The sequence below is a fragment of the Enterobacter cloacae complex sp. ECL411 genome (genome assembly GCF_021869665.1).
GTDB classification, from domain to species: Bacteria; Pseudomonadota; Gammaproteobacteria; order Enterobacterales; family Enterobacteriaceae; genus Enterobacter; species Enterobacter intestinihominis.
Genome location: NZ_CP091486.1, coordinates 2,120,390 through 2,235,732, shown reverse-complemented (window position 1 = coordinate 2,235,732; position 115,343 = coordinate 2,120,390). Strand labels below are relative to the sequence as shown.

General features: G+C 57.1%; 86 protein-coding genes and 4 pseudogenes (2 of these 90 running past the window's edge). 36 read left to right on the top strand and 54 right to left on the bottom strand.

Annotated features, from left to right (window positions below):
- Positions 1-855, bottom strand: partial view of an ABC transporter substrate-binding protein gene (locus tag L3069_RS10670; RefSeq protein WP_038416040.1) — the 5' portion only. The gene continues 741 nt to the left of window position 1, outside the view; the window shows 855 of its 1,596 coding nt (coding positions 1-855); its start codon is at positions 853-855; its stop codon lies beyond the left edge, outside the window.
- Between the two features lie 111 nt (positions 856-966).
- Between L3069_RS10670 and pepT the strand changes: the two genes are divergently transcribed.
- Positions 967-2,196, top strand: a complete 1,230-nt coding sequence (gene pepT, locus L3069_RS10665; RefSeq protein WP_038416038.1) for a peptidase T — start codon at positions 967-969, stop codon at positions 2,194-2,196.
- Here the strand turns inward: pepT and tehB are convergent.
- Positions 2,193-2,786, bottom strand: coding sequence for a tellurite resistance methyltransferase TehB (gene tehB / locus L3069_RS10660; protein WP_038416037.1), 594 nt, complete (start codon positions 2,784-2,786; stop codon positions 2,193-2,195). The genes pepT and tehB overlap by 4 nt on opposite strands.
- Positions 2,786-3,781: a dicarboxylate transporter/tellurite-resistance protein TehA gene (gene tehA, locus L3069_RS10655; RefSeq protein ID WP_038416036.1), complete on the bottom strand. Its 996-nt coding sequence runs from the start codon at positions 3,779-3,781 to the stop codon at positions 2,786-2,788. The genes tehB and tehA overlap by 1 nt, the downstream gene beginning before the upstream one ends.
- Positions 3,782-3,902: 121 nt before the next feature.
- On the opposite strand from tehA, the gene ydcK reads away from it, so the two are divergent.
- A complete protein-coding gene (gene ydcK / locus L3069_RS10650) occupies positions 3,903-4,883 on the top strand; it encodes a YdcK family protein (protein ID WP_038416035.1) in 981 nt (326 codons plus the stop codon).
- On the opposite strand, the gene rimL is transcribed toward ydcK, so the two are convergent.
- From rimL to L3069_RS10630, 4 genes are all read right to left on the bottom strand, one after another.
- The gene (rimL, locus tag L3069_RS10645; RefSeq protein WP_038416034.1) at positions 4,878-5,417 is read right to left on the bottom strand and encodes a 50S ribosomal protein L7/L12-serine acetyltransferase; all 540 of its coding nucleotides are present in this window, start codon (positions 5,415-5,417) and stop codon (positions 4,878-4,880) included. The two genes, ydcK and rimL, sit on opposite strands and share 6 nt — an antisense overlap.
- A 105-nt stretch (positions 5,418-5,522) precedes the next feature.
- On the bottom strand, positions 5,523-7,178 hold the full coding sequence (locus tag L3069_RS10640; protein WP_032622222.1) for a glucan biosynthesis protein D: 1,656 nt from the start codon (positions 7,176-7,178) through the stop codon (positions 5,523-5,525).
- 230 nt (positions 7,179-7,408) lie between these two features.
- Positions 7,409-8,182: an ABC transporter substrate-binding protein gene (locus L3069_RS10635; protein WP_038416033.1), complete on the bottom strand. Its 774-nt coding sequence runs from the start codon at positions 8,180-8,182 to the stop codon at positions 7,409-7,411.
- 10 nt (positions 8,183-8,192) lie between these two features.
- Positions 8,193-9,362 carry a pyridoxal phosphate-dependent aminotransferase gene (locus tag L3069_RS10630; RefSeq protein ID WP_023306171.1) on the bottom strand — a complete coding sequence of 390 codons (1,170 nt, stop codon included), beginning with the start codon at positions 9,360-9,362 and terminating at the stop codon, positions 8,193-8,195.
- 113 nt (positions 9,363-9,475) lie between these two features.
- Between L3069_RS10630 and L3069_RS10625 the strand changes: the two genes are divergently transcribed.
- Positions 9,476-10,318 carry a LysR family transcriptional regulator gene (locus L3069_RS10625; RefSeq protein ID WP_038416032.1) on the top strand — a complete coding sequence of 281 codons (843 nt, stop codon included), beginning with the start codon at positions 9,476-9,478 and terminating at the stop codon, positions 10,316-10,318.
- On the opposite strand, the gene L3069_RS10620 is transcribed toward L3069_RS10625, so the two are convergent.
- Together L3069_RS10620 and L3069_RS10615 are read right to left on the bottom strand one after the other, a co-directional pair.
- Positions 10,305-11,810: a carboxylesterase/lipase family protein gene (locus tag L3069_RS10620; protein WP_038416031.1), complete on the bottom strand. Its 1,506-nt coding sequence runs from the start codon at positions 11,808-11,810 to the stop codon at positions 10,305-10,307. The genes L3069_RS10625 and L3069_RS10620 overlap by 14 nt on opposite strands.
- 42 nt (positions 11,811-11,852) lie before the next feature.
- A complete protein-coding gene (locus L3069_RS10615; RefSeq protein ID WP_022648074.1) occupies positions 11,853-13,196 on the bottom strand; it encodes a VOC family protein in 1,344 nt (447 codons plus the stop codon).
- Between the two features lie 227 nt (positions 13,197-13,423).
- Between L3069_RS10615 and L3069_RS10610 the strand changes: the two genes are divergently transcribed.
- On the top strand, positions 13,424-14,347 hold the full coding sequence (locus tag L3069_RS10610) for a LysR substrate-binding domain-containing protein (RefSeq protein WP_038416030.1): 924 nt from the start codon (positions 13,424-13,426) through the stop codon (positions 14,345-14,347).
- A 41-nt stretch (positions 14,348-14,388) separates the two neighbouring features.
- On the opposite strand, the gene L3069_RS10605 is transcribed toward L3069_RS10610, so the two are convergent.
- From L3069_RS10605 to L3069_RS10595, 3 genes are all read right to left on the bottom strand, one after another.
- On the bottom strand, positions 14,389-16,077 hold the full coding sequence (locus L3069_RS10605; RefSeq protein ID WP_038416029.1) for a methyl-accepting chemotaxis protein: 1,689 nt from the start codon (positions 16,075-16,077) through the stop codon (positions 14,389-14,391).
- Between the two features lie 159 nt (positions 16,078-16,236).
- A complete protein-coding gene (locus L3069_RS10600; protein ID WP_017693450.1) occupies positions 16,237-17,355 on the bottom strand; it encodes an S-(hydroxymethyl)glutathione dehydrogenase/class III alcohol dehydrogenase in 1,119 nt (372 codons plus the stop codon).
- 32 nt (positions 17,356-17,387) lie between these two features.
- On the bottom strand, positions 17,388-17,663 hold the full coding sequence (locus L3069_RS10595; RefSeq protein WP_003857256.1) for a metal/formaldehyde-sensitive transcriptional repressor: 276 nt from the start codon (positions 17,661-17,663) through the stop codon (positions 17,388-17,390).
- A gap of 243 nt (positions 17,664-17,906) precedes the next feature.
- Here L3069_RS10595 and L3069_RS10590 point away from each other — a divergent pair, with 243 nt between their 5' ends.
- From L3069_RS10590 to L3069_RS10570, 5 genes are all read left to right on the top strand, one after another.
- Entirely contained in the window at positions 17,907-18,512 is a 606-nt protein-coding gene (locus L3069_RS10590; protein WP_038416028.1) for a hypothetical protein, read from the top strand.
- Positions 18,513-18,698: 186 nt separating this feature from the next.
- Positions 18,699-18,971: a YqjD family protein gene (locus tag L3069_RS10585; RefSeq protein WP_003857263.1), complete on the top strand. Its 273-nt coding sequence runs from the start codon at positions 18,699-18,701 to the stop codon at positions 18,969-18,971.
- A gap of 192 nt (positions 18,972-19,163) precedes the next feature.
- On the top strand, positions 19,164-19,403 hold the full coding sequence (gene ycgZ, locus L3069_RS10580) for a regulatory protein YcgZ (RefSeq protein ID WP_003857265.1): 240 nt from the start codon (positions 19,164-19,166) through the stop codon (positions 19,401-19,403).
- 112 nt (positions 19,404-19,515) lie between these two features.
- Complete coding sequence (locus L3069_RS10575) at positions 19,516-19,815, top strand: hypothetical protein (RefSeq protein WP_023300066.1); 300 nt, start codon at positions 19,516-19,518, stop codon at positions 19,813-19,815.
- A 23-nt stretch (positions 19,816-19,838) separates the two neighbouring features.
- Positions 19,839-20,117, top strand: coding sequence for a biofilm development regulator YmgB/AriR family protein (locus L3069_RS10570; RefSeq protein WP_075208094.1), 279 nt, complete (start codon positions 19,839-19,841; stop codon positions 20,115-20,117).
- 85 nt (positions 20,118-20,202) lie between these two features.
- Here L3069_RS10570 and L3069_RS10565 read toward each other — a convergent pair whose 3' ends face one another.
- Positions 20,203-21,660 (bottom strand): EAL domain-containing protein, encoded by a 1,458-nt coding sequence (locus L3069_RS10565; protein WP_100167675.1) that lies wholly within the window; start codon positions 21,658-21,660, stop codon positions 20,203-20,205.
- A gap of 286 nt (positions 21,661-21,946) precedes the next feature.
- On the opposite strand from L3069_RS10565, the gene L3069_RS10560 reads away from it, so the two are divergent.
- The gene (locus tag L3069_RS10560; RefSeq protein WP_023300064.1) at positions 21,947-22,831 is read left to right on the top strand and encodes a hypothetical protein; all 885 of its coding nucleotides are present in this window, start codon (positions 21,947-21,949) and stop codon (positions 22,829-22,831) included.
- Positions 22,832-22,864: 33 nt separating this feature from the next.
- Here L3069_RS10560 and L3069_RS10555 read toward each other — a convergent pair whose 3' ends face one another.
- From L3069_RS10555 to L3069_RS10540, 4 genes are all read right to left on the bottom strand, one after another.
- Positions 22,865-24,040 carry an HlyD family type I secretion periplasmic adaptor subunit gene (locus L3069_RS10555; protein WP_038416026.1) on the bottom strand — a complete coding sequence of 392 codons (1,176 nt, stop codon included), beginning with the start codon at positions 24,038-24,040 and terminating at the stop codon, positions 22,865-22,867.
- Positions 24,037-26,202 carry a type I secretion system permease/ATPase gene (locus L3069_RS10550; RefSeq protein ID WP_022648065.1) on the bottom strand — a complete coding sequence of 722 codons (2,166 nt, stop codon included), beginning with the start codon at positions 26,200-26,202 and terminating at the stop codon, positions 24,037-24,039. Before L3069_RS10550 ends, L3069_RS10555 begins: the two co-directional genes overlap by 4 nt.
- 176 nt (positions 26,203-26,378) lie before the next feature.
- On the bottom strand, positions 26,379-44,384 hold the full coding sequence (locus L3069_RS10545) for an Ig-like domain-containing protein (RefSeq protein WP_126509559.1): 18,006 nt from the start codon (positions 44,382-44,384) through the stop codon (positions 26,379-26,381).
- Between the two features lie 120 nt (positions 44,385-44,504).
- Positions 44,505-45,818, bottom strand: a complete 1,314-nt coding sequence (locus tag L3069_RS10540) for a TolC family outer membrane protein (protein WP_232926105.1) — start codon at positions 45,816-45,818, stop codon at positions 44,505-44,507.
- 756 nt (positions 45,819-46,574) lie between these two features.
- On the opposite strand from L3069_RS10540, the gene L3069_RS10535 reads away from it, so the two are divergent.
- On the top strand, positions 46,575-47,318 hold the full coding sequence (locus L3069_RS10535; RefSeq protein ID WP_022648061.1) for a DeoR/GlpR family DNA-binding transcription regulator: 744 nt from the start codon (positions 46,575-46,577) through the stop codon (positions 47,316-47,318).
- A 13-nt stretch (positions 47,319-47,331) separates the two neighbouring features.
- Positions 47,332-48,399, top strand: coding sequence for an oxidoreductase (locus tag L3069_RS10530; protein ID WP_038416023.1), 1,068 nt, complete (start codon positions 47,332-47,334; stop codon positions 48,397-48,399).
- Between the two features lie 42 nt (positions 48,400-48,441).
- Here L3069_RS10530 and cybB read toward each other — a convergent pair whose 3' ends face one another.
- The 3 genes from cybB to L3069_RS10515 all read right to left on the bottom strand — a co-directional run bounded on the left by cybB (position 48,442) and on the right by L3069_RS10515 (position 51,914).
- Positions 48,442-48,972, bottom strand: a complete 531-nt coding sequence (gene cybB / locus L3069_RS10525) for a cytochrome b561 (protein ID WP_022648059.1) — start codon at positions 48,970-48,972, stop codon at positions 48,442-48,444.
- A gap of 508 nt (positions 48,973-49,480) precedes the next feature.
- Positions 49,481-50,920 (bottom strand): aldehyde dehydrogenase, encoded by a 1,440-nt coding sequence (aldA, locus tag L3069_RS10520; RefSeq protein WP_032624297.1) that lies wholly within the window; start codon positions 50,918-50,920, stop codon positions 49,481-49,483.
- A gap of 199 nt (positions 50,921-51,119) precedes the next feature.
- Positions 51,120-51,914, bottom strand: a complete 795-nt coding sequence (locus L3069_RS10515; RefSeq protein ID WP_074133691.1) for a YdcF family protein — start codon at positions 51,912-51,914, stop codon at positions 51,120-51,122.
- A gap of 391 nt (positions 51,915-52,305) precedes the next feature.
- Here L3069_RS10515 and L3069_RS10510 point away from each other — a divergent pair, with 391 nt between their 5' ends.
- The 5 genes and pseudogenes from L3069_RS10510 to L3069_RS10490 form a co-directional block, all read left to right on the top strand.
- On the top strand, positions 52,306-53,625 hold the full coding sequence (locus tag L3069_RS10510; protein ID WP_038416022.1) for an MFS transporter: 1,320 nt from the start codon (positions 52,306-52,308) through the stop codon (positions 53,623-53,625).
- A gap of 158 nt (positions 53,626-53,783) precedes the next feature.
- Complete coding sequence (locus L3069_RS10505; RefSeq protein WP_022648055.1) at positions 53,784-55,436, top strand: MFS transporter; 1,653 nt, start codon at positions 53,784-53,786, stop codon at positions 55,434-55,436.
- Positions 55,437-55,458: 22 nt separating this feature from the next.
- Complete coding sequence (locus tag L3069_RS10500; protein WP_022648054.1) at positions 55,459-56,541, top strand: HlyD family secretion protein; 1,083 nt, start codon at positions 55,459-55,461, stop codon at positions 56,539-56,541.
- Complete coding sequence (locus L3069_RS10495) at positions 56,538-57,917, top strand: efflux transporter outer membrane subunit (protein ID WP_038416021.1); 1,380 nt, start codon at positions 56,538-56,540, stop codon at positions 57,915-57,917. Before L3069_RS10500 ends, L3069_RS10495 begins: the two co-directional genes overlap by 4 nt.
- 61 nt (positions 57,918-57,978) lie before the next feature.
- A pseudogene (locus tag L3069_RS10490) lies at positions 57,979-58,419 on the top strand (O-methyltransferase); the annotation flags it as partial.
- Positions 58,420-58,502: 83 nt separating this feature from the next.
- Here the strand turns inward: L3069_RS10490 and hrpA are convergent.
- Positions 58,503-62,405 (bottom strand): ATP-dependent RNA helicase HrpA, encoded by a 3,903-nt coding sequence (hrpA, locus tag L3069_RS10485; RefSeq protein ID WP_038416019.1) that lies wholly within the window; start codon positions 62,403-62,405, stop codon positions 58,503-58,505.
- A 203-nt stretch (positions 62,406-62,608) separates the two neighbouring features.
- Between hrpA and azoR the strand changes: the two genes are divergently transcribed.
- Positions 62,609-63,214 (top strand): FMN-dependent NADH-azoreductase, encoded by a 606-nt coding sequence (azoR, locus tag L3069_RS10480; RefSeq protein ID WP_022648050.1) that lies wholly within the window; start codon positions 62,609-62,611, stop codon positions 63,212-63,214.
- Positions 63,215-63,303: 89 nt separating this feature from the next.
- Positions 63,304-63,989, top strand: a pseudogene (locus L3069_RS10475) (RluA family pseudouridine synthase).
- Positions 63,990-63,996: 7 nt separating this feature from the next.
- Here L3069_RS10475 and L3069_RS10470 read toward each other — a convergent pair.
- On the bottom strand, positions 63,997-64,536 hold the full coding sequence (locus L3069_RS10470; protein WP_022648048.1) for a DUF2058 domain-containing protein: 540 nt from the start codon (positions 64,534-64,536) through the stop codon (positions 63,997-63,999).
- Between the two features lie 168 nt (positions 64,537-64,704).
- Between L3069_RS10470 and L3069_RS10465 the strand changes: the two genes are divergently transcribed.
- Both L3069_RS10465 and L3069_RS10460 read left to right on the top strand, forming a co-directional pair.
- Positions 64,705-65,679 carry a DUF1852 domain-containing protein gene (locus L3069_RS10465; RefSeq protein WP_038417034.1) on the top strand — a complete coding sequence of 325 codons (975 nt, stop codon included), beginning with the start codon at positions 64,705-64,707 and terminating at the stop codon, positions 65,677-65,679.
- Between the two features lie 26 nt (positions 65,680-65,705).
- Positions 65,706-66,734 (top strand): methionine synthase, encoded by a 1,029-nt coding sequence (locus L3069_RS10460; protein WP_038416017.1) that lies wholly within the window; start codon positions 65,706-65,708, stop codon positions 66,732-66,734.
- A gap of 3 nt (positions 66,735-66,737) precedes the next feature.
- On the opposite strand, the gene L3069_RS10455 is transcribed toward L3069_RS10460, so the two are convergent.
- Positions 66,738-67,670, bottom strand: coding sequence for a LysR family transcriptional regulator (locus tag L3069_RS10455; protein WP_038416016.1), 933 nt, complete (start codon positions 67,668-67,670; stop codon positions 66,738-66,740).
- Positions 67,671-67,768: 98 nt separating this feature from the next.
- Here L3069_RS10455 and L3069_RS10450 point away from each other — a divergent pair, with 98 nt between their 5' ends.
- Together L3069_RS10450 and L3069_RS10445 are read left to right on the top strand one after the other, a co-directional pair.
- On the top strand, positions 67,769-68,203 hold the full coding sequence (locus L3069_RS10450; RefSeq protein WP_003857304.1) for a DMT family transporter: 435 nt from the start codon (positions 67,769-67,771) through the stop codon (positions 68,201-68,203).
- 4 nt (positions 68,204-68,207) lie between these two features.
- The gene (locus tag L3069_RS10445) at positions 68,208-68,666 is read left to right on the top strand and encodes a DMT family transporter (RefSeq protein ID WP_022648044.1); all 459 of its coding nucleotides are present in this window, start codon (positions 68,208-68,210) and stop codon (positions 68,664-68,666) included.
- Here L3069_RS10445 and L3069_RS10440 read toward each other — a convergent pair.
- From L3069_RS10440 to L3069_RS10405, 8 genes are read right to left on the bottom strand one after another with little or no spacing between them, the layout of a single operon-like run.
- Positions 68,663-69,196, bottom strand: a complete 534-nt coding sequence (locus tag L3069_RS10440; RefSeq protein ID WP_038416015.1) for a DUF3833 domain-containing protein — start codon at positions 69,194-69,196, stop codon at positions 68,663-68,665. The genes L3069_RS10445 and L3069_RS10440 overlap by 4 nt on opposite strands.
- Positions 69,193-69,717, bottom strand: a complete 525-nt coding sequence (locus tag L3069_RS10435) for a hypothetical protein (RefSeq protein ID WP_038416014.1) — start codon at positions 69,715-69,717, stop codon at positions 69,193-69,195. The genes L3069_RS10440 and L3069_RS10435 overlap by 4 nt, the downstream gene beginning before the upstream one ends.
- Positions 69,714-70,199 carry a DUF2878 domain-containing protein gene (locus L3069_RS10430; RefSeq protein ID WP_038416013.1) on the bottom strand — a complete coding sequence of 162 codons (486 nt, stop codon included), beginning with the start codon at positions 70,197-70,199 and terminating at the stop codon, positions 69,714-69,716. The genes L3069_RS10435 and L3069_RS10430 overlap by 4 nt, the downstream gene beginning before the upstream one ends.
- The gene (locus tag L3069_RS10425; RefSeq protein ID WP_038416012.1) at positions 70,196-71,416 is read right to left on the bottom strand and encodes a cyclopropane-fatty-acyl-phospholipid synthase family protein; all 1,221 of its coding nucleotides are present in this window, start codon (positions 71,414-71,416) and stop codon (positions 70,196-70,198) included. The genes L3069_RS10430 and L3069_RS10425 overlap by 4 nt, the downstream gene beginning before the upstream one ends.
- Positions 71,413-72,135, bottom strand: coding sequence for a DUF1365 domain-containing protein (locus L3069_RS10420; protein WP_038416011.1), 723 nt, complete (start codon positions 72,133-72,135; stop codon positions 71,413-71,415). The genes L3069_RS10425 and L3069_RS10420 overlap by 4 nt, the downstream gene beginning before the upstream one ends.
- A 1-nt stretch (position 72,136) precedes the next feature.
- Positions 72,137-73,396 carry an NAD(P)/FAD-dependent oxidoreductase gene (locus L3069_RS10415; protein WP_038416010.1) on the bottom strand — a complete coding sequence of 420 codons (1,260 nt, stop codon included), beginning with the start codon at positions 73,394-73,396 and terminating at the stop codon, positions 72,137-72,139.
- Positions 73,393-74,112 (bottom strand): SDR family NAD(P)-dependent oxidoreductase, encoded by a 720-nt coding sequence (locus L3069_RS10410; RefSeq protein WP_038416009.1) that lies wholly within the window; start codon positions 74,110-74,112, stop codon positions 73,393-73,395. Before L3069_RS10410 ends, L3069_RS10415 begins: the two co-directional genes overlap by 4 nt.
- On the bottom strand, positions 74,109-74,543 hold the full coding sequence (locus tag L3069_RS10405) for a nuclear transport factor 2 family protein (protein ID WP_022648036.1): 435 nt from the start codon (positions 74,541-74,543) through the stop codon (positions 74,109-74,111). The genes L3069_RS10410 and L3069_RS10405 overlap by 4 nt, the downstream gene beginning before the upstream one ends.
- Positions 74,544-74,801: 258 nt before the next feature.
- Between L3069_RS10405 and L3069_RS10400 the strand changes: the two genes are divergently transcribed.
- Both L3069_RS10400 and L3069_RS10395 read left to right on the top strand, forming a co-directional pair.
- The gene (locus tag L3069_RS10400) at positions 74,802-74,999 is read left to right on the top strand and encodes a hypothetical protein (RefSeq protein WP_022648035.1); all 198 of its coding nucleotides are present in this window, start codon (positions 74,802-74,804) and stop codon (positions 74,997-74,999) included.
- Between the two features lies 1 nt (position 75,000).
- Positions 75,001-75,753 (top strand): hypothetical protein, encoded by a 753-nt coding sequence (locus L3069_RS10395; RefSeq protein WP_022648034.1) that lies wholly within the window; start codon positions 75,001-75,003, stop codon positions 75,751-75,753.
- Positions 75,754-75,806: 53 nt separating this feature from the next.
- On the opposite strand, the pseudogene L3069_RS10390 reads toward L3069_RS10395, so the two are convergent.
- Positions 75,807-77,782, bottom strand: a pseudogene (locus L3069_RS10390) (alkyl/aryl-sulfatase).
- 203 nt (positions 77,783-77,985) lie between these two features.
- Here L3069_RS10390 and L3069_RS10385 point away from each other — a divergent pair.
- A complete protein-coding gene (locus L3069_RS10385) occupies positions 77,986-78,621 on the top strand; it encodes a helix-turn-helix domain-containing protein (RefSeq protein ID WP_022648032.1) in 636 nt (211 codons plus the stop codon).
- Positions 78,622-78,659: 38 nt separating this feature from the next.
- On the opposite strand, the gene L3069_RS10380 is transcribed toward L3069_RS10385, so the two are convergent.
- The 14 genes from L3069_RS10380 to paaA form a co-directional block, all read right to left on the bottom strand.
- The gene (locus L3069_RS10380; RefSeq protein WP_023306141.1) at positions 78,660-80,657 is read right to left on the bottom strand and encodes a choline BCCT transporter BetT; all 1,998 of its coding nucleotides are present in this window, start codon (positions 80,655-80,657) and stop codon (positions 78,660-78,662) included.
- Between the two features lie 179 nt (positions 80,658-80,836).
- A complete protein-coding gene (paaY, locus tag L3069_RS10375) occupies positions 80,837-81,442 on the bottom strand; it encodes a phenylacetic acid degradation protein PaaY (RefSeq protein ID WP_023300036.1) in 606 nt (201 codons plus the stop codon).
- Positions 81,443-81,451: 9 nt separating this feature from the next.
- On the bottom strand, positions 81,452-82,387 hold the full coding sequence (paaX, locus tag L3069_RS10370) for a phenylacetic acid degradation operon negative regulatory protein PaaX (RefSeq protein ID WP_032622213.1): 936 nt from the start codon (positions 82,385-82,387) through the stop codon (positions 81,452-81,454).
- A 570-nt stretch (positions 82,388-82,957) separates the two neighbouring features.
- Positions 82,958-84,274 carry a phenylacetate--CoA ligase PaaK gene (gene paaK / locus L3069_RS10365; RefSeq protein ID WP_022648028.1) on the bottom strand — a complete coding sequence of 439 codons (1,317 nt, stop codon included), beginning with the start codon at positions 84,272-84,274 and terminating at the stop codon, positions 82,958-82,960.
- Positions 84,275-84,300: 26 nt separating this feature from the next.
- The gene (pcaF, locus tag L3069_RS10360; RefSeq protein ID WP_022648027.1) at positions 84,301-85,506 is read right to left on the bottom strand and encodes a 3-oxoadipyl-CoA thiolase; all 1,206 of its coding nucleotides are present in this window, start codon (positions 85,504-85,506) and stop codon (positions 84,301-84,303) included.
- Entirely contained in the window at positions 85,506-85,928 is a 423-nt protein-coding gene (paaI, locus tag L3069_RS10355) for a hydroxyphenylacetyl-CoA thioesterase PaaI (protein WP_023300032.1), read from the bottom strand. The genes pcaF and paaI overlap by 1 nt, the downstream gene beginning before the upstream one ends.
- A complete protein-coding gene (paaH, locus tag L3069_RS10350; RefSeq protein WP_100167762.1) occupies positions 85,918-87,342 on the bottom strand; it encodes a 3-hydroxyacyl-CoA dehydrogenase PaaH in 1,425 nt (474 codons plus the stop codon). The genes paaI and paaH overlap by 11 nt, the downstream gene beginning before the upstream one ends.
- A 1-nt stretch (position 87,343) precedes the next feature.
- Positions 87,344-88,132 carry a 2-(1,2-epoxy-1,2-dihydrophenyl)acetyl-CoA isomerase PaaG gene (gene paaG / locus L3069_RS10345; protein WP_041907448.1) on the bottom strand — a complete coding sequence of 263 codons (789 nt, stop codon included), beginning with the start codon at positions 88,130-88,132 and terminating at the stop codon, positions 87,344-87,346.
- Positions 88,132-88,899 (bottom strand): 2,3-dehydroadipyl-CoA hydratase PaaF, encoded by a 768-nt coding sequence (paaF, locus tag L3069_RS10340; RefSeq protein WP_038416006.1) that lies wholly within the window; start codon positions 88,897-88,899, stop codon positions 88,132-88,134. Before paaF ends, paaG begins: the two co-directional genes overlap by 1 nt.
- A complete protein-coding gene (paaE, locus tag L3069_RS10335; RefSeq protein ID WP_022648022.1) occupies positions 88,896-89,966 on the bottom strand; it encodes a 1,2-phenylacetyl-CoA epoxidase subunit PaaE in 1,071 nt (356 codons plus the stop codon). The genes paaF and paaE overlap by 4 nt, the downstream gene beginning before the upstream one ends.
- Positions 89,967-89,973: 7 nt before the next feature.
- Positions 89,974-90,471 (bottom strand): 1,2-phenylacetyl-CoA epoxidase subunit PaaD, encoded by a 498-nt coding sequence (paaD, locus tag L3069_RS10330; protein WP_032624316.1) that lies wholly within the window; start codon positions 90,469-90,471, stop codon positions 89,974-89,976.
- Positions 90,472-90,482: 11 nt separating this feature from the next.
- Positions 90,483-91,229: a 1,2-phenylacetyl-CoA epoxidase subunit PaaC gene (gene paaC, locus L3069_RS10325; RefSeq protein ID WP_100167763.1), complete on the bottom strand. Its 747-nt coding sequence runs from the start codon at positions 91,227-91,229 to the stop codon at positions 90,483-90,485.
- Positions 91,230-91,237: 8 nt separating this feature from the next.
- Positions 91,238-91,525: a 1,2-phenylacetyl-CoA epoxidase subunit PaaB gene (gene paaB / locus L3069_RS10320; protein WP_003857353.1), complete on the bottom strand. Its 288-nt coding sequence runs from the start codon at positions 91,523-91,525 to the stop codon at positions 91,238-91,240.
- Positions 91,526-91,537: 12 nt separating this feature from the next.
- Positions 91,538-92,467: a 1,2-phenylacetyl-CoA epoxidase subunit PaaA gene (paaA, locus tag L3069_RS10315; protein WP_038417033.1), complete on the bottom strand. Its 930-nt coding sequence runs from the start codon at positions 92,465-92,467 to the stop codon at positions 91,538-91,540.
- 285 nt (positions 92,468-92,752) lie between these two features.
- On the opposite strand from paaA, the gene paaZ reads away from it, so the two are divergent.
- From paaZ to L3069_RS10295, 4 genes and pseudogenes are all read left to right on the top strand, one after another.
- Complete coding sequence (gene paaZ, locus L3069_RS10310) at positions 92,753-94,792, top strand: phenylacetic acid degradation bifunctional protein PaaZ (protein WP_038416005.1); 2,040 nt, start codon at positions 92,753-92,755, stop codon at positions 94,790-94,792.
- 195 nt (positions 94,793-94,987) lie between these two features.
- On the top strand, positions 94,988-97,261 hold the full coding sequence (tynA, locus tag L3069_RS10305) for a primary-amine oxidase (protein ID WP_038416004.1): 2,274 nt from the start codon (positions 94,988-94,990) through the stop codon (positions 97,259-97,261).
- Positions 97,262-97,427: 166 nt separating this feature from the next.
- A pseudogene (locus L3069_RS10300) lies at positions 97,428-99,401 on the top strand (alkyl/aryl-sulfatase).
- Between the two features lie 52 nt (positions 99,402-99,453).
- Positions 99,454-100,560: a GGDEF domain-containing protein gene (locus L3069_RS10295; RefSeq protein WP_100167764.1), complete on the top strand. Its 1,107-nt coding sequence runs from the start codon at positions 99,454-99,456 to the stop codon at positions 100,558-100,560.
- Between the two features lie 39 nt (positions 100,561-100,599).
- Here L3069_RS10295 and L3069_RS10290 read toward each other — a convergent pair whose 3' ends face one another.
- Complete coding sequence (locus L3069_RS10290) at positions 100,600-102,099, bottom strand: aldehyde dehydrogenase family protein (RefSeq protein WP_022648012.1); 1,500 nt, start codon at positions 102,097-102,099, stop codon at positions 100,600-100,602.
- Between the two features lie 241 nt (positions 102,100-102,340).
- On the opposite strand from L3069_RS10290, the gene feaR reads away from it, so the two are divergent.
- Entirely contained in the window at positions 102,341-103,249 is a 909-nt protein-coding gene (gene feaR / locus L3069_RS10285; protein WP_038416001.1) for a transcriptional regulator FeaR, read from the top strand.
- On the opposite strand, the gene L3069_RS10280 is transcribed toward feaR, so the two are convergent.
- The 3 genes from L3069_RS10280 to L3069_RS10270 are packed head-to-tail and all read right to left on the bottom strand — an operon-like array spanning position 103,250 to position 106,402.
- Positions 103,250-103,567, bottom strand: a complete 318-nt coding sequence (locus tag L3069_RS10280) for a YdbL family protein (RefSeq protein WP_022648010.1) — start codon at positions 103,565-103,567, stop codon at positions 103,250-103,252. It lies immediately after the preceding gene.
- Between the two features lie 7 nt (positions 103,568-103,574).
- Positions 103,575-103,766: a YnbE family lipoprotein gene (locus L3069_RS10275; RefSeq protein WP_003857369.1), complete on the bottom strand. Its 192-nt coding sequence runs from the start codon at positions 103,764-103,766 to the stop codon at positions 103,575-103,577.
- Complete coding sequence (locus L3069_RS10270) at positions 103,763-106,402, bottom strand: YdbH family protein (RefSeq protein ID WP_063136013.1); 2,640 nt, start codon at positions 106,400-106,402, stop codon at positions 103,763-103,765. The genes L3069_RS10275 and L3069_RS10270 overlap by 4 nt, the downstream gene beginning before the upstream one ends.
- Positions 106,403-106,612: 210 nt before the next feature.
- Between L3069_RS10270 and L3069_RS10265 the strand changes: the two genes are divergently transcribed.
- Positions 106,613-107,602 (top strand): 2-hydroxyacid dehydrogenase, encoded by a 990-nt coding sequence (locus L3069_RS10265; protein ID WP_063136012.1) that lies wholly within the window; start codon positions 106,613-106,615, stop codon positions 107,600-107,602.
- A 659-nt stretch (positions 107,603-108,261) separates the two neighbouring features.
- Entirely contained in the window at positions 108,262-109,098 is an 837-nt protein-coding gene (locus tag L3069_RS10260) for an alpha/beta fold hydrolase (protein WP_022648007.1), read from the top strand.
- A gap of 87 nt (positions 109,099-109,185) precedes the next feature.
- Here the strand turns inward: L3069_RS10260 and L3069_RS10255 are convergent, their stop codons facing one another.
- Positions 109,186-109,359, bottom strand: a complete 174-nt coding sequence (locus L3069_RS10255) for a GnsA/GnsB family addiction module toxin (RefSeq protein WP_022648006.1) — start codon at positions 109,357-109,359, stop codon at positions 109,186-109,188.
- Positions 109,360-109,666: 307 nt separating this feature from the next.
- Positions 109,667-109,945 carry a DUF1471 domain-containing protein gene (locus L3069_RS10250; protein ID WP_003857380.1) on the bottom strand — a complete coding sequence of 93 codons (279 nt, stop codon included), beginning with the start codon at positions 109,943-109,945 and terminating at the stop codon, positions 109,667-109,669.
- Positions 109,946-110,195: 250 nt separating this feature from the next.
- Here L3069_RS10250 and L3069_RS10245 point away from each other — a divergent pair, with 250 nt between their 5' ends.
- Positions 110,196-110,786 (top strand): DUF4142 domain-containing protein, encoded by a 591-nt coding sequence (locus L3069_RS10245; RefSeq protein WP_032624324.1) that lies wholly within the window; start codon positions 110,196-110,198, stop codon positions 110,784-110,786.
- Between the two features lie 75 nt (positions 110,787-110,861).
- Here L3069_RS10245 and L3069_RS10240 read toward each other — a convergent pair whose 3' ends face one another.
- Entirely contained in the window at positions 110,862-112,958 is a 2,097-nt protein-coding gene (locus L3069_RS10240; RefSeq protein ID WP_038415998.1) for a pyrroloquinoline quinone-dependent dehydrogenase, read from the bottom strand.
- Between the two features lie 10 nt (positions 112,959-112,968).
- Positions 112,969-113,334, bottom strand: coding sequence for a hypothetical protein (locus L3069_RS10235; RefSeq protein ID WP_023300020.1), 366 nt, complete (start codon positions 113,332-113,334; stop codon positions 112,969-112,971).
- 368 nt (positions 113,335-113,702) lie between these two features.
- Here L3069_RS10235 and L3069_RS10230 point away from each other — a divergent pair, with 368 nt between their 5' ends.
- Together L3069_RS10230 and L3069_RS10225 are read left to right on the top strand one after the other, a co-directional pair.
- Complete coding sequence (locus L3069_RS10230; RefSeq protein ID WP_038415997.1) at positions 113,703-114,560, top strand: alpha/beta fold hydrolase; 858 nt, start codon at positions 113,703-113,705, stop codon at positions 114,558-114,560.
- A gap of 121 nt (positions 114,561-114,681) precedes the next feature.
- Positions 114,682-115,343: the 5' portion of a magnesium and cobalt transport protein CorA gene (locus L3069_RS10225; protein ID WP_022648001.1), read on the top strand. The gene runs 304 nt beyond the window's last position; 662 of the gene's 966 nt are visible here — the first part of the coding sequence; the start codon lies at positions 114,682-114,684; its stop codon lies off the right edge, out of view.

Here is a 115,343-nt window from a genome sequence, read left to right as displayed (position 1 = left end):
CAGACCGTCCTTGCTCATCAGGTTGATGTCTTTGTTAGCCTTCATACGCGGCAGATCCGCCGGGTTTGGGAACGGCATCACCTGGCACTCATTCTTCTCGACTTTGGCAAAACGCACCGAGGCGTCCGGCGTGATGGTGAACACCAGACGATCCAGCTTCGATTTTCCCTGCCAGTAGTCCGGGAAGGCGGTAAAGAGGATGCGGGAATCCTTCTGATATTGCGCCAGCTTAAACGGCCCGGTGCCAATCGGCTGCATATCGACCTTTTCAGGCGTGCCCGCTTTCAGCATGGCATCGGCATACTCCGCCGACAGGATGGAGGCAAAATACCACGCCAGATCGGCAACAAACGGCGCTTCCGGGTGCGCCAGGGTGAAGCGCACGGTGCGATCGTCAACCTTATCAATGGCGGTAATCAGGTTGCCGAACTCCAGACTTTCGAAGTTGGAATAACTGCCGTTGGAGACGTTATGGTAGGGATGATTCACATCCTTCTGGCGCATAAACGAGAAAATCACGTCATCCGCGTTGAAGTCGCGCGTCGGCGTGAACAGTTTATTACTGTGGAATTTCACCCCTTTGCGCAGGTGGAAGGTGTAGACCTTACCATCCTCGCTCACCTCCCAGCTTTCCGCCAGGCTCGGCACCAGTTCGGTAGTGCCCGGTTTGAAATCGACCAGACGGTTATAAACCGGTACGGCGCTGGCGTCCACGCTGGTCCCCGACGTATAGAGCTGAGGATTGAAGTTTTCCGGCGATCCTTCGGAGCAATACACCAGCGTTTTTGCCGCGACGGTGGAACTGACCGTCAGCGCAGCAAGCGCCAGCGTTATCATTGTGAATGTGCTTTTCATCATTTATTCCTGTCTTTTTAATTCGACGGCTAATTACTTCTTTTGCCATTTCATAAATAACATTAAAGTGATGGCGCAAACACATGAAAAATAAATACAGAAGGAAACACTATGGGCTCAGAACTCTCCAGACAATTAACCCAACGCTTTTTCCGCTATCTCGCCATCACCAGCCAGAGCGACCCGAAAGTCAAAACCCTGCCCTCCACCCCGGGCCAGCACGACATGGCGCGGGAGCTGGCGAAGGAGCTGGAAACGCTGGGGTTAGACGATATTGTGATTGATGAGTTCGCCACCGTTACCGCCGTAAAAAAAGGCAATATTCCCGGCGCGCCGCGGATTGGTTTTATTACCCATATCGATACCGTTGACGTCGGTTTATCCCCGGATATTCATCCACAAATATTAACCTTTACGGGAGATGATCTCTGCCTGAATAAAGAAAAAGATATTTGGTTGCGCGTAAATGAGCACCCGGAAATTCTGGCTTATCCTGATGAGGAGATTATTTTCAGCGACGGAACCAGCGTATTAGGCGCAGATAATAAAGCGGCCGTCACCGTGGTCATGACGGTGCTGGAAAACCTCACCGCTGAACATAAGCATGGCGATATTGTGGTGGCGTTTGTGCCCGATGAAGAGATTGGTCTCTGTGGCGCGAAAGCGCTGGATTTGAAGCGCTTCGACGTCGATTTTGCCTGGACCATCGACTGCTGCGAGCTGGGGGAAATTGTTTACGAGAACTTTAACGCGGCGGCGGCTGAAATTCGCTTTACCGGCGTCACGGCGCACCCGATGTCCGCCAAAGGGGTGCTGGTCAACCCGCTGCTGATGGCAACGGATTTCATCTGCCATTTCGATCGCCAGCAAACCCCGGAATGCACCGAGGGGCGCGAAGGTTATATCTGGTTTAACGGCATCCAGGCCGGGCAAAACGAAGCGGTGCTGAAAGCCAACATTCGTGATTTTGACAAAGAGGGTTTTGCCGCCCGCAAGCAGCAAATTGCCGATGTGGCAGCGCGGATTGCTGCGCAGCATCCCACGGCAAACGTGGAGTATCGCATTGAAGATACCTACAGCAATATCAGCAATGCGATTGGCGAAGACCGCCGCGCGATCGACCTGATGTTCGAGGCGATGGAATCGCTCGGTATCACCCCAAAACCGATCCCCATGCGCGGTGGCACGGACGGGGCGGCCCTGTCAGCCAAAGGCTTGCTCACCCCGAACTTCTTCACCGGCGCCCATAACTTCCACTCAAAGTTTGAGTTTTTACCGCTGTCGTCGTTCGAGGCCTCCTGTCGCACGGCCCTGCAACTCTGTCTGCTGGCCGCGCGTTAAGCGGGCTTGCGTGCGAACATGGTGGCGAAGCGCAGCTTGATTCGGTTCCCGTAGGCATCGGTACGGTGGAGTTCCCCCACCTCTTCGTTGTACTTGATCAGCTCCCAGCCTTCGTAGTAGTGGCTCAGTTCACCGGTCTTGAAGGCAAACGGGAAACCGACGGTACACGGATAGTCCTCCGTATCCATGGCGGCAACGATCAGGTTATAGCCGCCTGGTATAGTGCAACGCTGCATATTGGCGATAAGACCAGGGATGGTTTTCGCTTCGAGAAACATCAACACGACGGTGGAAAGAATAAAGTCGTATTCGCCGTCAAAAGTCAGGTTGTTCAGGTCCTTTATCGCCGTTTGCAGATTCGCGATCCCTTCCGCCGCCTTAATGCGCTCGATGTTATCGATGCTCATCGGGTTTTTGTCCCACGCCGTCACGTCATAGCCGTTGGCAGCGAGGTAGAGGCTGTTACGGCCATTTCCGCAACCGAGATCGAGCGTTTTTCCCGGCTTAACAATGTCCGCGCTGAGCAGGACCTCTGAGTGCGTGCGGGTCAGCCCATATTTCTCAGTAAAGTAGTTTTCATCGACAGTCATTATTTTTCCTCAGATTGCATTAGCAGTGCCTTATCAGCGCGCACCAGAAGTTTGCCCTGCATCAGCAAGATAAAAGTACGGACCAGCAGCATCGCGATGATGATGTTGGTGAAAATAAACAGGGGAACCGCGAGGGCATGAAAGAACCCTGACGGACTGCTCTGCCCCAGATGTAAACCGGTGGTCGCCAGCGCCGACACCCCGAACGAGAAGCTCCAGAACGACACGTTGAACGGCTGCGACAGATACCACGGCATCAGACGCAGCATAAACAGGAGTTGCAACAGACCATAGCCGAAAAGCATTTTGGCGAAGGTGTCCGCTTCGCCGCCGTTGACGCTAAACCAGGCGCTACAGGCCACCAGGGCAGGCGCAAGCTGGATCCCGAGCGAAGTACGAAGCGCCGCGGGCATTTCGCCCGCGCTGCGCAGGCGTTGCAGAATGACCGGCTCGAGGCTCAGCCAGGAAAAGACCCCGGCACCAAGGAACACCAGCCCCGCATCGTGGAAACCCAGCGCACCGCAGGCCATGGCGCTGATAAAATTGTTCGCCACCGTCGGCAGATACAGTCCCGGCGTCGTGGCCTCTTCCGGATGCTTACCGCGCCACAGCCCGGCGCTTTGCCAGGCGGCATACGCAAGCTGGATCACCACGCCTACGCTAAACAGCACCAGCGACACCGGTCGGCACCACGGCACAAAGCCAATGGCCACCAGTAGCGTTGTGGCAGGAAACAGGCTGACAAAACTGCTCATTACCGGATGCCGCATCTCGGCCAGTACGCTATATGGAAACCATACCGCACGGGTAAGAAACGCCACGCTCAGCAGGAACCAGATCGCCACCGCCAGCGCCACCAGGATCTCGCCCGGCCAGCGCGTCACCGGCCAGATAGTACCGGCATAACGCCAGGCGAACCCCATACCTATGGTACCCAGAACCATACCGAAATACCCGGCGGGCAAGTTAAGAACGCGTTGGTCTTGGTTATGCATTTTTTTTAAACTTTAAAATGTATTTTAAATGCCATTTTAAGGGGTTTACCGTGCAGACGCCAGCACTTCGAAACGCCAAAAGTTTGCTACGTTTAGTGAATGGCTTTTCAGGGAAAACACGATGACAAAATACAGGCTTAGCAATGAAACCCGTCTCTGGCGCTGGCAGGACGGATCAACGCCGTGCACAACCCTACTCAGACAGATAATTGCCGCAAAGGATTTTAACGATGTGACCAGCGGGACAAAAGGTGGTTGGGTTGAGGATGAACACGCGCTCGCCCAGGACGGGGATTGCTGGGTTTATGATGAAAACAGCGTGGTGTTTGCCGGGGCCAGGATATCCGGCAACGCCCACCTCACCCAACCCTGCATCGTAAGCCACCGCGCACACATAGGCGGCAACAGCTGGCTTGACGCGGCAGAGGTGAGTCACGGCGCGGCAATAAGTGACAACGTCACTATCCAGCACTCCACCGTACGCGGGGAATGCCGTATCGCGGGTGACGCGCGGGTGCTGCATAACAGCGTGGTGATTGCAGCCAAAGGGCTGACACCCGACCGTGAGCAGATCCTGCAGATTTACGACAGAGCCACGGTCAGCCAGTCGCGTATTGTGCATCAGGCGCAAATCTACGGCGATGCCATGGTGACCTGGGCCTTTGTTGAGCACCGCGCGGAGGTGTTTGACCGCGCCATTCTTGAGGGCAACGCGCTTAATAACGTCTGGGTGTGCGACTGCGCCAAAGTGTACGGCAACGCCCGCCTGCTGGCCGGTTTAGAGGATGATGCGATCCCGACCGTGCGGTACAGTTCACAGGTCGCGGAAAACGCCCTCGTCGAAGGTAACTGCGTGATTAAACACCACGTATTGATTGGTGGCGAGGCGTGGTTACGCGGCGGGCCGATCCTGATTGATGACAAGGTCGTTATTCAGGGGCGAGCGCGTATCAGCGGCGATGTCCTGATTGAGCATCAGGTGGAGATGACAGACGATGCGGCGATCGAGGCGCTGGAGGGTGAAAGCATTCACGTCCGGGGAGCCAAAGTGATCAACGGTGACACGCGGATCACCCGGACGCCGCTGCTGGGGGCGCTATAGCGGGAATAACCTGGCGTACAGGTTTACGTCATCGAAGCGGCCATTGAGCATTTCCGCTTCCCGCAAACAACCTTCCAGCGTAAAACCGTTGCGCTGCGCCACGCGGTTACTGTTATGGTTAGCCACGCGACATTTGATCACAAAGCGGCGGATCTCGCCGCGCTCAACGTAATAGCGCATAAACGCCTGTAGCGCCTGAGAGAGAATGCCCTGCCCCTGATGCGCTTTGTCAAGCCAGTAGCCGATGTACCCGGCCTTATTCGCAGGCTCTATCGCGTTAAAAGAAAGCACGCCCACCAGCTCGTCCTTCATGAAAATCAGGAACATTTTGGCGTAGCCGCGCTGGTGCAGCATCTGGTTGCTCTGCACGTTACGGTGCGTGTCCTCCTCAGTGCCGACATGCTGCGCCCAGTCGAAGGCGGTTTGCAGCCAGGTTTTGTTTTTAATAACGAGGTTATGCAGATCGGTGGTATAGCGCTCTTCGACGGCGCGAAGCTCGATTTCCTGGGTTACGGGGATAATTTCTGAAGACATAGTGCCTCTTAATTGCCGGGTGGCGCTAACGCTTACCCGGCCTACAAATGCGTCCGGATCAGGCCGGGTAAGGCGAAGCCGCCACCCGGCACAAACCCATAAGGACTAACGCATGATCCGATCGTCAACGTAGTTACGTTTGTCCGGCGCGGGCGGGAAATACTGGTACAGCCAGGTCTCGCTGATGGCGTCGCCCTGACAGCGCAGGAACAGACGCATATCGACCGGCTCGGTGGAGTCAGAGGTTGGGTACCAGTCAAACAGAATGCGATACCCGTCGAACGGCTCGACGTAGAGGATCTCCACCTGCTTCGCTTCACCGCTGGACAGGGTGATCACCGGCTCAATGCCCTTCGGTGCGGCGGCCTTCAAATCGCCCCCGACGAAGTCGATGGCAAAGCGACGGGCCCACACTTTCGGGTAATTTTCACCCGGCGCCCAGCCCTCCGGGAAGCCGCCCATACCGGTACGGGTAGCGTAGACGTTTGCCAGCGGTGAACGCACCGGCGGCTGCGCGCTCCAGTAGAGACGGTATTTGAAGTCCAGTTCATCACCCGCCTGCACCGGTTTCTCCGGCTGCCAGAAGCAGACCACGTTATCGAGCGTCTCGCCGGTTGTCGGGATCTCCATCAGGGCGATGGATCCTTTACCCCAGTTGTTGCGCGGCTCGACCCACAGGCTTGGTCGCTTGTTATACCAGCCCATGACGTCCTGATAATGGGAGAAGTCACGGTCAAGCTGCAACAAACCAAAGCCTTTCGGGTTTTTATCCAGATAAGCGTTAAATTGCAGCTTTTGCGGGTTGTTCAGCGGTCGGCAGATCCACTCTCCGTTACCGCGCCACATTGCCAGGCGGTCTGAATCGTGGATCTGCGGATGAATGGTGTCGCACATGCGGCGTTCGTTGTTGCCGCAGCTGAACATGCTGGTCATCGGCGCGATGCCGAGCTGCTTGATGTCTTTGCGCGCATAGAGATGGTTTTCGACGTCCATGATCACCTGGCTCTTCTCACAGTGGATCACAAACTTATAGGCACCGGTAATGCTCGGGCTGTCCAGCAGCGCATAGACGGTAAAGGTGGTATCGCCCGGCTTAACGGTTTCAAACCAGAAGGAGGTGAAATCCGGGAACTCTTCCGGGGTGTCAGTAAAGGTATCCACCGCCAGCCCGCGCGCGGAAAGGCCGTACTGGTAGGTATCATCCACTGCGCGGAAGTAGCTCGCGCCCAGGAACGAAACGATATCGCGTCGCGCCAGTTCGGGCGCTTTAAAGACGCGGAATCCGGCGAAGCCGAGGTCGCTCTGACCTTCAAGCTGTTTGGTATCCACGCCCGTATCGCCGTAGCTGAACAACTCTGGACGGAAGTGGATCTCACGCGCCTGAGAGGTGCTTTGATCCAGCGAGAACATGCGCACGCGGCGGCGGAACCCCATCCCCATATGGAAGAACTGGGCGTCCAGCTGACGGCCTTCAATGTTATTCCACAGCGACTGTTTCTCATCGTAACGGATGGCGTTGTACGCCTGCGGCGTCATGGTGGCCAGCGTTTCCGGCAGCGGACGCGGCGCACCACCCCACGGGGTTTTCGCCAGATCGTGCGCCATGGATTGCAGAACAGAGAAGTCAAAGCGACGGCTCTGACCGTCGGCAATGTCGGAGTCAGCAGCATACGCCGCCTGGGAAAACAGAGAAGCAAGGCCAGAAGTGCCGCTCAGGGCAGCCATTGCCAGGGAACCTTTGAGAAAACGTCTGCGATTCATGCCTGAGAAAACGTCCTTATGGTCGTGTGAATGAGTTTCGCGCGCAGCGAAATGACGGCAAGAAAGAACGCACAGCCTAAACAAAAACGGTTAAGAATCCAATTGTTGGCGGATGATTATCTGAACAAACCGAGAAATATTTTCTGTCGACCAGAACGGCCTGAAAAAGGGGTAAAGTTATGTATAAAAGAGTCCCGGCTGGACATCAACAGCCGGGACCAACGAGGCGGTTATTTTACGCTGACATCGATACCCGGGAAGTACTTATCAGCCAGTTTAGCGATCGTGCCGTCGGCACGTACTTTATCAATTGCGGCATCAAGCTGCTTTTTGGTGGCCTCATCCCCCTTACGCAGCCCAAAGCCGATCCCACTGCCGAGGATGGTGTCGTCCGACACCGGTTTGCCGATAAAGCCAAACCCTTTACCCTGCGGCTTGCTGAGGAAACCTGCCTGCCCGGCCGCTGACATGACCAGCGAGGCATCGATGCGGCCATTCAGCAGATCTCCCCAGGCCATATTCTGATCTTTATAAGACACCACGGTGACACCGTGCTTTTCCCAGTGCTCTTTGGCGTAGGTTTCCTGAATTGAACCCTGGAGAACGCCGATGGTTTTGCCCTTCAGCCCTTCCGGCGTGGCCTCTACCGCAGAACCAGCTTTGCCCACCAGCTGGGAGGGAATACGGTAGATGGGCTGGGTAAAATCAATGCTCTTACGACGCTGTTCGGTGATGTTCATCGCCGAGTTTATGGCGTCGAACTTTTTCGCCACCAGACCGGGAATCAACGCATCAAACGAGGTTTCTACCCAGCTGCACTTCAGCGCGGCGGCTTTACAGATGGCATTTCCCAGTTCTACGTCAAATCCTTCCAGCTCCCCTGAGGCATTGCGGCTTTCAAACGGCGGATATTCCGCTTCCAGCCCGTATCGCAACTCGGTAGCAGCAAACGACGAGAATGAACACAGCAGTCCTATGCCGACAACTAACGCGCGTAATTTCATCTCAAATTCCTTAACGTGGTGTAACCCGACAAAGGGCCTGGGCACCTGCCCGTAACGTCGCCTCATCTTTCGCAAAAGAGAGACGGATCAGTTTATTATCCGTGCCATCGGCATAAAACGCTGACAGCGGAATGGTGGCAACCCCGTACTCAACAATCAGCCTTTTCACCATCTCGCTGTCGCGCTCGTCGCTAAAGCCGCTGTAATCCGCAAGCAGGAAAAACGAACCGGCACTCGGAAGCAGCCTGAACGGTGAGTCGGCGAGCAAACTTTGCAGCAGATCGCGCTTGCGCTGATAAAACGCCGCCAGCGACAGCCAGGTTTGCGGATCGGTCATGTGTTCGGCAAACGCGTACTGCATCGGCGTATCGGCCGAGAACATTAAAAATTGATGGACCTTACATATTTCATCCATCAGCTCCGCGGGCGCCACACAATAACCCACGCGCCAGCCGGTGACGTGATAGGTTTTTCCGAAAGAAGAAATAATCACGCTGCGCTCCGCCAGTTGCGGGTGCGTCGCCATCCCGTGATGCGGTTCGCCATCAAAAACGACGTGCTCGTACACTTCGTCAGACAAAATGATGATGTCGGTGTGGCGCGTCAGCGCTGCCAGCTGGTGCAGATCGGCGGCTGAAAACACCTGTCCGCTCGGGTTGTGCGGCGTATTGACGATGATCATCCGCGTGCGTGGGGTAATAGCCGCGCGTACTTCATCCCAGTTCACGGCAAAATCCGGTACCGTCAGCTTAATAGCGATCGGCGTCGCCCCCTGCAGACGGACAATCGGCGCATAGCTGTCAAAGGAGGGCTCGAAATAGATCACCTCATCGCCAGGATGAACCAGCCCGCTGATGGCTGAGTAAAGCCCTTCGCTCGCGCTGGCGGTCACCAGTACCTCACTCGCCGGGTCATAGCGGGTGCCATAGAGCGTGGCAATTTTGTCCGCGATGCGCTCTCTGAGCGGTTGAAGCCCGGTCATGGAGGCATACTGGTTATGCCCTGACTCCATGGCGCGAGTGACGCCGGAGATAAGTTTTGGGTCGCAGGAAAAATTCGGCGCACCCTGAGAAAGGTTGATGGCGTTATGCCGGGCTGAAAGCTGGCCGATAACGGTAAAAATGGTGGTTCCTACATCGGGCAATTTAGAGCGGGTCTGCACCGGCGTTTTCAAAGTCATCCTCTGTCCCTTCTCGTGGTGAATGCATAACTATTCAAACAATAACTTGATTGCCGGGACAATCGAATTGTTGTCATAATAGCCATGACAAAAACGCATAGCTAAGGTGAGATATGTCGCGTCGTTCATTTCCGCTTAATGCCGTAGAGACGTTTATCGTGACCGCGCGTCACCTGAATCTTACCCATGCCGCGAAGGAGCTTTGTCTGACGCAGGGGGCGGTAAGCCGCAAAATTGCCTCGCTGGAAAGCTGGTTCGGCTTCCCGCTGTTCGAACGCCATGCTCGCGGCCTGCGTCTTTCTTCACAGGGAAGCGCCCTGCTGCCGGAACTGCAATCTGCGTTTGAGCACCTGCTTAACGTTGCTGAACAGGCGCGGACGCACCAGACCGTAATTCGTCTGAAAGCGCCTACCTGCGCGATGCGCTGGCTGGTACCGCGTCTGTTACAGGTCGAGCGCGAACAGCCGGAACTCCAGATTGCGCTGACCACTACCACCGATCATAACGTCAATTTCAAAACCGAATCCTATGACGCGGCGATTGTGTTTGGAACGCACATGAGCGCCGGCGTTCTGCTGTTCGAAGAGGCCTTAACCCCGGTGATGAGCCCGCTGCGGGCCGGTTCTGCGCTGGACACACTCACCTTCCTTCACCCCACGCGGGACAAAACGGACTGGACGCTGTGGCTGGCGAAACAGCCGCGTCCGGCGCAAGCTATGCTCAAAAATCAACACTTTGAAACCATGGATCTGGCCATTACCGCCGCCATTCAGGGGCTGGGCATCGCCATTGCGGATGAAACGCTGGTGGAGGAGGACGTGCGCGCCGGACGGCTGATGCGGCCTTATGATACGAGCATAAAGACGGGGGCGACCTACCGGCTGGTGTTACGCGACGCACCCGACCCGGAGAACGGGCTGGATGCGTTTCGTGCCTGTCTGCTCAGTCGAGGCTGACGTGGTGTTTCATTACCCGTTTGAAGAGGCTCATACGGGCACGCATAAAACGGTTTTCAAGCCGAAAACCTGCATGTTTATTCACACCGATGCGCAACAACACGTCCCGCCCTTTCCGGCAGGCGGGCCAGCGTGAGGGCCCCACCAGGCTATCGCGTGCTCCCGCATCCCGGGCGAAGCTCACCCAGTAGTCCGCCACCTGAGCGGCGAAGGCCAGATCGCGTTCGTTTACATACTGCCGCGAGGGTTCCACCTGCCCAAGGGTATCGAACACGTAGGGCACTTCGTTACCGTGCCAGGCGCCGTTGGTATACGTCGCGTGCTCCGCTTCGGCCACATAATCAAACCAGTATCGCCAGCACAGGCCGCCTGCCCGCTGCTGCGCCTGCATCACCACGTATCCCATGGTGGTAAAGGCCATGTCGCGGCAAACCTGCCTGCCGAGTTCCTCATCGCCCTTCACGCCCGGATAAAGCAGCTTGATCAGCCCCAGGCCAAAGCGCCGCTCGCGACGGAGCTTCTGGATCTGCCCGGCAAGATCGACCCCGAACACCGACATCACGCTGGCTTCGTCGCTGTTTGACCCAATCATCACCGGTACTGAATGCTGACGGGCAGCGAAAAAGACATCGAGCATGGCCTCAGGCAAAACGCAGTCACCCACGATGGGCGCAGGGGCGATATTCAGTGGCGAGGTCAGCGGCCAGAACGCCTCAGGCGGGATCGCGCGAAGCTGTTCCGCGGTGGCATTTTGCAGGCCAAAATGGGCAGCAATCACTTCGCCTTTATGCATGGCCTGCTCGCGCGGGGTGTCGGGCAGCGTGTACCCGCTTTGCACAATGGCTTTATGGAACAGTCTTCCCGCAAGCGGAGAAGCCATCAGCGACAGCACGCTGCGCGCACCGGCCGACTCGCCAAATACGGTGATGTTCTCAGGATCGCCGCCGAACGCGGCAATGTTATCGCGCACCCATTCCAGGGCCTGGATCTGATCGAGCAGCGCAAAGTTATGCACCACGCGTTCTTCTTCCCCTTCCAGCGCCGGATGGGCAAAAAAGCCGAGGTGTCCGAGACGGTAATTAATTGTCACCACCACCGTGCCGCGCTTCGCCAGCGCCCTGCCGTTATACGGAGGCAGACCGCCAGCGCCGAGGGTAAATCCTCCGCCGTGCAGCCAGACCATCACCGGAAGCGGATCGGCGCGTGCGACTGGCGACCAGACGTTAAGGTACAGGCAGTCTTCAGAGAACTGGCCAGGATCGCCGCCGCCCAGCTCCTGACAGCTTTCGCTGCTCTGCCAGCTGGAGGCGGAGAACGCCGTCGCCGGACGCACGCCATCCCAGCGTGCAGGGGGGCGTGGGGAGCGCCAGCGCCACGGGCCAACCGGCGGTGCCGCATAAGGAATGCCACACCACACATGGGTATCGCCTTCAGTAGAACCAATTAGTGCGCCCTGGCGCGTTTCAACCACAGGGGCGGAGGGATTTTCCATACCAACCTTCTTTTTCCATCACACCCCTGCAGAGTAACGGTTTCAGAGCAAACCGCAACGCTGTTTGCTGCGCGCTTCCGCCTCCTCGTAAAGCGTAAACTCGTCGTACACCGCACAGCCGAGCGCGGCTTCGAAGGCATTGCGGCTGGCATTGCCGTGGCTGCGCGCCTGCGTTTCATTGCCAAGATTCGACTGGAAAATCCCCGCAGCGCTGACGGGCAGAAAATCCTCATAGGTGATCGGCTGCGCCACAACCCAGCCGCGTTCGATCAGCGGCTGCGGATCGTCGCCGGGACGAAACGCGTGGCGATGCGCCTCACCTGTCGGAGTCAGACGGTAGCGGAAATAAGCCAGCCCCTGACGGCGCAGGAACATTTCGCTGTCCGGGAAGGTGCTGAAGATCTCGCGCAGGTGAAGCTGATGGGTCAGGTTGTCTTTGCCGGTCCCGGCCTGATTTAACAGACGGTCGTACAGCTCGCGCCCTTTCGGCGTAAGGGCCACGCCCCGCTGCTCAATCTCACCGAAACGCGCGGTATGCGTACCCTTGTGTTCTCCCGCGAAAAGCACCGGCTCTTCCAGCGCCTTAAAGCTGGTCTGGCGCAGGAGGATCGGCACCTCGCGGCGCGGCGGGCCTTCAATCAGGATTTTCGGCTCAATGCCATACTTCGGCATCAGTTCCTGTACCCGGTCGATATCCAGCGTGCGCGGCGTGAGATGGTTGATATGGCACCCCGGGAAACAGACCACGTCGGCTATCAGGCGATGTTCGTTGCTAAGCGCCAGATAGGTTTCCTGATCGACCGTCGCATGGCGATGCCAGCGGAAGGTTTCTAAGGCTTCCTGCACAAATTCGCGCGCCTGTGCCTCGGTAAAGTGTCCCTGTACATCATGCAGGTCGATCAGGTCCAGGCAGCGCGGCGTAAAGATGTTGCGCCGGGAGAGGATCTCTGCCGCCCTTTCGCGCAGCGCAACGTTTTCAATCAGCTCCAGGCGCAGCAGCGAGGTAAAAATGCGAAACGGATTACGGCAGAGCGCCGCATCGTCAGTCGGACGAAACGCCGTCGAGTGGACGGGCACGCCCGCCTGGGAGAGATCGTAGTAGCTGACCGGGTACATGCCCATAATGGCGAAGATCCGGCGCAGGGTGGAAAGCTCCTGCGCGGTGCCAACGCGGATCGCACCGTGACGTTCAACATTCAGGCGCGCCAGTTCGTCTGCATTTGCCAGTTGTTCATGTAAAAGTGGGTTATTTTCCAGAACCGCCAGGTTAACGTCCGCCACCAGTTCCAGCAAGGTGCCGTACTGCGGAACTTCCTGCTGGTACATCGCCGACATAGCCTGCGAAAAGTGTTCCCGAATATCATCAGCCGTGATGGTGTTCGCCATGATGTCATGCCTCCAGTGAATACTACCTGGAGTGTAGAGAAGCCCGTTCTTTTCGTTGGGAAGAATTTACAAATTGTGATCCAGGCAGACGAGTGGTCAAAGCATGGGCGTTTTCGAAAAACAGTTGTAACTCAAATAGATCAAATGTTAAAAATATTTTGCTATCAGGTTATCAAATTCAAACAACTTAACTTGTCACCCGCGTCGCTCTGTTTTTAACATCGCCTATGGAAAAAAATGGTCTGTTCAGTCAGCGCATACGCTTGCGCCATTTGCATACATTTGTGGCCGTCGCTCAACAGGGAACGCTGGGGCGAGCGGCTGAAACCCTTAACCTTAGTCAGCCTGCACTATCCAAAACGCTGAACGAACTGGAACAGCTTACCGGAACCCGTCTGTTCGACCGCGGCCGTCTGGGCGCTCAGCTTACGCTCGTAGGCGAACAGTTCCTGACGCATGCCGTTAAAGTTCTTGATGCCCTCAATACCGCCGGTCAGGCCTTAAACCGTAAAGAAGAGCAGGCCAGAGACATCGTGCGCGTGGGGGCACTGCCAACGGCGGCGCTGGGCATATTGCCTGCGGCGATCGGCCAGTTCCACCGCCAGCAAAAGCACGCCACGCTTCAGGTCGCGACCATGAATAACACCATGCTGCTGGCGGGCCTGAAGTCAGGGGAGCTCGATCTGGGCATTGGCCGGATGTCCGATCCGGAACTGATGAGCGGCCTGAATTACGAGCTGCTGTTCCTGGAATCACTGAAGCTGGTCGTGCGTCCGAATCATCCCCTGCTGCAGGATACAGTCACCTTAAGCCGCGTAATGGAGTGGCCGGTGGTAGTCTCCCCGAAAGGAACGGTTCCGCGTCAGAATGCGGAAGCGTTGCTGCAAATGCAGGGCTGCACGCTGCCTTCAGGGTGTATTGAAACGCTCTCGGCGTCTCTTTCGCGCCAGCTGACGGTGGATTATGACTACGTGTGGTTTGTGCCGTCCGGCGCGGTGAAGGACGATCTGCGACGCGGCGTGCTCACCGCGCTGCCGGTAACCTCACCCGGCGCAGGAGAACCCATTGGGATCCTGACGCGGGTAGATGCCCCGCTCTCTGAAGGCGCCCAAACGCTGTTAAGCGCCATTCGTAAGTCAATGCCTCTCTGACCCTAAACGCAGAACCCGCCGCGAGGGCGGGTCTGTCTTACTCAGAACGTTTCCCAGTTATCACCTGAGACAGCCGCCGCCGGGGTTAAAGGCGCGGGTTTTGCTGCGGTTGCGGCAGCAGTCCTTCCTGCTCGTGCCCCATTGAGACGAAACGCGCCAACGGCTTCCGTCAGACGCGCGCCCTGCTCTTCCAGCGAGGCCGCCGCCGCAGAGGCTTCTTCCACCAGCGAGGCATTCTGCTGCGTCACCTTATCCATCTCGGAAATCGCCTGGCTCACCTGAACAATGCCGCGGCTCTGCTCATCAGACGCGGCCGCAATCTCCAGCATAATATCGGTGACGCGTTTAACCGCCTCGACGATCTCATTCATGGTATTGCCCGCCGCAACCACCTCCCCGGAACCCTGATCGATAAGCGATACCGATTCATTAATCAGGCTTTCAATCTCTTTCGCCGCGTTCGCGCTGCGGCTTGCCAGGGTGCGGACTTCACTCGCCACGACCGCAAAGCCGCGTCCCTGTTCACCCGCACGCGCCGCCTCGACCGCCGCATTGAGCGCGAGAATATTGGTCTGGAACGCGATGCTGTTAATCACGGCGGTAATTTCAGAGATCTTCTTCGAGCTGGTGGAAATATTACCCATGGTTTTCACCACGCCGGAGACCATCTGCCCCCCGCGGCTGGCCTTACCGGAGGCATCTTCTGCAAGTTTACTCGCATGATGCGCGTTATCGGCGTTTTGCTTCACCGTCGCGGTGAGCTGTTCCATGCTGGCCGCCGTCTGTTCGATGGCCGCCGCCTGCTGTTCGGTTCGGGATGAGAGATCGGTATTACCCGCGGAGATCTCGCTGGTTCCACGGTAAATCTCCTCCGCCCCCTGCCGCACCGTGCCCACGGTTGCCACCAGCGCGTGCTGCATTGTTTGCAGATCGCGCGTCAGGCGGCCAATTTCGCTGCGCCCGGTCGGTTCGTCCGGCATGGTTAAATCGCCTTTTGCGATATTTTCGATACGCGTAGCGGCTCGCTGAAGCGGGTTTATCACAGTACGGCGCAGCACCACAAAGGTGATCACCGCCAGCGCCAGCGCCAGGCCAAACGCGCCGAACATAAACATCAGCCCCAGCCGGGTGCGGGTGTGAGCCTGCGCCGTCAGTGCGTTGGCGCGTTCGGTGCGGATTTTTATCGCCTTCAGCAGCACCGCGTTATAGGCATCGTCCAGCGGACGCGCGGTCTCATTTTCATGGTTGATAATGGCTTCAAACATGCCGTTTTTGGCATATTTCAGCATCGGCTGCATACCGGCGATGTAGGCGTCATAGCGGGCTTTCAGATCGCCATCCAGCGCTTCATCAGCCTGAGTGCGAACGGTGCGCTTCATATAGGCGGCAAATCCATCCTGCGACTGCCTGATGCGGGTCTCAGCCTCAGCGATGTTTTGCTTCATCGCCTCCATCTCCGCGATGCGGCTCGCCGCCCCCGCGTGGATCATGTTGATACGGGCGGTGCGTAAATGGTTGGAACTGTTTGACAGACCGGTGCGCACCTGGATTTCTGCTGTGACATCCTGCTGATCGTTATCGGCCTGGAGCAGGAAATAGCCTGCCAGACCCGAGCTCAAGGCAAACAGGAGAATAATGCCACCGAGAATGGAGGAAAACAGCGGAACCAGCCGGATGTGATGCAAGAAACTCAGCTTGTGCTGCGCCTGCATCGATGTTGTGTTGTCCATGACCGTCGACTCTCTTATAGGTAAGATGCGTAAAAACACGCCTGTAAAAGAGTCATCGGCACAGCGGGGAATTAGATTACGCCTAAAAGCGCCAGACAGGTCACACTTTAGAGAAGATCAGGGAAGAAATGCCAGCGGGAAAAACCGCTGGCAGAATAATCAGTTGTCGCCGAAATGGATGACGGTACGAATGGATTTTCCTTCGTGCATCAGATCGAAAGCTTCGTTGATCTGCTCCAGCGGCAGGCGGTGCGTAATGAACGGGTCGAGCTGAATTTTGCCGACCATCGCATCTTCAACCATGCCCGGCAGCTGTGTACGGCCTTTCACGCCGCCAAATGCCGACCCGCGCCATACGCGCCCTGTCACCAGCTGGAAGGGACGGGTTTTAATCTCCTGACCCGCGCCGGCCACACCGATAATGATGCTCTCACCCCAGCCTTTGTGGCAGCACTCCAGCGCTGAGCGCATCACGTTGACGTTGCCGATACATTCGAAGCTGAAATCCACGCCGCCGTCGGTCAGCTCAACGATCACGTCCTGAACCGGTTTGTCGTAGTCTTTCGGGTTGATGAAGTCGGTCGCACCCATCTCACCTGCGAGCTTAAATTTCTCCGGGTTGGTATCCACAGCAATGATACGCCCAGCTTTCGCCTGTACCGCGCCCTGGATGACCGCCAGACCGATCCCGCCCAGGCCGAACACCGCCACGGTATCACCCTCTTTCACTTTCGCCGTGTTATGCACCGCGCCGATACCGGTGGTGACACCGCAGCCGAGCAGACAGACTTTATCCAGCGGGGCCTGCGGATTCACTTTCGCCAGTGAGATCTCGGCGCACACCGTGTATTCGCTGAAGGTGCTGGTCCCCATGTAGTGATAGATTGGCTCGCCGTTATAGGAGAAACGGGTGGTACCGTCCGGCATAAGACCTTTGCCCTGCGTGGCGCGCACGGCCTGACAGAGATTAGTTTTGCCGGATTTGCAGAACTTACACTCGCCGCACTCTGCGGTGTAGAGCGGGATCACATGGTCGCCGGGCTTCAGGCTGGTAACGCCTTCACCCACTTCCACCACCACACCGCCCCCTTCGTGGCCGAGCACCGCCGGGAATACGCCTTCCGGATCGTCACCGGACAGGGTAAACGCATCGGTATGGCAGACGCCGGTGTGAGTAATTTTGATCAGCACTTCGCCTTTCTTCGGCGGAGCAACATCAATTTCAACGATTTTCAGCGGCTGGCCTGGGCCGAACGCGACAGCTGCGCGAGATTTCATGATGTCTTTCCCTTGTTGTGAGGTGTGTGGGTTTATTTTAGATAAGAGCGCAGCAAATGGCCGACTTCCGCCATCCGCACTGCCCGCTGATCCGGGGTGGTCTCCCCCGTCACCAGCTCATCTTTGAGGTGAATTTCAACCATTTCACCCATCAGGCCATTGGCAGCACCGCGCACGGCGGCTATTTGCTGCAGAATGGCGAGACAGGGATCGCCCGACTCCAGGGCGCGTTCAAGGGCATCAACCTGGCCTCGAATGCGGCGGACGCGGGTCAGAATACGTTTTTTATCTTCGGGTGAATGCGGCATACGCCCTCCTGATACTATAGGGGGGTATGGTACCTCGTATGTTATTGCTCTGTAAACCACAAGATAGAGACGCTGCAATGAGCACATCGCCGGCAAGGAACAAAAGATATTTAGGGTTTATTCTGGCCGCTACGAATCCTATTTAGCTCGTAATGTTAAAATTCAGCACTTATATGGCACGATGTGAACAGAAATAACATTCTCGTCACCTAACATACTGCTACAAACAAAATGGTGGTGTTAATGATTGTACTAAAGAGCTTTTTATTCTTTGTTGGCGCGGCGGTCGCATGCGCGCTTATTATTCTTTGTCTTTGGGTTGATATGCGGTTTGTCGGCCATGATATTCCGGAATTATCACTGACCGAAATCATGCAGGAAACGGTATTAGCGACTATCGTGTTTCTCCATTTTCGTCTGGCGAAAATGGAAGAATCCATGGGTTACTGTAATATACTGGTTGGCGGTTTTTTCCTGACGATGTTAATTCGTGAACTGGACGCGCTTTTTGACCTCATTTCTCATGGGAGTTGGGTGTGGTTCGCGCTGATTACCGCTCTGCTGGCTATAATTCGCCCCGTTATGCATTTTCGCACTACCCTGGAACAGCTGGCAAAATACACGCAATCCCCCTGGTACGGTATTCTGTTGAGCGGCCTGCTGGCTGTACTGGTCTTCTCCCGTCTCTTTGGGATGCAAGTGCTGTGGCACGCCATTCTGGAACATGACTATATGCGTGTCGTGAAAAACGCCGTGGAGGAAGGTTCGGAATCGTTCGGCTATATGCTGTGCCTGGCCGCATCCCTTGGCTATTACATTACCTTTCGCGCTAACGCACGAGAGAAATAGTCTCTTCCCGCTACGTAGACAGAGACGGCGAGGGAAATATTTATCCACTCCATCCTTAGGGCGTTATGGTGGACATGTAAGAAAGACATATCCTAAAAAGAGGTACTCAGGCGTCGATTTCAGCGAATTCTCTCTCACTCTTGCCATCAGCGTCTATGCTTAGACTATCAACAAAAGGAGGCTGGAATGTCTGATTTCGACACTGATAAAAATGCACAATACGCTGGCGATAAAGCCAAAAACAAACTTGATGAATTATCCGGCTCTGCGCAGCAGCAGTTTGGTGAATTCGTTGATTCCCCTAAACATCAGGTGAAAGGTGCAGCGAAAAAATATGCTGCCCAGGCCAGTGATGCCGTCTCGGATGTTACTGAAGCCGTCAGAAATAACCCGTTAACGGGCTTAATCGCTGCGGGTGCGGTAGGCATCGTTCTGGGACTTCTGCTGGGACGGAAATAATTTCAGGCCCTCCGGGGCCTTTTCTTTTCCCCACGTTTTTCTCCCTCTCTTCCCCCCTAATTTTGATAGTTCTTCTGACAAATCCCCGAACTGCACGAAAAAACTTGTACAATTTAGATGTACAGATTTGATCGGATAGTATAAATTCGATGCCAGTGATGTTACAAAATTGTTTGTCAACGGTGGAAAATTATGCGTCGCAACCATGCTCCCTCTACAGCAGAAAGCGCTATAACCTTGTATTTTAACAAGGATAATGTCCCAACACAGCAGGAAACCCTTGGTGCCATCGTCAGTGAGATCATCAAAGAAAATGTACAACTGAGCAGAATGACAATTTGTACAAAGCTGTTGCGTAGAATTGAAGAATCAACGTCTGACGTTGAGAAAGCGCACTATAACGGTTTGATAGCCCTCTTCTTCGAGCGTTAACCTGAACACTGTTTTTAACTTACTAAGTTAGTCATGCTGAGTGAGAATAGAGCATCTGGATGCGATGACTAACCCCATGCTACAGCCGCGTGTAGCAGAGTGAGATTAAGCTATGCATAGAACTAAATTTGAACGACTTAAGGATGACCTTATCGGTGAGGCCGTATTATCCATACTGAAAGAGAACGGACCTATTACCTTTGCGTCTCTTGCTAATCGCCTGCTGGCGATGGCTAACGTTGAATCAAATGATGAGCGTAAAAATGCATTGATTGCCGCTGAAGATGAAGTGCGCCAGCGTGTAACCGGCGTATCGCACGACCGGGGAAGAGTGATGGGCGATTATGATATTGGCCGCATGCGCTCTCTCTTTACTCACAACACGCTTCTGAGCCCAAATAAGAAACACTAATTTTAACCGAGACGGTGACCACCATGAGTAAAGCGACTATGCACCAGACGTATAATTTTGAAGCCCTGCACGATAAAGGACTGGCGGAACACTTTCTTAATGCTGGAAAGCATCTCAGTGGTGAAGTTGAAGTGTTAGGCTCGGCAATACGCTGTATTATGCTGACCGGTGACAACCTTTCGAATAAAGAGATCATCCTGCAACTGATTCACGCCCTTGAAATTACCGAGGAGCCTGAAGCCTGCGATGTCATTCGCAACACACTTGAAATTGTTGTCGGCTTTACGCGTGATGATATCTGAGAATACACTATTGCGACGGTGAGTGAGTGTTTTTTACTGGTGGTCGAATACTGTAGTCTGTCGGACCACCAGCATAGTGAAGCCGTTAACTAAATAGCCGTACCATTCGATCCAACTCTTCTTCTTTAACCGCGCGGGAAAGATAATAACCCTGGAATCGCTTAACCCCTAACGCGACAAGTTTTTCAAATTTTTCTTCGCTATCGACGCCTTCCGCAACGCATTCGGTCCCCGTCATGTCGCTGTAAACCTGTATCGCTTTAATAATGCTATAGTCTTTGTCGTTAGCCACAAAGTGCTCAACAATATCGCGATCAAGCTTTAGTCCATCAACATTAATCAATCTGATGGGCAGCATAGCATGATATTTTGAAAAACAGTCATCCAGAAAAAGCCGACATCCCTCGGCGCGTAAACGCTGGAGTGTTTCGGGAATATTTTTATCCTTTGTTACGTCAATCGTTTTAGCTAGTTCAAAGACTAGTTTCCCGGCCCACTGCGGTTTGAGTAACATTTCGACGGCCTTTTTGGCCATCCCCGGCAGCGCGTTCCCCGAAGCAAGTTGAGGAGGAATGTTAACTGAAAAATAATATTTTCCATTGTATTTATTGATACCTGATACGGCCGCATGGATGACTAACGCCGTTAGCTTGAGCCATATTTCACTATTTTTTATCCCTCCCAGAAAATAGGTTGGCTTCAGGATCTCACCTTTTTTATGCCAGCGCAGCAGGATTTCAAATCCAACTCCTTTTTTATCACTATCAGTGATAATTTGATAAGCTGCAAAGATTTCCCGTTTATGTAACGCTTGTAATATATCTATTTCCGTTTCCGAAAACACTTTTGTTTTATTTTTTACTGCACAAACCTCATCTCTGAAAACGCGAGAGTCGCTAAACCATACTCTGATAATATATAATTTACCCAAACCCACCTTGCGATGGGTATAAATAGTTTTATCTGACAGCCCTAACCTCTTACTCTGCTCTTTTATGGAAATACCCCGATAGAAATTCAGTAGCACGGTTAACTCGCGATGTGTTAACCCATGCAAATTTTCTTTACCCTCCTTGTCCGGTACGTTACGCAACAAGCGTGAAGGGCCAGCACGCTCATCTGTCTCATTTTTTACAAAGCCCATTATTTCTGTAATATTCTCTACCCTGATCGTGGAAAGCTTTTTTGTATTATTAACGAGACTTCTCAACGTTGCATTAAGCCATCGCTCAGGTAGTGCACCATACAGGGTGACCCTGCAAATCACCGGCAGTGCATTCAGAACGGATACCAAGCGCTTCAGGCTTTCAAGAAAAGTAGCAACGTCACGACCAAGGAAAACCGAAACCTCGGGCGATTGATTTTCCATCATTTTTTCAACGTCAACGGAACATATTTCATCCTCTTCAAAATGGAGTCGCGTGGCGTGTACGCCTCGAGATTTCAGAAGCAGGCTATACCCTTCAAAGGTGAAACCGCAGGCTGAAATAACAAACCGTTGCTTGTAGCAAGTACCTTGCACAGAAGGTAAATTTTGAGACATAACCTGCTCCTGAGAATACAAACATCATTCCCATATGTAATTAAAGCCAATACTCCTTGTCGCATTGAATAATTTTACCGCACCCCATTTGGTTAATAAACCGTTATCAATGTTATGCACATGAACATCTTTGCGTTAATCAACCGACTCATCCATATGCAGCATAAATATCATTTTCTTTTCATATAACAACAGTAACCAGGACTTTCTCAAGGTATAATAAAAATTCCGAAAAAGAAGTCCGGATACTTCTTCTCATCGGCTCAGACAAAAAAGAGAAAATGCTATGGATAATCACATCTCATCCAGAGCTTTGCTACATCGACGGGATGTCATTAAAAACAACCCGCGATTTAGTGAAGCTATAATAGAACACTACAGAATCAATGACGCCATTTATAAAAAACAACCCCTGTTCTACAAAACGATGCTTCAGGAATCACGGTTCAATATAATACTCTCAATATGTTGTTTTGTTTTTGGCAATCAGGCTGAGTCGGTCTCGGAGATTAAGGCACTGTGCTCACGCTATAATATCGCCAGCCCTAACAGCGTTATTGCGATCATCACCATACTTAAAACCACCGGGCGAATTAAGACCTGGCGCTGTACCGAAGATCGGCGAAAAACAAAAATCGCGCCTACGGAAAAAGGACTGGATGAGCTTAAACGCTATATGTCCGGGGCGTTCACGCCTGTTAGCATTCTTTATCCGACATTCAACATTAATGTTAATCTTCTGGACAATGACACACTCAGGCACAACTTTTTCCGGCGCGCCGCAGAATACCTTTTCCGCGGATTAACATTCAGTAAAGTACTTCCGGAGGTGGGTTTATTTATTGATAAGGATGGTGGTCGGATGATTATGCTCTATCTCTATTTGCAGGCCATTAAAAACAAAACAGCATACGGTGCCATTATAGCGTATTCAGCCAGCACACTTGCAAAAGAATTTTTCGTCTCGCGTATTCACGTCAACCGCATTATCAAATCGGCACAGGAGGCAGGTTATCTTAAAGATCGCGGCGATGGCCGGATGTCCATTTACCCGGCATTTATCGAACTTGTCGAAAATTATGCCGGTTTATATTTTGCCTATGTCACACATTACATCAATGTGGTACCAAAAGAACGACGCCATGCTGTCAACATGACGTCTACACTCTGATCTGACGGGCGTTCGGCTTGCTGAACGCCTTTTTTATCGCTCGCGCAGCGCCTCTTTTGCCTTATTTAACGGTTTCAGCAGATAATCAATGACGGATTTACTGCCGGTTTTGATATCAACCGTAGCTATCATGCCCGGAAACACCGGGAATTCCTTGCCCTGCTGGTTAGTCAGATGGTTACTGTCTGTACGGATATAAACGCGATAATAATAAACATCCCGTTTCACCTCGTCCTGAAGGGTATCCGGTGAAATCATCGTCACCTCCCCCTCCAGCCCGCCGTAAATGGAGTAGTCATAAGCGGTGATTTTCACCAGCGCTTTTTGCCCGGGATGGATAAACGCGACATCGCGCGGCGAGATTTTCGCTTCTATCACCATCTGGTCATCAAGCGGTACCAGGCTCATCAGTTTGCCGTTCGGCGGGATCACCCCGCCAACCGTCGTCACGTCAATGTCTTTCACGATGCCACGCACCGGCGCATTAAACGTTAAGCGGGTGAGTGAGTCTTCGCGCCCTTTCATCACCGAACGCTGCGCTTCGATTTCCGCGTTCGCTTTCGCCAGTTCTTCGCGGGCGCGAACGTAGTACTGGTTTTTCATCTCGGTGATTTTGCTCTCCAGCTCATTTTTTTGGCGTTCAAGGCGTAAGACTTCGACCTTACTGGCTGCCCCCTGCGTCACCAGCGGGCGCGTTAATGCCAGTTCACGCTGCACGAGATCCGCTCCCTGGCGTAAACCCGCCAGCCCTTTTTCAAGGCTTTCGCGACGAGACTGGTAAAGCGCCGTTTCCTGTTTAACCAGCTCAACGTCGTCATCCAGCTCTGCCGGGAATGTCAGCCCGGTGTCGTTCACTTCAGCATTCAGACGCGCGGCTGTCGCCATCGCAGCATTTAATCGAGACTCGCTCTCAAGCACGCTGGACTCGGTTTTCGTCCGGTCCAGTTGGGCAAGCTGTTGACCACGCTCGACGATATCGCCTTCGCGCACCATCAGATTGTGGATAATCCCCCCTTCCAGGGACTGGATCACCTGCTCGTGGGAGGACGGGATCACCTTGCCACTGCCCGTAGTGACCTCATCCAGCTGGAACAGGCTGGCCCAGGTAATAAACACCACCAGCAGGGCAAACAGCGACCATGCCACCAGCGACGATCGCGGCAGGCGGGGCTCCTTCAGTCGGCTATTAAAGCGGGAGAAATCATTCATGCCACGCCCTCCGTTTTCAGTTTAACCGTGCGCTGCGGCGCCTGCTGCGGGGCCATTCCGTGCTGGCGTAAAATGGCATCACGAGGGCCATCCATCACCACTTTGCCGTTTTCCAGCACGATGATGCGGTCAACCAGGTCCAGAATCGGCAGACGATGCGTCGCCACCACCAGCGTCCGGCGCTTACCGAGCCACTGGTGCAGATGCTGGATAAACTGCTTCTCGCTGACCTCATCCAGCCAGGCAGTGGGTTCATCCAGCAGCAGAATATTCGGCGAGGTGATCAGCGCGCGGGCCAGCAGCAGCGCCTGACGTTGCCCGCCGGAAAGCCCCATTCCGCCCTCGTTGATGATGGTGTTCAGCCCCATTTTCTGCTTGCGCACAAACTCCAGCGCGCCGCTGTTGACCAGCGCCTGATGAATTTCCTCGTCTGTCGCCAGCGGATTACCCATCAGGATGTTGTCGCGTACGGAGCCGAAGAACAGCCTCGCCTGCTGGCTGAGCAGCTGCATATCGCGGCGTACGTCAGCCGGGTCAAGATGATTAAGAGCAATATCGTCCAGCAAAATGCTGCCCTGCTGTGGCTCCTGCATTCCCGCCAGCAGGTGCAGTAAGGTGCTTTTCCCCGAACCATTCCGCCCGAGCACCGCCACGCGCTCCCCGGCGCGAATGCGCAGTTTGCTGACGTTCAGCACGGTGAGCTTCTCTTCTTCGTCGTAATAAAACCCGACGTCGTCCAGCTGATAATCACCGCGCAGGTGGGCTTTATGCACTTTTTTGCCGTGCTGGGGATCGTCAATCGGACGCTGCATCAGGTCATCCAGTCCCTTGCGGGCCACCTTTGCTGACTGCCAGCGGGAGAGCACGCCGGAAATCTGCGACAGCGGCGCAATGGTGCGGGACGCCAGAATCGAGGTGCCCACCAGCGCACCGGTGGTCATGTCGCCGCTGATGACCAGGTAACAGCCCACCAGCAGCACCACGGCGTAGACGATAGATTGCACCTCCTGGGTCCAGGTCAGCAGCAGCCCCGTCAGCCAGCGCTGTTTCATGCCGACGCTGGCGGCAACGTCATTGGTGTTATTCCACTGGTTCTGGAACCGCTGCTCGGCGCGCATCAGCTTGATGTCCTCAAGCCCCTGCACCGCTTCCACCAGCGTGGCGTTACGAATCGCCGATTCACGCATCCCTTCGCTGGAGAGTTTTCCCAGCGGGCGCTGCACCAGCAGGCCGGGAATGAGCAGCAGCGGCACGGCCAACAGCACCACCAGCACCAGCGGGCCGCCAATCATCCACAGAATGAAGACGAACAGCAGGAAGAACGGCAGATCGGAGATGGCTGCAATGGTGGTGGAGGTGATCAGCTCCCGCACCGACTCCAGCTCGCGGATCTGGGCGATAAACGACCCGGTCGATTTCGACCGTGCGCCGTTTTTAATCCGCAGGGCGTGGGCAAACACGCGCTCGGAAATACGCAGGTCGGCGCGTTTCCCTACCACATCCGAAATATGCACCCGCAGCATGCGCATGATGAATTCAAACACGATAGCGATCATCACGCCCCCAAACAGCACCCACAGCGTGGCCTCCGACTGGGACGGCACCACCCTGTCATACACCTGCATGGAAAAGACCATGCCGGAGAGCGCCAGCACGTTGGCGACCAGCGCCACCAGCATAATGTCGCTGTAGCGACGCCAGTCTTTCAGCGCCAACTGCCAGAACCAGTTTTTCTCATAGGGTTTGATGTAATCATCCACGCGCGCATCCGGCGTGGACTCCAGGGGACGCAGCACCATCAGCCCTTTTAACCGCGAACCGAGTTCGTCACGCGTCAGCGTCGTCTCCAGGCCGCCGTCGCCGCTGAACTGCACGCTGATGTTCCCTTCATTGTCCATACGGTTGATGACCGCGATTTGCCCGCCGGTGAACTCCGCCAGCAGCGGTAAGCGCCACGGGTCGAGCGATACGGCTTCCGCCGCTACCCAACGCATCCCCAGCCCAAGCTGGCGCGCCATCTCCTCCAGCACCAGCTGGCGCGAAGACTGGCTTTCATGGTTAATCGTGACCCGAACATGCTCCGCCGAAAAATCCAGCCGATAGTGCTTAGCGATGATGAGCATGCCCTGCAACCAGGGTTCGTACTGTGGATGTGTCTTCATAATGCTACGTCCTGTTCAGGGCGATGATTTCGCACTGAAATGATACCTTTGCGAGATGATTAGAAATCGAACGTTACCTAAACGAGCCCGCAAAATAATCTTGTGAAATAGAGGGTTATGGCTATTAATGTAAAGAAACGCAAAAAGCCGCGAGGATCGCTCCCCGCGGCGTTGTTTTACGCAATTAACAGTTGATGATTTGCCAGCAGCGTCGCCAGATCCGTCTGCACGCCGTTCAGCGTCACCAGGGTGGTTGGCGAGAACTGGCCGCCCGTCCCGTCGAGGTCAACCTGGATCTCGGTGTTGCTGCCGTTCTGCACCACGCGGATGTAGTCAGCAATGTTGCCCGCGCTACTGTCCAGCGTCGCCACGCCGTTCACGTAGCTCGCCGAGCCGGTGCCGGTATAGCCGCTGTCGGAAAGCAGGTCGCGCAGATCGATGCGGTCCGTGTCTGCCGTCCCTTCCCAGGTACCGACGGTAAAGCCGTTCACCACATCGCTACCGTTGCCGCCCGTCGCGTCAGACGCGTTGATCAGCTTATAGAGCAGCGTGTCCTGACCGCCGCTGCCGATGTTGAAGGTGTCGTTACCGCCGCGGCCTTCGAACTGGTTATCACCGCTGTTGCCGGTGATCACGTCGTCATGGTCGGAGCCGTTAATCCCTTCAATATTCAACAACCGTGTGGTACCGAACCCGGTGTCCTGCGCCGTAGAGAGGCGCAAATCAACAGTTATCCCAGAGGTGGCATTGCGGTAATCCACCACGTCCATGCCGCCGGTATTGCTCCAGGTGTCGTAGTCGGAATGGGTATTCCAGCCGCCGGAGCCGTTATAGGTATAGATCCCATCCTCTGCGATAAAGGTGTCGTTATACCCGGTTCCGGTAATGGTTCCGCTGTGGCCGCCGGTGGCCGCTTCGGCGGTGAGAACATAACCCTCTTTGCCGTTGCTCGCGTCCAGGCCGGTCCAGGTGACGTTATCCGACACGCCGTTGGTGATCTTCACGATCTCCGCCGAGTAGGTTTCGTTCGGATCCAGCCCGTAGAAACTTACCAGCGCAGAGGTATCATTCGAGCCAATGCCGGACTGGGCGTTGATGATCTGCGAGGCCACCAGCACGCCCGCAGCGTTATACAGATTGACCGTGTTGCCATAGTAGGCGTTGATGCCCTCGCTATCGACAATGTGCAGATGCATCGCGGTACCGTCAGCAATGGTTTTGCTGTTTTGCACCAGCACCACCTTGCCATTCTGCTGAGACACCAGCAGATCCTGCGCACCATCCCAGTTGTAGTCCACCGCGGCGACGCCGGTGACGTTAGCAAGCCCTGACGCAAGCTGGCTTGAAGTCCAGGTTGAGCCGTAGCCGTTGTTGGTGAACAAGGTTGCCGTCTGCGAGCCGCCGTAGGTGCTGAGCTTGATGATGTCCATCTGCCCATCGCCGTTCCAGTCCACCGCCACCGACAAATAGCCCGCCGTGGCGTTAGAGGCTTCCACCGCGCTCCTGGTGGTGGATAGCTGCCCGGTACCGTCGTTGTAGTAAATCACCCCGCCGTTGTTGTTGTAGCTGCTGCCCAGGTACAGGTCCATGTAGCCATCGCCGTTAAAGTCCGCCCACGTCATGGACGCCGCCGTGGTGGTATTCGAGGCGTTGGCCACAAACACATTGGTCAGGTTCTGGCCAATGGAGAGCGTACCGTTCCCGTTGTTGTTTATCACGGTGAGCGAGTACGCCCCGCTGCGGTTGGTGTGCTGCACGATGTCCACGGTGCCGTCGTTGTTCAGGTCGACGCCGGAGATTTCACGTCCGGAATCGAACTGGCCGTAGAATCCACCTTCCCCGCCGGTGCCGTCCGGCGACAGAACGCCGTTGGTATTAACCAGGTAGGTCAGGGAGTCCATACCGGCATCTCCGTAGGCCAGATCCAGATAGCCATCCCCGGTTTTATCGTAGGCAATTACGCCGCCGTACCAGATAGTGGTCCCCATTGCCAGCTGGCTGGCGGTGTAACTGCTGCCATCGTAGGTCCACATCACCTGCGTAGAACCCGCGTAGGTGTTCTCAGTTGCGAAAATATCCTGGGTGCCGTTACGGTCAAAGTCGGCGGCGGTCTGACTCACCACGTAATAGCCACGGGTGTTGCTCAGCGTATTGCCGGCATAGGTCGAGCTATCGCTGCTGGAGTAAGACTGGCCGTTAGCAATGATATTCCACAGCCCGCTGCTATTGGTGCCCACCGTCATGGTCGAGTTGTTCGAGTTACCCGTCGTGGTCGCCCAGTCGGTATTCACCGAGGTGGTATCGATCACCAGGCTGCCGGTTGCCGTACCAGTGGTGTTACCGTTGCCCGCGCTACTCTTCACCTGCGCGGTTACGTCGTAGTTCGCCACGCTCAGGGCATCGCTGTCCGGGATCTGCAGATACCAGGTATTGTGATCCGGGTCGACTACCACCGCGCCGCCGGTCTGGGAGGTGTAGGTTTTCCCGTTCACCGTCACCACCAGATATTCACCGTTTACCAGGTCTGCGGAGACCGTACCGCTGACAATCGGCGTGGTATCCGAGGTGGTCTGGGCAGTAATCGCCGCCGTGGTGGTCGGGATGCTGGTATCGACGTTCAGCACAAAGCCATCCGATTCCGTGTAGTTACCGGCTTTGTCGGTGACGCGCAGAATGTAAGTGTGATTCCCGTCGAGCAGGCCGTTGTCCTGATAGGACCAGCTTGCGCTGCCGTTCATCGTGACCTGACCCAGCAAGATCCCGTCCCGGTAAAGCTGCACGATTTCGCCATCTTCCGGAGCGCGGTTAAGCGTACCGTTGATCAGCGGCGAGGTATCGTCTGTCGCGACTGATGCGCCGTACGTGCCCGTACGTTCACCTTCCCCGTCGGTATAGCTGACCACCGTTCCCACCGTTTCAGGCGGCGTGGTATCAACCGTTACCACCTGCGAAGAGGTTGAGCCGACGTTGCCCGCCTGGTCGATGATCCGCACCTGCCAGGTGTAATCCCCGTCCGCCAGATCGCGGGTATCCGTATAGCTCCAGCGCTGGTTAGTGACGGCAGTGTCAATCCAGGTATTGCCGCCGTCGAGGCTGATCTGTACGCGCTCGTCGCTGGCCAGCGCGCTGCCCAACGAGCCGTTGATCGTCAGCGAGGTGTCCATGGTGATGAAATCACTCCCGGACTGCCCGGTATCTTCGCTGATGCTGTCAATGGTGATGCCGTACTGCGGCGCCTGGGTATCCACCGTCACGTCCTGCGAGGTGGTGGCCCCGACGTTGCCCGCCTGATCGACAACCCGCACCTGATAGCGGTAGTCGCCGTCGGCCAGGGTGCGCGCGTCGTTATAACTCCACCGGGTGCCGCTTACCGTGGCGTAAACCCAGGTAGTGCCGCCATCCATGCTCACCTGCACATACTCACCCGCCCCGAGTTCGGCCCCGAGCGTCCCGTTGAGCGTGTACGAGGTCGAACTGGTCAGGAAGTCGTTATTGTCGAAGCCTGTATCGACGGTGATGTTATCCACGGTCACCGTAATCGCCGCATCCGGCGCGACCGTATCGACCGTCACCTGCTGATGAGCGCTGGCACCCACGTTGCCCGCCGCATCCACTACGCGAACGTAGTAGTCATAGGTCTGGTTACCCAGCGTGCGGCCGTCCACGTAGTACCAACTGTTGCCGGTGACGATCACGTTCTGCCAGCTGACTCCGCCGTCGATGCTAATCTGGGCATATTCGCCGTCGGCCAGCGTTGCGCCGAGCGAGCCGTGCAGCGTCAGGGAGGTATCATTGGTGATAAAGTCGCTGCTGCTCAGGCCGGTATCGTCGCTGATGCTGTCGATAGCGATCGTTTTGCTGGCGTCCGGCGCGACGGTATCAATGGTCACCACCTGGCTGGTGGTGGCGCTGATATTCCCCGCGTCGTCAATCACCCGCAGCTGGTAGTTGTAGTCTCCGTCGGCCAGCGTGCGGCCATCAACGTAGGTCCAGCTCAGACCGCTGACGCTCACGTCAGTCCAGGTCGCGCCACCGTCCAGGCTGATCTGCGCGTGGTCGCCGCTGCCCAGGGCCGCGCCGAGCGTCCCTTTCAGGCTAATCTGGTTGTCGCTGGTAATGAAGTCGCTGTCGGACAGGCCGGTATCCTGCGAGACGGAATCCACGGTAATGCTCGTCGCCGCAGGCTTCGTCAGATCGATTACCACGTCCTGGCTGTCCGTTGCCCCGACGTTGCCCGCGTTATCAATGACGCGCACCTGGTACGGGTACGTCCCGTCCGTCAGGGTGCGGCCATCGGTGTAACGCCAGGTGGTGCCGGTCACGGTCAGGTCAATCCAGGTGACGCCGCCGTCCAGGCTGATCTGCGCCTTCTCGTTATTGTCGAGCTGCGCCGATAGCGAACCGTTCACCACCACCTGCTTATCGTTGGTGATGAAGTCACTCGCGCTCAGGCCGGTATCGTTTTGCAGGGAATCAATGCTGATCCCCATTGACGGTGCGGTGAGATCCACGGTGACGCTGTGGTTATCGCTGGCGCTGTTGCCGATGGCGTTGCTCACCTGCGCATTGATCATGTACGAACCGCCGTCCGCCAGCGCGGTCACGTCTGCGCTGCCGACCGTATAGCTCCAGGTGCCGTCATTTTGAACGGTAGCCGTGTAGGTTTTACCGTTAAGCGTAATGGTCACCGTCTGGCCCGCAGGCGCGTCGGTGGTACCGCTGACAATTAGCGGCGTGCCGTGCTCGGCGGCGTTGACGATATCGTCCTGGGCAAAGGTGTTGATGACGATGGTCGGCACGTCGCCGTTCAGCGTCATGTCGTGTGTTGCGCTGCCCGGGTTACCCGCCTTATCGCTCACCGTAGCCGTAATGGTGTAATCCCCATCGCTCAGGCCGAGGAAGTCGCGGCCCGGCACGAAGACCGACCACGAACCGTCTGATCCAACGGTCGCCTGATAGCTGTGCCCGTTGAAGGAGACGGTCACCGTCTGGCCCTGCTCCGCGGTGGTGGTCCCGCTAATAGTCTGCCCCGCCAGCTGCTCGGCGTTGTTGACGATATCGTCATCGGCCACGGTGCTGATGGTGACGGCTGGTGCGACGGTATCGACCGTTAAGGTATGGGTCGTCTGGCCGCTGTTACCGGCTTTATCGTTGACCACGGCGGTCACCGTCAGCGCACCCTGGCTCAGTGCGACCAGGTCTGCCGCCGGAACGTCCAGCGTCCAGGTGCCATCGCTGCCGACAAGCGCAGTGTAGGTTTTTCCGCCCAGCGTGACGGTCACCGTCTGGCCTGCTTCCGCGCTGGAAGAGCCGTGTACGGTGAGCGGCTGCTGGGCTTCCGCCGCATTCAGCACGTCGTCGCCCGACAACGTGTTCACGCTAATAACCGGCGCGGTGGTGTCCACGCTGATGGTGTGCGTCGCCGAGGCGCTGTTCCCGGCGCTGTCCTGCGCCGAAACAGAAACCTGGTAGCTCGCGCCGTCGGCCAGAGCGCCCACGTCGGCGGCCGGAACGGTGGTCTGCCAGGCGCCGTCGCTTTGAATGGTGGCCGTATAGCTCTTACCATTCAGGGTGATAGTGACCTGCGTACCGCTGGCGAACTGCGCACTGGAACCGTTGATAACCAGCGACGCGCCCGCTTCTGCCGCATTGATCACGTCATCACCGCTGAGGGTGTTGACGGTCAGCGCGACCGATGCGGTATTTACCACCACGTCATGGGTCTGAGTGCTGCTGTTGCCTGCGCTGTCGGTGATAGTCGCGCTGAGGGTTACGGTGCCGTCGGCCAGTGCGGAAATCACGCTGGCCGGAACGCCCACGCTCCAGTAACCGCTGGCGTCAACGGTGGTGGTGTACTGATTCGAACCGATGGTGATAATCAGCTTATCGCCGACGCTAGCGCCGGTTGCGGTGCCGCTGACGATCTGCGCCTGCCCGTGCTCCACGCTGTTGATGACGTCATCGCCCGCCACAACGTTAAAGCTGACGGTCGGCGGTGTGGTATCAAGCGTAATCGCTTTACCCGCGCTGCCCGGGTTACCCGCGGCGTCACTCACGCTCACCTGCACGGTGTAGCCGTTATCCGCCAGGGCGGACAGGTCTGTGCCCGGCACGTTAACGCTCCAGACGCCGCCCTGCTGAACCTGCGCGGTGTAGCTGTTCCCGCCGAAGGTTACGGTTACCGTCTGACCGACTTCCGCCGTGGTGGTGCCGGAAATGGCCACGCCCGCAGCCGCTTCGCTGCCGTTGATCACGTTGTCGCCTGCGACCGTGTCAATCGTCACGGTTGGCGCGGTGGCATCTACACTGTATTCGCGGCCCGCCGAAGCGCTGTTGCCGTGCGCGTTGGTGATGCTCACCTGCACGCTGGCGTCGCCGTCTTTCAGACCCGCCAGATCCGAGGAAGGCACGCTCGCCGTCCAGTTGCCGTCGGCATCGACTTTGGCGGTGTAAGACTTGCCGCCAAAGGTGATGGTCACGGTCTGGTTCTCTTCCACATTGGATGTGCTGCCGGAAAGCACCAGATCCGCGCCTTTCTCCGCCGCATTAATCACGTCGTCGGTGGCGATGGCATCGATGCTGATTGCCACGGCTGCCAGATCGACGGTGACGTCGTGGCTAATGGAGACCGGATTGCCCGCCGCGCTCTGGCCCGCTACGGTGACGGTCATCGTGCCTGCGGCCAGAGCGCCCACGTCTGCCGCCGGGATCGCCGCGGTCCAGGAGCCGTCTGCCAGTACCGACGCGGCATAGGTCTTGCCATTCAGGGTCACGGTGAGCGTAGTGCCCGCCGCCAGCCCATCGCTTGAGCCAGTGACGATAAGATTCTGACCATGCTCAATGCTGTTGATCACGTCATCGCCCGCCACGGTATCCACGCGCAGCCCCGGCAGGCTGGCGTCGATAGTGATATCGCGCTCGCCCGTTCCCGAATTGCCATGGTCATTAGTGACGGTCGCTGACACCGTTAAATCGCCGTTGCCCAGCGCCGTCAGAACCGACTCAGGCACGTTCACGGACCAGGTCAGATCGCTCTGCAACGTCGCGGTGTAGCTGTTGCCGCCGATGGTCACCGTCACGGTGTTGCCCGCCTCAGCGTTCGTTACCCTGCCGCTGAGGGTCTGCCCCGCAGCCACTTCCGCCGCGTTAATCACGTTGTCGCCCGCCACTGTGTTGATGGTGACGGTTGGCAGCGCGGTGTCGACAAGCAGGTTCGCGGTATTGCTCACGCTGTTGCCCACGCCGTTGGTGGCGGTCGCGCTCAGGGTGTAGTTGGCTTCGCCCAGGCTCGCCAGATCAGCCGCCGGAACGGTCAGGCTCCAGGTGCCGTCTGCCGCAGTTGTCGCCGTGTAGTTTTTACCGTTCAGAATTACGGTCACCACGGTGCCTTCCGCCAGGTTGGCGCTGGTGCCGCTGACGCTCAGGTCCTGCCCTTTTTCTACCGAATTCAGTACGTTGTCATCGCTGATGGCGTTAAAGCTGACCGACGGCAGACCGGTATCTACGGTCACATTATGCGTACCGCTGCCGGTGTTGCCCGCCGCGTCGGTGACAGACGCCATGACGGTCACGGTGCCGTCGCTGAGGACTGAAATGACGCTGGCCGGAACGCCCACGCTCCAGTTACCCGCCGCGTCCAGCACGGTGGTATAAGTCTGGCCGCCGATCGTGACGGTGACCTTATCGCCCGCTGCCGCGCCGGTGGCGGAACCGCTGACGATCTGCGCCTGATTGTGTTCAGCCGCGTTAATCACATCGTCACCTGCAACGGTGTGGATGGTCACCCCAGGAACGGTCACATCCACCGTCAGAGTGTGATCAACCGATGCCGGGTTACCCGCCTTGTCGCTGACTGAGGCAGTGACCGTCACGCTGCCGTCGGTTAATCCTGCCAGATCCGCCGCCGGAACGTTCAGCGTCCAGCTGCCGTCCGCGCTCACGGTTGTGGTGTAATCTTTGCCGTTCAGCGACACGGTCAGCGTCTGGCCCGCTTCGGCGGTGCTGGTGCCGGAGATTGCCAGGTCTGACTGCGCTTCCGTGGCGTTGAGGATATCGTCTGTGGCAATCGTGTTGATGGTCACGGACGGCGCGGTAGCATCCACGCTGTACTCGTGGCCCGCAGACGCGCTGTTGCCGTTCACGTTGGTGACGCTCACCTGCACGCTGGCGTCGCCATCCTTCAGGCCAGCCAGATCCGCTGACGGCACGGTGTAAGTCCAGTTGCCGCTGTCGTCCACGGTGGTGGTGTAGATCCTGCCGTTCAGACTGATGGTCACGGTCTGCCCGGCTTCCACGTTGGTGGTCGCACCGGACAGCACCAGATCCGCGCCCTTCTCCGCCGCGTTAATCACGTCGTCGGTGGCAAGCGCATTGATGCTGATGGCAACGGTAGCCAGATCCACGGTCACATCGTGGCTGATGGTGATCGGGTTACCCGCCGCGCTGTCGCCGGTAACGCTGATTTTCACGGTGCCTTCCGGCCACGCGCTCACGTCGGTGGACGGGATCGCCGCGCGCCAGGTGCCGTCTGCCAGTACCGTTGCCGCGTAATCTTTACCGTTGACGGTAACCGTCAGCGCCGTGCCCGGCGCCAGCCCGTCGCTGGAGCCTGAAACAATCAGGTTCTGCGCGTGCTCAATGGTGTTGATCACGTCATCACCCGCCACGGTATTCACGCGCAGGCCCGGCAGGTTAGCGTCGATAGCGATCTCGCGCTCGCCGGTCCCGGTGTTGCCGTGGCCGTTGGTGACGGTTGCCGTCACGCTCAGGCTGCCGTTGCCGAGTGCTGTCAGCACATCAGACGGCACGTTGACGGACCAGGAAAGATTGTTCTGCACCGTTGCGGTGTAGCTGTGGCCGCCGATAGTCACCGTCACGGTGTTGCCCGCTTCGGCATTCGCCACGGTGCCGCTCAGGGTCTGACCTGCCGCCACTTCCGCCGCGTTGATGACGTTGTCGCCCGCCACGGTGTTGATGGTGACGGTTGGCAGCGCGGTGTCCACCAGCAGGTTCGCGGTGTTGCTCACGCTGTTGCCCACGCCGTTGGTGGCGGTCGCATTCAGGGTGTAACTGGCCTGACCGAGACCGGCCAGATCCGCCGCCGGAACCGTCAGGCTCCAGGTGCCGTCTGCCGCAGTTGTCGCCGTGTAGTTTTTGCCGTTCAGAATTACGGTCACCACGGTGCCTTCCGTCAGGTTGGCGCTGGTGCCGCTGACGCTCAGGTCCTGCCCTTTTTCAACGGCGTTCAGGACGTTGTCATCACTGATGGCGTTGAAGCTGACCGACGGCAGACCGGTATCGACGGTCACATTATGCGTGCCGCTGCCGGTGTTGCCCGCCGCGTCGGTGACAGACGCAGTGACGGTCACCGTACCGTCGCTGAGGCCTGAAATCACATTTGCCGGAACGCCCACGCTCCAGTTACCCGCCGCGTCCAGCACGGTGGTGTAAGTCTGGCCGCCGATCGTGACGGTGACCTTATCGCCCGCCGCCGCGCCGGTGGCGGAGCCGCTGATAATCTGTGCCTGCTTGTGTTCAGCCACGTTAATCACGTCGTCGCCTGCCACGGTGTGGATGGTCACAGTCGGAACGGTCACATCCACCGTCAGAGTGTGATCAACCGATGCCGGGTTACCCGCCTTGTCGCTGACTGAGGCAGTTACCGTCACGCTGCCGTCGGTTAATCCTGCCAGATCCGCCGCCGGAACGTTCAGCGTCCAGCTGCCGTTCGCGCTGACGGTTGTGGTGTAATCTTTGCCGTTCAGCGATACGGTCAGCGTCTGGCCTGCTTCGGCGGTGCTGGTGCCGGAGATTGCCAGGTCTGACTGCGCTTCCGTGGCGTTCAGGATATCGTCTGTGGCAATCGTATTGATGGTTACGGACGGCGCGGTAGTATCCACGCTGTACTCGCGCCCCGCCGAGGCGCTGTTGCCGTTCACGTTGGTGACGCTTACCTGCACGCTGGCATCACCCTCTTTCAGACCGGTCAGATCCGCAGATGGCACCGTGGCGGTCCATTTACCCTCAGCGTCCACCGTGGCGGTGTAGTTCTTGCCGCCGAAGGTGATGGTGACGGTTTGATTTTCCTCCACGTTCGCAGTGGTGCCGGAGAGCACCAGATCTTCGCCCTTCTCGGCGGCGTTGATCACGTCATCGGTGGCAAGCGCATTGATGCTGATGGCGACGTTTGCCAGATCCACCGTCACATCATGGTTGATAGTCACCGGATTGCCCGCGCTGCTCTGCCCTTCAACGGTCACGGTGACCGTGCCTGCGGCAAGGGCACTCACGTCCGCAGAAGGGATCGCCGCACTCCAGGTACCGTCTGCCAGCACGGTAGCCGCATAGGTTTTGCCGTTTACGGTGACGGTCAGCGCCGTACCCGCCGTCAGGCCGTCGCTTGAACCCGTGATAATCAGATTCTGCCCGTGTTCGATGCTGTTAATCACGTCATCGCCCGCCACGGTGTCCACGCGCAGGCCCGGCAGATTCGCGTCTATCACGATTTCGCGCTCGCCCGTTCCGCTATTGCCCACGCCGTTGGTGACACTGGCTGACACGGTTAAATCGCCGTTGCCCAGTGCGGTCAGCACCGACTCCGGCACGCTCACGGACCAGGTGAGATCGCTCTGCACCGTTGCGGTGTAGCTGTTGCCGCCAATGGTCACGGTCACGGTGTTGCCCGCTTCGGCATTCACCACCTTACCGCTGATGGTCTGGCCGGTTGCCAGCTCCGCCGCGTTAATGACGTCGTCACCTGCCACGGTGTTGATAATCACGCCCGGCAGAACGGATTCCACGTTCACGGTGTGCGAGGTGCTGGTGCTGTTGCCGACGCTGTCCGTCGCGGAGGCCGACACGGTGTAAAGCGCTTCACCCAGTTGCCCCACCTCGCTCGCCGGAACGGTTGTAGTCCATTGGCCATTGGTAGCTACCGTGGCGCTGTACGCTTTGCCGTTGAGCATCACGGTCACCACCGCGCCCGCCGCCAGCCCGGAAGCCGTACCTGTGATGGTCAGATCCTGAGTTTTCTCGGTGTTGTTGATCACATCGTCACCGGACACAGTGTCAATGGTCAGCACCGGCGCGGTGAGGTTGACTTCAACCTCGTGCGTTGTGCTGTTGCTGTTTCCGGCTTTATCGGTCAGCGCCGCGGTGATGGTGTGATCCCCTGCGGTCAGAGCACTCACGTCCGCCGCAGGCACGCCCACGTTCCACTTGCCGGAAGCGTCCAGGGTCGCCGTGTAATCTTTGTTATTGATGGTGACGGTCACCACGTCACCCGCCGCCGCACCGGTCACGGAACCGGTGACAATCAGCGCCTGCGCATGCTCGGCGCTGTTGATCACGTCGTCGTCGGAAACGGTGTTAATGGTCAGCTGTGGCACCGTGGTATCCACCAGCACATCGCGGTCCGCCAAGGCCGGGTTACCCGCCTTATCCGCGACGGCTGCCGTGATGGTGTAACTGCCGTCGGTAATCGCGCCGACATCCGCAGACGGTACGGTGACGCTCCAGCTGCCGTTCGCCTGTACGGTGGTGGTGTAGTCCACGCCGTTCAGCGTCACGGTGACGGTCTGGCCCGCTTCGGCGTTGGAGACACCGTTAACGACCAGATCCTGCTGCGCTTCGGCCGCGTTGATGATGTTGTTGTCGCTGACGATCTCGATGGACACCGTCGGCGCGGTGGCGTCCACGCTGTACTCGCGGCCCGCCGAGGCGCTGTTGCCGTTCACGTTGGTGACGCTGACCTGCACGCTGGTGTCGCCGTCTTTCAGTCCGCCCAAATCGGCAGACGGTACGGTCGCCGTCCAGTGGCCGCTGGCATCCACCGTCGCGCTATAGGTCTTACCGCCGAAAATGATAGTAACGGTCTGGTTTTCTTCCACGTTGGTGGTCGAGCCGGACAGCACCAGATCCGCACCCTTCTCGGCTGCGTTAATCACGTCGTCGGTAGCGATGGCGTCGATGCTGATGGCGACCGGCGCCAGATCCACCTTCACGTCATGGCTGATGGAAACCGGATTACCCGCCGCGCTCTGGCCGTCAACGGTCACGGTGACTGTACCTGCGCTCAGCGCGCCGACGTCAGCCGCCGGAATGGCTGCACTCCATGTCCCGTCCGCCAGCACGGTTGCCGCGTAGGTTTTGCCGTTGACGGTGACCGTCAGCGCCGATCCGCTCGCCAGCCCGTCGCTGGAGCCGGTGATAATCAGGTTTTGAGTATGCTCGATGCTGTTGATCACATCGTCGCCTGCCACGGTATCCACGCGCAGGCCCGGCAGGCTGGCATCAATCGTGATGTCGCGCTCGCCGGTGCCGGTGTTGCCGTGGCCGTTGGTCACGCTCGCTGTTACGGTGAGATCGCCGTTACCGATAGCGGTTAAGACGTCAGATGCCACGTTAACCGACCAGCTCAGATCGTCCTGAACCGTCGCGGTATAGGTGTTGCCCCCGATACCGATCGTGACAGTGTCACCGCTCGCCGCGCCGCTCACTTTCCCGCTCAGGGTTTGTCCGGAAGCCACTTCCGCTGCGTTAATCACGTCGTCGGTGGCAACTGCATTAATGGTGACCTGCGGCAGCGCGCTGTCGACCAGCACGCTATGGCTGGTGTTCGCGCTATTACCCGCGGTATCGGTCACGCTGGCCGTCACGCTGTAGCTCGCTTCGCCCAGTGCCGAGACGTTTGCCGCCGGAACGGTGACGCTCCAGTTACCGCTGGCATCGGTGGTGGCGGCGTAACTGATACCGTTCAGGGTTACGGTGATGCGGGTCCCGTCCGGCTGGTTGCTGGTGCCGGAGACCAGCAGATCCTGACCTTTCTCGGTCGCGTTGATCACGTCGTCAACCGCCAGGGTAGTGATGGCAATCACCGGCGCGGTCAGGGAGACGTCAAACGCGTGCGTCGCGCTGGTGCTGTTGCCCGCTTTATCGGTGAGCGTGGCGGAGATCGTTTGATCGCCGTTAGCCAGCGCGCCCACGTCCGCCGCCGGAACGCCCACGCTCCAGTTACCGGCACCGTCCAGCATGGCGGTGTAGTCTTTGCCGTTCAGGGTCAGGGTAATCACATCGCCCGCCTGCGCGCCCGTCACCTTGCCGGTGACAATCAGCGCCTGGCCGTGCTCGGCAATATTAACAATGTCGTCGCCCGCCACAATGTTGAAGGTAATCTGCGGCACGGTAGTGTCGACCAGCACGGACGCCCCCGCGCTGGCCGGATTGCCCGCTTTATCGGACACGGTCGCCGTGACCGCCGCGCTACCGTCTGCGATCCCCGCCAGATCCGCCGCCGGTACATCCAGCGTCCAGCTGCCGTTTGCCTGCACCTGGGCGGTGTACTGATTGCCGTTGAAGGTCACGGTGACCGTCTGGCCTGCTTCGGCAGTAGACGTCCCGCTCAGGGTCAGGTCCTGCGCCGCCTCTGCCGCATTTAGCATGTTGTCGCCGCTGATGGTGTTGATGGTGACCGATGGCGCGGCGGTATCGACGCTGAATGCCTGCGAGGAAGAGGCCGCGTTGCCGTTCATGTTGGTTACGCTAACCTGTACGCTGGCGTCGCCATCCTTCAGGCCGCTCAGTTCGGCAGCCGGTACGGTGCAGGTCCAGTCGCCGTTGGCATCGACCAACGTGGTCCAGGTTTTACCCGCAAAGATAATGGTAACGGTCTGGCCCGCTTCAACGTTCGAGGAGGAGCCGGACAGCACCAGATCCTGGCCTTTTTCTGCCGCGTTCAGCACGTTGTCGTCCGTCACGCTGTTGATGCTTATCGCCACCGGGGCGAGATCGACATCCACCACGGTACCGATGTTCACCGGGTTGCCGGAGGTATCCTGCGCGCTGGCGCTGATGGTGAGCGACTCGTCCTCCCACCGGGAGACGTCCGCGGCCGGAACCGCAGCCTGCCAGGTGCCGTCCGCCAGTACCGAGGCGGAATAACTCTTGCCGTTGATGCTCACGGTGACGGTGCTACCCGCCGCCAGGTCGGTGCTGGTGCCGGAGATAACCAGGTTCTGCGCGTGTTCAATAACGTTAATGACGTCGTCACCGGCGACGGTATCAATGCGCAGGCCGGGCAACTGGGCGTCAATGGTGACATCCAGGGAAGACGATCCGGTATTACCGTGCGCGTTCGTCACGCTGGCCGATACGGTCAGGTCGCCGTTGCCGAGCGCGGTTAACTGACTCTGGGTTAACGGCAGGCTCCAGGTGAGATCGTCCTGTACGGTAGCCGTGTATGTCTGCCCGCCGATGATAATCGTGACGGTATCGCCCGATGCCGCGTTCGATACTTTCCCGGTCAGGGTTTGCCCTGCGGCCACTTCCGCCGCGTTAACGATATTGTCGCCCGCGACGTTGTTGAGGGTAACAACCGGCAGCGAGCTGTCCACCAGCACATCGTGCGTGGCAGAGGCGCTGTTGCCCACATTATCGGTGACGCTCGCCGTCACGGTGTAATTGGCTTCACCCAGCGCGCTCACCGCAGAGGCGGGTACGGTAACGCTCCAGTTGCCACTGGCGTCGGTGGTGGCTGCATAGTTGATACCGTTCAGATTAACGGTGATGGTGGTTCCTTCCGGCTGGTTGCTGGTACCGGAAAGCAGCAGATCTTCGCCCTTCTCTGCCGCATTGATCACGTCATCCGCTGCCAGCGTATTAATACCGATTACAGGCGTGACTGTATTGACCACCACATCCACTGAACTGCTGCCGGTGTTGCCGGACCGATCGGTCACGGAGACGTTAATGGTCCAGGTGCCGTCCGTCAGCCCCTGAACGACGGACGCAGGCAGGCCGAGGCTCCAGTTGCCCGCCGCATCCACCACGGTGGTGTAGCCCACGTTATTGATGGTGATGATGACCAAATCACCCGCCGCCGCGCCGGTGACGGAGCCGCTCAGGATCTGCGCCTGTGAATGGGCCAGCTGGTTAACGGTGTTGGTGTCGGTGACGAAATCGTTGATGGTCACCTGCGGTTCGGTGGCATCCACCAGCCCAACGCGGTCCGCGCTGCTGCTGTTGCCCGCCACGTCACTGACGGTGGCCGTGACGGTGACATTGCCATCGGTCAGCGCGCCAACGTCGGCGGCAGGCACGTTCAACTGCCAGCGACCGTCCGCCTGGACCGTGGTCTGGTAAGATTTACCGTTCAGCGTCACGGTGACCGTCTGGCCCGCTTCAGCGGTTGTGCTGCCGCTGAGCACCAGATCCTGCTGCGCTTCTGCCGCATTAATGATGTTGTCGTCGGTCAGGTTATCAAGCGTAATGGCTGGCGGCTGTGTATCGACAATCACCACGCGTGAGGCGTCCGCGCTGTTGCCGTTGACGTTAGTCACGCTGACGCTCACCTGCGCCCGCCCGTCGATCAGCGTTTCCATCGCGCTCGCCGGAACGGTCAGACGCCAGGAGCCGTCCTGCTGCACCTGTGCGGTAAAGGTTTGATCCGCGAATTTCACCACCACGGTTTGCCCGGCCTCTACGCCCTGCGTCTGACCGGAAAGCGTGACATCCGCGCCTTTTTCCGCCGCGTTGAGCATATCGTCAGTGGTTACGGTATCGATGGTGACGGCCACCGCGTTCAGGTCAAGCTCGATCGGGTGTTCAGCCGCCACGGTGTTGCCCCAGGCATCTTCCGCACTGACGCTGACGGTCATGCCTCCCGCCGTCCATGCCTGAAGGTCCGCCGACGGCACGCCAATCTGCCAGCTGCCGCTGGCGTTAACCGTGGTGACGTATTCAACATTATTGATGGTGACGGTGATCTGTGTGCCTTCGGCCAGATGAGTGCTGGAGCCGGTCACGGCCAGATCCTGCTGCTGTTCAATGGCGTTAATCACGTCATCGCCAGAGATCGTGTTCACGCGCAGGCCCGGCAGTTCGGCGTTGATGTTGATATCACGCTCGCCGGTGCCGGTGTTGCCGTGCGCATTGGTGACAGAGGCGCTGAAGGTTAAATCGCCGTCGCCAAACGCCTGAAGGTCGGCCGATGGGATGGTCACGCTCCATTTCAGGTCGCTGCCAACCGTCGCGGTGTAGCTCTTTCCGCCCACGGTGACAGAGACGGTATCGCCCACCGCCGCGCCGGTGACGCGTCCGCTGAGGGTTTGGTCAACCGCCGCTTCGGCGTTATTGACCAGGTTATCCCCGGCAAAGGTGTTGAGGATCACCTGCGGCAACGCGGTATCGACCAGCAGATTTGCCTCGGCGGAGCCGCTGTTACCCACGCTGTCGGTGCCGCTGACGCTCACGGTGTAAAGGGTATTCGCCAGATCCAGCACGTCGGAAACCGGCACCTGAACGGACCAGCTACCGTTCTCAACGGTGGCCTGATAGTTAACGTTGTTCAGCGTCACGGTGACAGCGCTGCCGTTCGGCAGATTACTGGTCCCGCTCAGGCTCAGGGGCTGCATGGCCTCCTGCGCATTCAGGACGTTATCCTGGCTGATGGGGTCAAGGGTAAATTCCGGCGGGTTGCCGCTGAGCGTAATGCCGTGCGTCGCGCTGCTGGTGTTGCCCGCCGCATCGGTCACGGAGACCGAAATGCTGTGGCTACCTTCACCCAGCGCGCCAATGACAGAGGCTGGCACGCCGACGCTCCAGCTGCCGTCCGCCTGGACGACACCGGTAAAGGTCTTGCCGCCAACGGTCACGGTGACAACGTCGCCCGCCGCCGCGCCGTTCGCCTGGCCGGAAATAATCTGAGCCTGCCCCTGCTCGCTGGTGTTCAGAATGTCGTCGCCCGCGACAGTGTTGATAGTGACCACTGGCGCTGCGGTATCGACCGTGAAATCGGCGGTGGTGGAGGCCCCGTTACCCGCTTTGTCGCTGACGTTTGCCGTCAGGGTGTGCTCGCCGTTAGCCATCGCCTGTACTTCACTGGCCGAAAGCGTAACGGACCAGGTGCCGTCGCTGCCCACGGTCGCCGTGTGATTTTTGCCGTTCAGCGTGACCGTCACAATCTGGCCCGCTTCCGCATCGGTTTTTCCGGTCAGCGTCAGCGGCTGATTATGTTCAGCCGCGTTGATGATGTTGTCCTGGGCGATCGTGTCGACAGAAATCGCTGGCGCAGCGGTATCGACGCCAATCGTCTGGCTGCCGGTCACGGTGTTGCCCGCCGCGTCTTTGCCGCTGACGTTGACCGTCCAGGTACCATCGCCCAGCGCCTGCGCGTCAGCAGCAGGCACCTTCACGCTCCATGCGCCGTTTGCCCCCACTTCAGCGGAATAGGTTTTACCGTTCAGCGTGACCGTAAGCGCCGTGCCCTGCGCCAGGTTTTTGCTGGTGCCGGACAGCGTAAAGCCAGCGGCCTGCTCGCTGGCGTTGATCACGTTATCGCCCGCCGTGGTGGCGAGCGTCACGCTGGTATCCGCTGTAGAAACGGTTACGGTAATACTGCCCGCAGAGGTCGTTTTACTGCCGTCGATCTGGACGACGGACCAGGTATGTTCCCCCTCCGCCTGGGTCGGAAGTGTTACCGTCCAGGTGCCGTCCTTTGCGACCATGGTGCTGGCGATGGTGCTGCCGCTGCTGTCTTTAACCTGAATGGTCGCGCCCGGCTGCCCGGTACCGCTGAAGGTTGGGGTGTTATCATCCGTGACCTCTTTTGCACTCAGCACCCCCTGCTTGTCACCCGCGTTATCCGTCAGCAAAAATGTTGGCGTGGCGCTTTCGACTTCTTTCGTATTATCAATAACTTTTGTTTTGGTTTCGCCGTCACCGCCGTGAGCCAGCAGTGCGCCAATCGCACCGCCTCCCAACGCCGCTCCGGCAATCCAGCCCCACGGCGCATCGCTTAAGACGCTTCCCTGCTCCAGAAAAGGTTCAATGCTGCTAATGGGTGCAGCCTGGGCGGTTAATTCGGTGGCGGCAACGCCTGATGCTTCCCCGGCATCGGCAAATGAAATATGCGTCAACTCCTGGTTATCGTTAAATACCAGTTCGGAATGATTATGGGTTTCCGTGTCTTCGACAAAATAATTATTGCAGCGGATCACGCTGCCATCTTTCATATAAATGAGGAGGTCATTCCCCTGGCGGACATAACGCACCACGTCCTGAGCAGAACCCTGAATTTCAATCACGCTCGGCGATGAAATAGAGACCGAGAGATTCCCTTCACCGGTTAATTTCGTTTTTTCTGCCGTTTTTCGAATGATAACATCAACAACTTTTGCGTTACTCATATTCTTCTCCTTGCAGGTGCGCGTATTCCTGTGGTTATGTCCACCAGAGGGATGTAACTATCCCTGGGAAAAACCACCCATTATTGTCTGACTTATTTCGCGCAGAAAGGCGCGCCTTTTTTAACTCAAATCAGGTAATTTCGCGGCAGCGTTTTTCTCTATTCCGATAAGCGGCATGAGATTATCCACCGCGGAGGCGTAATTAATCGCCGCGCTCCAGCCATCGTATTCAGCCATTATTTTCGCTGAGGTGGCAGACCAGACATCCTGCTCCACGCTGAGCAGATCGTTAATGCTGCGCTTGCTCAGGGTATATTCATTTTTGTAGACGTCGCGGGCGCGCAACGCATTTTCCAGCTGACGTTTTCCGGCCTCCATACGTCCTTGCGCCCCGGTCCAGTCGGCCTGTGCGACGGAGGCTTTTTGCAGGACATCAAAACGGGCCTGATCGACCTGAGACGATGCCATTGCCCTTGCGCCCTCGGCCTGACGGACGCGCGCCGAGACCGCGCCGCCCTGATAAAGCGGTGCATCAATATTGAGCTGGATCTGATCATCCCAGTACGCGCGATTATCAGACTCGTACCGGGTGCGGCTCCCTTTCAGGCTTAAGGTTGGCCAGTGCTGAGACTTCGCGGTTTCTACGCCGTACTGGGCTGAACGCTCCATGTTCTGCGCGGCCATCACCGTTGGGATCAGTGAATAATCAATCCGATTGAGAGAATCCGGCTCCACGGCCAGACCTCCCGGAACCGGTGAATAGCGTTCAGTCTGTATGCCAGTCAATACCGCCAGCCGCGCGCGGGCGCTGTTCAGGGACGCATTGTACTGCTCTACCGTCGCCTGCATTCCAGCAATACGGGTGCGGGTCTGAAGCTCATCAGAGGTGGAGCTTACGCCTGCATCGGCGCGGAGTTTTGCCAGCTGCTCAACGTTTTTAAGCGCCTGCACGTTCTCTGTTGCCGCCTGTAGCAGATCGCTGTAGCGTTTCACTTCCACATAGCTGAGGGCCGTTTTTTCCGCGACGGCAGACATCGTGCTCATCAGCTGGTAGCGATAGCTGTCACGCTGAGCTGAAGACTGGCTGATGCTGTTATTGGTCTTGCCAAAATCGTACACAAGCTGCGTCAGGCTCAGCCCCCAGGCTGCGGAATTTCGCAACGAGCCGCTCGAATCGGTGGTCTGGCTGTGACCCGTGCTCCCGTTCAGGGCTATTTGTGGCATCCAGCCACTACGCGCTTCGTCTATTTGTGCCTGGCCAATCCCCAGCTGTGCAGCCTGCTGACTCACCGACGGGTCGCGGTCAAGAGCGAAAAGAATACTTTCTTTCATCGTCATTGCCGCAACGGAAGATATCCCTACCAGACCGTTAGTTGCATGAGCCGCTGTCACCACCAGTGAAATTAAGGTCAGGGAAGCAGATAATCTGAGCATCCTGTTATTGCATTTCATCTTTATAATACCCCCGGACTTCAGGTGATGGCTAAATAATTACCAGGAAGAGGTACAAATAATTCACCCTATTTGCCCCACTCCTGTTTGATAAATTCCGCCAATAGTCGCCCACACCCATTTCAATTGAGATGAGAGCCGTACAATCTCTTTTTTTCTTTTAAGAATTTACTTAAATATTTATTGATTCGCAGCATAACAAAATGTGATATGAGCGACCACATCCGTAATGGTAATGTGGTGTTACAAATAAGAAAAAAGATGGGGTTTCTGGACAAATGGCTATTAGATGCGTTTACGCTGAATCATATAAACCCTCTGTAATTTAAGGAAAATTCTGAAACACCTTGATGTACATTTTTGCGTTTATTTCATCTCGAATCAGACACAAAGATTTTCAAAGAACTGTCAATTTAAGTCATTCGCTGATTAATATTAAATTATTTTACTTTAAAAAGAATATCCAATAGATATAAGCACCAATTTATATTTATAATCTGGTTTTATATTCTTATTCGAACTCCTTATTCGGTAGCTTTAACCAAATTCCTATGTAAAACATAGCGTTAACATCAGGTCTAAACGATACATACATGTTTTTGATGACTGATTAATGCTAATTCAATATTCACCTTATTAAACTGTTTTTGGACAACATCCCCCTCCTGTTACGATTCCCTTTCCTGTAAAATGCTGTAAACTGCATAGTATTGCGACATTTTGCAGGATACTGCACCCATGCATAAAACCGCCAGACAAAAATATGTACTTGAAATTATTACTGAACAAGGCCAGGCCAGCATCACTGAGCTGGCAGAAAAGTTGCAGGTTTCGGCGGATACCATCCGTCGCGATCTGACCGATCTGGAAAAACAGGGACTGGCGCAAAAAAACCATGGCGGCGCCATCGCGCTGAATCTCTCGACGATGAACCGAGTTAGCAGGAATACCTTACTGCCTGAAATCAAGCAGCGGCTGGGTAAACAGGTTGCGCAGTGCGTACCTGCGGGCTCGACGCTTTTTCTGGACGCCGGAAGCACACTTCTGGCCGTTGCCTCTTTCCTGCAGGGACCGCTGACCATCATCACCCCTTCTCTTGATATCGCCCAGCAGGTTAGCGATCGGGAAGATATCGATCTGATCCTGCTTGGTGGAAAGTGGGATCAGAAACAGCGCCTGTTTGCCGGAAGCGCCACCCTTTCGCTGCTCTCTCGCTACCGGGCGGATATCGCCATCCTTGGCGCATGCGCCATTCATGCCGAGCTCGGATTGAGCGCCAGTCAGGAGGCGGATGCCGAGGTGAAGCGTGCCATGCTGGCCGCAAGCCAGGCGCACTGGGTAGTCGCCGATCATCTGAAACTCAACCAGTGCGAACCTTATCTGGTTTCAGGGTTATCCCAGATTCATCAACTGTTTTTAGATCGTCCCTGGGCAGAGCTCGGGGACCATAGCGCCGTGCAGGTTACCGTTTGCGCGCATTAACGTGGAGAAGGTCATGAATAAAGTGAAGACAATGAATATTGCGCTGATCGGGTATGGTTTTGTGGGTAAGACGTTTCATGCCCCGCTGATCCAGTCCGTCGACGGCCTGAAGCTGGCGGTGGTCTCATCCCGGGATGAAGAAAAGGTCAAACGCGATCTGCCGGACGTCCTCGTTGTTGCCACCCCTGAAGAGGCTATTCAGCACCCGGATATCGACCTGGTGGTTATCGCCTCCCCTAACGCGACCCATGCGCCGCTGGCCACCCTGGCGCTCAACGCCGGCAAGCACGTAGTGGTGGATAAGCCATTTACGCTGGATATGCAGGAAGCGCGAGATCTGATTGCGCTTGCGCAAGAAAAACAGCGCCTGCTCTCTGTCTTCCATAACCGCCGCTGGGACAGCGATTTTCTCGGCATTAAGCAGGTGATTGAGCAAGGCAGTATCGGCAAGGTAAAACACTTTGAATCGCATATCGATCGTTTCCGCCCGGAGGTTCGCGTGCGCTGGAGAGAGCAAAATGTTCCCGGCAGTGGCCTGTGGTTCGACTTAGGCCCGCACATGATTGACCAGACGCTACAGCTTTTTGGTCTGCCGCTGTCGGTACAGGGCAACATCGCCACCCTGCGTGACGGTGCGGAAATTAACGACTGGGCGCACGTGGTGCTGAACTATCCTGAACACAAAGTGGTCCTCCATTGCAGCATGCTGGTGGCAGGCGGCGTTGCCCGCTTTACCGTCCACGGCGATAAGGCCAGCGTGGTGAAAGCGCGCATCGATCAGCAGGAAGCCCAGCTTCTGGCAGGCGTCATTCCGGGTAGCGAAAGCTGGGGTGAGGACAGCGACGCTATGGTGCTGTTTAATGCCCAGGGTGAAGCCAGCGCTATCCCTGCGCCAAAAGGCGACCAGCGGCAGTACTATATAAACGTGCGCGATGCCCTGAACGGCAAGATTGACAATCCGGTCCATCCGGTGGAAGCCCTGGCGGTGATGGCGGTGCTGGAAGCGGCGGTAAAATCTTCAGAAACGGGTACAACTCAGGAACTGGACTTAACGGCGCAGGAGCGCGCGCAACTGCAATAAGCCGCAAAAAAAATGCCCTGCGGGTTGGCAGGGCATTATCGGTCACTGACGCTTTTTCGGCATCATGCGCAGCAGCGTATTGTCTTTCCAGAAATAGTGATGCATCAGCGCGGCAAAGGCGTGCAAACCAATCACAAAATACCCCAGATTCGCCAGCGTTACGTGCCACGCTTTTAGCGTATCCACCAGGTCAAAATTCCCCTCCGCCGCATGCGGCATCGTCAGGCCAAACGCAAACCAGTCATTTCCCCGGTTATACATCATCACCATGCCGATCAGCGGCAGCGCAATAAACAGCAGGTAGATAACCAGATGCCCCAGATGGGACAGCCCGGTGATCATCGCTTTTGGTTTCGGTTGAATGGGCGGAGCCGGGAATTTCAGGCGGATAAACAGGCGCGCCACCATCAGCACCAGGATGCTGATCCCGCAGGAAACGTGGATCATATTAATAAGCGGACGATCGGTTCGCGGGAACCAACCTCTGAACTCCATGGCGCAATAGGCCATAATCACTAACAGAAAAACCAGCCAGTGAATGCTGATTTGCAGACCCGTATATTTTGTGCGCATGTTGTTTCCCGATAAATAACAGTTATCGCGCCAACATAACCACCTTTCCTGAAAATGTGAACCCCCTTTTACGGAGGGCCGAGTATTCCCAGTTATTTGAAATCAGAAGCATTAACGTGCCTTCAGAATAACGGAGGGATTACAGCGATGCCCAGGTCCGGCTGTAAATCGCTGAGGCGTTTGCCTTCCGGCCGGGGCGAGGCGCAGGGATGCGCCGAGAGGGCGGGCTTTACAGGGATGTTACCTCCGCCCGTCCCCGATAAGCCGGAAGGAATAAGCCGAAGGGACCGCGAAGCGGCGATTTACCGCCGGGAGCCCGGGTCGCCAGGGTGGTGGCGACTGAGCCACCCTGGCACGTTCACCGGTCATTTTGTTACAGAGTAGCAAGGAACCTAAAGTGAACGGAATGACCACCAGAGCCGTATGTTCCCCTCACCCTAACCCTCTCCCCAAAGGGGCGAGGGAACTGCTTCGTGCACACATTATCTCGCATGGAGGGGGCTCCTGATTACGACTGCAAATAGACTACCTGCGTCTGCAAATACTCATTCAGACCGTGTTTGCCATCCGCCCCGCCGATCCCGGATTTCCGCCAGCCCGCATGGAAGCCCTGCATCGCTTCAAAGTTTTCACGGTTAATGTAGGTCTCGCCGAACTTAAGCCCTTTAATGGCTTTCATGGCGACATTCAGATCCTGCGTATATACAGACGAGGTTAAACCGTAGTCGCTGTCGTTGGCCATTTTCAGGGCCTCTTCCAGGGTGTCGAAAGCCACCACCGGCAACACCGGGCCAAAGGTCTCTTCGTGCATGATGGCCATGTCCTGATGTACGTCCAGCAGCAGCGTTGGGGGATAAAAATACCCTTTGCCCTCTGCCGCTTTACCGCCAAGGACCACTTTAGCCCCTTCCTGCACCGCGCGCGCCACCTTCTGCTCCACACGCTCCAGCGCGGCGGCGTTGATCAGCGGCCCCATGGCAATATCCGTTCGCTCAGCCGGATTGCCAAACTGGACGGCTTTCATTGCCTCGCCCAGACGATTCACAAAGCGGTCGTAGATCCCCTTCTGAACATAGACACGTTCCGCGCAGTTACACACCTGTCCGGTATTGATGACGCGTGAATCCACAATGGCCTTCACGGCCAGCTCGAGGTCGGCATCGTCCATCACGATGGCCGGGGCTTTACCACCCAGTTCCAGCCCCACTTTGGTGATGTTTTTCGCAGCCGCAGCCATGATCTTTTCACCCGCCCCGACGCTGCCGGTCATGCTGACCATCGCCACTTTCGGGTTCCCGGCCAGCTCCTGTCCGACGGTTTCACCGCGGCCCAGCACCAGGTTGAAGACGCCTTTCGGCAGGCCAATCTCGTCGACGATTTTGGCAAACGCAATGGCGTTGTTTGGGGTAAATTCGCTCGGTTTGATAACGATGGTGTTGCCGGTGATTAGCGCAGGAGCGAGCTTACGGGCAATCAGGAAGAAGGGAAAGTTCCATGGCAGAATGCCGGTGGTGACGCCAAGGGCGCGCTTAAACACCAGAATATTCTCGCCCGGACGGTCGCTCTGAATGATTTCCCCTTCATAACGGCGCGCCCACTCGGCCATATAGTCGATATAGTCAGCGGTAAAGTTAACTTCCACTTCCGCCAGCTGCTGGATCTTGCCCCCTTCGGCCACAATCAGCGCGCTGATTTCGCTGACGCGCTCGCGGATCCCGGCGGAAATTTTGCGTAGCCAGCTGGCGCGTTCAATGGCAGGCAGCGCCTCCCAGCCAGCCTGCGCGCGCTCTGCCGCGTCAATGGCCTTGCGGGCGTCCTCGGCGGTGCCGTCGGGAATACGGGAAATGACCTCTTCCGTGGCCGGATTGATCACGTCAATCCAGGCATCACCCTGCCAGGCAACAAACTGTCCATCAATATACATAGGATGTTGTACGGGTACTGTCATAACCTGCTCCTGTAATCACACTGTTTTTAACAAGTAAACTTAATGTTAAAAACTATAATTACCGGGGCAATTGCCTACTCTATGAGTCTGTTTTTGTGAGATATCTCATAAAAGAAACGGGTCAGCCCGTTTCAAAAATCACAAATCGGCAACAAAGGCTGCCCGTTTGCGTAAAAGATGGCGCAAACGGGCAAGAGCATTACAGCAGAGAACGGCTCACCAGCGCGTCGGTGAGAATGACGTCGTTTCGCAGGATCTGCCACGCGGCGTCCACGCCGGCAGGGATATCGACATGGGCAATGAAATCACGTCCCGCCGGACCGTAGCCGTTGATGTCGTCCCTGAGTCGCGGAAATTCACCCAGCACCAGCGACAGGTAACGTTCTACCGGCCATAACCCCTCGACCGGGCCGCTGAACGCCAGACCGTCGTCACTGTTTTGCAGCACGGGCGTCAGGCCGGGATGACTCATCCATGCGGGCGATGCAGCCTCGTCGCGGCAAACGCGGGCAAACGTAGCCATTGTGCGACGCTGCATCGTCGGGTCCTGCACTACCAGCACCCGGGCGGCGTTCAGTCCGGACTGTTTCATCAACGCCCGGCTGAAGCGGGCGTTTTCGCCACAGTTGGTCGACTGATCCTCAACGTGAAGATGCTCAGCCGGAATGTTCCAGAATTCACGGGCGATGTCGGCCAGAATAGCCGCCTCAGCCCGCCCGGTGGTGGGTATCCTGTTATAGCGGGGGTGCTTAGCAATCGCGGCGTAGAGGAAGGTCGTCGAGTGACCGATCCCGCCGCTGATGATCAGAGGAACCCCCTGTTCAGCCGCGATTTTACAGGCAGCATCAATCGCGGGGATCACCGCGTTACCCGCCAGAATCACCAGATCAACGGGCTGGTTGTCCTGATAGTCGTCCTGAGCAAGCCACGCCCCAACGGTATTCACGGCGTCGAGTGTTGTGCCAGGCAGACAGGGGAAAAGTGCCATTGTCATCGTTACCTCCTTACAGCATTAATCTTTAGAGTACTTCACACAACGGGGGTGAAAAGGAGATCACTCTGAAAGCCGAGGTGCTCATTACGCTGCATATTTGTCATTTTGATGAAATAACCAGAAACATCCAAAAACAATTGGGTTGCACCCTGGGTTTGTGCTTTTGATTATCTGCCCTTCAACACATCCTGCCACAACAGCGTGCTGAAAAAGCACCAGTTGCTGCTTAACCCATCGTGTTCTGACCCGTTTTAGTTCTGGCTGACTTGCCAAACGTAACATCCAACCCTAAGTTGCTTAACAATTTCACAACCATTACACACCGACAGGTTGCACCTGAAGCGCGCCAGGTAACACCTCTATTATCATCCACGTGGCGGAGTTTTGAGTCATGACACAACATGAGAGCACGACAACGGTATTGCGGAAAAACAAAAAGGTATTAATTGCCAGTCTTACGGGAAGTTCTATTGAATGGTTTGATTATTTTCTCTATGGCACCGCTGCCGCGCTGGTGTTTAACAAGATTTTCTTTCCGATGGTCGACCCGGTAATCGGGCTGATCCTCTCCTATCTCTCCTTCTCGTTGACCTTCTTTATTCGCCCCATTGGCGGCGTTCTCTTTGCACATATCGGGGATCGTATCGGTCGCAAAAAAACGCTTGTCCTCACCCTTTCATTGATGGGAGGTGCAACCGTGATGATTGGCCTGCTGCCCACCTACGACATGATCGGGATGTGGGCGCCCGCGTTGCTGATCCTGATGCGTATTATTCAGGGGATGGGTATCGGCGGTGAATGGGGTGGCGCGCTGCTGCTGGCTTATGAGTATGCGCCAGAAAAACGCAAAGGCTTCTTCGGCAGTATTCCGCAGGCGGGCGTTACCATCGGCATGTTGATGGCGACATTTATCGTCTCGCTAATGACGCTGTTCAGCGAAGAGGATTTTCTCTCCTGGGGCTGGCGCATTCCGTTCCTGCTCAGTTCCGTGCTGGTAATATTGGGGCTTTGGATTCGGAAAGATATTGACGAAACGCCTGATTTCCAGAAAGTGAAAAAATCCGGCCAGGTTGCGAAAGCTCCGCTGCGCGACACCATAAAACACCACTGGCGTGAAGTGCTAATTGCCGCCGGGCTTAAGGTTGTGGAGACAGCACCGTTCTATATTTTCTCCACGTTTGTGGTGAGCTACGCCACTACCACCCTGACCTATCAGAAATCCCAGGCGCTGGAGGCAGTAACTCTTGGCGCACTGGTCGCCACTATCATGATCCCGCTGATGGGGCTGCTCTCCGACAGGGTTGGCCGCCAGCGTATGTACGCCGTCAGTGTCTTCGTGCTCGGCCTGTTTATCGTGCCCTGGTTTATGCTGCTGAATACCGGTACCACCTGGGGAATTGTGCTCGCGACCGTTATCGCTTTTGGCGTAATGTGGGCACCGGTGACGGCGGTTCTCGGCACGCTCTGCTCTGAAATTTTCAGTGCCAACGTTCGCTACACCGGTATCACGCTGGGTTATCAACTTGGGGCCGCGCTGGCGGGCGGAACGGCACCGCTAATCGCTACCGGACTGCTGGCGAAATACGATGGCGACTGGGTACCCGTGGCCTGGTATCTGGGCGTGACGGTCGCTATCTCCCTCATTGCAATTTTTTGTGCCAGCCGCATCAACCGTGAACGCCATCTTCAGGCGCAGCCGGAACAGCGATAATATTATTGCGGCTCCGTTCGCGAGCCGCACTTTTTCTTCATCATTCCCTCTACATTTGATTAACATACAATATTCGTATTCACTTGAATTATGATTTGCGTCAGCCGTAGAATCATTAGCCCGCTCACAATTCAACATTTTTAAAGGTAAACCCCGTTATGCGCCTGCCCCAACGCGATCCTTATGCTCCTCGCGAGTGGCAGCCACACGAGAAACCCGCTCTGCTGGGTTCCCCTTCCACCCCGGAACATCCGACGTCGAAACGGATCGCCTATGGCGTGGTCGGCCTGCTGGTGTGCCTGACCGGGGCGCTGGGTAACGCGGTCGTCACCGCCAATCTGCAAAATCTGCAAGGCACCTTCGGCGCCTGGTCGACTGAAATCGCCTGGCTGCCTGCCGTCTATGTCATGACCAACGTCTCCATCAACCTGCTGCTGGTAAAGTTTCGCCAGCAGTACGGTTTGCGCGCGTTTACGGAAGGCTTCCTGGTGCTGTATGTGCTGGTCACCTTTTTCCACCTGTTTGTGAACGATCTCAGCTCGGCGCTGATGGTACGGGCGGCACACGGGATGGTCGCCGCCGCGCTCAGCTCGCTCGGCATTTATTACCAGATACAGGCCTGGCCCGCGAAGCACCGACTGAAGGCGCTGACCATCGGCATTACCGGTTCGTCGCTGGCGATACCGCTGGCGCGGCTGTTCTCCACCGAGCTGTTGCAGCTTGATGAGTGGCGTGGGCTGTACTTCTTCGAGCTGGGTTTGGCCCTGATCTCACTGGCCTGCGTGATGGTGCTGAAACTGCCCCCGGGCGATCGACGCAAAGTTTTCGAGAAGAAAGATTTCATCACCTTCTTTTTGCTTGCGCCCGGTATGGCGCTGTTGTGCGCGGTTCTGTCGCTAGGGCGTCTGGAATGGTGGTTTGAAACACCGTGGATCGGCTGGGCGTTGGCTCTCTCGCTGGTGCTAATTGTCTGTGCAATCGTCTTTGAACATAACCGCAGCAACCCGCTGCTCAATACCCGCTGGCTGTCCAGCGGCAGCATCGTACGCCTGGGGTTGATTATGCTGCTGATCCGCATCGTACTGGCGGAACAGAACACCGGCGTCATCGGCTGGCTGCAATATGCGGGCCTACAGAATGAACAGATGACCCATCTGGCGTGGTCTATTTTCGCCGGAATCGTCTGCGGTATCGTCACCAGCTGTCTGACGATCAAACCCACTAAGCTGGCCTGGCCGATTATCACCTCGCTGGCGCTGATGATTGTTGCTTCGCTGCTGGACAGCCAGTCCAACAACCTGACCCGGCCGGATCAGCTGATGTTCAGCCAGTTCCTGCTGGGTTTCGGCAGCGCTTTCTTCCTCGCCCCTGCGATGCTGGCCGCCATTGGCGGGGTGATCGCCGATCCACGCAATCTGGTCAGCTTTTCCGTAATGTTTGGCATGAGTCAGAACCTTGGTGGCCTGCTGGGTTCTGCAATCCTTGGTACCTTCCAGACCTGGCGCGAGAAGTACCATTCCAGCCTGCTGGCTGACCAGCTCACCACCCTCAACCCGCTGGTGAACGAACGCATTCAGCTTTACACCCAGATGTATAAAAGCCTGGTTGGCGACAGTTCCCTGTTGGGAACCCAGGCCATTATTCAGCTTCAGACGGTGACGACGCTTGAGGCAAACATTCTGGCTTACAACGATACTTATCTCCTGACGGCGAGCATTGCCACAGCCACGCTGGTCTGGATTTTATGGCGCTTGCTGCGCCTGCGCATCACCGCCCGTATGGCCCTTAAGAACGCCACTGGCAATAAGTAATGACTATTTTTCAGGAGAAGTTATGAGTCAGCAGGATGCCGCCAAAGAGCAGGCCAACACCCGCAAAAATGTACGCGTCGTTTCCATTTTCACCGCCGCGGCTATCGGCATTGTCGGGGTGCTGGTGATCCTTTATGCCTGGCAGTTGCCCCCGTTCACGCGTCATACCCAGTTTACTGATAACGCCTACGTGCGCGGCCAGACCACGTTCATCAGTCCGCAAGTCAACGGCTACATTACTGAGGTCCATGTTCAGGATTTTGTGCAGGTTAAAAAAGGCGACCTGCTGTTGCAGATTGATGACCGGATCTATCGCCAGCGCGTCCATCAGGCCGAGGCGCAGCTGGCAATGAAAATTGCTGCGCTGAACAACAACCTGCAACAGCGTAAAAGCGCGGAAGCGGTGATTGCCAAAAACGAAGCGGCACTGAAAAACGCCCGTGCCCAAAGTCTGAAAACCCAGGCGGATCTGAAACGCGTGAAGGATCTGACCGCAGACGGCTCCCTGTCCATTCGCGAGCGCGATGCGGCGCTGGCCAGTGCCGCCCAGGGGAGCGCCGATATCGACCAGGCGAAAGCAACGCTTGAGATGTCGCGCCAGGATCTACAAACGGTTATCGTCAATCGCGCTTCGCTGGAAGCGGACGTTCAAAATGCGAAAGCCGCGCTGGAGCTTGCGCAGATCGATCTGCAAAACACCCGCATTGTCGCGCCGCGTGACGGTCAGCTCGGGCAGATTGCGGTGCGTCTTGGAGCGTACGTCACCGCCGGGACGCACCTTACCACGCTGGTCCCGCCGCAGCACTGGGTGATCGCCAATATCAAAGAGACGCAGCTGGCGAATTTACGCGTCGGACAGCCAGTGAAATTCACCGTCGATGCGTTAAACGATAAAGCCTATCAGGGCCGCGTGGAGAGCATATCCCCGGCCACAGGCGTCGAGTTCAGCGCTATCACCCCGGATAACGCCACGGGCAACTTTGTTAAAATCGCCCAGCGCATCCCGGTACGCATTGAGGTACTCGGTGAGCCGGAGGCGTACCGGCTGCTGCGCCCTGGCATGTCGGTGCAGGTCACCATCGACACGCGGGAGGCGAAACAATGACGCTTCGCCCAATAGCCGGCCTGCTGATGATGGCTATCCTTGCGGGTTGCCAGTCGGTTGACGTTGAGCCCGCCACATCGTCCCTGCACATCCCGGCCCAGTGGCGCGCGACGTCGGGGCCCACCAGCCCGACAGAGCAGCTCTGGTGGCGCAATTTTCACGACAGCAATCTGAACCGCTATGTGGATCAGGCGCTGAAGAACAACAGCGACGTACTGATTGCCCGCGAGCGGATTAATGAGTATCAGGCCCGGGTATACGCCGCCGACGGCAGCCTGTTCCCGTCGCTTGACGCGGGCGTGACCGGGACGCGCGCGCGCTCGCAGTCCGCCGCCACAGGCCTTCCGGTATACGGTACGTTGTACAAAGGCAGCCTGACCGCCAGCTACGACGTGGATATCTGGGGGATAAACCGCAGCACCTCCCGTGCCGCCGAAGCGTCGCTGGAGGCACAAAAGGCGGCGGCCGCGGCGGCAGATCTCACGGTCGCATCGTCGGTGGCCTCCGGGTACGTCACCCTGCTGTCGCTGGATGAACAGCTTCGCGTTACCCAGTCCACGCTGAAATCGCGTGAAGAGGCGTTCAACCTTGCTAAACGACAGTTTGAGACGGGATACAGCTCTCGCCTTGAGCTGATGCAATCGGATTCTGAGCTGCGCGCCACCCGCGCTCAGGTTCCACTGCTTCAGCACCAGATTGCGCAGCAGGAGAATGCGCTTAGCCTGCTGCTGGGCAGCAACCCGGGTGACGTTGCGCGCGGTGAAAGCTTTGATGCCCTGACGCCGCTGAAACTGCCCTCCCAGTTGCCGTCGACGTTACTGAACCGGCGTCCGGATATCGTCCAGGCTGAACGTCAGCTGATTGCGGCGGACGCGACGCTGGCGGCATCGCGTGCCAGCCTGCTGCCGTCGATCAACCTCACGGCCACAGGATCGGTGCAGGATCGCACGCTGTCGGGATTGCTGGATAACCCCCTCCAGCTCTGGAGCGTGGGCGGCAGTATTCTTGCGCCGCTGCTGAACCGACAGGCGCTGAATGCACAGGTGGATATCTCCCAGTCTCAGCGTAATCAGGCGTTGTACAGCTACGAAAAAACCGTACGTAATGCGTTTGCCGAGGTGAATGACAGCCTTGATGCCATCACCCGTTATCAGGAACAGCTTACCGAGCTGCTGGCTCAGCAGGCGGTCGCGCAGGAGACGCTGCGGATAGCGCAAAACCGCTACCGCAACGGGTACTCTTCTTATCTGGATGTGCTCGATGCACAGCGCACGCTGTTCTCGGTGCAGACCAGCGTGGTACAGGTGAAAAACAACCTGCTGCTGGCGCAAATTGATTTGTATAAAGCGCTGGGCGGCGGTTGGGTCAGTGCGTGAAAACATGCCGGGTGGCGGCTACGCCTTACCCGGCCTACATTTCGCCTCTGGCGATACCCCCATGGCGCGCGCCCTGCCGCCGGATGGAAAGCTGATTACGCTTGAAGCGGACCCGAAACATGCCGCTGTTGCACGCCAGAACATTCACCTTGCGGGACTCAGCGATCGTATCGAACTGATTACAGGCCCGGCGCTAAAGTCGCTCGAGAATTTCGGTGACGTCCCGCCCTTTGACCTGATCTTTATTGATGCCGATAAGCCAAACAATCCCGGCTACCTGGAGTGGGCGCTGCACTACTCCCGTCCCGGCACGGTCATAATCGGCGATAACGTGGTACGCGACGGCGAGGTGGTTAACGGGCAAAGCGACGATGCACGCGTGCAGGGGGTACGGAAGTTTATCGAGATGACTGGAGATAACCCACGCTTAACCGCCACCGCGCTGCAAACGGTGGGCGTTAAGGGGTGGGATGGGTTTACGCTAGCGATGGTGGAACGATAAAAAAGCCGGGTGGCGGCTACGCCTTACCCGGCCTGCATGTTCTCCCGTAGGCCCGGTAAGCGCAGCGCCACCGGGCAATGGTTTTAGCCGGAGATCTGCTCCATCGCCTGCAAGATACGCTTATCCGAAATGGGATACGGCGTACCGAGCTGCTGGGCGAAGAAGCTGACGCGCAGTTCCTCGATCATCCAGCGGATCTCCCGCACGTCGTCATCATCGCGACGCGCTGGCGGCAGTTTGTTGAGCCACTGCTGCCACGCCTGCTGCACGTTTTCGACTTTCAGCATCTGCGCTCGATCGCGATGCGGATCGACCGCCATTTTCTCCAGACGCTTCTCAATCGCCTGCAAATAACGCAGCGTATCACCCAGACGCTTAAAGCCGTTGCCGGTGACAAAGCCGCGATACACCAGCCCCGCCATCTGCGCCTTCACGTCCGACAGACCCAGGGCCATGGTCATATCCACCCGCCCCTTCAGCCGCTTGTTGATATTGAACACGGCGGTGAGGATCTGCTCGACCTGTTTGGCAATCTCCACCACGGTGTCGTTCAGCTCCGCGCGCACCTTTTCATGAAGCTGAGCAAAGCCCTCTTCCGTCCAGACCGGACCGCCCGCCTCGTGGATCAGTTTGTCCACACCGCAGGAGATGCAGTCGTCGATCAGATCCAGCACCTTACCGTACGGGTTAAAGTAGAGCCCCAGCTTGGCTTTGTTCGGCAGCTTCTCGTGCAGATACTTAATCGGCGACGGGATGTTAAGCAGCAGCAGGCGACGCAGCCCGCGCCACATCATCTGCTGTTGCTCCTGCGGATTGTCAAAGAGCTTAATCGCCACGCTGTCGCGCTCATCCACCAGCGCGGGCCAGGCTTTCACCTTGTAGTTCCCGCGCTTCTGCTCATAGCTTTCCGGAAGCTGACCAAAGCTCCAGATGTGCAGCCCGCTCTGCTCAATACCGTCATCGGCCACCGCAGAGAGTGTCTCCTGGACTTTACCTTTCAGCGCTTCTTTCAGCTCCGTCAGAGAACGGCCTTCGAGCAGCTTTTTGTTTTTATCGTCCACTACGCGGAATGTGATTTTCAGGTGATCGGGCACCTGATCCCAGTTCCAGTCGTCGCGGTCAATGGTGGTCCCGGTCATGCGTCGGAACTCACGCTCCAGTGCGTCCAGCAGCGGCAGTTCCAGCGGCGTGACGCGGCCTAAAAACGCTTCGGCGTAGTTCGGCGCCGGTACAAAGTTGCGCCGCACTGGTTTAGGCAGGGATTTGATTAATGCAATGACAAGCTCGCGGCGCAGGCCGGGAATTTGCCACTCAAACCCGCTCTCATCCACCTGGTTTAACAGCGGCAGCGGAATGTGCACCGTCACGCCATCGGCATCCGCGCCCGGCTCAAACTGATAGGTCAGACGCAGCTTCAGGTTGCCCTGATGCCAGAAATTCGGGTAGTCGAGCTTGCTGACCGACTCCGCGCCCTCTTTGATCAGCATGCTCTTTTCAAAGTTGAGCAGGTCCGGGGTCTCTTTGCTGGCTTTCTTCCACCAGCTGTCGAAATGGCGCGCCGAGATCACATCGTGGCTGATGCGCTGGTCGTAAAACTCAAACAGCGTCTCGTCGTCCACCAGAATGTCGCGGCGGCGGGACTTGTGCTCAAGCTCTTCCACCTCGGCGCGCAGCTTGAGGTTTTCGCGGAAGAACGCATGGCGCGTCTGCCAGTCGCCTTCCACCAGCGCATGGCGGATAAACAGCTCGCGACTCAGCGCCGGGTCAATCTGGCTGTAGTTAACCTTACGCGCTGCAACCACCGGCAGGCCGTAAACGGTGACTTTTTCCGTCGCCATCACCGCGCCCTGCCCGCGCTCCCAGTGCGGCTCACTGTACGAGCGTTTCAGCAGGTGCTGCGCCACCGGCTCAACCCACTCTGGATCGATACGCGCGGCGATACGCCCCCACAGACGGCTGGTTTCCACCAGCTCGGCGACCATGGTCCACTTCGGCGGCTTCTTGAACAAACCGGAGCCCGGGAAGATGGAGAAACGCGCGTTGCGTGCGCCGGTAAATTCCTGTTTATCCGCATCCTTCATCCCGATATGAGACAGCAGGCCGGTCAGCAGGGCGATATGAATTTCGCGGTACTCCGCCGGTTCACTGTTCACCGGGATGCCCAGCTCTTTCACCACCTGACGCAGTTGGGTGTAGATATCCTGCCATTCGCGCACGCGCAGGTAGTTGAGGAAATCCACCCGGCACTGACGGCGGAACTGATTCGAAGAGAGCGCTTTTTGCTGCTCGCCGAGGTAATTCCACAGGTTGACGAATGCGAGGAAATCGGACTCTTTATCGTGGAAGCGACGGTGTTTTTCATCCGACGCCTGCTGTTTGTCCATCGGACGCTCGCGCGGATCCTGAATGGAGAGCGCCGAGGTGATGATCATCGCCTCGCGCACGCAGCCGTGTTTTTGCGCCTCCAGCACCATGCGCGCCAGACGCGGGTCGACCGGCAGTTGGCTAAGCTGGCGGCCCAGCGGCGTTAGCTTGTAGGCCGTCGCCTGCTCGTCGGTGGTAATGGCACCCAGCTCTTCCAGCAGCCGCACCCCGTCCTGAATATTGCGCTTATCCGGCGCTTCCACAAACGGGAAGGCGGCGATATCGCCCAGCCCCAGCGCGGTCATTTGCAGGATAACGGATGCCAGGTTGGTTCGCAGGATCTCCGGATCGGTAAACTCCGGGCGCGACAGGAAATCGTCTTCCGAATAGAGACGAATACAGATCCCTTCCGACACGCGGCCGCAGCGGCCCTTACGCTGATTAGCTGACGCCTGCGAAACCGGCTCGATCGGCAGACGCTGAACTTTGGTTCGGTAGCTGTAGCGGCTGATGCGCGCCGTACCCGGGTCGATCACGTATTTAATGCCCGGTACGGTCAGCGAGGTTTCGGCCACGTTGGTCGCCAGCACGATGCGGCGCCCGCTGTGCGGCTGGAACACGCGGTTCTGCTCGCTGTTGGACAGGCGCGCGTACAGCGGCAGGATCTCGGTATGGCGCAGATCGCGCTTGCAGAGCGCATCGGCGGTATCGCGGATCTCACGCTCGCCGCTCATGAAGATCAGAATGTCGCCAGAACTCTCGGTGCCCAGCTCGTCGACGGCATCGAAGATGGCCTGAAGCTGGTCGCGCTCGGTATCGTCCGCCTCTTCTACAATCGGGCGATAGCGCACTTCAACCGGGTAGGTTCGGCCTGAGACTTCAATGATCGGCGCATTATTGAAATGTTTTGAGAAGCGCTCCGGGTCGATGGTCGCGGAGGTGATGATGATTTTCAGATCCGGACGCCGGGGCAGCAGCTCTTTCAGGTAGCCGAGCAGGAAGTCAATGTTCAGGCTGCGCTCGTGCGCTTCATCGATGATGATGGTGTCGTACTGCATCAGCAGACGATCCTGCTGGATTTCCGCCAGCAGGATACCGTCGGTCATCAGCTTAACCATGGTGTTATCGCTGACGTGGTCGCTGAATCGCACCTTGTAGCCGATGCAGCCGCCCGGCTCCGTTTGCAGCTCGTCGGCAATACGGTTCGCCACGGTGCGCGCCGCCAGACGACGCGGCTGGGTGTGACCGATCAACCCTTTCACCCCGCGGCCTAATTCCATGCAGATCTTCGGCAGCTGAGTGGTTTTACCTGAACCGGTTTCCCCCGCGACGATCACCACCTGGTGGTCGCGCACGGCCTCAAGAATGTCCTGTTTTTTCTGGCTGACGGGCAGGTTTTCCGGATAGGTAATCTCCGGGCGTGCGGCTTCACGCAGCACAACTTTCCCTGCCGCCTGTTCAATCTCTTTGGCCATCTCCTGGTAGATGGCCTGTTGTGCATCAGGATTTTTAACCTTCTTAACACCGTGCAGACGGCGCGCAAACCGCTGTTTATCGCGCAGCATCAGCGAATCAAGCTGTTGCATCAGCACCGGGAAGGATAATTTCTGTTGTTCTGTCATAGCGTTAACGGGCAGTGCACTGCCGGATAAAATCTCTTTTTAATGATTGCTATAGAGTACCACATCAGTGCTTTTCGCGCCTTATTCAAAAAATTCGAACATAGGCTTCGATATATTGCGCTATCCCTGTGGCAGGATTGTGAATAAAGTGTCAACAAGCAACGGGGCACCCCCCTCAATCAAATACAAAACAGGAAATTCCCATGAGCAAAGTATTAGTGTTGAAATCCAGTATTCTGGCAGGGTATTCACAGTCTGGTCAGCTGGCAGACTATTTCGTTGAACAGTGGCGTGAACAGCACAGCGCGGATGAAATCACCGTGCGTGACCTGGCAGCAAACCCGATTCCTGTGCTGGACGGCGAGCTGGTTGGCGCGCTGCGTCCGAGCGATGCGCCTCTCACCCCACGTCAGCAGGAAGCCCTGGCGCTCTCCGACGAGCTGATTGCTGAGTTGCAGGCCCACGACGTTATCGTGATCAACGCCCCAATGTATAACTTCAACATTCCTACGCAGCTGAAGAACTACTTCGACCTGGTGGCGCGCGCTGGCGTAACCTTCCGTTACACCGAGAACGGCCCGGAAGGTCTGGTGAAAGGTAAACGCGCTATCGTCCTGACCAGCCGCGGCGGTATTCACAAAGATACCCCTACCGATCTGGTCGCACCGTACATGACGTTGTTCCTGGGCTTCATCGGCATTACCGACGTGAACTTCGTGTTCGCTGAAGGTATCGCTTACGGCCCGGAAGTAGCCACCAAAGCGCAGACCGACGCGAAAGCCGCTATCGACAGCCTGGTCGCAGCCTAAATTTTCCCCCTCTCACCGCCCGGTGGGAGGGTTTTTCTTTCCCCCGTATTTCGTTATCATCCGCACCCACTCTCCAGCCCGGCGGCCTGATGTCTGTCATAATCGATACGTTTATTGCACCACCCTGTCACGACGACATTGAGATCCTCTGGCAGGACGAGCATCTGCTGCTGATCAACAAACCCTCAGGTCTGCTCAGCCTGTCCGGGAAAAATCCGCAAAACCGCGATTCCGTCCACCACCGTCTGGTGCAAACCTTTCCCGGCTGCACGCTGGTGCATCGTCTTGATTTTGGCACTTCGGGTCTGATGGTCATTGCACGTAACAAAGCGATTAACGCCGCGCTTTGCCACCAGTTCAGCCAGCGCGCCGTGACCAAGGTTTACACCGCCCTGTTGTGCGGACATGTGGAACAGGACGAAGGGACCGTGGATGCCCCGATTGCCAAAGATCCGGCGCTGTTTCCGCTGATGACGATCTGTGCCCGCACCGGTAAGCCCGCTCGCTCCCGCTATCGGGTGATGGAACGTATTTACCAGGATACGACAATGCCGTTGACGCGGGTTGAGCTTACCCCGGAGACCGGGCGCACCCACCAGCTGCGCATTCACTGCCAGCAGTTAGGCCACCCTATTTTGGGGTGCGATCTGTATGGGGGTCTGGAATGGCCGGGGGCGGAAGAACGCCCCGGCTGATGCTGCATGCAAGCGTTCTGAGTTTTATGCATCCGCTGAGCGGCGAGACCATGAATGCCCGTCACGCCGCGCCATTCTGAACGAGGTTTACCACATTAAATCGTCAGGGATTTTGAAGTCTGCGTACGGATCGTCTTCGTCCTGCTCTTCCTGACTCAACGCGCTGTTTAGCACAATGCTGTCCGCATCGCGCTGGGCAATTTTATCCGCCACCACCGCCGGGATAATCGCGTAATCACAGTCGCCATTCGCGTTAATCACCAGTCGGGCAATCGCCAGACGACCGTTGATCAGCTGGGTTTGCGTCTGCTTATCGACGTCGATTTTTTTGATCAGGCTGCCATCGGTAAAGTTAAAGGTAATGTTGCCCTTCGCCACGGTGATGCGGTTCATCTCAATCAGCTGCTTCACCTGCGCCCTGAACTCTTTTGCCAGCACCGCCTGTTTTTGCTGTTCGCTCAGCTGCTTATCACGCTCCAGCTGGGCTTTCTTGTTCTCTTCAACAGCCTCTCTCGCCTCGCGAGCCTGGACGCGGGATTTTTTCGCCGTGCGCTGAACCTTCGCCATCTTTTTACTGCTGACTAAGCCCGCTTTCAGCATCTGCTCTTGTAGGGTGAGTTTTGTCATGATCGTTTAAACCGGTTGGAAATGTCGGGGGATTATACCTGAATCGCGCAGTTCATGAAGAACCCTCATGACGCAGTGAAATTAAGTCACTTCCCCTGCGCCAGTGGCTCAGGCATAAATTATGCATTGATAACGTTTAGGCAACATGAACTTAGGATGCATAACCAAATGAGTCAGGCTTTCACATTTACCCTTAAGCGCAGTTGCTTTGATGAAAATTATAACCCGTCAGAAAACACGCGCACCACCACCAACTTCGCCAACCTGGCGCGTGGCGAGAAGCGTCAGGAGAACCTGCGCAATACGCTGGTGATGATCAACAACCGCTTTAACGCGCTGGCGAGCTGGGATAACCCAAAATCCGACCGCTATGCCGTCGAGCTGGAGATTATTTCAGTCGATATGAATATCGGCGGCGATTTTACTTTCCCGGCCATCGAAATTCTGCAAACGACGATCGTGGATAAAAAGACCCACGAGCGCATCGAAGGCATCGTCGGGAATAACTTCTCATCCTATGTTCGTGACTATGATTTCAGCGTCCTGCTGCTGGAGCATAATAAAGATCAGCCCCGTTTTACCCTTCCCGAGAATTTTGGCGAGCTGCACGGCAATATCTTTAAAAGCTTCATTCATTCTGCGGAATATCAGGCGAACTTTAAAAAAGCGCCGGTGATCTGCCTGAGCGTCTCCAGCAAAGACACCTATCGTCGTACCGGTAACCACCACCCGGTGCTGGGGTATGAGTACCAGCCGGACGGCGAGTCGCTAACGGAACAGTACTTCGCGAAGATGGGCCTCAAGGTTCGCTATTTCATGCCGGAAAACAGCGTCGCGCCATTTGCCTTCTTCTTCACCGGCGATTTACTGCGTGATTACACCAATCTGGAACTGATCGGCACCATCAGCACCATGGAGACGTTCCAGAAGATCTATCGACCAGAAATTTACAATGCCAATGCCGCTGCGGGACAGTGCTATCAGCCCGACCTGAATCAGCAGGATCACTCATTAACAAAAATCGTCTATGACCGTGAAGAGCGCAGCCGGCTGGCCATTGAACAGGGTAAATATACCGAAGAGCGGTTCATCAAACCCTATAAAACCCTTCTTGAGCAGTGGTCTCATCACTTCACGCTTTAATTTAATACGAATAAAAGGTTCTTCTTATGAAAACATTGCTCCCGACATCGACGGCTGGCAGCCTGCCGAAACCCACCTGGCTTGCGCAGCCGGAAACGCTATGGTCGCCGTGGAAACTCCAGGATGAGGAATTACTGGCAGGGAAACAGGATGCGCTGCGTTTGTCTCTGGATGAACAGATTCGCGCCGGGATTGATATCGTCAGCGACGGGGAACAAACCCGCCAGCATTTCGTCACCACCTTTATTGAACATCTCAGCGGCGTGGATTTTGAAAATCGTCAGACGGTGCGGATCCGTAACCGTTACGATGCGAGCGTGCCGACCGTGGTAGATGCGGTGGCGCGCCAGAAACCGGTGTTTGTAGACGACGCGAAATACCTGCGCCAGCTGACGGACAAGCCGATCAAGTGGGCGCTGCCCGGCCCGATGACCATGATCGACACGCTATACGATGCTCACTATAAAAGCCGCGAAAAGCTGGCCTGGGAGTTCGCTAAAATTCTCAATCAGGAAGCCCGCGAGCTGGAAGCGGCTGGCGTTGACATTATTCAGTTCGACGAACCTGCTTTTAACGTCTTTTTCGACGAAGTGAATGACTGGGGCATCGCCGCGCTGGAGCGCGCCATTGAAGGGCTGAAATGCGAAACCGCAGTACATATCTGCTACGGGTACGGCATCAAAGCCAATACGGACTGGAAAAAAACGCTCGGCTCCGAGTGGCGCCAGTATGAAGAGGCGTTTCCAAAGTTGCAGACCTCAAAGATCGATATCATCTCGCTGGAGTGCCACAACTCGCGCGTGCCGATGGATCTGCTGGAGCTGATCCGCGGTAAAAAAGTGATGGTCGGGGCAATTGATGTTGCCACCCAGACCATCGAAACGCCGGAAGAGGTCGCCGATACGCTACGCAAGGCGTTGCAGTTTGTTGATGAAGACAAGCTCTATCCGTCCACCAACTGCGGCATGGCTCCCCTTTCCCGCCAGGTCGCCAACGGTAAGCTGAAGGCATTAAGCGCCGGGGCTGACATTATCCGTGGCGAGCTTGCCCGCTAACCTTCAGGTTTGCCAGTACAGCGGCGTACCGAACCGCTCAATATAGTAGTCAATCACCGCCCTGACGTTCAGGGGCGGATGACGCGCGTTCGGGTAAATCGCCGCTATCGTCAGTGGCTCCGTATTAATAGAACACTCCATTTCCGGCAGCAGTGCCACCAGCTCACCGCTTTTGAGCCGTTCGCTCACCATCCAGTCCGGGAATAGCACAACGCCCATGCCGCCCAGCGCCGCAATCAGGAGCGTTTCCGCGTTATTGGAAGTCATCAGCGGTACGATGGGATAGTGAACCCACGCCTCGCCCGGCTGCCGGATCAGCCAGCGGTTAGGCCCGGACGAACCGCGGTAAACCAGACAGTGGTGACGACTGAGATCGTCCGGCCCGTCGGGCGCGCCATGTTTTTGCAGATAGTCCGGCGAGGCCGCCAGATGGTAGAACTGCTGACCGAACACCCGGGCGTGAAACGAGGAGTCCGTCAGCGCGCCGATGCGGAAGATAACGTCCGCGGCGTCGCGGTGCGGATCGATAAAATCGTCGGTGAGGGTCAGTTCAATGGAGAGACGAGGATAACGCGCCAGAAGCCCCGGCAGGCCCGGCGCGATGTGCCGTTGTCCGAAAAAGACCGGGCCATTGATACGCAGCGTGCCCGACGGCTCGCGGGCGCGTTCATCCAGCTCGCGTCGCGCATCCTCCAGATTTCCGGCCATCGCCCGGGCATAGCGCACAAAAAGATGCCCGCTCTCTGTGGGCATAATCGCCCGCGTGTTGCGGTAGAAAAGCTGTTGTCCGAGGGCATCCTCAAGCTGGTGGATCACGCGGGAAACCTGCGACGCAGAAATTCCTTCCCGCCTCGCCACCACGGAAAAATTCTGCGTTTCATAAACGTCGATGAAGATCAGCAGCGCGCGAATGCTGATATGTCCGGCATCCATCATTAATGCATTTCCTGCACAGGTGTTTCCTGCATTATGGCATTTTTCTCAATGATGTTCAGACGTAATCTTCTCCGCCTGGAAAAAGGAGAAAAAGCGTTATGCACATTATTTTAATTTTACTGGTGATTGCCGGCGGCATGGGGCTGTCCGTGGAAGCCGGGCTGCTGGGGCCGCTGGGCGCGGAGGTGGGCGACCTGTGGGCGGCGTTCAGCATATTTAGCGTGGGAACCGGGCTGACGTTTCTGCTGATGCTGTTTTTCAGCCCCCGCAACAGTCCCTCATTTTTTGCGCAGCCGTCATGGCACCTGCTGGGCGGCGTGCTCGGCCCGGTCTACGTCATCATTCTCACCATTGCCACGCCAGCGATCGGTATTGCTATGACGATGATCGGCATTCTGGCAGGCCAGGTCTTTAAAAGCCTGATTATTGACCACTATGGCCTGCTGGGTACGCCGCACCGCAGGATCGATACAAAACGCATTATTGCGCTGGGATTTATCATCGCCGCGCTCATTCTCGTGGCGCAGGGGTAACGTTATGACAGTGATTATGATTATTCTGGCGGTGATTGGCGGCGCGACACTGAGCATTCAGGCTGCCATTAACGGGCAATTAGGCAGCAGCGTGGGGGTATTCAAAAGCGCGTTTCTAACCTTTTCCGTCGGCGCGCTGGTAACCGCCCTGCTCATTTTCTTTTTTGAGCCGAAACAGGCGGTCAGCCTGATGGATGTGCCCAAGTGGCAGCTTCTGGGCGCCCTGTGCGGCGTGCCCTATATAGTGATTATGGTGCTCGCGGTGCAGCGTATCGGCACCGCCGTTGCCACGGTAGCGGTGATCCTGGGTCAGCTGGCCATGAGCATGCTGATTGATAACTTTGGCTGGCTGAACAATGAAGCCATTCCGTTTTCAGCGAGCCGTTTCGGGGCCGTCGTCTGCCTGAGTATCGCGCTCTTCTTCATCTACTCAAGCAGTAAACCTCAGCCCGAAGAGGATTAACCGCCCTCTTTGCGGGTAAAGAACAGCGTCACCGTGGCGACGGTGACGCCAAATTTCTTCATCTCGGTTTTATTGAACAGACGGGTGCTGTCCTGCAAATACATCCAGTCATCAAAGTGCAGCAGCCAGGTTTTGCCGTCCGCCTTCACGTTCATGCTGTAGCGCCAGTTAAGGGCGTTGCCCGAAACCTGACCTGTCGCGACACCTTCTATGTCACCCGCCGTGCCTTCGTAACGATCGTGGCCAATGCGGCGGATATGCCAGACGCGCTTTTGCTTCTCGCCGTCGTCATAGACAAAATGCTCGTTCAGCGTCAGCGTATCGCCGATAACATCTCCGGCGATCTCGACGTGAAAACGGCGGATCTGCTTACCGCTGCGGTCCTGCACCATCCCCCACGCCTCGGTTTTGCCCTGGAAGTAGTGGAAAATATCAAGCCTTGGCCGCTGCTGACGATACTCGGTCACTTCTGTGCTGCACCCGGCCACCAGCATTGTCAGTGTAAGCGCCATTAACAGGAATCGTTTCATTGTGGTCCTCCGATTAACTGCTGACGCAGTTCAGGATACGCGGTGCGGGGATCGAGCCAGATCGCCAGAAAGCGCGAGCTAAACGCTGCCGACTGGCGCGGCCCGAGGGGCGTAAATTTTTTCTGCAAAGCCGTGGGGCGATACCAGAATTGCCCCTGACCGTTATTAACCACAAACGCGAGCTGCGTGCCGGGCGTGACGTCGGGCCAGAGCGCTTTTAGCATCCGCAGCCAGGCTTCACTCTGCGGCTCCTGCTGCAAAATGCCCTGCGCCTGCCACTGGTCGCGGGTCGCCTCGACCAGGTCGTCGCCATCGATATCCCGGGCATAGGTGATAATCAGCGCGTTATCGCTGTCTGTTCCTGTATAGCTGCCGTCGGGCGTCAGCAGCTGAGAGGTATAAACGGTAAACGGCCCCCAGGTGAGGGTGGCATCGCCTACCTTGCGCCAGCTCAGCCAGTCAGTCGCCTGCGCGTTACAGGCCATAACGGTTAGCGCGAGCGCGAGTAACAGATGTCTCATTGTTGTCTCCCCATCAGCAGGTGGAAAAACAGCATCAGCACCAGCCAGCCCGGGATCATCCAGCTGACGACGATAAAAGTCGGCTCCAGGAACGTGATGGCCCCCAGACGCTCGCCAAACAGGTAGGCCACCGGCCCGCCCAGGGTCGCCAGCGCCGTCAGCAGCCAGCCCGGCAAGGTGGTCGTGCGGGTCAGTTGCGTCCAGACGGTGGCAAACATCAGCCACAGCGCCACCATCCATAGCGGCATCAGAGACGTGCCAGTGAATGAAATCAACCCCGTCAGCGCCCAAAGGGCGTCCAGCATCGCGCCCGACGCCGCCAGCACAAGGGCGTATACCCGGTGTGATGGCGGTAACAGCAGCCAGGCAATCAGCGCCAGCGCGATCCAGATGACCAGCCCCTGCTCGCGAAACAGCACCACCAGCGTCCAGTAGAGATCAAACCCGATGGCCAGCAGAAAGACCTGCCCGTAGCGCTTCATACGCGTTCCGCAGTCAGTTGCACCACGCTGATTGTGCGGGCGTTAAACCCGGCTTCACAGTAGCCGAGGTAGTACAGCCACATCCTACGGAAACGGTCATCAAATCCGAGCTTTTCAATCTCCTGCCAGGCGTGAACGAAGCGCTGACGCCAGTGCGCCAGCGTGCGGGCGTAGTCCGGCCCCATATCGAAGAGGTTACGCACGACAAAATCGGTATGGCGGGTCATCAGTTCATTCATGGCGGTGATGCTGGGCAAAAAGCCGCCGGGGAAGATGTAGCGCTGAATAAAATCGACGCTTTTGCTGTAGTCGCGATAGCGCTGATCCTGAATGGTGATGGCCTGAATCGCCATCCGCCCGCCCGGACGCAGACGCGCCTGGCAGGTGCGGAAAAACGTTGGCAGGTAGCGTTGGCCGACGGCTTCAATCATCTCAACCGACACCAGCTTATCGTACACTCCGGTCAGATCGCGGTAGTCACAGAGCAGCACCTCAACGCGATCCTGTAAACCTGCCCGCGCGATCCGCGCGGTGGCCCAGTGGTACTGCTCCTGCGATAGCGTGGTAGTTGTTACCCGGCAGCCATAATGACGGGCGGCATATTCCGCCATCGCCCCCCAGCCGGTACCAATCTCCAGCAGATGATCGTTTGCGGTGAGCGCCAGTTGGTCGCACAGCCTGGCCATTTTTGCCTGCTGAGCCGCTGCCAGATCCTGCTCTTCCCCGGTAAACAGCGCGCTGGAGTAAAGGAGTTGTTCATCAAGGAAATGGGCGTAAAAGGCGTTGCCCAAATCGTAATGGGCGGCAATATTTTCCCGTGCCTGCGCGCGGGAGTTGCGCCGCATCCAGTGCCGTAGCCGCTCTACCGGTTTCCCGAGCAGGCGAAACCCTTTTTCCAGTTGCCCGAGGATCTGGCTATTGCGCGCTATCAGCTCCAGCAGCGGCGTCAGGTGGGCCGTCTCCCAGTCGCCATCTATCCACGCTTGTGCCGCGGCGAGGCTGCCCCCGGTTAGAATGCGCCAGTAGACGCCCGGAGCGAGTACCTGCACCTCAGCGTGAAGCGCGGCGGAGGCGTCGCCGAACTGGAACGTCTGGGCGCCTTCACGCAGCGTCAGCGAGCCGCCGCGCAGCCCGTTCAGCAGGCGAAAAAGCAGCCATCGCGCGACGCGGACGTTGCGCGGGAAATCGGGTTCAAGCGCAAAGACGGGATCGGTCATGAGCGTTCACTCCTGCTTAGGGGATGGTTATGCAGCGGCACGCGCTTCAGCCACAGCCTGAGCGCCTGCCAGTAAATGGCGAAAACGGTTTTGAGGGTCATCAACGGGATCCGCGCCAGCAGCGACCGCAGCGCTGCGCGCGTCAGCGGCTCCCGGCGCAGCGTCAGAGTGGCATCAAACACCTTCGTCTCCTGATGGTTTTCGATATGCATGCGCAGCGTGCTGGACGGACTGTTGAAGCGCCAGTGGTAGACCATGTCCATCGGATTAAAGGGCGAGACGTGAAACGCTTTTTCCGTCGGCGGGGCGTCCCGCCCCGCTACCGCGTAGTAGTGTCGTTCATTCCACGGCGTGTTGCGGACTTCGGCGAGAACCCAGCGCAGGGTGTCTTCCCCGTCATAGCAGTAGTAAAAATTGACTGGGTTAAAATGAAAGCCGAAATAACGCAGTTGGGTTAGAAGCATGACCCGCCCCGCCGGGCGTTCGCCGGTCAGATTTTCCAGACGCTCAAGGACGCGCTCTTTGAGCGGCGTGCCCAGCGGGTAGTCCGCATCATAAAATGCCGCGGGCGCAACGCGGTTACGGCGCACGCCGACGGAGGGCAGCGCGTCCAGCTCATCGAGATCGAGCCAGGCCATAAAGACGCTGTAGGTAAAGTGGTACGCTTTTGGCGAAAGACGGCGATGGCGCAATGTGCCGTGGTAAAGGCAGCTGTTCATCTCAGTTGCCCTCCCCGGCCGCGATAGCGTTTACCACATCCAGCGCACTGCGTACCCCATCTTCGTGGAAGCCGTTGTACCAGTACGCGCCGCAGAACCAGCTCCGCTGGCGACCGTTTATTTCTCCGCGTCGGGCCTGGGCTTGCCAGCTTTGCGGGTTAAAAAGCGGATGCTCATAGACAAAGCGGCGCAGCACATAGCGTTCTTCCACCGGCGTTTCCGGGTTGAGGGTGACGCAAAACAGCGGGCTACCCGGCGGCAGTCCCTGCAAGATATTCATGTTGTAGGTGACGCAGGCGCTGGCCCGATCCTGCTCGCTGAGGCGGTAGTTCCAGCTCGCCCACGCGCGCTTGCGCACCGGCAGCCAGCGCGGATCGCTGTGAAGCACCACCTCGTTACGCTGCCAGCCGATATCACCCAGCACCTCACGTTCAGCCTGCGTTGGGCTGGCGAGCATCGTCAGCGCCTGAGCGGAGTGGCAGGCGAAGATCACCTGATCAAAGTTGTCTGTTACGCCCTCACGCGTTATATCAACCCCGCGATCGAGGCGAATAACCTGCTGCACCGGCGCATTGAGGTGCAGCGTCAGGCGATCGCCAAGCTTGTCCATCATCGCGCGGATGTACTCCCGGGAGCCGCCCGGCACCACGTACCACTGCGGACGATGGGTAATGTCCAGCAGACCGTGGTTTTCAAAAAAGCGTAAAAAGAGCGGCAGCGGAAAGCGTTTCATCTCCTGTAGCGAGGATGACCAGATAGCCGCCCCCATTGGCAGAATGTAGTGACGCGCAAAAAAAGGCGTGAAGCGGTGCTGGTGCAGGAACGTCTCCAGCGTGGCGGACTCGCTGACGTCACCCCGGAGCGTCTGTTTCGCCAGCCGGTTAAAGCGCACGATCTCCTTCAGCAGCGTCCAGAAGGCAGGGTTTAACAGATTACGACGCTGGGCGAACAGCGACGTCAGCGTGTGGCCGTTGTACTCCAGCCCGCTCTGCGGGTTATGTACCGAAAAACTCATCTGCGTTTTTTGCCCGCTGATGCCCAGTTCGCTCAGCAGCCCCATGAAGCGCGGATAGGTGCGGTCGTTGTAGACAATAAAACCGGTGTCGATGGCAAAGTTGCCCTGCGGCGTGTCGACATCCACCGTTGCAGTATGCCCGCCCGGCGTAGCCTGCGCTTCAAACAGCGTGACCTGATGATGTCCGGCGAGCCGCCAGGCACAGGTTAACCCGGCGATACCGCTGCCGATAATCGCGATCTTCATGGTCGCACCATCCTGCGCAGCAGTGCGCGCTGAAGTATATCGGGCAGACCGGAGAGCAGGCGCAGCGCCAGGCTAAACCCGGCGGGAAACGCGATATGATCCTTCCCTTTTGCCAGACCGCGACGAATGGCATGGACGGCGTCCTCCACGCTGACCCGGCCCGGCATCGGGAAATCATTTTTTCGGGTCAGCGGCGTGTCGACAAAACCAGGTGAAACGACCGTGACGGCGATCCCTTTCGGCTCCCAGTCGAGGCGCAGCGTCTCAGCAAACCAGGTTAACGCCGCTTTAGAGGCGCCATAGGCTTCGGCTCGCGGGAAGTGAAGCCAGTGCGCCATCGAACTGACCAGCACCACGCGGTTGCCGGATATCATCTGCGGCTGCAACGCCGCAAGGCAGTTTACCGGCCCCATGAAATTGGTGGTCATGACGCGCGCCACCAACGCGGCATCCACCTCGCCGCGATCGAGATACTCGCAGGTTCCGGCGCAAAGAATCACCGTGTCGGCAGCACAGTCCGCCAGCGCCTGGCGACAGGCGTCCCTGTCTGTCATATCGAACAGGCGCACCGTAATGTTGGGGCTGTGCTGATGCACGGCTGCCAGACGTTGCGCATCGCGCCCGCAGGCAATCACCCGGTAGCCATCGTCGGCAAAAGATTTCGCCAGCCCGGCCCCGATGCCCGAGCTTGCGCCGGTGATCAGAACCGTTTTCATGATTTCACTCTCCGCTTCACGCCGCGTACGGCCCAGCCGAGCACCGGAAGATGTTCGTAAATCATCTCTCCGGCATCGTAGTAATCCCGCTGGCGAACAATGCGATCGTCGCGCATGTCTACCACAGAGCAGCCCGGCAGCTGGCGCATTGCCCCCCGGGCAATACGCGGGTGCGACCAGTGCATCATCCAGGTAACAACAAAGCGATCGCCCTGCTGCAAGGGTGCATCGACGGTAAAGCGGCACCGCTGGACGTTAGCCAGCAGGTGAGTGAAATAGCGCTGAATCGCGAACAACCCGCTGTGTTCGCCAAAGGGATCGATAAGCGTGGCATCGGCGCGATAAATCTTTGCCAGCGCCGAAGGTGGCTGGGTATCCAGCGTGGCGTAATAATCAACGAATCGACTGATGACGGACGGCAACGTGCTCATGGGTCACATCCTGGCTGTAAACAACGTAGCGAAATCGCATAATTAAAACTTACACAATTAGCGTTATTTGTCCAAGTTTGTGCAGATATATTGTTTATACCTCTTTTAATTCAGTATTTTAAAAACTTTCCCTGAGGTGCCAATTTGAGTCAAAAGCAGATTCTCACCGCCGTGCCGTTATTTTTTAGGGATAACCTTAAGGCAAAGGTGCCATTTATCTTCCAGACTTATCCTTTTAATTCATAAGGATGTCACGCGATGAAAAATTTACTGATGGCGCTCTTTTCCAGCCCGGAATCCTTGTTGCAGGTTATGAGTCACCAGGAAATTATCGAAGCCGTAGAGGATGGCGACCGCATCATCATCGATCAGGATGGAAACGCCTCGGTTAACTACAAAAGTAACGAGGTTCGGCAGGACTTTCTGCGCCATGTCAACGCGCTGAAGAGGGCCTGAAATGGGAACGGCAATATTCATGGTATTGATGGTATGCGGCTACTGGTACACCAGCCGCGATCTCTCAACCCGGTTCAAAATTAAGCGTTCATTCGGCTGGGATGTCTATTTCCTTGTGGCGCTGTATGGCTGCATTTTCGTTTTACAGGGCGTGATCGCCACCGGCCTGCTCTGGCTGCTGTTGTTCGCCCTCTCCGCCGCCGACAACACGTTCCATTTCACGTCCGCAAAATACGCCGACTGGCAAATTGATTTTATGAACTGGAGCTTTTTAGGAATTCAGGCTCCGGTCGTGGTGATGCTGGCCTTTGCGATCCTGTTTTGTCTCTATCGTTCTAACTGGGCCGGTAGCGCGCGGCTGGACGGCGAAGGCCGGAAAAAGCTCTACAAGCGGCTGGCGCAATCGAGCGGGATTGAACAACTGCTCTATCAGTGCATGGAGGAAGGTGAACTTGCGCACGTCACGCTGAAGTCGCGGCGGATTTATATTGGCATGATCCATACCGCCACGCTGGAGTATGAAAAAACCGCCAATATCGTGCTTATCCCGATGCTGAGCGGCTACCGCGACGGGGAGAACATGCAGCTGTGTATTGAGCACAACTACAGCAAATGGTACGCCGAGCATGAGGTTACGCTCGACTCAGAGCCAAAAAGCGCTATGGATTTCCGTAAGGTGATCATGCTTGATCAGATCGAGAGTATTTCGCTGTTCGATCCGGCAAGTGCCAGCGCGCTGGCGATGCGTGAATAAAAAGATGGCGCCTTATTTCTAAGGCGCCAGGATTATGTGGACGAAACCTGAACTTATGGCGTTACGATATTGAACCAGAAGTCAAATTTGTCCATGTAGCTCAGCATCTCTTCCAGCTTCGCCCCGTTTCCGCTCACCTTCACGTCACCTTTATCCATCGCCTGCTTCAGCGTCTCTTTCTTAAGGATGATGTTGTTCAGCGTGGTGCGGTCAAGCGCGATAGTTGCGTCGGCATCCTTCGCCTGCGCGTTGGCGGTATGGTTCAGCACGCCGTTTTCCAGCTCCAGCTTGTATTTGCCGCCATCCTTACCGAGATCGACATTGAAGACCGCCTTCGCGGCCCGGCCCGCACCCCGTTGATGTGCACACCCAGGTAGTCGAAGAACATTTCCGGGGTCATCGCTCGCACGGTATCCGGGCTGGCGGTGTTAGGCGTCGGCAGCTTCTTCACGCCATTACGCAGTTCTTGCGCGCCGGTCAGGTAGAAGTTACGCCAGGTGCCCGCTTCCGCCTGGTAACCTAACTGCTCAAGCGCGTCGGCTTCCAGATTACGGGCAGCCTGGTTGTTAGGATCGGCAAAGACCACTTTGCTGACCACCTGAGCAACCCAACGGTAATTACCCTGCTGATAATCCGCTTTGGCTTTCTGCATGATGGCATCAGCGCCGCCCATGTACTGCACGAACTTCTTCGCAGCCTGTTCAGGCGGCAGCTCGTCGAGGGTTGCCGGGTTGCCGTCGAACCAGCCGAGATAAAACACGTAAGTGGCTTTGACGTCGTGGCTAACGGAGCCGTAGTAACCGCGGCTTGCCCACTGTTTCTCGAGCGATTCCGGCAGCTTAAATTCTGCGGCGATCTCATCGCGAGTCAGGCCTTTGTTGGCCATACGCAGGGTCTGGTCGTTGATGTAGCGGTACATATCGCGCTGGCCTTTCATCAGCTTGACGATATTCTCGTTACCCCAGGTCGGCCAGTGGTGCTGCGCAATAATCACTTCCGCGTCCGCGCCCCAGCGCTCAATGGCGGCGTTAATGTACTTAGACCAGGCCAGCGGGTCGCGGATTTTGGCGCCGCGCAGGGAGTAGGTGTTGTGCAGAGTATGGGTCACGTCCTCTGCGGCCTCGATCATTTTCTTCTCTTTGACGTACCACAGCATCTCCGACGGAGCTTCTGAACCCGGCGCCATCATAAAGTCGTAGGTCAAGCCGTCGATCACTTCTTCCTGACCGGTATGGGTAATGTAGTCGGTCGGCGGGATGAGGGTGACAGTACCCGCAGAGGTGGTGGTGCCAAGGCCTGCACCCACCTGGCCTTTTGCATCCGGCTTCAGCAGGTTGCCGTACATATAGCTCGCACGGCGGCTCATCGCGTTTCCGGCCATAATGTTTTCGGAAACCGCCTCTTTCATAAAGCCATCCGGCGCGTAGATTTTCACTTTGCCAGACTTGACGTCAGCTTCGTCAACCACGCCGCGCAGGCCGCCATAGTGGTCAACGTGGCTGTGGGTGATCACCACAGCGACGACCGGTTTCTTGCCGCGGTTTGCATAGTAGAGATCCAGCGCTTCTTTCGCCGGTTCAGCGCTTAACAGCGGGTCGATAACGGTAATGCCCTTCTCGCCCTCAATGATGGTCATGTTGGAGAGATCGAGATTACGGATCTGATACACGCCGTCGGTGACCTTAAACAGCCCGCCAATGTTGATCAGCTGTGACTGACGCCACAGGCTCGGGTTTACCGTATCCGGGGCTTTTTCACCCTCGTTGACGAAATCATATTTCGCCGGGTTCCAGATAACGTTCCCCTGCTCGCCTTTGATCATGTTTTGCGGCAGCGGGGCGATAAAGCCTTTATGGGCATTTTCAAAGTCGGTTTTATCGGCAAACGGTAATTTGTTATACAGGGCGTTATTAGCCTGCTGGGTTGTAGGAGTGGCATCCTGCGGCTGTACTTCCGCAAACGCGGAAAGCGACAGCGACGTCAACACACCGGCCAGCGCCAGATGTTTAGCGATTATCGTTAATTTCATTAAATGGCCTCATAGATTAATTGCGCCGCCAGCGATATTTAATTGTGGCGGATAATTTTAATGCGAACTCATTGAGGACCATTCTAACCAGAATACCTTCCCTTCATAGTCCCATATGGGACTGGTTATTTATCGATTCGTAATCCGTGGGCTATTGCTGCTATACTCGCTACCATAGCAAACGTTGCGGGGAGAGGCTTAGCGTGAATTTTCAGGATATCCATACCTATTATCAGCAACTCAATATTGGGCAATTTTTTCCGCAAATGCTTTGTGAAGGCGAGGTCTTAACCGTTGCCGCAAATAAAAAACTCACCGTTGAACCTGGCTATATTTATTTCTGTACTGAAGGGTCGCTGACGATATTAATGCCTGATGATGGGCTGAATATTGGCAATACTATTGAGTATATGCCGATCGGTTTAATGGAAAGGTATTGTCCACTGGCGAAGTATGAATATCGCAGCAGTGCCAGGGTGAAACTGGTGAGAATATCGTGGGCCGACTTCGACCAGTTTTTTTTCCAGGGTGGGCCTGAGCGCATGCAGGCGCTGGCCACCATACTGACCTACATGTCGATATTCACCATCGACCTGCATAACGAACGCAGGCAGGTCACCAGCTACCAGACCATTAAACCCATGCTCTATCGCTATCTTTATCGGCAGGAAACCCACACGGGAGAGAATGAGGGTCTGGCGCTGTTTATCATCAAGCGCACTAACCTGTCGCGAACGCATGTCTTTCGCGTGCTGGCGGATCTTAAAGCCGGGGGCTATATCACCATGAAGCGCGGAAAGCTGGTGTCGATAGACCGTCCGCTGCCGGAGGCGTATTAAATTACGCCCCTGAAGCGAATGCTTCAGGGGCTGGCTGATTAACGCACCAGGTGCAGGAAGTGCAGATGTTTTTCATACTGGTCCAGGATATCGTTAATTAACTGCTCCTGGTTCCAGCCCATCACATCGTAATTTTGCCCACCTTCCTTGAGGTAGATTTCTGCCCGATAGTACCGGTGCTGTTCTGCCTGATTCTCATCATTCTCCATGGCCGCTAGCGCGAAGGTCGGCGAGTTATAGCCACGCAGCCTGACTTCATAAATGAAATTCAGCTCATTGCCTAAATCCACCTCAAGGCGAATACGATCGTCCGACGCGTCGCTGATATGGCTCTGCGTTCCCTGCTTATTCAGTTCATCCTGCACCAGCACCATGGCCGGTTTGATCACCTCTTCCATAAAGCGTTTCACCAGGGAGCGTTTAGGTAAGTATGCGATGTTACGCAGTCTGCGCTGCCACGGAATGGGGTTACGGGCCGCTGTCGGCGCGATCGTGGCCATACTCAGGCTCTCGCGTTTGGTCAAATCGCGTCGGAGCGCCTTCAGCAGGCCATAGATTGAGACCAGCAGGATCATCGAGAACGGTAGCGCGCTGGCGATGGTCACGGTTTGCAGCGCACTCAGTCCGCCCGCGAGCAGCAGCGCGATAGCGACTACGCCCATCAGCGCGGCCCAGAAGATGCGCTGCCAGACGGGGGTATTGGCCTCGCCGCCGGACGCGAGGGTATCCACCACCATCGCCCCGGAGTCAGCGGAGGTCACAAAGAAGACGATGACCATCGCCATGGCAATAAATGACAGCACGGAAGAGAACGGGAAATGCTCAAGGAAATTAAACAGCGCCAGCGCCACGTCCTGCTGGACGGTATTCGCCAGATCGGACGCTCCCTTGTTCATGATGAGGTAAATGGCGCTATTGCCGAACACCGTCATCCACATCAGGGTAAAGCCCGCCGGGACAAACAGCACGCCGGTGACGAACTCGCGGATGGTTCTGCCGCGGGACACACGGGCAATGAACATCCCGACAAACGGCGACCAGGACAGCCACCAGCCCCAGTACAGCAGCGTCCAGCCTCCCAGCCAGTTGCTGGATTTCGGTTCATAAGCGTACAGGTTAAACGTCTTGCTCACCAGCTCGGACAGGTATCCGCCGGTATTTTCCACAAAGGATTTCAGCAGGAGTACGGTTGGCCCCAGGCACAACACCAGCACCAGCAGCAGTACCGCCAGCCCCAGATTGAGCTCTGATAAAATGCGAATGCCTTTGTCCAGACCGGACACCACGGAAATGGTCGCCAGCCCGGTAATCAGGACGATCAGGATCACCTGCACGGTATCGTTGATGGGTACGCCAAAAAGGTGGTTCAGCCCGGCATTGACCTGTAAAACGCCGTAGCCTAACGAGGTCGCCACGCCAAATACGGTGCCGATTACCGCGAAGATATCCACCGCATGACCTATCGGGCCGTAAATACGGTCCCCGATAATCGGATAAAGCGCCGAACGAAGCGTCAAAGGCAGGCCGTGGCGGTAGCTGAAGAACGCCAGAATCAACGCAACGATGGCGTAGATAGCCCAGGCGTGCAGCCCCCAGTGGAAGAATGTCAGCCGCATGGCCTCTTTGGCCGCAGCGACCGTTTCAGGTGTCCCCACCGGCGGGGAAAGGTAGTGCATGACCGGCTCCGCCACGCCGAAGAACATCAGGCCGATCCCCATCCCGGCCGAGAACAGCATGGCGAACCAGGAGTGGTAGCTGAAGTCAGGCTGGGAGTGGTCGGGCCCGAGTTTAATATCGCCGTAGCGGGACAAGCCGAGGAACGTCACGCTCATTAAAATCAGCGCGACGGCAAGAATGTAAAACCAGCTGGCGTTGGTGAATATTTGCTGTTGCAGTAGCTTAAAGTTTTTATCGGCAACGTCAGGGAAAATCGCGGCAAAGGCGACAAGAAGGAAAATTAACAAAGCAGATGTGTAAAATACCGCTTTGTTAATCTGGCTTTTGGACTGCTTTGGGATAGTGTCGTTTTCACTCATATAGTGTCTTCCATAAACGCATTGACCGCTCTGAATGAGAGGCGTGATCTGCGTCAGGGTAACAAAATCCCTTTATGAATGCAGGTCTGAAACGTTCAATTATACACTATCCCCAAAGGGTATTTGTTGCGCGTTAACGCATCCCTATGCCATTGCATTATTTCGCAGGCAAGAAATGGTTAATTATCCCGGCCAGCCGACTTGGGTCGTAAGTTCTCATCGAATACCAGCCGTTTGCGGCCGGGCTCTTCTTCCCGCAGCGGCTCTACCTGATGCAGCGTCTGCTTACAGCGATCCACCAGCACCTGATACTCCCGCGTGCCCTGCTTTTTCCACTCTATTTCCTGCGCGCTTAGCTCACGAATCGCTTTCGCCGGACTGCCAAGAATTAAGTGATTCGCAGGCATTTCCGCTTTGGCCTTCACAAACGCCGCCGCCCCGACGATGCTGTTTTCGCCGATCGTCGCTCCGTCCATCACCACCGCATTCATCCCCACCAGCGCATTACGGCGGATAATGCAGCCGTGCAGGATCGCGCTGTGGCCGATATGCCCGTCCTCTTCCACCACCGTGTCCTGCTCCGGAAAACCGTGCATCACGCAGTTATCCTGAATGTTCGCGCCGTCTTTCACCACGATCCGGCCAAAATCACCGCGCAGGCTGGCGTTGGGGCCTACGTAAACACCTTTGCCGAGGATCACGTCGCCAATCAGCACCGCGGTCGGGTGAACATAGCTCTCTTCAGGCACGACCGGCGTCAGACCATCAATTTGATAAACAGGCATACCCTCTCCTTATGTGATATTCAGACCACCAAAACGCTGGTGATAAAGCGTGCCGGGCGCGGGCAGCTCGCCGACGGAGGTTTCCCCCTTCTCACTGACAAACGCCAGGGCTCCCGCTGCCACGCGCTGGTAGATGTTAATGCACAGCTGTCGCGCGCTCTGTCCCGCCCAGTGCGCCGGGAGTAACTCCTCCGGCAACAGCGGATCTTTCAGCACCACGCGACGATAAAAATGAATGAGTAACAGCTGGATCTGGAAGCAGCGTTCCGGGGTTAAATCCTCGGGCGACGCCTCTTTCAGCAGCGGCAGCAGCGGACGGAACGAGTTGATAAACGTTTCGTACATCGCGTTTTGTTCGGTCAGCTGCCAGCACTCTTCCACGCGGGATCGTAACGCCGCGCGTGACAAAGCCAGCGGCGAATGAGCTTCAAAGAAAATGACGTTTTCCGCCACGCCCGCGTCATGCAACAGCGACTGCACGTCCGCGAGGTTCTGCGACGGCGAGGCCATCAGGCTCGGCGCCAGCGTGCCGAACCCTTGCCAGATGAGCTGTTTTTTCACGTCCGCGAGCGTGGTTTTATCCAGCCCCTCGGAAAGCAGCAGCAGCCATTTACCATCCCACGCCGGCAGTTCTGCACGGTAGATTTTATTTTCCGCGCGTCGGGTCAAACGCAGCCCCTTGTCGCTGAGACGGTAAAAGCTGCGGCGGCCAATGCGGGACACGTCCAGCCAGCCCTCTTTGTTGAGGCGAAACAGCGCGGTGCGCACAAAGCGCTCCCCGAATCCCATCCCTTCCAGCAGGGCCGCCAGACTGCCGAGCCAGATCTCTCCGCCGCGATGGGAAAGCGCGTCGCCATACAGCGAAGAGATAAGCGACGTTCCGCTGACGGGAACAGAGCTGACTGCGTGCTGGATAAAGGCATCAAGTTTATTCATGTGATTCATTCTGTTGTTATTTTTTTCCTGGATGAATCATAGCATAGGAATTTGGAGTTTCCCCTCACCCTAACCCTCTCCCAAAGGGAGAGGGAACACAATACACCCTCTCCCTTTGGGCTGAGGGATCCCCAGTAATTTTTTTATGCAGAAGCAATAAAGTTGCTTTCTAAATGACTGAGGGCTGTCAGCGATGCCCTGGTCCGGCTGTAAATCGCTGAGGCGTTTCCTGCAGGCCGGGGCGAGGCGCAGGGATGCGCCGAGAGGGCGGCTTTACAGGGACGTTGCCTCCGCCCGTACCCGATAAGCCGGAAGGAATAAGCCGAGGGCACCGCGAAGCGGCGATTTTCCGCCGGGAGCCCGGGTCGCCAGGGTGGTGGCGACTGAGCCACCCTGGCACGTTCACCGGTCATGTCGTTACAGAGTAGCAAGGAACATAAAGTGAACGGAATGACCACCACCGCCGTATGTTCCCCTCACCCTAACCCTCTCCCCGGAGGGGCGAGGGGATTGCTCAGTGCTCGCATTAATTTGTGGGGAACCCTCAGCCCTTTGGGAGAGGGCTGGAGTGAGGGAAATTCAACCGTTGGCTGCCACTTTACGCAAATCAAACACCCGGCAGGCTTTACCCTCGGATCGCGGTATGCTTCCGCAGTTAACGATCATCACATCGGTTGAAATCCCCACCATCGATTTAATCCGATGACGCAGCTGATGGCAGACCTGACAACGCTGTTCATGCGTCAGCGTTAAGCTACTCTGTTTCAGCTCGACCTTCACCGAAAGTGAATCAAGATGCCCGCGGCGGTTCACCTCCAGCTGATAGTGCGGCGAAAGATGTTCGAACTTGACGATCTCCTCTTCCAGCTGTGACGGGAAGACGTTAACGCCGCGAATGATGAGCATGTCGTCGCTGCGCCCACTGATGCGATCCATCCGGCGCATGGTGCGTGCGGTGCCCGGCAGCAGGCGCGTCAGGTCGCGGGTGCGGTAGCGGATCACCGGCAGCGCCTCTTTGGTCAGCGTGGTGAACAGCAGTTCGCCCTGCTCGCCGTCGGCCAGCGGCGTGCCGTCATTCGGGTTGACGATCTCCGGGTAGAAGTGATCTTCCCAGATGGTCGGACCGTCAGCGGTTTCAAGACACTCCATCGCCACGCCCGGCCCCATCACCTCAGAGAGACCATAGATATCCAGCGCGGTAATGCCCAGCCGTTTCTCGATTTCGCGGCGCATCGCCTGCGTCCACGGCTCGGCGCCAAACACGCCGACGCGCAGGGAACAGGCGCTGGCATCACCGCCCATCTGACGCTCCAGCTCTTCGATCAGGTTCAGGCAGTAAGAGGGCGTCACCATGATCATATCCGGCTGGAAATCGCGGATCAGCTGCGCCTGCTTCTCCGTCTGGCCGCCGGACATCGGGATCACCGTCGCCCCCAGACGCTCTGCACCGTAGTGCGCCCCCAGCCCGCCGGTGAAGAGCCCGTAACCGTAGGCGACGTGAATTTTATCCTTCGCGCTGCCCCCGGCGGCGCGCAGGGAACGGGCGACGATATTGGCCCAGTTGTCGATATCATTCTGGGTATACCCCACCACGGTCGGCTTTCCGGTGGTGCCCGACGAGGCGTGAATACGCACCACCTGCTCCATCGGCACCGCAAAGGTATCGAACGGGTAGTTGTCGCGCAGATCCTGCTTGGTGGTGCACGGGAATTTTTGCAGGTCCGCCAGCTCGTTGAAATCGTCAGGGTGAACGCCCGCGGCATCAAACTTGCGTTTGTACATCGGAACGTTGTTGTAGGCGTGGTTCAGCGTCCACTTCAGGCGCGCGGTCTGCAACGCCTGCAATTCATCAATGGACGCGGTTTCGATCGGATCAAGCTTTGTTGTATTTATCATCGCAGGGTACTCACATTATTGTTCGCTCAAACACGCTCAAGGATCATGGCAATGCCCTGACCCACACCGATGCACATCGTACACAGCGCGTAGCGCCCGCCGCGTCGGTGCAATTCATTGCTCGCGGCCAGCGCCAGTCTGGCACCGCTCATTCCCAGCGGATGACCTAGCGCGATCGCTCCGCCGTTCGGGTTGACATGCTCCGCGTCATCCGGCAAGCCCAGCTGACGCAGCACCCCCAGCGCCTGTGCGGCGAAGGCTTCGTTAAGCTCAATGACGTCCATATCGGTGATACTGAGTCCGGCACGTTCCAGCACCTTACGGGTGGCGGGAACCGGGCCTAATCCCATCAGACGCGGCTCGACGCCCGCGGTCGACATGGCCACAATGCGGGTGCGCGGGGTTAACCCCTGGGCAAGCGCCATCGGCTCGCTGGCGATAATCAGCGCCGCCGCCCCGTCGTTGACGCCAGAGGCGTTCCCCGCCGTCACCACACCGTTCTTGCGAAACGGGGCTTTCAGCGCGGCAAGCTGTTCAAGGGTGGTTTCGGCGCGCGGATGCTCGTCTACGCTCACTTCCGTTACCGCGCCTTTTTTCCCCGTTACCTGTACCGGGATTATCTCCTGCGCCAGAACGCCATTCTGCTGCGCCAGCGCGGTGCGCTGCTGGCTGCGCAAGGCAAATGCGTCCTGATCGGCACGGCTTATATTTAACAATTCCGCTACATTCTCTGCCGTTTCCGGCATGCTGTCAGTTCCGTATTGCTGATGCATGAGCGGATTCACAAATCGCCAGCCGATGGTGGTATCGAAGATCTCCGCCTGACGCTGAAACGCCGCGGTGGCTTTACCCATCACGAACGGCGCACGGGACATGGATTCGACGCCACCGGCGATCAGCAGATCGCCATCCCCGGCCTTAATGGCGCGTGCCGCAAAGCCAAGGGCATCCAGACCGGAGCCGCACAGGCGGTTTATGGTGGTACCGGAAACGGTCTGCGGCAGCCCGGCCAGCAGCGACGACATGCGCGCCACGTTGCGGTTATCCTCTCCGGCCTGATTTGCGCAGCCGAAGATCACGTCATCTATGCGCTCCAGATCGAGCTGCGGGTAACGCGCCAGCAGCGCACGCAGCGGAACGGCCCCTAAGTCATCGGCACGCAGGCTGGATAATCCTCCACCGTAGCGACCGACCGGGGTACGCACACCCTCACAAATAAATGCGTTACGCATCAGGCTTCTCCTGTCACACTGCCGCCGGTGCGGTGGGATTTCCCGCGAAAAAGAGCGACGGTTTTCTGTTGTTGATTCTGAATTTCGATGTCGTAGACGCCGGTCAGTTTGCCCTGATGCTTCACCCGCGCGGTAGCGGTCAGCTTATCGCCAGCAAAGCCCGGACGCAGAAAATCGATGGCGCAGCCTGAGGCCACCGCCGCCAGCCCCTGACTGTTGCAGGCGTAGGCAAAGGCGGTATCGGCCAGCGAGAATAGCTGTCCGCCGTGGCAGGTTTTATGCCCGTTAAGCATCTGCGGGGTGATGGTCATGGTCACCACCGCGTAGCCCTCGCCCATCTCGATAATGTCCATCCCCATCGCCTGCGCGCAGGCGTCCCGTTCGTACATCGCGCGGGCGTTATGCCAGGCGTTATGACTCATAACTACTCTCCAGAAGCGCACGCTGGCGCAGCAGTGAACAGGGGCGATAACGTTCCTCGCCGTAGTGACGTTGCAGGTTCTCCAGCAGCGTTAACAGACGCTGCCAGCCAAGGCGCTCGCCCCAGGCTATGGGGCCGCAGGGATAGATGACCCCTAAGCGCATGGCGGTATCGATGTCTTGCTCACTGGCGACCCCTTTTTGCAGGGCATCCAGCGCTTCGTTGGCAATCATCGCCACCGTGCGCCAGATCAGCAGGCCGGGGTAATCCGCAATCTGGACCACCCGTTTCTCCTGGTGCTGCAACCAGTAAATGGCTTTCTGCGTGGCGGCGTGCGGGTTGCCGGGCGCGGCGGCTATAACGGCCACATCCCGCTCGATGCGGTCGACCACCACCACCGGACAGCCGTGGCGCAGCGCCAGCGACTGCGCGGTTTCACCCTGCGTTTCGATCAGCAACAGATCGTCAATTTCCGTGACACCGTCACTTCTTCGCTGTGCGCGCATCGGGCTGAAGCTGTGGCTGACCGGGGCGAGCCAGCTGACGGCGGGTTTGTCCCCCTGCCAGCGGTAAACGCCCTGCCCGCTTTTCTTACCCAGACGCCCCGCCAGCACCAGCTCCTGCTGCACCAGCGACGGCAAAAAACGACGCTCCTGCCAGAAGGCGTTGAATACGGAGCAGGTCACGGCAAAGTTGACGTCCTGACCAATCATGTCCGTCAGCTCAAGCGGCCCCATCGGGAACCCCCCGCCGTCTCGCAGGGCGGCGTCGATCACCTCGGGCGCTGCCACCTGCTCTTCCAGCGCACGCCAGGCTTCCGAGTAGAAAGGACGCGCTACGCGGTTGACGATAAACCCCGGTGTGGACTGGCAGCGTACCGGCTGCTTTCCCCAACTCAGCGCCAGCTCGCACAGCGCATCGGCCACTTCGGGTGAGGTCGCCAGCCCGCTGACCACCTCCACCAGCTTCATCACCGGGGCAGGATTGAAGAAGTGCAGCCCGGCGACGCGTTCAGGGTGGTTTATCTCCGCCGCAATCGCGGTAACGGAAATAGACGAGGTATTGCTGGCGAGTAGCGTCTGCGGCGGGCAAACCTCTGCCAGTTGGGTAAACAGCGCCTTTTTCACTTCAAGCCGCTCGGAGGCCGCCTCGATCACCAGATCGGCTTTCGCCAGAGCACTGATATTCGTCACCGGCGTCAGGCGGGCGAGGATCTGTTCCCCGGCGTCGGCAGAGAGTTTTCCGCGCGCAACGCGAGAGGACAGCCGCTGGCGAATGCCGTCGACGGCGCGGGAAATCGCCGCAGCGTCAATGTCGTACACCAGAACCGGATGACCGTGGCTGGCTGCCACTTCGGCAATCCCGGCGCCCATGGTGCCGCTGCCAATGACGGCGACCGTATGGATATTCACCATCTTATTTCCCCGTAAAGTTCGGCGCGCGTTTTGCCAGGAACGCGCTGACGCCTTCCCGGTAGTCGTCGCTGCGTCCGGCCAGACGTTGATAGTCGCGCTCCAGATCAAGCTGGGCGTCGAGGGTGTTGGTTTCGGCGGCGTTGATTGCCTGCTTGATCAAGCCCAGGCCATAGGTCGGCTGCGAGGCAAAATGCAGCGCCATCCGCTGTGCGGTGGCGGAGAGCTGCTCGTCGTCCACCACCTGCCAGATCATTCCCCAGGCCTGTGCCTGCTCGGCGCTGAGCTTGTCGCCCAGCAATGCCAGCCCCATGGCGCGGGCGCGTCCGGTCACGCGCGGCAGCAGCCAGGTTCCGCCGCAGTCCGGTACCAGCCCGAGCTTGCTGAAGGCCATCACAAAGCTGGCTGAACGGGCCGCAATCACCATGTCACAGCCGAGGGCCAGCGTGGCACCTGCCCCCGCCGCCACGCCGTTAACCGCGCAAATCACCGGCTTCGGCAGTTTTGCCAGGCGGCGCACCAGCGGGTTGTAAAAAGTCTCAACGGACATGCCCAGATCCGGCGCGGGGCCGGTCGGGTCCACGTTACGGTCGTTGAGATCCTGCCCGGCGCAGAAACCGCGTCCTGCCCCGGTGATCAGCAGGCAGCGGATGGCGTCATCGCGCTCGGCCTGCTTCAGGCATTCGGAAAGCTGCTGGTGCATGACGTCGTTAAAGCTGTTCAGGCGCTCCGGGCGGTTCAGCGTAATGGTCATTACGCCCTGCTCAACATGGCTCAGAATAAATTCCACAATTAGCGTCCTTTAAAGTCTGGGGTGCGTTTTTGTAAAAAGGCGTTGATACCTTCCCGGCGATCGTCGGTGGCCGCGAGCAGCGCAAACAGCTGACGCTCCTGCGCCAGCCCGGCCTGAAGCGGCACTTCCTGCGACTGGCGAAGCGCCTGCTTCGCCGCCTGTAACGCCAGCGGCGAGTGGCGCGCCATCAGCCCCGCCTGCTTCAGGGCATACTCCAGCGTCAGCGAGGCCGGGTAAACGTCACTGACCAGCCCGGCGCTGTGCGCCTGAACCGCCGTGATGCTTTCGCCCGTCAGCACCATTTTGCTGGCCAGCGATTTGCCCACGCTACGGATTAGCCGCTGTGTGCCGCCTGCGCCCGGCATGATCCCGAGGGTGATTTCCGGCAGGCCAAAGCGGGCGTTATCACCGGCAATCACCACGTCGCAGAGCAGCGCCAGCTCACAGCCTGCCCCCAGCGCGTAGCCGTTCACGGCGGCAATCAGCGGTTTGGTGAAGGCGTTTATCCGCGCCCACAGCTGCGGGCGGATATCGTTCAGTGTGGCGGGCAGGTCTTTCTCCGCCATTTCGTTGAGATCGGCCCCGGCGGCAAAGCAGCGTTCGTTGCCGTAAATCACACAGACGGCGATCTCCGCATCCACGGCGGCGGCTTCAAGCTGCTCCGTGATTTGCGTGAGCAGCGCATTGTTGAGCGCGTTGCGCGCCGCCGGACGGTGAAGCGTCAGCTGCAACACGCGGCCATGACGGGTGACAATCAGTTCGCTCATGCCATCCCCTTCGCATCAAAATCGACGATAACGTCAGCGGTTAACGGCAGCGCCTGACAGCTCAGCACATAGCCTGCGGCCAGCTCGTCCGGCTCCAGACTGTAGTTGGTCGCCATGTCCACCTTCCCGCGAAGCACTTTGCATTTGCAGGTGGCGCACACGCCGCCCTTGCAGGCGTAAGGCAGATCCGCCCCCTGACGCAGGGCCGCGTCAAGAATGCTCTCGTCGTCCGCCGTCAGGGTGATCTCCCTGTCGCGCCCGTCCTGACGGACGGTGACCTTCTGCCCGTCGGCTTGCACGCTGACTGTCCGTTTAACGGGGGTTCCCGGCGTGTTAAAGCGTTCAAGATGGATCGCTTTTTCCGGCATACCCAGCGCTTTCAGCGCCGCCTCAGCCTCGTCCATCATCGCCGACGGGCCGCAGATGAAGGCTTCATCGTACTGGCGGAAATTCACCAGCGTTTTTGCCAGCGCCTGGAGCTTTTCCCCGTCAATACGGCCATGGAGCAGATCGCTGTCGAGCGTCTCCTGGCTGAAGATGGAGATCAGCTGCAAACGCTGCGGGTATTTATCTTTCAGGTCCGCCAGCGCCCGGCGGAACATCATGCTCTGGCTGCTGCGGTTGCCGTAAATCAGGGTGAAGTGGCTGTGGGCTTCAGTGGCCAGCGTAGCGGACATAATCGCCAGCATCGGGGTGATCCCGGACCCGGCGGCAATCGCCAGATAGTGGCCTTCGCGTTCGGCCTGCGGCTGGTAGCCAAAATGCCCCTGGGGAACCATCACCTCCAGCGCCATGCCAGGTTTGATCTCGTCCCGGGCATAGCGGGAAAAACGTCCGCCCTCGATGGCTTTGACCGCCACGCTGATCTCACCGCACGCGGTGCTCCGGCAGATGGAGTAGCAGCGGCGCAGTTCATCCCCGCCAGGACTGGCTTTCAGGGTCAAATGCTGACCGGGACGGAAGCGGTACGCCTCCTGTAACGCCTGCGGCACCGCGAAGGTAATGGTCACCGCGTCGCGGGTTTCGGGTTCCACTTTTGCCACTGTTAATGAATGAAACGTTGTCATGGCAGCCTCAAATACATTTGAAATAGTCGAAGGGCTCACGGCAGGTATTGCAGCGGTAGAGCGCTTTGCAGGCCGTGGAACCAAATTCACTGATGAGCGAGGTATCGGTGCTCGCACAGCGCGGGCAGCTCACCTCCGCAGGAACGTGGGCGTGGCAGCTATGGCCGACAGGCGGGCTGATGCCATATTCCCGCAGGCGCCTGCGGGCATCGTCGGTCATCCAGTCGGTGGTCCAGGCGGGCTCCAGTTGCAGCAGAATATGTACCGGGGAAAAGCCGTTCCCGGTCAGAGTTTCGCGGATCGCCCCCAGCAGATGCTCCGTTGCCGGACAGCCCGAATAGGTTGGCGTGAAGCCTATAACCCAGCCTTCCCCCTGCGCCTTCACGCTGCGCACCATGCCTAAGTCGGTGATGGTCAGCACCGGCACTTCCGGGTCGGGGATCTGGCTTAACAGCGCCCAAATCTGCGGGATTTGGGCAGGCGCAATGTCGACGAGGCGTTGCATAGCGTTCTCCTTTACCACTGCTGGTCGGGGTAAACGCGCTGGAGATACTGCATCTCAGCCAGCATCGGTCCGAGGTGTTCAGTATGTAGCCCCTTCTTGCCGCCCGTGCGATACGCCACTTCCTCGGGCACGCGGAGGGTAGCTTCCGCCAGCCCGGCAAACACTTCGCGCTCCCACGGTTCCCGCAGGGCGCGCGGATCAACCGCCACGTCGGTGTCAATCAGCGCCAGCTCGACGTCGTCGGCGTCGAACAATTCAGCCGTAAAGCGCCACAGGCTATCCACCGCCTGCTGCATTTTCTGTGAGGAGGTTTCTGTCCCGTCCCCCAGCCGCACCAGCCAGCCGCGGCTAAAACGCAGGTGATAGCGCGCCTCTTTAATGGCTTTTGCCGCGATGGCGGCAAGCTGACTGTCGCTGCAGTGGATCAACCGTTCGTACAGCGCTACGTTCCACGCATCCATCAGATACTGACGGGCAATGGTGTCGGCGAAGCTGCCGTTTGGCTGTTCCACCAGCAGCAGATTGCGGAACTGACGCTCATCGCGGCCATAGGCCAGGGTGTCTTCATCACCCTTACCCTCCCGTTCAGCGGCGTAGGTCAGGAAATTGCGCGCCTGCCCGAGCAGATCAAGGCCGATATTGGCGAGCGCCAGGTCAATTTCCAGCTCCGGCGCATGGCCGCACCAGGCGCCCAGACGCTGTGAGAGCACCAGACCGTTGTCGCCCAGACGCAGGGCATAAGCAGATACGTTGTTCATCCCCAACCTCACATATGCTCAATGCCATCAGGGATGGTGTAAAACGTCGGATGGCGGTAGACCTTGCTTTCCGCCGGATCGAAAAACTCCCCGCTCTCTTCCGGCTGGGAGGCGACGATTTCACTCGCCTTCACCACCCAGATGGAACAGCCTTCGCTGCGGCGGGTATAGGCATCGCGCGCGTTTTCCAGCGCCATGCGGTCGTCGGCAGCGTGAAGGCTGCCCACATGGCGGTGCGACAGCCCCTGCTTCGAACGGACAAAAACTTCGTATAACGGCCAGTAAACATTGCTCATGGTTGATTCCTCTTATGCGGCCTGGCGGGCGCGTTGTTTTTCCGCGTGGGCCAGAGCGGCTTCACGCACCCATGCGCCGTCGTCCCAGGCTTTACGTTTTGCGGCCAGACGTTCGTGGTTGCAGATCCCGCGCCCGTTGATCACCTCGTCAAATTCGTGCCAGTCGATTTCGCCGAAGCGGTAGTGGCCGCTCTCTTCATCGAAACGCAGGTGGGGATCCGGCACGGTCATGCCGAGCATCTCCACCTGAGGCACCGTGTTGTCCACGAAGCGCTGGCGAAGCTCATCGTTGCCAAAGCGTTTGATCTTCCAGGCGAGACTGCGGGCGCTGTTTGGGGAGTTGTCGTCGTTGGGTCCGAACATCATCAGTGCGGGCCACCAGAAACGGTTGATGGCGTCCTGCAACATCTGCCGCTGGGCTTCGCTGCCCTGCGCCAGCGCCATGCAGGCCTCAAAACCCTGACGCTGGTGGAAGCTCTCTTCTTTACAGATTTTCACCATCGCCCGGGCGTACGGGCCGTAAGACGTACGGCACAGCGCCACCTGGTTCACAATGGCCGCCCCGTCCACCAGCCAGCCAATGACGCCGATATCGGCCCAGCTCAGGGTCGGATAGTTGAAGATGGAGGAGTATTTCATCTTGCCGTCGAGCATCTTTTGATAGATGTCCTCCCGGGCGCAGCCCAGCGTTTCCGCCGCGCTGTAGAGGTACAGGCCGTGTCCGGCTTCGTCCTGCACCTTCGCCAGCAGAATGGCTTTCCGGCGCAGCGTCGGCGCGCGGGTGATCCAGTTTCCTTCCGGCAGCATGCCGACAATCTCAGAGTGGGCGTGCTGTCCAATCTGGCGGATCAGCGTCTTGCGATAGGCATCCGGCATCCAGTCCTGCGGCTCGATGGCCGTCTCCTGTGCGATGCGTTGCTCAAAGCGTTGTTCTTGCGTCACATAACCACCTTTGTGATTCGTTAAATCACCAAAAACAGCATAATGGTGAATCATTTGGTTTCTTAAAAGTTACACAAAGGTTAAATGTAACCCCAAGAAGCGTTTGTTTATTTTGTGACGACGCTCGCAAGCCTTTTCATGAAAGGCCGATGATACAAGGCTTTCGGGGGGTCAGGCTAAGCAATAGAGATCACAACGTTAACAATTCATTAAAACTCAGCTTGCTTTTTATGATTCGCGATCAAACTATTTATAGTGAAATCACGAAACACCTGGAGAGAAGAAATGCAGCAGTTAGCCAGCTTCTTGTCCGGCACCTGGCAATCAGGCCGGGGCCGCGAGCGCACCATCACCCACGCCATCAGCGGGGAAACGCTATTTGAAGTCACCAGCGAAGGGCTGGATATGGCGGCCGCGCGCCGTTACGCCATTGAACACGGCGGAGAAGCGCTCCGCGCAATGAGCTTTATCGAGCGCGCCGCCATGCTGAAGGCGGTGGCCAAACATCTGCTGAGCCAGAAGGATCGGTTTTATGCCCTGTCAGCCCAGACCGGCGCGACGAAGGCCGACAGCTGGGTGGATATTGAAGGCGGTATCGGCACCCTCTTCACCTACGCAAGCCTCGGCAGCCGTGAGCTGCCGGACGATACCCTGTGGCCGGAGGATGAGCTGATCCCGCTGTCGAAGGAAGGCGGCTTTGCGGCACGTCACGTGTTAACGTCGAAATCCGGCGTGGCGGTGCATATCAACGCGTTCAACTTCCCGTGCTGGGGGATGCTGGAAAAGCTCGCGCCCACCTGGCTTGCCGGGATGCCCGCCATCATCAAGCCCGCCACCGCCACCGCGCAGGTGACTCAGGCGATGGTGAAAGCGATCGTCGAGAGCGGACTGGTGCCGGACGGCGCCATCAGCCTGATCTGTGGTGGCGCGGGCGATCTGCTGAACCAGCTCGACAGCCAGGACGTGGTGACGTTTACCGGGTCGGCCAGCACCGGGCAGAGCCTGCGCGTACATCCGAATATCGTCGCGCATTCCATTCCGTTTACCATGGAAGCAGATTCCCTTAACTGCTGCGTGCTGGGTGAGGACGTGACGCCGGAGCAGCCGGAGTTTGCGCTGTTTATTCGCGAAGTGGTGCGCGAGATGACCGCCAAAGCCGGGCAAAAATGTACCGCCATCCGCCGCATCATCGTGCCGGAAGCACAGGTTGAAGCCGTCAGCCAGGCGCTGATTGCGCGGCTGGAGAACGTGGTCGTCGGCGATCCGGCCCAGGAAGGGGTGAAGATGGGGGCTCTCGTCAACAGTGAGCAACGTGCTGACGTGCAGGAAAAAGTCGAACATCTGCTTGCCTCGGGCTGCCAGATCCGTCTGGGTGGTAAAGCCGATATGCAGGCGGCTGGCGCATTCTTCCCGCCCACCCTGCTGTTCTGCCCGCAGCCGGACGAAACTCCGGCCGTTCACGCCACCGAAGCCTTTGGCCCCGTCGCCACCCTGATGCCGTACCGCAACAGTGAACACGCCATGCAGCTGGCGCGGGCGGGCGGCGGCAGCCTGGCGGGAACGCTGGTCACGGCAGATTCAAACGTGGCGCGGCAATTTATTGCCGGTGCCGCGCGCGCCCACGGACGCATTCAGATCCTCAACCAGGAATCCTCGAAAGAATCCACCGGCCACGGTTCACCGCTGCCGCAGCTGGTGCACGGCGGCCCGGGACGTGCGGGCGGCAGCGAGGAGCTGGGCGGCCTGCGTGCGGTGAAGCACTATCTCCAGCGCACGGCCATTCAGGGCAGCCCGTCCATGCTCGCCGCCATCGGCAAACAGTGGGTCCGTGGCGCGGAGGTGCTGGAAGATCGCGTTCATCCGTTCCGTAAATACTTCGAGGAGTTACAGCCGGGCGACAGCCTGCTGACCCCGCGTCGTACCCTGACGGAAGCGGATATCGTGAATTTTGCCTGCCTGAGCGGGGATCATTTCTATGCCCATATGGACAAAATTGGCGCGGCGGAGTCGATTTTTGGCGAGCGCGTGGTACACGGTTATTTCCTGATTTCCGCCGCGGCGGGGCTGTTTGTCGATGCCGGGGTTGGGCCGGTTATTGCCAACTACGGCATGGAAAACCTGCGCTTTATCGAGCCGGTCAAGCCGGGCGATACCATTCAGGTGCGCCTGACCTGTAAACGTAAAACGCTGAAGAAACAGCGCACTGCCGAGGAAAAACCGACGGGCGTGGTGGAATGGGCGGTGGAGATCTTCAACCAGCATCAGCAGGCCGTGGCGCTTTACTCCATTCTGACGCTGGTGGCGCGCCAGCAGGGTGACTTCTGACGCACCTCTTTCATGCCGGGTGTCGCTCCGCTTACCCGGCCTACAACTACCTGACCGGGGTGTGATATCCCCCGGTCTTTTTTTAACCTGGCAAGACTGACAAACAACCTGGCAGATGCAGGCAAACGCTTTTCGTGCGCGCCTGTCAGGATAAGGCTGACACAACACAATAAACACAACAAGATGAGGTCTGCGATGGGAAGCAATTCTTCTTTTTCTGCCCGTAGAACGGCACTGGCCATGGCCGTTGCGCTCTGTTGCGCCTGGCAATCCCCTGTTTACGCTCACGGCAGCGAGGCGCATATGGTCCCGATGGACAAAACGCTTCAGGCGTTTGGCGCGGACGTGCAGTGGGATGATTACGCCCAGATGTTCACCATCGCTAAAGACGGTGCCTTTGTGAAGGTCAAACCCGGCGCCAACACCGCCATCGTTAACGGCAAACCGCTGACGCTCCAGGTGCCCGTGGTGATGAAGAACAATAAGGCCTATATCCCGGAGACTTTTATCAACGATGTCTTTCAGTCCGGTCTTGATCAGACATTCCAGGTTGAAAAACGCCCCCATCCGTTAAACGCGCTGACGGCTGATGAAATCAACCAGGCCGTAGCCATTGTGAAAGCCTCTACGGATTTTAAACCCAATACCCGCTTTACCCAGATTGCGCTGGCGGAGCCAGAAAAAGCCAAAGTCTGGGACTTCGTGCTTAACGGCACGGCGGTGGATGCGCCCCGCCAGGCCAATATCATTATGCTTGACGGCAAACGCATCATCGAAAGCCGGGTGGATCTGAAGGACAAAAAGATCCTCCGCTGGGAGCCGATCAAAGACGCGCACGGCATGGTGCTGCTGGATGACTTCAATACCGTGCAGCAGATCATCAATGAAAGCCCGGAGTTTGCCGCCGTGCTGAAAAAGCGCGGCATTACCGATCCGAAGAAAGTGATCACCACCCCGCTTACCGTCGGCTTTTTTGACGGCAAGGATGGGCTGAAACAGGAAGACCGCCTGCTGAAAGTGATCAGCTATCTCGACGTGGGCGACGGTAACTACTGGGCGCACCCGATCGAAAACCTGGTTGCGGTGGTGGATCTCGAGCAGAAGAAAATCCAGAACATTGAGGAAGGCCCGGTCGTGCCGGTGCCGCTCACCCCGCGTCCTTATGATGGCCGTGACCGCGTTGAAACGGTGAAAAAACCGCTGGAGATTATCGAGCCGGAAGGCAAGAACTACACCATTACCGGGGATATGGTGCACTGGCAGAACTGGGATTTTCATCTGAGCCTGGACTCGCGCGTCGGCCCGATGATCTCCACCGTGACCTATAACGACAACGGCAAAAAGCGACAGGTGATGTATCAGGGATCGCTCGGGGGCATGATTGTGCCGTACGGCGACCCGGATATCGGCTGGTACTTTAAGGCCTACCTGGACTCCGGTGATTACGGCATGGGTACCCTGACCTCCCCGCTGGTGCGCGGCAAGGATGTTCCGTCTAACGCCGTGATGCTCAACGAAACCATCCCGGACTATACCGGTGCGCCAATGGAGATCCCCCGGGCGATCGCCATTTTCGAGCGTTACGCCGGGCCGGAGTATAAGCATCAGGAGTTAGGTAAACCCAACGTCAGCACCGAGCGCCGCGAGCTGGTGGTGCGCTGGGTCAGCACCGTGGGTAACTACGATTATATCTTCGACTGGGTATTCCACGAAAACGGCACCATCGGCATTGATGCAGGGGCCACGGGCATTGAAGCGGTGAAAGGCGTGCAGACGAAAACCATGCATGATGCCACCGCGAAGGATGACACCCGATACGGTACGCTGATCGACCATAATATTGTCGGCACCACCCACCAGCACATCTACAACTTCCGTCTGGATATGGACGTGGACGGCATCAACAACAAGCTGGTGGCCATGGATCCGGACGTCAAACCGAACACCGCTGGCGGACCGCGCACCAGCACCATGCAGGTTAATCAGTATGATATTGATACCGAACAGCAGGCGGCGCAGAAGTTTGATCCGGGCACCATCCGTCTGTTGAGCAACACCAGCAAAGAGAACCGCATGGGCAACCCGGTCTCGTATCAGATCATCCCTTACGCGGGGGGCACACACCCGGTGGCGACGGGCGCGAAGTTTGCCCCGGACGAGTGGATTTATCACCGCCTGAGCTTTATGGATAAACAGCTGTGGGTGACGCGTTACCATCCCGACGAGATGTACCCGGAGGGAAAATACCCGAACCGTTCCACGCATGATACGGGCCTCGGCCAGTACAGCAAAGATAACGAGTCGCTGAACGACCAGGATAACGTCATCTGGATGACCACCGGCACCACCCATGTCGCCCGCGCCGAGGAGTGGCCGATAATGCCGACGGAATGGGTGCACACGTTACTCAAGCCGTGGAACTTCTTTGACGAGACGCCAACGCTCGGTAAGAAAAAAGAGCAGAAATAACACGTTGACCGGGCACGATGCCCGGTTTTTCATTCGCTTTCTTGCTGAATACCACTCCCCGATTATAGTTAATGTTACTTCGCTTAATGCTTTTGCAACATCTGAAACATTTTGTAGATATCGAAGTGTCCATGAACAACGCTATACATAACCGAGAGGTTTTAGGATGAAAGTCAATGAGATAGCAAGAAGCCTTGCGCTGGCCGGTTTTTTCATTTCCGCCAGTTCAGCCTGGGCCGCAGAAGCCCCTAAGGATGCAACCGCAGCAACTCAGCAGGCCAACAACGCACTCTTCAACCAGCTTCCTTTCTCTGATAACACCGATTTTACCAATGCCCACAAAGGGTTTATCGCCCCGCTACCTCAGGAAATTATCAAAGGGGAGCAAGGCAACACCGTCTGGGATCCACAGCAGTACGCCTTTATCAAGGAAGGCGATAAAGCGCCCGATTCGGTTAACCCGAGCTTATGGCGTCAGTCCCAGCTGATTAACATCAGCGGCCTGTTTGAAGTCACCGAGGGCGTGTACCAGATCCGTAACCTCGACCTGTCAAACATGACCATTATCGAAGGTAAAGAAGGTATTACCGTGGTCGATCCGCTGGTGTCGGCGGAGACGGCCAAAGTCGGGATGGATCTTTACTATAAAAATCGCGGCAAGAAACCTGTCGTCGCTGTTATTTACACCCACAGCCACGTTGACCACTATGGCGGCGTGCGCGGCGTGGTGGACGAAGCCGACGTGAAGTCCGGCAAGGTTAAAGTCTACGCGCCAGCCGGATTTATGGAGGCCGCCGTCGCGGAAAATATCATGGCGGGCAACGTCATGAGCCGCCGCGCCAGCTATATGTACGGCAACCTGCTGAAGCCGGATGCGAAAGGCCAGGTGGGTGCGGGTCTCGGCACCACCACCTCCGCCGGGACGGTGACCCTGATCGCCCCGACCAATATCATCGAGAAAGATGGTCAGAAAGAGGTGATCGACGGCCTGACCTATGATTTTATGCTCGCACCGGGATCGGAAGCGCCTTCCGAGATGCTCTGATATATCGAAGAGAAAAAGCTGATCGAATCTGCGGAAGATGTTACCCATACCCTGCACAACACCTACTCCCTGCGCGGTGCGAAAATTCGTGAACCGCTGCCATGGTCGAAATACATCAACCAGGCAATTGTACGCTGGGGTGATAAGGCCGAAGTTATCATGGCGCAGCACCACTGGCCGACCTGGGGCAACGAGAATGTGGTTAACCTGCTGAAAAGCCAGCGCGACCTCTACCGCTACATCAACGACCAGACCCTGCGCATGGCGAATGAAGGGCTGACGCGTGACGAGATCGCCGCCAACTTCAAGCTGCCGAACTCCCTGGCCAATACCTGGGCCAACCGAGGCTATTACGGTTCAGTCAGCCATGACGTCAAAGCCACCTACGTGCTCTATTTAGGCTGGTTTGACGGCAACCCCGCGACCCTGGATGAACTGCCGCCTGAAGAAGCCGCGAAGAAATTTGTGGAGTATATGGGAGGCGCGGATGCCATCCTGAGTAAAGCTAAAACCGATTTTGACCAGGGCAACTATCGCTGGGTGGCTCAGGTGGTCAGCAAAGTGGTGTTCGCCGATCCAAACAACCAGGCCGCACGTAACCTTGAAGCGGATGCCCTGGAGCAGTTGGGTTATCAGGCTGAATCCGGCCCATGGCGTAACTTCTACCTGACCGGCGCGCAGGAGTTGCGTAACGGCGTGGTGAAAGGTCCGACCCCGAATACCGCCAGCCCGGATACCGTGCGCGCAATGACGCCAGAAATGTTCTTTGACTATCTGGCGGTGCATATCAACGGTGAAAAAGCAGCGGATGCAAAATCGGTGTTTAACATCGACCTCGGCAGCGACGGCGGCAAATACAAGCTGGAGCTGGAAAATGGCGTGCTGAACCACACGGCGAACGCCGAAGCGAAGGATGCTGACGCGACCGTGACCCTCAACCGCGATACGCTGAATAAAATCATCCTGAAAGAAGTGACGCTTAAACAGGCTCAGGATAATGGCGATATCAAAGTGACGGGCGATGCCGCAAAACTCGATGCCATGCTCGGTTACATGGATAAATTTGAATTCTGGTTTAACATTGTGACCCCGTAAAGGCATGCACTCGCGGGCGGTCTTTCCGCCCGCCACAGGGACATTCTCTCTCATGGAAAAAAGACACAACGCCACTCCGGAGCCCGCGACCTGGCCGACCCGTAACGCCATGGTTGTCCACGGGCTGGCCATGAACCTGCCGTGGCTCGCCTTCGTCAACGCGAGCTTTGCGCTAATGATCCTGCTGCGCAATTCCCTGTTCGGCCAAATTGATACCCTCTTACACGTCAGCCCACCTCTCACACAGATGATTGACGCTTCCATGCTGGGGGTAGTCATCCTTTCCGTGGCGCTGGTAATAATGGCCTGGCGCCACATCCGCGGCGTCAGCGCCGTGCTGTTAATGTGTAGCCTGCTATGGTCGATAAGTTGTTACTGGTTTATCAACGTGATACAGCTTCCTCATCCCTGGCCGATATTCGTTACCCTGCTGATGGCCGGTATGACCGCGCTATATTTTCATCCGGTGGGGCTGGTGTGCTTTATCGCGCCGCTGTGGATCACCATGCCCGTTGCCAGCATGCTGCTGAATAAGGAGATGAACCTTCGCTTTGCCGGGCTGTGGGTGGTGTTCACGTTCATTCTCGTTTGCGGACGCTACATCCTCTTGAGCTGGTTTGAAGAGGCCTGGCGTCGCAACCAGCAGAATCAGCGTTTAATTTCGCGGCTGGATGCGCTGGCCCATCAGGATCCGCTGACGAAAACGGCCAACCGCCGGGCGATGGAGCTGGTGCTGGAAAACGCGGTGGAGCAAGGCAAACGCTTCACGGTACTGATGCAGGATGTCGACTACTTCAAACTGTATAACGACACCTATGGTCACCAGGCAGGAGACGCGTGTCTCGCGCGGGTCGCGGAGGTGCTGAACTCCTCGGTGCGCACGCCAGAGGATGTGGTTTCGCGCTACGGTGGTGAGGAGTTCGTCGTGATCCTCTTTGACTGTGAAGAAAGCGTTGCTGAGAAAGTCGCCGCGCGGATCCAGGCTGGCCTGCGCACCGCAGCCATTGCGCACAGCGCGTCGAAGGTGAGTGAATGTGTGACGGTGAGTATGGGCGTTGCCGGCTATACCCCAGGACTGGCCGGCCCGGAAATCATCGCCCGCGCCGATGCGGCGTTGTATCGGGCGAAGGAGTCCGGGCGGGATAGGTGGTCGCGTTAAATAATGCCGGGTGCTGGCTTCGCCTTACCCGGCGTTTTATTAATACCGCACACACACCGACTTGGTTTCACACCAGCCATCCAGCCAGTCGGGGCCGAAATCGCGCCCGGTGCCAGACTGCTTCATGCCGCCGAACGGCAGGTTGGCATCTATCAGCGTGTGGCTGTTCACCCACACGGTTCCGGCCTGTAGTCTGTCGGTGTACTCCAGCGCTTTACTGATGTTCTGCGTCCAGACGCTGGCCGTTAAGCCGTATTCAGTGTCGTTCGCCAGCTGAAGCGCCTCTTCCCCGTCAGCTACACGGACCAGATTCACCACCGGCCCGAAGACCTCTTCACGCGTCAGTCGCAGATGATTATCCGGGTTGACCACCAGCGTTGGCGAAACGTAATAGCCTTTGCCGTCTGGCCCCCGGTTCCCGGCGATCAGCTCCGCATTGTGCGCCTTCGCCTCATCCAGAAACGCCTGGACCTTATCGCAGTGGGCGCGCGACACCAGCGGGTTGATAAACGCGTCCGGCGACATGCCCGGCCCGACGCTCAGGGATTTCACGGCCTGTTCAAAGCCGCTGACCAGCGTGTCGAACAGCGGAGCTTCAATATATATACGTGAACTGGCCGCGCAGACCTGCCCCTGATTCAGGAAGCTGCCGGTCATCAGCCCTTCAATCACCCACGCCGGATCGGCATCTTTCAGCACGATGGCCGGGTTTTTGCCGCCCAGTTCCAGCGTCACGCCCGTTAGCGTATCCGCCGCCGCGCGGGCAATCTGCTTGCCCGTCGCCGTCGATCCGGTAAAGCTCACTTTGGCAATGCGCGGGTGCGAGGTCAGTGCCGCGCCACAGACGGCGCCACTGCCGGTCACCACGTTGAAAACGCCATCCGGGATCCCCGCCTCGCTCGCCAGTTCCGCCACCCGTAACAGGGTGAGCGGCGTGGTTTCCGAGGGTTTGATCACGATGGAGCAACCTGCCGCCAGCGCGGGCATCACTTTCCACATGCCAATCATCAGCGGGAAGTTCCATGGCACAATCCCCGCCACGACCCCAACCGGCTCTTTACGCGTCCACGCCTGATAACGCGCGCCCTGCGGCAGTGGAATCGAGAGATCGAGGGTTTTACCGGCAATTTTGGTGGTCAGCCCTGCCGTGTAGCGCATCCAGTTCAGGGTGCAGCCCACCTCGAAGGCGCGGGAAATGTTAATCGATTTCCCCTGCTCCAGGGTTTCGAGCTGTGCCAGTTCTTCGCCATGCTGTTCCACCAGATCCGCAAACCGCAGCAGGATGCGTTCCCGCTCGGCCGGAAGCCGCCCGGCCCAGCTTCGGGCGACAAAGGCGCGCCAGCCAGACATCACCGCACGATCGACATCATCAACGCTGGCATCGGCGGTGGAGGCAATGACCTCTCCGGTCGCCGGGTTGTAGACGTTCAGACGCTTTTCGCTATCGGATGCCGCCTGACGCCCTTCGATCCACAGGCCGTGCTGGCGATCTAAAAACTGCTGCACGCCAGGCAGGACGGCGACGTGTGATTCGGACATAGGATACTCCTTCGTTATGCTTCGCAGGGTGTGTATGCAGTCTAAGAGGGGATTCGCATTCCTGCTTTTGTCTGTGTGACATTCGCTTTGCCAGCTGTGACAGGCTCCGCAAATCGTGATAATTCCCGCTTATATCGCTGTAACCGTTGAGTGTTCTTTCCTATAGTCAGCCTCGTAGCCCTGACAAAATGCAACATAAATGCAACAATGCGAAAACAGTGACGGTGCAGCGAGAACATCAATGGCATGTGCAAGCGAACAGGACAATTTTCAGCAGTGGCTGGCGCAAATTAACCAGGTTTGTGGGCGCTTTGCGGCACGTCCGTTAGAGGGGGCGTTTCTCGGCGAACTGGAAACCAGCTACACCCAAAGTCTGAAGCTGAGCACGGTGACCGCCGCAGGCGTTAACCTGTTTCGCACCCGTCAGGAGATCAAAAACGGCAACGACGCCTGGTTCTACACCGTGTTTCAGCTGGAAGGCAGCGCCGGAATCGAACAGGACGACCAGCGCGCGCTGCTGAAAGCCGGGGATATCACGCTGATTGACGCCTCCCGCCCGTGCTCCATTTACTGGCAGGAGCGTTCCCGCCAGATTTCGCTGTTGCTCCCGCGACAAATCATTGAGCAACACGCGCGTTTTCAGGAAGTGAGGTGCGCGTTGCCCCTCTCCCGCAGTCTGCCTACCGTACAGCTGAGCTACCGACTGTTACAGGAGAGCATGGGCAATGCCGATCTCAGCGCCAGTGAAAGCGAAGCGGCGCTGGAGGCGATGGTGTGTCTGCTGCGTCCGGCCTTCCAGCAGCATGACGAGGTGCTGCCGCGCAAGGAGCGTCAGTTCCGCCACGTTCTGTCCCTGATTGACGATCATATTCAGTCGGAGGCGTTAAGACCGGAGTGGATAGCCTCAGAGAGCGGCATGTCCGTGCGTAGCTTGTACCGCATGTTTGCCGGGAAAGGGCTGGTGGTGGCGCAGTATATTAAGAACCGTCGCCTCGATTTATGCGCTCAGGCGCTGCGTTCCATCGGCGATGACGAAAAGCTGGCGGGCATTGGCTACAGCTGGGGCTTTTCCGACCATAGCCATTTTTCCACCGCCTTTAAGCAGCGTTTCGGGGTTTCGCCGGGCGAATACCGTAAGCGTTACCGCTAGTTACTTTTTCAGCCATTTGCCGTTAATCCCCTTCACGTACTCACCCGGCTGCGCGCGGGCCACCAGCTTTTGCCCCGCCATTTTCGCCACCTCGTCGACGGGCAAATTATTGCTGTCAGCAAGCTGCTGGTAACTTTCCGTGCGTGCGGCGTTGATACGGTTCACCAGCGCCAGGGTTTCAGCGTCGTGCTGAACGGGCGCAAGATAGCCGCTCAGGGTTTCCCCTACGCGCCCCTGGGTGCGCGCATCGTTGAGCGTAAGCGTGGCGGCGTGAACGTTCATCCCCAGCGCCAGTAACATCAGAGCTAATCGTTTCATGGCATCCTCAGAACAGATCGCTGCGGGATTTCAGCAGGGCTTCGACGTCTTTATCCACCTTGATATGGATTTCATGCTCGATTTTCACGTTCATGTTGATGGTGATCGGCTCTTTGGGCGCCGCCACTTCAATGCGCGGCGTGCAGCCTGACAGCAGCGCGACGACGGCCACGGTGAGTACACCAGCCCTCTTTTTCATTGTTGTTCCTCACTTTCCTTGCCTGTCGAACCGCGGAGAAGGGGTATCGCCGCATGTTGCTCAAACCATGTTTGCAGATTGTCCCCAAAGCGCAGGCTGCGCCAGAGGGTAAAAATGTTCTCTTCATGGGTGTAATTCAGGTTAACGAAGCTGCTTTTGCCCTCGACGCGGCTGGTGCCTTTAATGGCCGCCTGCATGGTTAACACACCCAGATTATCCACATTGAGTTTTGTCCACGACTGCGAAATTTCCATATAGCGGAGCCAGTTGATCGCCGCCCCGGCAACCACGTTGTCTTTCACAATGGCATCCGCCGTGTCCTGGTCGATGCGCAGCGTCATCGGCCCCGGGTTGGTCAGCCAGCCATCTTTAATGATCCATTTCTCATTGTCCAGCCAGAACGGCAGCGCGCCGCTCACCGGGCCGGACATGGCAAACTGCTTCGGATTTACCGCGCTTATTAGTTCGCTGGAGGAAATATTATCCACGCGCAGTAAAGCCGGATCGTGCTGCGGCATTCTCAACTGCTGCATGGTGATTTTCCCGCCGAGCGCTTCCACCTTCACGTTGGTGAGCAGGAGCGGGTTCGCTTCGGTCCAGGGATAATCGCCCTGGAGATCCGCGGTGATATTTCGGGCTGTGACCAGGTTTTTCACCTCGTCGATTCGTAACGTTACCGGTCCGCGCGTGCCCAGTGACCAGGTGCCCTGGCTTAAGCGGAACGGCAGAACAAAATCAACGCCGTTGATTTCGTTATCCGGCATCCACGCGCTGCCCGCTTTCAGCACCCCGTGCCCCCCGGCCTCAAACCCCTGGTCGGGGGCCGCCGAGAAAGCCACCTGCGCGTACATTTCGCCGCCGCGCAGGGTCATTTTCCAGTCTGGCGGGATCAGCGGCTGGAACACTGTAAGAGACTGTTTTGGCCACCAGGCCTGACCGCGGAGGCGTTCGCCGTCCCAGCGTCCATTCACCTGGACCGGGCCGATGTCATCCGCATGAAGGTTCCCTTTAAACTGGAACACCGTCGGGTCTGTCCCGTCAACGCTGAAGGTCAAAACGGACGGCGGCAGCACGCTTCCGCCTGAAAAGCTTGTTTGCCCGGCATTGAGCGCGAGCGCGCCGCTAAAGATGGGGTTATCCGGGTCCCGCGACCAGCGCACCGGGTGATCCAGCACCAGGCGCGGTTTGCTGACCAGCATCGTGCCGTACTGCAATTTGTCGAACCCCGTGGAAAGATCGGTCAGTTCGATAACGTTGTCGCGCCACTCCCCGGTTCCCCGGACATCCCAGCGCGCGTTCATCGGCGTGAAGTTCCCTTTACCCCAGTAGCGCCACTGCCACAAACCGTTGTCCGGTAAAAAGTCGTTAGCCTGGCCGTCCAGATGCAGCTCAAAATTGCCCATCTCGTTTTCATGCGCCCGCAGAATGGCTTGCAGGCGGCCGTCCACGCCCTTTTGCGTGAGCTTCACGCCCGCCAGCGGCCAGCGGATCTCATCGATATCCAGCGAGTCAATGATGCGTCCGCGCGAGCGCAATAGTGCGCCGGGTTCAAACGTAAGCTGCGGATCGTAAAGGCTGCCGGTCAGCTTCGCCGGGAGTCTGGCATACAGGATCAGATCGTTTTGCTTGGCTTCCCCGCTCAGGTGCAGCGGCATAGCGCTGTTTTCCATACTGAGCGAGCCGGGACCGATATTCAGCACCGCGTTGCCCTTACCCGCGTCCCCCTGGGTCAGCACGTTGAGCCGCCCCGTGAAGGTGGCTTTTTCCAGCCCCTGCTGCCAGTTATCCACCTTCAGGCCGATGCGACCGCTCATCGGCATACCGGAGGCTGACCAGTTCCAGCGCCCGTCGCTGATGGTCAACTGCTGAGCGGTGATCTGCCACGGTAAATCGAGCAGCGGATCGGGGTTGTCCCGCGCCATAACCACCAGTTGGCCCTGATTATCCTCCCAGTCCAGATCGGCATCGACCAGCGAGGATAACTGTGGCACGTTAAAGGTCGCGACCGTATGCCCTTTCACCGGTACGCCGTCCGGCACCAGCGGCAGGGTAAATTCACCGACCAGCTTCACGGGCTGCGACTGGTCCGGCAGCTGCACATCGAACTGGCTGATGGAGAGCGTCTGGCCGCGCAACTGCCCCTTAATGCTCACCTGCTCGCCTTTATAGGTGATGTCCTGGCGAGCTGGCGTGAGTGAGGCATGCAGCTCACCCTCCCACTGCTGCCAGGGAGAAAGGGTAAAACGGTGGATGGTCAGCCAGGTGTTGGGCAGGATGGCCTGCCACTGCGCCAGCGTTTTCGGCGCCACCGTAGACGGCGCCGATTGCGGTAATTTGCTCAGGCAGACAGAGTTAAGTTCAAGTGCGCCAATATCCAGATCCCAGCGGCTGGGGTGTGACAGGGTCACGTTTTCCACGCGGGCAATTTCGCACTCTTCTACCAGATAACGGAGATCGGGGATGATCAGGGCGTGGCGCGTGAGCCGTGGGCTTTTTTCAAACGCGATGCGTGTTCCAACGGGAAGCCAGATCCCGGCGAGCGTGGGCACCCACTGGGCGAGCGTCATCAGCAGCGTCAGCGGCACGATTAACAGCAGCAGTAATAGCGCGATTGCGGCTTTGTATTTACCCTTCATGGGCAGTTAATATCCTGATTTTGCGAAATAAATAAGCCGTTCTTGCCGCTCATTGTCGCATGTTTAGCCAGTCAGTTGAAGGTAATGCCATTTTTAAGAGTAGATGCTCTACAATAATTCATAGAACTTATTGATTTCAATGAATTTTGAAAAATTGTAAGATAATTTTAAACATGCTAACGTGGTTCCAAAATCACTGGAGAAAGTCTTATGAAACTCGCGGTATATAGCACAAAGCAGTACGACAAAAAGTATCTGCAACATGTTAACGAGACGTACGGTTTCGATCTTGAATTTTTCGACTTTCTGCTGACTGAAAAGACGGCTAAAACCGCCCACGGCTGCGAAGGCGTGTGTATCTTCGTTAACGATGACGGTAGCCGACCGGTACTGGAAGAGTTAAAAAAACAGGGCGTGAAATATATTGCCCTGCGCTGCGCGGGCTTTAACAACGTCGATCTCGATGCCGCCAAAGAGCTGGGTCTGAAGGTTGTTCGCGTTCCGGCCTATTCTCCGGAAGCCGTGGCAGAACATGCCGTCGGGATGATGATGTCGCTCAACCGTCGTATTCACCGTGCCTATCAGCGTACCCGTGATGCCAACTTCTCTCTTGAAGGGCTGACTGGCTTTACCATGTACGGTAAAACCGCAGGCGTGATCGGTACCGGCAAAATTGGTGTGGCCGCCCTACGCATCCTGAAAGGATTTGGCATGCGCCTGCTGGCGTTTGATCCGTACCCAAGCGCCGCTGCGCTGGAGCTGGGCGTGGAGTATGTCGATCTGAAAACGCTCTTCTCGCAGTCTGATGTTATCTCCCTGCACTGCCCGTTGACCCCGGAAAACTATCACCTGCTTAACCAGTCGGCGTTCGACCAGATGAAAGACGGCGTGATGATCATTAATACCAGCCGCGGCGGACTGATCGACTCTCTGGCCGCTATCGAAGCGTTGAAAACGCAAAAAATCGGCGCGTTGGGTATGGACGTGTATGAGAACGAACGCGATCTGTTCTTTGAGGATAAATCTAACGACGTGATTCAGGACGACGTGTTCCGTCGCCTGTCGGCCTGCCACAACGTGTTGTTCACCGGCCACCAGGCGTTTCTGACCGCCGAAGCGCTGATCAGTATTTCGGAAACCACGCTGGGGAATTTACAGCAGCTTGAAAAGGGCGAAGCGTGCCCTAACGCGATCGTTTAAGACCGTCAGGCCGGGTGGCGGTAACCTCTGCCCGGCCAATAATAAGCCCATCAGAAAAATAAGCACAGGTTAACTATTAAGATGGCTAACGTTCATCGTAAATATAACAATCAAGGATATGACTGTTCCGGTGTGACCATATCAGAATGAGGCTCTGCTGAAGGCTGCGTGATTTGCTGCACTATCGTAACCAGTTGTTCAAAAACAGCTCTCATTTGCGTCGGGTAGGTTAAAGACAACCAGGTTGCCAGCACTGCTCCAGCCAAAAAGCCCAACTTCATACACCATCCCTAATAAATTTAGCGAGATACAAGCTTTAACGTATGTGTGGTGCCGGGTGCCTCCCGGTGAGTCGTTGGTCAGCCACCTTGACCCGCTACTGATTGCCTAAGCTACACGTGCTGTTTAGCCCCTCCGCACAGGGGGATTCACCACGCGAGAAAAATAACACAGTGCCCCGGCTGGTTTAGGGGATATTTCGTTTAAAAATAAATAATGACCATACAAAATTAATCTATAACTGTTTTCAGGAACCCTTCTACACTTTAAGCGGATATATCAGTAATAAGATTAATATAAGTCAGTTTTATTACATCCCTAAATGCTGGGCTATTTACTTAGCCTTCACACATGTTGCCATTAGCAGAGGAGTCTGAAATATGGCATTCGTAACAACGAAAGATGGTGTCAGTATTTATTACAAAGACTGGGGTCCGAAGGATGCGCAGCCGATCGTTTTCCATCACGGCTGGCCGCTGAGCGCCGATGACTGGGATAACCAGATGCTCTTTTTCCTTGCAGAAGGTTTCCGCGTCATCGCCCTCGACCGTCGTGGTCATGGTCGTTCCGATCAGGTGAGTGAAGGTCATGATATGGATCATTATGCCTCCGACGCATCAGCCGTGGTCGAAAGCCTTGATTTGCGTAATGCCGTGCACGTCGGCCACTCCACCGGCGGAGGCCAGGTCGCCAGATACGTTGCGAAGTACGGCCAGCCTCAGGGGCGGGTGGCCAAAGCGGTACTGGTCAGCGCCGTTCCTCCGCTGATGGTAAAATCAGACACGAACCCCGGCGGTACGCCCATTGAGGTGTTCGACGGCTTCCGCCAGGCGCTGGCCGCTAACCGCGCCCAGTTTTACCTCGACGTCGCCAGCGGTCCTTTCTATGGATTTAACCGAGACGGAGCAGAGGTTTCGCAGGGAACAATCCAGAACTGGTGGCGTCAGGGTATGATCGGTAGCGCCAAAGCCCACTATGATGGCATTAAGGCATTTTCAGAAACCGACCAGACGGACGATCTCAAAGCCATCACGGTTCCCGTCCTGGTGTTGCAGGGTGATGACGATCAGGTCGTCCCGTATAAAAATGCCTCCCTTCTTCAGGATAAGCTGCTCGCAAACAGCGAGCTTAAAATCTATCCAGGCTTCCCGCATGGGATGCATACCACGCATGCAGATACCATAAATGCCGATATCCTGACGTTTATTCGCTCATAAAGACGTCGATTATCCATAAAACAACCGGGCACCACGCCCGGTTCTCTTTTGCGGCAAGAATTGAGCGACCATTTCAGGAAGAAACGCTTACAGGAGTTTGATTTTTACTTCATACCCCTCCAGACCTGTCATGGCCTCACGAGCGATAAACTCAATTTCAGATACTTCCTGCCCTGTTTTTTTTCGTAATTCTGCAATTTTTTTGGCTATAAGCGCTGAAATTTCTTCCTCTGCCTTTTGCGTCATTGCGTCAACTTTCATATTTACCTCTTGCGGCCGTTTACTGTTTCCAGTATCTAACTGGTTTTAACCATAACCCTATGTAAAGCGTAGACTATCTGCGTTACGTATGCTGCCTTCACCTTGAGATGAGGGGCAGATGGGGCCATTGCATTTAAATATGCATTTAGATTGCATTATTTGAATAAGCTGTTATTGTGCCAACGCCTTAGAGCACATAAACATAAGAAAAGATTTGACTCAAACTCGCCCCGCACCAGGGGCATTTTTTTTGCTCTCTATAAGCAAAAAACCCGCCATGAGCGGGTTTCTGCGTTATTCGGAAAGATTATTTGAAGACTTCTGCTACGGCCTGGAAGTTAGGGCCATGCTCTCGAGCAGCGATGATGACATAGTATTTCCCGCCCTTCTCATCTGCCAGTTTCGAGAGTTTTTGATGAAGATCTGAAGGTGAAGAAATTTGTCCACCTGAAGCCCCTACAGATACATTGCCCAGGTATTCAAGTTTGAAGTGGTGCGCTTCATCTTTGGAAATCATATCTGCCGCAGATGCGCCAAAGCTTGCAACTGTTAAAGCCAATACACTCCCTAATAGTGCTTTTTTCATATCATTCCTCCTGTTAATAAATCTATCTATTTAACATTAGCATCAAATATGGGAATGATCCGTGCCAATGTCGTAGAGAGACTGAGCGATAAGCGTCGCCTTATTGAGCATTATTACCTGCCCTCTCTGACGCAACCTGCGATTACAGCAGGTTCATCTACTATACTGACCTGTGCAGTTAGCATTTATCTGCCCGGTTGCGCGTAAGGTAACCGAAACTTACCTGTACCATGACCATCAGGAGAACAATATGCACACGAGTAAAACCCTGAAAAGGCTGCTAGCCGTATCAGCAGTTGCAGCAATGTTCAGCACCGTTGGCGTACAAGCCCAGACGACAAGCGCCGCGCAAACTAACGCTGCGGGCCAGGCTCAACCGGACGCCAGACTCAGCTCCGGCGACGAGAAAGCGTTGAAGGACATGGCGCAGGCCAATATCAACGAAGTCGCCGCCGCCAGGCTCGCCCTGGACAAGGCCCAGACCAGTGAAGTGAAAACATTCGCCCAGAAAATGGTCGACGACCACGGTGCCGCCCTGACCAAAGTGCAGGCCGTTGCCCAGAAAAAGGGCGTAGAGCTGCCGACCGAGCCAGACGCCGCCCATAAAGCCCTGAACTCAAGGCTTGAAAACCAGCGCGGTGACGCTTTTGACAAAATGTATATGGAATATGCTGGCGTGAAGGACCACGAGAAGGTGCTGTCGAAGCTTAAGAGCGACGCCAGTAAAATCGACGATCCGGATGTGAAGGCTTTGGCCAACGAGCACACGCCGGTCGTTGAGCAGCATCTGAAGTCCGCCGAGCAGATGTCAACGCGAGCTGGCACATCAGCCGATAAATAAGTGCGTCGGTGAAACGACTACTGCAAAATAAAGTGGGGCCCGCAGGCCCCACGCTTATTTCACCTTCCTGATGAATTATTCCGGCAACGCGTAGACAACCACCTGATCGCCTACCTGATCCTTCAGGATCGTGTTCCCGCCAGCCACGAAGGCCACATACTGCCGACCCTTATATTCATACACGGACGGGTTCGCTACCGCTGGAGCTTCTGCCTGATCGGACCACAGCTCTTCACCGCTCTCTACCGAGTAGGCACGCACTTTGGCATCCATTGAAGCACCGATGAAGATCACGCCACCCGCCGTCACTGCCGGGCCACCAATGGTAGGCGAACCCCAGCTTTCCGGCATGAAGAAGCCATACTGCTGTGAGGCGCCAACCGGACGACGCCATTTCACATCGCCCGTGTGCATGTCTATCGCCACGATTTCGCCAAATGGCGGCTGCCAGCACGGCATGCCCAGCCAGTTGCTCGCCACCAGCAGACGCATACCGTACGGGGCGCCTTCCTGTGGGGCAAAGCCGCTTTCGTTGCCGGAGTCTTTGTCCGCGTTATCGTAATCCTCACGGCTGTAGAGCTTCACGTACTGAACGATATGCGAGGTGTTGACGATGGCGATCTGTTTTTGCGGATCGAACGCCACCCCGCCCCACTGCACGCCGCCGGCGCTATCGGGATAGGTGAGCGTGCCTTCGCCTTTGGTGGTAGGCGGAGTATACATTCCCTCATAGGTCAGGTTATCCCACAGGCGAGAGCACTGGCCGCCACCGACGATATCCGCCAGCTTCCAGATTTCCGGCTTTTTCGACTGGTCGAGCAGCGGAGTAGGTTTGGTCGGGAACGGCTGTGTAGGCGAGAGAACTTCGCCCTGGACCGAACCATCCCCCTGCGGAACCGGACGCTCTTCGATTGGCCATACGTCCTCCCCGGTCAGGCGGTTAACCACAAACAGGAAGCCCTGCTTGGTGGCCTGAACCAGCGCCGGGATCTGCTTGCCGTCTACGGTGATATCCATCAGCGTCGGGGCAGAGTTGATGTCGTAATCCCAGACGTCGTGGTGTACCCACTGACGGGACCAGACCACTTTACCGGTGTTGATGTCCAGCGCGGTGGTGGAGGTGCCAAGCGGAATTGCGTCGACGCGGTTGCCGCCCCAATAGTTGGGAGACGGCGATGAGACCGGGAGATAGACCAGCCCATTGGCCTCATCGGCGGACATGTGCGTCCAGACGTTGGCGGTACCGGTACGCTTGCGGATCTCTGCCGGTATCGCCTCAAAGGTCCATTCAAGCTTGCCGGTCTGGGCGTTGACAGAAAATACGGTACCCGGAGGCGCTTCGGCATAGGCCCAGTCTTTCCCGGCCCAACCCACCAGCAGATGGTTGCCGACGACGGTTGGCGGTTGCAGGACAGAGAGCGGATACTTGGCGTTAACGGTGTTCCACTGGTTCAGATCCAGCACCCCGTTGTCCGCAAAGCCGCTGCACGGTTTGCCTGAATCGGCGTCCAGCGCAAAGAGCTTGCCGTCAACGGTGCCCATATAGACCATCTTCTGGCACGCCTCTCCCTTCACCGGATTTTTGGCCTGCCAATAGGAAACGCCGCGGTTTTTCAGCACCGGCTGGGTCAGTGCCTTGCGCGACGATTTGGTGTCATAGTGCCACTTCTCTTTACCCGTGCCCGGATCCAGCGCAATCAGGCGATCGAAAGGGGTACCGATGTAGAGCGTGTCGTTAGCGAAAATGGGCGTTGCGGACCACACGGTCGCTGGCGTATCACCTTTACCATCCGAGACGTCGCCGGTATGGAACTCCCAGACTTTCGTTAATTTACTGACGTTATCCGCCGTGATCTGGGTAAGCGGGCTGTATTTCTGCGCGTTAAGCTGGCCGTGGAAGCTGTCCCAGGTTGGTGTGCCGGGCACCAGCGGCGTCGCTGGCTGGCTGGCCGAGGCGACTTTCTTTCCGTCACCGCTACCGGTTGAGGCATCGTCTGTGGTTTTTGTGGTTCCAGGCGCCTGCTGATCGGCCGCATCAATATTCAGTGATTCCTGGGTCCCCTGAGAGGCCTCAGCGGCTTTATCCTGCGCCTGCAGCGCGAACGGGGTGACCAGCAGCGCCAGCGCCGTCATGCTGACTTTTATGAAGGGATAATGCTTATCGTTATGCACGGGCGGCTCCTCAGGTTCTGACGGAATGGTTGTAACGGGCGGAATGGCTGCTCAGCATAATCAGACCAATCAGGCCGACCACCATGGCTGCCGTTATGATGTACTGGTGCAGCAGCGCGGCGGCAAAACCAATACCCGCCAACACCACCAGGGTGACAATAATCAGGAAAACACGCGCCCCGCGCCCCGATGCCGCACGTAACACAAAGATCAGTATCGCCAGCACCGCGCTGGCAATGGCCACGCCCAGTGCGCCAATGGTGCCTGTGACGCCGGTAAGCGGCGTCCACCAGGCGTATAGCGCCACCGCGAAGCCTATAACCGCGGCCAATAGCAGCAAAATAGTGCCGACGCGCGAAGATTGAGAATGCAACATACCAGGAATCCCCCTCTAAAAAATGCAAAATGGACCAACATTAAGGCGTTTTCGTGGATATATGTCCCTGCTGTTCGCGCGTGCAATGGCTATTAAAACAACGCGACGTGAAAAACGGCGGCATATTTCCCTAAACGTAACTGAGTATAGAAGAGGATTTTTTAAAGGGGCGTTTATCCGGCGAGTACCCTTCCTCACGTTGAGCCCATAAGGCAGTGTGTTTCGCTAAAAACGCACGGGCGAGGTTTATTGTCTGCTTTGAGCGAGGGACAAACGCTGGGGTGTAAAAAAAAATCGCCAGATGGGGTAGTAAAGGCTAGATTTAATTCAGGCATAACTGGTATGACCACATAAATAAGGCTCTATGAATGCGTTCAGTCATAATACCCGTCAATGAAGGTGGATTTCTGGCAGCCACAATTTGGGAAAGAAGCGATGCCAAAGCGATAGTGCTCCTTCATCCGGCAACGGCGGTTGTACAGGGGTTTTATAAGGGATTCGCAGAATATCTTTTTAACAGAGGATTCAACGTCCTCACATACGATTATCGCGGCACCGGCCTCTCTAAATCCGGGCTGGTCCGTACTTACCGCGTTTCTATGTCTGACTGGATCGACCAGGACGTCGGATGTATAACCGCCTGGGCTAAAGCACATTTTCCAGGGCTTAGCCTGTTGGCGGTAGGACACAGTGTGGGCGGGCATGCCGTTCTGCTTTCAACAGCCACCCACGCCCTGCAAGCTGCGGTCATTGTAGCCTCACATGCCGGGGTGACGAGCACCATCAAACGCACCACTGAAAAGGTGCGTGTCTGGTGCGTATTGCGTGTTCTGGCTCCGATTCTGTGCCGTATCTTCGGTTACATGCCTGCCAGGCGCCTGGGGCTGGGTGAAGATTTACCGGCACCAGTCATGCTTCAATGGGGGCGCTGGAGCGCAATGCCTGGATATTTTTACGATGATCCACACTGGAATGCACGCCAACGGGCAAGTGAGATCACCCTACCCGTGCTGGTAATGGGATTTGATGACGATCCCTGGGCTAACCGTGAAGCTATTGCGCGGCTGATGGAGCCGGTGCAACAAGCAAAAATAGAACGCTGCGAGATACGGCACGCAGAGTTTGGTCTTTCGTCCATTGGGCATATGGGATTTTTTCGTACGCGATGTGCGGAGAAATTATGGCCCGTCGTCGGTCAATGGCTGGAGAGTCAGTGCCCGGATTGAACGACGCGTGAACATGACCTTTCTGAGTATTCAACATATTAAAACCTGCCGGCATAAAAATTTGGAAATTTAACGGAAATGGTTAAGCTTCTTAGACACATGCTTAAGGGATAGTCAGGAAATGATTGTTAACTGTATGGTCTACCGTTCAGGCCACCCCGCCGAAACCGTAGATATTGAGGATATCAGTGAAGTCATCCAGGATACCGATGCGTTTATCTGGCTGGGGCTTTGGCAGCCTGAACCTGCGTTTATGTACAAAGTCCAGGAGGAGTTCGGTCTGCACGATCTGGCCGTTGAGGATGCGCTTAATGCACATCAGCGGCCTAAAATAGAGCGTTATGGCAGCTCGGCATTTATCGTTGTAAAAACCGTCAGTGGACAGGACGACAATATTGAGTTTGGCGAAACGCATTTGTTTGTGGGCCGAAACTTCCTTATTACGGTGCGCCATGGTGCTTCAGTGAGCTATGCACCTATACGCGCCCGTGCTGCTGAGGCCCCGGACATGCTTTCGTACGGTCCGGCTTATCCTCTTTACTGTATTCTGGATTTTATTGTTGACAGTTATGCAGAGCTGACTGCGCGCCTCAACACCAAAATTGGTGATATAGAAGCGACACTTTTTCACAGTGAATTTGACCGTGAAGCTATTCAGGACGTGTATTCCCTCCGCCGTAATCTACTCGGGCTTCGCAACGCCGCTCAGCCAGTAGAAGAAATCTGTACAGAGCTTATTCGCATTCATGAAGAACTTATTCCAAAACCCCTCAGGGCGTATTT

What these genes read in the sequence shown, in the direction of transcription:
- L3069_RS10630 (WP_023306171.1), bottom strand. Translation starts at nt 9,362, where the DNA reads ATGACTTTGAAAACGCCGGTGCAGACCCGCTCTAAATTGCCCGATGTA.
- L3069_RS10450 (WP_003857304.1), top strand. Translation starts at nt 67,769, where the DNA reads ATGCACATTATTTTAATTTTACTGGTGATTGCCGGCGGCATGGGGCTG.
- L3069_RS10265 (WP_063136012.1), top strand. Translation starts at nt 106,613, where the DNA reads ATGAAACTCGCGGTATATAGCACAAAGCAGTACGACAAAAAGTATCTG.
- L3069_RS10415 (WP_038416010.1), bottom strand. Translation starts at nt 73,396, where the DNA reads ATGAAGATCGCGATTATCGGCAGCGGTATCGCCGGGTTAACCTGTGCC.
- tynA (WP_038416004.1), top strand. Translation starts at nt 94,988, where the DNA reads ATGGGAAGCAATTCTTCTTTTTCTGCCCGTAGAACGGCACTGGCCATG.
- L3069_RS10625 (WP_038416032.1), top strand. Translation starts at nt 9,476, where the DNA reads ATGTCGCGTCGTTCATTTCCGCTTAATGCCGTAGAGACGTTTATCGTG.
- L3069_RS10585 (WP_003857263.1), top strand. Translation starts at nt 18,699, where the DNA reads ATGTCTGATTTCGACACTGATAAAAATGCACAATACGCTGGCGATAAA.
- paaD (WP_032624316.1), bottom strand. Translation starts at nt 90,471, where the DNA reads ATGCAACGCCTCGTCGACATTGCGCCTGCCCAAATCCCGCAGATTTGG.
- L3069_RS10615 (WP_022648074.1), bottom strand. Translation starts at nt 13,196, where the DNA reads ATGGCGAACACCATCACGGCTGATGATATTCGGGAACACTTTTCGCAG.
- aldA (WP_032624297.1), bottom strand. Translation starts at nt 50,920, where the DNA reads ATGACAGTACCCGTACAACATCCTATGTATATTGATGGACAGTTTGTT.
- L3069_RS10410 (WP_038416009.1), bottom strand. Translation starts at nt 74,112, where the DNA reads ATGAAAACGGTTCTGATCACCGGCGCAAGCTCGGGCATCGGGGCCGGG.
- L3069_RS10530 (WP_038416023.1), top strand. Translation starts at nt 47,332, where the DNA reads ATGAATAAAGTGAAGACAATGAATATTGCGCTGATCGGGTATGGTTTT.
- L3069_RS10290 (WP_022648012.1), bottom strand. Translation starts at nt 102,099, where the DNA reads ATGTCCGAATCACACGTCGCCGTCCTGCCTGGCGTGCAGCAGTTTTTA.
- L3069_RS10445 (WP_022648044.1), top strand. Translation starts at nt 68,208, where the DNA reads ATGACAGTGATTATGATTATTCTGGCGGTGATTGGCGGCGCGACACTG.
- L3069_RS10455 (WP_038416016.1), bottom strand. Translation starts at nt 67,670, where the DNA reads ATGATGGATGCCGGACATATCAGCATTCGCGCGCTGCTGATCTTCATC.
- L3069_RS10245 (WP_032624324.1), top strand. Translation starts at nt 110,196, where the DNA reads ATGCACACGAGTAAAACCCTGAAAAGGCTGCTAGCCGTATCAGCAGTT.
- L3069_RS10395 (WP_022648034.1), top strand. Translation starts at nt 75,001, where the DNA reads ATGGGAACGGCAATATTCATGGTATTGATGGTATGCGGCTACTGGTAC.
- L3069_RS10555 (WP_038416026.1), bottom strand. Translation starts at nt 24,040, where the DNA reads ATGAATGATTTCTCCCGCTTTAATAGCCGACTGAAGGAGCCCCGCCTG.
- L3069_RS10545 (WP_126509559.1), bottom strand. Translation starts at nt 44,384, where the DNA reads ATGAGTAACGCAAAAGTTGTTGATGTTATCATTCGAAAAACGGCAGAA.
- L3069_RS10400 (WP_022648035.1), top strand. Translation starts at nt 74,802, where the DNA reads ATGAAAAATTTACTGATGGCGCTCTTTTCCAGCCCGGAATCCTTGTTG.
- tehA (WP_038416036.1), bottom strand. Translation starts at nt 3,781, where the DNA reads ATGCATAACCAAGACCAACGCGTTCTTAACTTGCCCGCCGGGTATTTC.
- L3069_RS10430 (WP_038416013.1), bottom strand. Translation starts at nt 70,199, where the DNA reads ATGAAGCGCTACGGGCAGGTCTTTCTGCTGGCCATCGGGTTTGATCTC.
- paaY (WP_023300036.1), bottom strand. Translation starts at nt 81,442, where the DNA reads ATGCCTGTTTATCAAATTGATGGTCTGACGCCGGTCGTGCCTGAAGAG.
- paaB (WP_003857353.1), bottom strand. Translation starts at nt 91,525, where the DNA reads ATGAGCAATGTTTACTGGCCGTTATACGAAGTTTTTGTCCGTTCGAAG.
- L3069_RS10270 (WP_063136013.1), bottom strand. Translation starts at nt 106,402, where the DNA reads ATGAAGGGTAAATACAAAGCCGCAATCGCGCTATTACTGCTGCTGTTA.
- L3069_RS10535 (WP_022648061.1), top strand. Translation starts at nt 46,575, where the DNA reads ATGCATAAAACCGCCAGACAAAAATATGTACTTGAAATTATTACTGAA.
- L3069_RS10440 (WP_038416015.1), bottom strand. Translation starts at nt 69,196, where the DNA reads ATGAAACGATTCCTGTTAATGGCGCTTACACTGACAATGCTGGTGGCC.
- paaF (WP_038416006.1), bottom strand. Translation starts at nt 88,899, where the DNA reads ATGAGCGAACTGATTGTCACCCGTCATGGCCGCGTGTTGCAGCTGACG.
- L3069_RS10295 (WP_100167764.1), top strand. Translation starts at nt 99,454, where the DNA reads ATGGAAAAAAGACACAACGCCACTCCGGAGCCCGCGACCTGGCCGACC.
- L3069_RS10420 (WP_038416011.1), bottom strand. Translation starts at nt 72,135, where the DNA reads ATGAACAGCTGCCTTTACCACGGCACATTGCGCCATCGCCGTCTTTCG.
- tehB (WP_038416037.1), bottom strand. Translation starts at nt 2,786, where the DNA reads ATGACTGTCGATGAAAACTACTTTACTGAGAAATATGGGCTGACCCGC.
- paaX (WP_032622213.1), bottom strand. Translation starts at nt 82,387, where the DNA reads ATGAATCACATGAATAAACTTGATGCCTTTATCCAGCACGCAGTCAGC.
- L3069_RS10425 (WP_038416012.1), bottom strand. Translation starts at nt 71,416, where the DNA reads ATGACCGATCCCGTCTTTGCGCTTGAACCCGATTTCCCGCGCAACGTC.
- ycgZ (WP_003857265.1), top strand. Translation starts at nt 19,164, where the DNA reads ATGCGTCGCAACCATGCTCCCTCTACAGCAGAAAGCGCTATAACCTTG.
- ydcK (WP_038416035.1), top strand. Translation starts at nt 3,903, where the DNA reads ATGACAAAATACAGGCTTAGCAATGAAACCCGTCTCTGGCGCTGGCAG.
- hrpA (WP_038416019.1), bottom strand. Translation starts at nt 62,405, where the DNA reads ATGACAGAACAACAGAAATTATCCTTCCCGGTGCTGATGCAACAGCTT.
- L3069_RS10610 (WP_038416030.1), top strand. Translation starts at nt 13,424, where the DNA reads ATGGAAAAAAATGGTCTGTTCAGTCAGCGCATACGCTTGCGCCATTTG.
- L3069_RS10640 (WP_032622222.1), bottom strand. Translation starts at nt 7,178, where the DNA reads ATGAATCGCAGACGTTTTCTCAAAGGTTCCCTGGCAATGGCTGCCCTG.
- L3069_RS10500 (WP_022648054.1), top strand. Translation starts at nt 55,459, where the DNA reads ATGAGTCAGCAGGATGCCGCCAAAGAGCAGGCCAACACCCGCAAAAAT.
- L3069_RS10620 (WP_038416031.1), bottom strand. Translation starts at nt 11,810, where the DNA reads ATGGAAAATCCCTCCGCCCCTGTGGTTGAAACGCGCCAGGGCGCACTA.
- L3069_RS10435 (WP_038416014.1), bottom strand. Translation starts at nt 69,717, where the DNA reads ATGAGACATCTGTTACTCGCGCTCGCGCTAACCGTTATGGCCTGTAAC.
- L3069_RS10560 (WP_023300064.1), top strand. Translation starts at nt 21,947, where the DNA reads ATGGATAATCACATCTCATCCAGAGCTTTGCTACATCGACGGGATGTC.
- paaC (WP_100167763.1), bottom strand. Translation starts at nt 91,229, where the DNA reads ATGAACAACGTATCTGCTTATGCCCTGCGTCTGGGCGACAACGGTCTG.
- L3069_RS10470 (WP_022648048.1), bottom strand. Translation starts at nt 64,536, where the DNA reads ATGACAAAACTCACCCTACAAGAGCAGATGCTGAAAGCGGGCTTAGTC.
- feaR (WP_038416001.1), top strand. Translation starts at nt 102,341, where the DNA reads ATGGCATGTGCAAGCGAACAGGACAATTTTCAGCAGTGGCTGGCGCAA.
- L3069_RS10250 (WP_003857380.1), bottom strand. Translation starts at nt 109,945, where the DNA reads ATGAAAAAAGCACTATTAGGGAGTGTATTGGCTTTAACAGTTGCAAGC.
- pcaF (WP_022648027.1), bottom strand. Translation starts at nt 85,506, where the DNA reads ATGCGTAACGCATTTATTTGTGAGGGTGTGCGTACCCCGGTCGGTCGC.
- cybB (WP_022648059.1), bottom strand. Translation starts at nt 48,972, where the DNA reads ATGCGCACAAAATATACGGGTCTGCAAATCAGCATTCACTGGCTGGTT.
- L3069_RS10515 (WP_074133691.1), bottom strand. Translation starts at nt 51,914, where the DNA reads ATGACAATGGCACTTTTCCCCTGTCTGCCTGGCACAACACTCGACGCC.
- paaZ (WP_038416005.1), top strand. Translation starts at nt 92,753, where the DNA reads ATGCAGCAGTTAGCCAGCTTCTTGTCCGGCACCTGGCAATCAGGCCGG.
- L3069_RS10570 (WP_075208094.1), top strand. Translation starts at nt 19,839, where the DNA reads ATGAGTAAAGCGACTATGCACCAGACGTATAATTTTGAAGCCCTGCAC.
- L3069_RS10405 (WP_022648036.1), bottom strand. Translation starts at nt 74,543, where the DNA reads ATGAGCACGTTGCCGTCCGTCATCAGTCGATTCGTTGATTATTACGCC.
- rimL (WP_038416034.1), bottom strand. Translation starts at nt 5,417, where the DNA reads ATGTCTTCAGAAATTATCCCCGTAACCCAGGAAATCGAGCTTCGCGCC.
- paaH (WP_100167762.1), bottom strand. Translation starts at nt 87,342, where the DNA reads ATGGTGAATATCCATACGGTCGCCGTCATTGGCAGCGGCACCATGGGC.
- L3069_RS10595 (WP_003857256.1), bottom strand. Translation starts at nt 17,663, where the DNA reads ATGCCGCATTCACCCGAAGATAAAAAACGTATTCTGACCCGCGTCCGC.
- L3069_RS10635 (WP_038416033.1), bottom strand. Translation starts at nt 8,182, where the DNA reads ATGAAATTACGCGCGTTAGTTGTCGGCATAGGACTGCTGTGTTCATTC.
- L3069_RS10495 (WP_038416021.1), top strand. Translation starts at nt 56,538, where the DNA reads ATGACGCTTCGCCCAATAGCCGGCCTGCTGATGATGGCTATCCTTGCG.
- paaK (WP_022648028.1), bottom strand. Translation starts at nt 84,274, where the DNA reads ATGATAAATACAACAAAGCTTGATCCGATCGAAACCGCGTCCATTGAT.
- L3069_RS10575 (WP_023300066.1), top strand. Translation starts at nt 19,516, where the DNA reads ATGCATAGAACTAAATTTGAACGACTTAAGGATGACCTTATCGGTGAG.
- L3069_RS10235 (WP_023300020.1), bottom strand. Translation starts at nt 113,334, where the DNA reads ATGTTGCATTCTCAATCTTCGCGCGTCGGCACTATTTTGCTGCTATTG.
- L3069_RS10605 (WP_038416029.1), bottom strand. Translation starts at nt 16,077, where the DNA reads ATGGACAACACAACATCGATGCAGGCGCAGCACAAGCTGAGTTTCTTG.
- L3069_RS10540 (WP_232926105.1), bottom strand. Translation starts at nt 45,818, where the DNA reads ATGCTCAGATTATCTGCTTCCCTGACCTTAATTTCACTGGTGGTGACA.
- L3069_RS10505 (WP_022648055.1), top strand. Translation starts at nt 53,784, where the DNA reads ATGCGCCTGCCCCAACGCGATCCTTATGCTCCTCGCGAGTGGCAGCCA.
- azoR (WP_022648050.1), top strand. Translation starts at nt 62,609, where the DNA reads ATGAGCAAAGTATTAGTGTTGAAATCCAGTATTCTGGCAGGGTATTCA.
- L3069_RS10260 (WP_022648007.1), top strand. Translation starts at nt 108,262, where the DNA reads ATGGCATTCGTAACAACGAAAGATGGTGTCAGTATTTATTACAAAGAC.
- paaE (WP_022648022.1), bottom strand. Translation starts at nt 89,966, where the DNA reads ATGACAACGTTTCATTCATTAACAGTGGCAAAAGTGGAACCCGAAACC.
- L3069_RS10565 (WP_100167675.1), bottom strand. Translation starts at nt 21,660, where the DNA reads ATGTCTCAAAATTTACCTTCTGTGCAAGGTACTTGCTACAAGCAACGG.
- L3069_RS10510 (WP_038416022.1), top strand. Translation starts at nt 52,306, where the DNA reads ATGACACAACATGAGAGCACGACAACGGTATTGCGGAAAAACAAAAAG.
- L3069_RS10275 (WP_003857369.1), bottom strand. Translation starts at nt 103,766, where the DNA reads ATGAAAAAGAGGGCTGGTGTACTCACCGTGGCCGTCGTCGCGCTGCTG.
- L3069_RS10460 (WP_038416017.1), top strand. Translation starts at nt 65,706, where the DNA reads ATGAAAACATTGCTCCCGACATCGACGGCTGGCAGCCTGCCGAAACCC.
- L3069_RS10465 (WP_038417034.1), top strand. Translation starts at nt 64,705, where the DNA reads ATGAGTCAGGCTTTCACATTTACCCTTAAGCGCAGTTGCTTTGATGAA.
- L3069_RS10600 (WP_017693450.1), bottom strand. Translation starts at nt 17,355, where the DNA reads ATGAAATCTCGCGCAGCTGTCGCGTTCGGCCCAGGCCAGCCGCTGAAA.
- L3069_RS10255 (WP_022648006.1), bottom strand. Translation starts at nt 109,359, where the DNA reads ATGAAAGTTGACGCAATGACGCAAAAGGCAGAGGAAGAAATTTCAGCG.
- paaI (WP_023300032.1), bottom strand. Translation starts at nt 85,928, where the DNA reads ATGAGTCATAACGCCTGGCATAACGCCCGCGCGATGTACGAACGGGAC.
- L3069_RS10550 (WP_022648065.1), bottom strand. Translation starts at nt 26,202, where the DNA reads ATGAAGACACATCCACAGTACGAACCCTGGTTGCAGGGCATGCTCATC.
- L3069_RS10380 (WP_023306141.1), bottom strand. Translation starts at nt 80,657, where the DNA reads ATGAGTGAAAACGACACTATCCCAAAGCAGTCCAAAAGCCAGATTAAC.
- L3069_RS10230 (WP_038415997.1), top strand. Translation starts at nt 113,703, where the DNA reads ATGCGTTCAGTCATAATACCCGTCAATGAAGGTGGATTTCTGGCAGCC.
- pepT (WP_038416038.1), top strand. Translation starts at nt 967, where the DNA reads ATGGGCTCAGAACTCTCCAGACAATTAACCCAACGCTTTTTCCGCTAT.
- L3069_RS10280 (WP_022648010.1), bottom strand. Translation starts at nt 103,567, where the DNA reads ATGAAACGATTAGCTCTGATGTTACTGGCGCTGGGGATGAACGTTCAC.
- L3069_RS10590 (WP_038416028.1), top strand. Translation starts at nt 17,907, where the DNA reads ATGATTGTACTAAAGAGCTTTTTATTCTTTGTTGGCGCGGCGGTCGCA.